This is a genomic window from Lacisediminihabitans sp. H27-G8, from assembly GCF_046156175.1.
In the GTDB taxonomy this organism is placed as follows: Bacteria; Actinomycetota; Actinomycetes; order Actinomycetales; family Microbacteriaceae; genus Lacisediminihabitans.
In genome coordinates, this window is the sequence record NZ_JAYLVL010000002.1 from 801,788 (window position 1) to 910,642 (window position 108,855).

The 108,855-nt window shown below is 66.4% G+C and carries 120 protein-coding genes and 2 tRNA genes (2 of these 122 only partly in view); 74 read left to right on the plus strand and 48 right to left on the minus strand.

Features of this window, described 5'->3' with window-relative positions; genetic code table 11:
* The 6 genes from VLI63_RS08615 to VLI63_RS08640 all read left to right on the plus strand — a co-directional run.
* Nucleotides 1-99 carry the final stretch of a cupin domain-containing protein gene (locus VLI63_RS08615; protein WP_409156444.1) on the plus strand. It extends 276 nt beyond the left edge of the window, so only the last 99 of its 375 coding nucleotides appear in the window; its start codon lies off the left edge, out of view; it ends in the stop codon at nucleotides 97-99.
* The gene (locus VLI63_RS08620) at nucleotides 96-1,022 is read left to right on the plus strand and encodes an alpha/beta fold hydrolase (protein WP_409156445.1); all 927 of its coding nucleotides are present in this window, start codon (nucleotides 96-98) and stop codon (nucleotides 1,020-1,022) included. The genes VLI63_RS08615 and VLI63_RS08620 overlap by 4 nt, the downstream gene beginning before the upstream one ends.
* A gap of 139 nt (nucleotides 1,023-1,161) precedes the next feature.
* Nucleotides 1,162-2,073 carry an SDR family NAD(P)-dependent oxidoreductase gene (locus tag VLI63_RS08625; RefSeq protein WP_409156446.1) on the plus strand — a complete coding sequence of 304 codons (912 nt, stop codon included), beginning with the start codon at nucleotides 1,162-1,164 and terminating at the stop codon, nucleotides 2,071-2,073.
* Nucleotides 2,074-2,115: 42 nt separating this feature from the next.
* Entirely contained in the window at nucleotides 2,116-2,970 is an 855-nt protein-coding gene (locus tag VLI63_RS08630) for an NAD(P)-dependent oxidoreductase (RefSeq protein ID WP_409156447.1), read from the plus strand.
* Nucleotides 2,967-3,797: a sulfite exporter TauE/SafE family protein gene (locus VLI63_RS08635; protein WP_409156448.1), complete on the plus strand. Its 831-nt coding sequence runs from the start codon at nucleotides 2,967-2,969 to the stop codon at nucleotides 3,795-3,797. The genes VLI63_RS08630 and VLI63_RS08635 overlap by 4 nt, the downstream gene beginning before the upstream one ends.
* A gap of 4 nt (nucleotides 3,798-3,801) precedes the next feature.
* A complete protein-coding gene (locus VLI63_RS08640) occupies nucleotides 3,802-4,827 on the plus strand; it encodes a transporter (RefSeq protein WP_409156449.1) in 1,026 nt (341 codons plus the stop codon).
* 889 nt (nucleotides 4,828-5,716) lie between these two features.
* Here VLI63_RS08640 and VLI63_RS08645 read toward each other — a convergent pair.
* The 3 genes from VLI63_RS08645 to VLI63_RS08655 all read right to left on the minus strand — a co-directional run bounded on the left by VLI63_RS08645 (nucleotide 5,717) and on the right by VLI63_RS08655 (nucleotide 7,159).
* A complete protein-coding gene (locus VLI63_RS08645; protein ID WP_409156450.1) occupies nucleotides 5,717-5,920 on the minus strand; it encodes a hypothetical protein in 204 nt (67 codons plus the stop codon).
* A 92-nt stretch (nucleotides 5,921-6,012) separates the two neighbouring features.
* On the minus strand, nucleotides 6,013-6,291 hold the full coding sequence (locus VLI63_RS08650; protein WP_409156451.1) for an NADPH-dependent FMN reductase: 279 nt from the start codon (nucleotides 6,289-6,291) through the stop codon (nucleotides 6,013-6,015).
* A gap of 331 nt (nucleotides 6,292-6,622) precedes the next feature.
* Entirely contained in the window at nucleotides 6,623-7,159 is a 537-nt protein-coding gene (locus tag VLI63_RS08655; protein WP_409156452.1) for a MarR family winged helix-turn-helix transcriptional regulator, read from the minus strand.
* A 194-nt stretch (nucleotides 7,160-7,353) separates the two neighbouring features.
* Between VLI63_RS08655 and VLI63_RS08660 the strand changes: the two genes are divergently transcribed.
* The 3 genes from VLI63_RS08660 to VLI63_RS08670 are packed head-to-tail and all read left to right on the plus strand — an operon-like array spanning nucleotide 7,354 to nucleotide 10,045.
* On the plus strand, nucleotides 7,354-8,124 hold the full coding sequence (locus VLI63_RS08660; protein ID WP_409156453.1) for an electron transfer flavoprotein subunit beta/FixA family protein: 771 nt from the start codon (nucleotides 7,354-7,356) through the stop codon (nucleotides 8,122-8,124).
* A 14-nt stretch (nucleotides 8,125-8,138) separates the two neighbouring features.
* The gene (locus tag VLI63_RS08665; RefSeq protein WP_409156454.1) at nucleotides 8,139-9,113 is read left to right on the plus strand and encodes an electron transfer flavoprotein subunit alpha/FixB family protein; all 975 of its coding nucleotides are present in this window, start codon (nucleotides 8,139-8,141) and stop codon (nucleotides 9,111-9,113) included.
* Nucleotides 9,113-10,045: a cytochrome b/b6 domain-containing protein gene (locus VLI63_RS08670; RefSeq protein ID WP_409156455.1), complete on the plus strand. Its 933-nt coding sequence runs from the start codon at nucleotides 9,113-9,115 to the stop codon at nucleotides 10,043-10,045. Before VLI63_RS08665 ends, VLI63_RS08670 begins: the two co-directional genes overlap by 1 nt.
* A 47-nt stretch (nucleotides 10,046-10,092) precedes the next feature.
* On the opposite strand, the gene VLI63_RS08675 is transcribed toward VLI63_RS08670, so the two are convergent.
* The 3 genes from VLI63_RS08675 to VLI63_RS08685 are packed head-to-tail and all read right to left on the minus strand — an operon-like array spanning nucleotide 10,093 to nucleotide 12,243.
* Nucleotides 10,093-10,980, minus strand: a complete 888-nt coding sequence (locus VLI63_RS08675) for a 1,4-dihydroxy-2-naphthoyl-CoA synthase (RefSeq protein WP_409156456.1) — start codon at nucleotides 10,978-10,980, stop codon at nucleotides 10,093-10,095.
* A gap of 39 nt (nucleotides 10,981-11,019) precedes the next feature.
* Nucleotides 11,020-11,571 (minus strand): GIY-YIG nuclease family protein, encoded by a 552-nt coding sequence (locus VLI63_RS08680; protein ID WP_409156457.1) that lies wholly within the window; start codon nucleotides 11,569-11,571, stop codon nucleotides 11,020-11,022.
* A gap of 39 nt (nucleotides 11,572-11,610) precedes the next feature.
* A complete protein-coding gene (locus VLI63_RS08685; RefSeq protein ID WP_409156458.1) occupies nucleotides 11,611-12,243 on the minus strand; it encodes a hypothetical protein in 633 nt (210 codons plus the stop codon).
* Nucleotides 12,244-12,497: 254 nt separating this feature from the next.
* Between VLI63_RS08685 and VLI63_RS08690 the strand changes: the two genes are divergently transcribed.
* Together VLI63_RS08690 and VLI63_RS08695 are read left to right on the plus strand one after the other, a co-directional pair.
* On the plus strand, nucleotides 12,498-13,229 hold the full coding sequence (locus VLI63_RS08690; protein ID WP_409156459.1) for a hypothetical protein: 732 nt from the start codon (nucleotides 12,498-12,500) through the stop codon (nucleotides 13,227-13,229).
* A gap of 108 nt (nucleotides 13,230-13,337) precedes the next feature.
* Nucleotides 13,338-14,576 (plus strand): LCP family protein, encoded by a 1,239-nt coding sequence (locus VLI63_RS08695; protein WP_409156460.1) that lies wholly within the window; start codon nucleotides 13,338-13,340, stop codon nucleotides 14,574-14,576.
* Nucleotides 14,577-14,580: 4 nt separating this feature from the next.
* Here the strand turns inward: VLI63_RS08695 and VLI63_RS08700 are convergent, their stop codons facing one another.
* The gene (locus VLI63_RS08700; protein WP_409156461.1) at nucleotides 14,581-14,703 is read right to left on the minus strand and encodes a hypothetical protein; all 123 of its coding nucleotides are present in this window, start codon (nucleotides 14,701-14,703) and stop codon (nucleotides 14,581-14,583) included.
* A gap of 180 nt (nucleotides 14,704-14,883) precedes the next feature.
* Between VLI63_RS08700 and VLI63_RS08705 the strand changes: the two genes are divergently transcribed.
* Together VLI63_RS08705 and VLI63_RS08710 are read left to right on the plus strand one after the other, a co-directional pair.
* Nucleotides 14,884-14,972, plus strand: a tRNA-Ser gene (locus VLI63_RS08705).
* 99 nt (nucleotides 14,973-15,071) lie between these two features.
* Nucleotides 15,072-16,322: a chloride channel protein gene (locus tag VLI63_RS08710; RefSeq protein WP_409156462.1), complete on the plus strand. Its 1,251-nt coding sequence runs from the start codon at nucleotides 15,072-15,074 to the stop codon at nucleotides 16,320-16,322.
* A 3-nt stretch (nucleotides 16,323-16,325) separates the two neighbouring features.
* Here VLI63_RS08710 and lgt read toward each other — a convergent pair whose 3' ends face one another.
* The 3 genes from lgt to VLI63_RS08725 form a co-directional block, all read right to left on the minus strand.
* On the minus strand, nucleotides 16,326-17,261 hold the full coding sequence (gene lgt, locus VLI63_RS08715) for a prolipoprotein diacylglyceryl transferase (protein ID WP_409156463.1): 936 nt from the start codon (nucleotides 17,259-17,261) through the stop codon (nucleotides 16,326-16,328).
* Between the two features lie 86 nt (nucleotides 17,262-17,347).
* Nucleotides 17,348-17,647, minus strand: coding sequence for a metal-sensitive transcriptional regulator (locus tag VLI63_RS08720; protein WP_409156464.1), 300 nt, complete (start codon nucleotides 17,645-17,647; stop codon nucleotides 17,348-17,350).
* 22 nt (nucleotides 17,648-17,669) lie between these two features.
* Nucleotides 17,670-19,328: an FAD-dependent oxidoreductase gene (locus VLI63_RS08725; protein WP_409156465.1), complete on the minus strand. Its 1,659-nt coding sequence runs from the start codon at nucleotides 19,326-19,328 to the stop codon at nucleotides 17,670-17,672.
* Between the two features lie 78 nt (nucleotides 19,329-19,406).
* Between VLI63_RS08725 and VLI63_RS08730 the strand changes: the two genes are divergently transcribed.
* Nucleotides 19,407-19,571, plus strand: a complete 165-nt coding sequence (locus VLI63_RS08730) for a hypothetical protein (RefSeq protein WP_409156466.1) — start codon at nucleotides 19,407-19,409, stop codon at nucleotides 19,569-19,571.
* A gap of 34 nt (nucleotides 19,572-19,605) precedes the next feature.
* On the opposite strand, the gene VLI63_RS08735 is transcribed toward VLI63_RS08730, so the two are convergent.
* Nucleotides 19,606-19,980, minus strand: coding sequence for a DUF1622 domain-containing protein (locus VLI63_RS08735; protein ID WP_409156467.1), 375 nt, complete (start codon nucleotides 19,978-19,980; stop codon nucleotides 19,606-19,608).
* A gap of 173 nt (nucleotides 19,981-20,153) precedes the next feature.
* Between VLI63_RS08735 and VLI63_RS08740 the strand changes: the two genes are divergently transcribed.
* The 4 genes from VLI63_RS08740 to VLI63_RS08755 all read left to right on the plus strand — a co-directional run bounded on the left by VLI63_RS08740 (nucleotide 20,154) and on the right by VLI63_RS08755 (nucleotide 25,132).
* Nucleotides 20,154-20,405 (plus strand): hexameric tyrosine-coordinated heme protein, encoded by a 252-nt coding sequence (locus VLI63_RS08740; protein WP_409156468.1) that lies wholly within the window; start codon nucleotides 20,154-20,156, stop codon nucleotides 20,403-20,405.
* Nucleotides 20,406-20,476: 71 nt separating this feature from the next.
* On the plus strand, nucleotides 20,477-23,230 hold the full coding sequence (locus VLI63_RS08745) for an AAA family ATPase (protein ID WP_409156469.1): 2,754 nt from the start codon (nucleotides 20,477-20,479) through the stop codon (nucleotides 23,228-23,230).
* Nucleotides 23,231-23,322: 92 nt separating this feature from the next.
* Complete coding sequence (locus VLI63_RS08750; RefSeq protein WP_409156470.1) at nucleotides 23,323-24,102, plus strand: alpha/beta fold hydrolase; 780 nt, start codon at nucleotides 23,323-23,325, stop codon at nucleotides 24,100-24,102.
* A gap of 37 nt (nucleotides 24,103-24,139) precedes the next feature.
* Nucleotides 24,140-25,132, plus strand: coding sequence for an NADP-dependent oxidoreductase (locus VLI63_RS08755; protein WP_409156471.1), 993 nt, complete (start codon nucleotides 24,140-24,142; stop codon nucleotides 25,130-25,132).
* Between the two features lie 6 nt (nucleotides 25,133-25,138).
* Here the strand turns inward: VLI63_RS08755 and VLI63_RS08760 are convergent, their stop codons facing one another.
* Nucleotides 25,139-25,840 (minus strand): response regulator, encoded by a 702-nt coding sequence (locus VLI63_RS08760; protein WP_409156472.1) that lies wholly within the window; start codon nucleotides 25,838-25,840, stop codon nucleotides 25,139-25,141.
* The gene (locus VLI63_RS08765) at nucleotides 25,837-27,441 is read right to left on the minus strand and encodes an ATP-binding protein (RefSeq protein WP_409156473.1); all 1,605 of its coding nucleotides are present in this window, start codon (nucleotides 27,439-27,441) and stop codon (nucleotides 25,837-25,839) included. Before VLI63_RS08765 ends, VLI63_RS08760 begins: the two co-directional genes overlap by 4 nt.
* Before the next feature lie 214 nt (nucleotides 27,442-27,655).
* On the opposite strand from VLI63_RS08765, the gene VLI63_RS08770 reads away from it, so the two are divergent.
* From VLI63_RS08770 to VLI63_RS08825, 12 genes are all read left to right on the plus strand, one after another.
* The gene (locus VLI63_RS08770; RefSeq protein ID WP_409156474.1) at nucleotides 27,656-28,468 is read left to right on the plus strand and encodes an ABC transporter ATP-binding protein; all 813 of its coding nucleotides are present in this window, start codon (nucleotides 27,656-27,658) and stop codon (nucleotides 28,466-28,468) included.
* Nucleotides 28,465-29,361, plus strand: a complete 897-nt coding sequence (locus VLI63_RS08775; RefSeq protein WP_409156475.1) for an ABC transporter permease — start codon at nucleotides 28,465-28,467, stop codon at nucleotides 29,359-29,361. Before VLI63_RS08770 ends, VLI63_RS08775 begins: the two co-directional genes overlap by 4 nt.
* A gap of 62 nt (nucleotides 29,362-29,423) precedes the next feature.
* Complete coding sequence (locus VLI63_RS08780) at nucleotides 29,424-30,515, plus strand: ABC transporter substrate-binding protein (RefSeq protein WP_409156476.1); 1,092 nt, start codon at nucleotides 29,424-29,426, stop codon at nucleotides 30,513-30,515.
* A gap of 108 nt (nucleotides 30,516-30,623) precedes the next feature.
* Nucleotides 30,624-31,382 (plus strand): IclR family transcriptional regulator, encoded by a 759-nt coding sequence (locus VLI63_RS08785; RefSeq protein WP_409156477.1) that lies wholly within the window; start codon nucleotides 30,624-30,626, stop codon nucleotides 31,380-31,382.
* Nucleotides 31,383-31,467: 85 nt separating this feature from the next.
* Nucleotides 31,468-32,652, plus strand: a complete 1,185-nt coding sequence (locus VLI63_RS08790) for a 4-hydroxybenzoate 3-monooxygenase (RefSeq protein ID WP_409156478.1) — start codon at nucleotides 31,468-31,470, stop codon at nucleotides 32,650-32,652.
* Nucleotides 32,653-32,654: 2 nt separating this feature from the next.
* A complete protein-coding gene (gene pcaH / locus VLI63_RS08795; RefSeq protein WP_409156479.1) occupies nucleotides 32,655-33,407 on the plus strand; it encodes a protocatechuate 3,4-dioxygenase subunit beta in 753 nt (250 codons plus the stop codon).
* Nucleotides 33,404-33,958: a protocatechuate 3,4-dioxygenase subunit alpha gene (gene pcaG / locus VLI63_RS08800; protein ID WP_409156480.1), complete on the plus strand. Its 555-nt coding sequence runs from the start codon at nucleotides 33,404-33,406 to the stop codon at nucleotides 33,956-33,958. Before pcaH ends, pcaG begins: the two co-directional genes overlap by 4 nt.
* Nucleotides 33,945-35,273: a lyase family protein gene (locus VLI63_RS08805; protein WP_409156481.1), complete on the plus strand. Its 1,329-nt coding sequence runs from the start codon at nucleotides 33,945-33,947 to the stop codon at nucleotides 35,271-35,273. Before pcaG ends, VLI63_RS08805 begins: the two co-directional genes overlap by 14 nt.
* Nucleotides 35,270-36,451, plus strand: coding sequence for an alpha/beta fold hydrolase (locus VLI63_RS08810; protein WP_409156482.1), 1,182 nt, complete (start codon nucleotides 35,270-35,272; stop codon nucleotides 36,449-36,451). Before VLI63_RS08805 ends, VLI63_RS08810 begins: the two co-directional genes overlap by 4 nt.
* Nucleotides 36,444-37,223 carry a CoA transferase subunit A gene (locus VLI63_RS08815; protein WP_409156483.1) on the plus strand — a complete coding sequence of 260 codons (780 nt, stop codon included), beginning with the start codon at nucleotides 36,444-36,446 and terminating at the stop codon, nucleotides 37,221-37,223. Before VLI63_RS08810 ends, VLI63_RS08815 begins: the two co-directional genes overlap by 8 nt.
* The gene (locus VLI63_RS08820) at nucleotides 37,223-37,864 is read left to right on the plus strand and encodes a CoA transferase subunit B (protein ID WP_409156484.1); all 642 of its coding nucleotides are present in this window, start codon (nucleotides 37,223-37,225) and stop codon (nucleotides 37,862-37,864) included. Before VLI63_RS08815 ends, VLI63_RS08820 begins: the two co-directional genes overlap by 1 nt.
* Complete coding sequence (locus VLI63_RS08825; RefSeq protein WP_409156485.1) at nucleotides 37,861-39,075, plus strand: acetyl-CoA C-acetyltransferase; 1,215 nt, start codon at nucleotides 37,861-37,863, stop codon at nucleotides 39,073-39,075. Before VLI63_RS08820 ends, VLI63_RS08825 begins: the two co-directional genes overlap by 4 nt.
* A 71-nt stretch (nucleotides 39,076-39,146) precedes the next feature.
* Here VLI63_RS08825 and VLI63_RS08830 read toward each other — a convergent pair whose 3' ends face one another.
* From VLI63_RS08830 to VLI63_RS08865, 8 genes are all read right to left on the minus strand, one after another.
* Entirely contained in the window at nucleotides 39,147-39,455 is a 309-nt protein-coding gene (locus tag VLI63_RS08830) for a hypothetical protein (protein ID WP_409156486.1), read from the minus strand.
* Nucleotides 39,456-39,462: 7 nt separating this feature from the next.
* Nucleotides 39,463-39,840, minus strand: a complete 378-nt coding sequence (locus tag VLI63_RS08835) for an ArsR/SmtB family transcription factor (protein ID WP_409156487.1) — start codon at nucleotides 39,838-39,840, stop codon at nucleotides 39,463-39,465.
* A gap of 62 nt (nucleotides 39,841-39,902) precedes the next feature.
* On the minus strand, nucleotides 39,903-40,319 hold the full coding sequence (locus tag VLI63_RS08840) for a cytochrome c oxidase subunit 4 (RefSeq protein WP_409156488.1): 417 nt from the start codon (nucleotides 40,317-40,319) through the stop codon (nucleotides 39,903-39,905).
* A gap of 304 nt (nucleotides 40,320-40,623) precedes the next feature.
* Nucleotides 40,624-41,448, minus strand: a complete 825-nt coding sequence (locus VLI63_RS08845) for a PaaX family transcriptional regulator C-terminal domain-containing protein (protein ID WP_409156489.1) — start codon at nucleotides 41,446-41,448, stop codon at nucleotides 40,624-40,626.
* A gap of 5 nt (nucleotides 41,449-41,453) precedes the next feature.
* Nucleotides 41,454-42,683, minus strand: coding sequence for a kynureninase (locus VLI63_RS08850; RefSeq protein WP_409156490.1), 1,230 nt, complete (start codon nucleotides 42,681-42,683; stop codon nucleotides 41,454-41,456).
* Entirely contained in the window at nucleotides 42,680-43,618 is a 939-nt protein-coding gene (locus VLI63_RS08855) for a hydrolase (RefSeq protein WP_409156491.1), read from the minus strand. Before VLI63_RS08855 ends, VLI63_RS08850 begins: the two co-directional genes overlap by 4 nt.
* A complete protein-coding gene (locus VLI63_RS08860) occupies nucleotides 43,618-44,493 on the minus strand; it encodes a tryptophan 2,3-dioxygenase (protein ID WP_409156492.1) in 876 nt (291 codons plus the stop codon). Before VLI63_RS08860 ends, VLI63_RS08855 begins: the two co-directional genes overlap by 1 nt.
* A 62-nt stretch (nucleotides 44,494-44,555) precedes the next feature.
* A complete protein-coding gene (locus VLI63_RS08865) occupies nucleotides 44,556-45,722 on the minus strand; it encodes a low temperature requirement protein A (RefSeq protein ID WP_409156493.1) in 1,167 nt (388 codons plus the stop codon).
* Between the two features lie 147 nt (nucleotides 45,723-45,869).
* On the opposite strand from VLI63_RS08865, the gene VLI63_RS08870 reads away from it, so the two are divergent.
* Genes VLI63_RS08870 through VLI63_RS08890 form a run of 5 tightly spaced genes read left to right on the plus strand, consistent with a single transcriptional unit; the run spans nucleotide 45,870 to nucleotide 48,043 of the window.
* Entirely contained in the window at nucleotides 45,870-46,307 is a 438-nt protein-coding gene (locus VLI63_RS08870; RefSeq protein WP_409156494.1) for an Asp23/Gls24 family envelope stress response protein, read from the plus strand.
* A complete protein-coding gene (locus tag VLI63_RS08875) occupies nucleotides 46,304-46,495 on the plus strand; it encodes a DUF2273 domain-containing protein (protein WP_409156495.1) in 192 nt (63 codons plus the stop codon). Before VLI63_RS08870 ends, VLI63_RS08875 begins: the two co-directional genes overlap by 4 nt.
* Nucleotides 46,492-46,863: a hypothetical protein gene (locus tag VLI63_RS08880; protein WP_409156496.1), complete on the plus strand. Its 372-nt coding sequence runs from the start codon at nucleotides 46,492-46,494 to the stop codon at nucleotides 46,861-46,863. Before VLI63_RS08875 ends, VLI63_RS08880 begins: the two co-directional genes overlap by 4 nt.
* Complete coding sequence (locus tag VLI63_RS08885) at nucleotides 46,860-47,441, plus strand: hypothetical protein (protein WP_409156497.1); 582 nt, start codon at nucleotides 46,860-46,862, stop codon at nucleotides 47,439-47,441. The genes VLI63_RS08880 and VLI63_RS08885 overlap by 4 nt, the downstream gene beginning before the upstream one ends.
* On the plus strand, nucleotides 47,438-48,043 hold the full coding sequence (locus VLI63_RS08890; protein ID WP_409156498.1) for a hypothetical protein: 606 nt from the start codon (nucleotides 47,438-47,440) through the stop codon (nucleotides 48,041-48,043). Before VLI63_RS08885 ends, VLI63_RS08890 begins: the two co-directional genes overlap by 4 nt.
* A 24-nt stretch (nucleotides 48,044-48,067) precedes the next feature.
* Here the strand turns inward: VLI63_RS08890 and VLI63_RS08895 are convergent, their stop codons facing one another.
* Entirely contained in the window at nucleotides 48,068-48,562 is a 495-nt protein-coding gene (locus tag VLI63_RS08895) for a hypothetical protein (RefSeq protein ID WP_409156499.1), read from the minus strand.
* 171 nt (nucleotides 48,563-48,733) lie between these two features.
* Between VLI63_RS08895 and VLI63_RS08900 the strand changes: the two genes are divergently transcribed.
* Nucleotides 48,734-48,809, plus strand: a tRNA-Arg gene (locus VLI63_RS08900).
* A 290-nt stretch (nucleotides 48,810-49,099) separates the two neighbouring features.
* Here the strand turns inward: VLI63_RS08900 and VLI63_RS08905 are convergent.
* The 6 genes from VLI63_RS08905 to VLI63_RS08930 all read right to left on the minus strand — a co-directional run bounded on the left by VLI63_RS08905 (nucleotide 49,100) and on the right by VLI63_RS08930 (nucleotide 53,945).
* Entirely contained in the window at nucleotides 49,100-50,368 is a 1,269-nt protein-coding gene (locus VLI63_RS08905; RefSeq protein ID WP_409156500.1) for a serine hydrolase domain-containing protein, read from the minus strand.
* Between the two features lie 38 nt (nucleotides 50,369-50,406).
* Nucleotides 50,407-51,084, minus strand: coding sequence for a DUF4386 domain-containing protein (locus VLI63_RS08910; protein ID WP_409156501.1), 678 nt, complete (start codon nucleotides 51,082-51,084; stop codon nucleotides 50,407-50,409).
* A gap of 53 nt (nucleotides 51,085-51,137) precedes the next feature.
* Nucleotides 51,138-52,412 (minus strand): DJ-1/PfpI family protein, encoded by a 1,275-nt coding sequence (locus tag VLI63_RS08915; protein WP_409156502.1) that lies wholly within the window; start codon nucleotides 52,410-52,412, stop codon nucleotides 51,138-51,140.
* A 79-nt stretch (nucleotides 52,413-52,491) separates the two neighbouring features.
* Entirely contained in the window at nucleotides 52,492-52,728 is a 237-nt protein-coding gene (locus tag VLI63_RS08920; protein WP_409156503.1) for a hypothetical protein, read from the minus strand.
* Nucleotides 52,729-52,755: 27 nt separating this feature from the next.
* Nucleotides 52,756-53,739, minus strand: a complete 984-nt coding sequence (locus VLI63_RS08925) for an alpha/beta fold hydrolase (RefSeq protein WP_409156504.1) — start codon at nucleotides 53,737-53,739, stop codon at nucleotides 52,756-52,758.
* On the minus strand, nucleotides 53,736-53,945 hold the full coding sequence (locus VLI63_RS08930) for a hypothetical protein (RefSeq protein WP_409156505.1): 210 nt from the start codon (nucleotides 53,943-53,945) through the stop codon (nucleotides 53,736-53,738). Before VLI63_RS08930 ends, VLI63_RS08925 begins: the two co-directional genes overlap by 4 nt.
* Nucleotides 53,946-54,070: 125 nt before the next feature.
* On the opposite strand from VLI63_RS08930, the gene VLI63_RS08935 reads away from it, so the two are divergent.
* The 6 genes from VLI63_RS08935 (at nucleotide 54,071) to VLI63_RS08960 (ending at nucleotide 61,703) form a co-directional block, all read left to right on the plus strand.
* The gene (locus VLI63_RS08935) at nucleotides 54,071-55,030 is read left to right on the plus strand and encodes a GlxA family transcriptional regulator (protein WP_409156506.1); all 960 of its coding nucleotides are present in this window, start codon (nucleotides 54,071-54,073) and stop codon (nucleotides 55,028-55,030) included.
* Nucleotides 55,031-55,693: 663 nt separating this feature from the next.
* On the plus strand, nucleotides 55,694-56,320 hold the full coding sequence (locus VLI63_RS08940) for a DUF2461 domain-containing protein (RefSeq protein WP_409156507.1): 627 nt from the start codon (nucleotides 55,694-55,696) through the stop codon (nucleotides 56,318-56,320).
* Nucleotides 56,321-56,455: 135 nt separating this feature from the next.
* A complete protein-coding gene (locus VLI63_RS08945; protein WP_409156508.1) occupies nucleotides 56,456-57,448 on the plus strand; it encodes a carboxypeptidase-like regulatory domain-containing protein in 993 nt (330 codons plus the stop codon).
* Between the two features lie 247 nt (nucleotides 57,449-57,695).
* Entirely contained in the window at nucleotides 57,696-59,144 is a 1,449-nt protein-coding gene (locus VLI63_RS08950) for a purine-cytosine permease family protein (RefSeq protein WP_409156509.1), read from the plus strand.
* Complete coding sequence (locus VLI63_RS08955; RefSeq protein ID WP_409156510.1) at nucleotides 59,141-59,962, plus strand: nitrilase-related carbon-nitrogen hydrolase; 822 nt, start codon at nucleotides 59,141-59,143, stop codon at nucleotides 59,960-59,962. The genes VLI63_RS08950 and VLI63_RS08955 overlap by 4 nt, the downstream gene beginning before the upstream one ends.
* A 226-nt stretch (nucleotides 59,963-60,188) precedes the next feature.
* Nucleotides 60,189-61,703, plus strand: coding sequence for a CoA-acylating methylmalonate-semialdehyde dehydrogenase (locus VLI63_RS08960; RefSeq protein WP_409156511.1), 1,515 nt, complete (start codon nucleotides 60,189-60,191; stop codon nucleotides 61,701-61,703).
* 11 nt (nucleotides 61,704-61,714) lie between these two features.
* Here the strand turns inward: VLI63_RS08960 and VLI63_RS08965 are convergent, their stop codons facing one another.
* On the minus strand, nucleotides 61,715-62,794 hold the full coding sequence (locus VLI63_RS08965) for a DNA glycosylase AlkZ-like family protein (RefSeq protein WP_409156512.1): 1,080 nt from the start codon (nucleotides 62,792-62,794) through the stop codon (nucleotides 61,715-61,717).
* A 185-nt stretch (nucleotides 62,795-62,979) separates the two neighbouring features.
* Here VLI63_RS08965 and VLI63_RS08970 point away from each other — a divergent pair, with 185 nt between their 5' ends.
* Together VLI63_RS08970 and VLI63_RS08975 are read left to right on the plus strand one after the other, a co-directional pair.
* Entirely contained in the window at nucleotides 62,980-63,465 is a 486-nt protein-coding gene (locus VLI63_RS08970) for a hypothetical protein (RefSeq protein WP_409156513.1), read from the plus strand.
* Between the two features lie 119 nt (nucleotides 63,466-63,584).
* The gene (locus VLI63_RS08975; protein WP_409156514.1) at nucleotides 63,585-64,799 is read left to right on the plus strand and encodes a MalY/PatB family protein; all 1,215 of its coding nucleotides are present in this window, start codon (nucleotides 63,585-63,587) and stop codon (nucleotides 64,797-64,799) included.
* On the opposite strand, the gene VLI63_RS08980 is transcribed toward VLI63_RS08975, so the two are convergent.
* Entirely contained in the window at nucleotides 64,783-66,003 is a 1,221-nt protein-coding gene (locus VLI63_RS08980; RefSeq protein ID WP_409156515.1) for a polysaccharide pyruvyl transferase family protein, read from the minus strand. The genes VLI63_RS08975 and VLI63_RS08980 overlap by 17 nt on opposite strands.
* 160 nt (nucleotides 66,004-66,163) lie before the next feature.
* On the opposite strand from VLI63_RS08980, the gene VLI63_RS08985 reads away from it, so the two are divergent.
* A complete protein-coding gene (locus VLI63_RS08985; protein WP_409156516.1) occupies nucleotides 66,164-68,326 on the plus strand; it encodes a glycosyltransferase in 2,163 nt (720 codons plus the stop codon).
* 47 nt (nucleotides 68,327-68,373) lie between these two features.
* The gene (locus VLI63_RS08990) at nucleotides 68,374-69,678 is read left to right on the plus strand and encodes a glycosyltransferase (protein ID WP_409156517.1); all 1,305 of its coding nucleotides are present in this window, start codon (nucleotides 68,374-68,376) and stop codon (nucleotides 69,676-69,678) included.
* On the opposite strand, the gene VLI63_RS08995 is transcribed toward VLI63_RS08990, so the two are convergent.
* Nucleotides 69,621-70,316, minus strand: a complete 696-nt coding sequence (locus tag VLI63_RS08995; RefSeq protein ID WP_409156518.1) for a hypothetical protein — start codon at nucleotides 70,314-70,316, stop codon at nucleotides 69,621-69,623. The genes VLI63_RS08990 and VLI63_RS08995 overlap by 58 nt on opposite strands.
* A gap of 151 nt (nucleotides 70,317-70,467) precedes the next feature.
* On the opposite strand from VLI63_RS08995, the gene VLI63_RS09000 reads away from it, so the two are divergent.
* Nucleotides 70,468-70,941: an SRPBCC family protein gene (locus VLI63_RS09000; protein ID WP_409156519.1), complete on the plus strand. Its 474-nt coding sequence runs from the start codon at nucleotides 70,468-70,470 to the stop codon at nucleotides 70,939-70,941.
* Between the two features lie 112 nt (nucleotides 70,942-71,053).
* Here the strand turns inward: VLI63_RS09000 and VLI63_RS09005 are convergent, their stop codons facing one another.
* Nucleotides 71,054-71,566, minus strand: coding sequence for a hypothetical protein (locus VLI63_RS09005; protein ID WP_409156520.1), 513 nt, complete (start codon nucleotides 71,564-71,566; stop codon nucleotides 71,054-71,056).
* On the opposite strand from VLI63_RS09005, the gene VLI63_RS09010 reads away from it, so the two are divergent.
* Genes VLI63_RS09010 through VLI63_RS09020 form a run of 3 tightly spaced genes read left to right on the plus strand, consistent with a single transcriptional unit; the run spans nucleotide 71,541 to nucleotide 73,647 of the window.
* Nucleotides 71,541-71,819: a hypothetical protein gene (locus VLI63_RS09010; RefSeq protein WP_409156521.1), complete on the plus strand. Its 279-nt coding sequence runs from the start codon at nucleotides 71,541-71,543 to the stop codon at nucleotides 71,817-71,819. The two genes, VLI63_RS09005 and VLI63_RS09010, sit on opposite strands and share 26 nt — an antisense overlap.
* 6 nt (nucleotides 71,820-71,825) lie before the next feature.
* Nucleotides 71,826-72,752: a pseudouridine-5'-phosphate glycosidase gene (locus VLI63_RS09015; protein WP_409156522.1), complete on the plus strand. Its 927-nt coding sequence runs from the start codon at nucleotides 71,826-71,828 to the stop codon at nucleotides 72,750-72,752.
* Nucleotides 72,745-73,647 (plus strand): carbohydrate kinase family protein, encoded by a 903-nt coding sequence (locus tag VLI63_RS09020; RefSeq protein WP_409156523.1) that lies wholly within the window; start codon nucleotides 72,745-72,747, stop codon nucleotides 73,645-73,647. The genes VLI63_RS09015 and VLI63_RS09020 overlap by 8 nt, the downstream gene beginning before the upstream one ends.
* Here the strand turns inward: VLI63_RS09020 and VLI63_RS09025 are convergent.
* Nucleotides 73,644-75,041: a cryptochrome/photolyase family protein gene (locus tag VLI63_RS09025; RefSeq protein WP_409156524.1), complete on the minus strand. Its 1,398-nt coding sequence runs from the start codon at nucleotides 75,039-75,041 to the stop codon at nucleotides 73,644-73,646. The two genes, VLI63_RS09020 and VLI63_RS09025, sit on opposite strands and share 4 nt — an antisense overlap.
* 67 nt (nucleotides 75,042-75,108) lie before the next feature.
* Between VLI63_RS09025 and VLI63_RS09030 the strand changes: the two genes are divergently transcribed.
* The 4 genes from VLI63_RS09030 (at nucleotide 75,109) to VLI63_RS09045 (ending at nucleotide 79,593) form a co-directional block, all read left to right on the plus strand.
* A complete protein-coding gene (locus tag VLI63_RS09030) occupies nucleotides 75,109-76,032 on the plus strand; it encodes a hypothetical protein (protein WP_409156525.1) in 924 nt (307 codons plus the stop codon).
* A gap of 350 nt (nucleotides 76,033-76,382) precedes the next feature.
* Nucleotides 76,383-77,660, plus strand: coding sequence for a four-carbon acid sugar kinase family protein (locus VLI63_RS09035; protein WP_409156526.1), 1,278 nt, complete (start codon nucleotides 76,383-76,385; stop codon nucleotides 77,658-77,660).
* On the plus strand, nucleotides 77,657-78,694 hold the full coding sequence (gene pdxA, locus VLI63_RS09040) for a 4-hydroxythreonine-4-phosphate dehydrogenase PdxA (protein WP_409156527.1): 1,038 nt from the start codon (nucleotides 77,657-77,659) through the stop codon (nucleotides 78,692-78,694). The genes VLI63_RS09035 and pdxA overlap by 4 nt, the downstream gene beginning before the upstream one ends.
* An 11-nt stretch (nucleotides 78,695-78,705) precedes the next feature.
* Nucleotides 78,706-79,593: a GntR family transcriptional regulator gene (locus tag VLI63_RS09045; RefSeq protein ID WP_409156528.1), complete on the plus strand. Its 888-nt coding sequence runs from the start codon at nucleotides 78,706-78,708 to the stop codon at nucleotides 79,591-79,593.
* Here the strand turns inward: VLI63_RS09045 and VLI63_RS09050 are convergent.
* The gene (locus VLI63_RS09050) at nucleotides 79,590-80,027 is read right to left on the minus strand and encodes a MarR family winged helix-turn-helix transcriptional regulator (RefSeq protein WP_409156529.1); all 438 of its coding nucleotides are present in this window, start codon (nucleotides 80,025-80,027) and stop codon (nucleotides 79,590-79,592) included. The genes VLI63_RS09045 and VLI63_RS09050 overlap by 4 nt on opposite strands.
* 387 nt (nucleotides 80,028-80,414) lie before the next feature.
* On the opposite strand from VLI63_RS09050, the gene VLI63_RS09055 reads away from it, so the two are divergent.
* A complete protein-coding gene (locus VLI63_RS09055) occupies nucleotides 80,415-81,509 on the plus strand; it encodes an S-(hydroxymethyl)mycothiol dehydrogenase (protein ID WP_409156530.1) in 1,095 nt (364 codons plus the stop codon).
* A complete protein-coding gene (locus VLI63_RS09060) occupies nucleotides 81,509-82,138 on the plus strand; it encodes an MBL fold metallo-hydrolase (RefSeq protein ID WP_409156531.1) in 630 nt (209 codons plus the stop codon). The genes VLI63_RS09055 and VLI63_RS09060 overlap by 1 nt, the downstream gene beginning before the upstream one ends.
* Before the next feature lie 79 nt (nucleotides 82,139-82,217).
* Here VLI63_RS09060 and VLI63_RS09065 read toward each other — a convergent pair whose 3' ends face one another.
* On the minus strand, nucleotides 82,218-83,090 hold the full coding sequence (locus tag VLI63_RS09065; RefSeq protein ID WP_409156532.1) for an ABC transporter permease: 873 nt from the start codon (nucleotides 83,088-83,090) through the stop codon (nucleotides 82,218-82,220).
* The gene (locus VLI63_RS09070; RefSeq protein WP_409156533.1) at nucleotides 83,090-85,810 is read right to left on the minus strand and encodes an alpha/beta fold hydrolase; all 2,721 of its coding nucleotides are present in this window, start codon (nucleotides 85,808-85,810) and stop codon (nucleotides 83,090-83,092) included. The genes VLI63_RS09065 and VLI63_RS09070 overlap by 1 nt, the downstream gene beginning before the upstream one ends.
* A gap of 105 nt (nucleotides 85,811-85,915) precedes the next feature.
* Between VLI63_RS09070 and VLI63_RS09075 the strand changes: the two genes are divergently transcribed.
* The gene (locus tag VLI63_RS09075; RefSeq protein ID WP_409156534.1) at nucleotides 85,916-86,218 is read left to right on the plus strand and encodes a hypothetical protein; all 303 of its coding nucleotides are present in this window, start codon (nucleotides 85,916-85,918) and stop codon (nucleotides 86,216-86,218) included.
* A 4-nt stretch (nucleotides 86,219-86,222) separates the two neighbouring features.
* On the opposite strand, the gene VLI63_RS09080 is transcribed toward VLI63_RS09075, so the two are convergent.
* Nucleotides 86,223-86,939 carry a winged helix-turn-helix domain-containing protein gene (locus tag VLI63_RS09080; protein WP_409156535.1) on the minus strand — a complete coding sequence of 239 codons (717 nt, stop codon included), beginning with the start codon at nucleotides 86,937-86,939 and terminating at the stop codon, nucleotides 86,223-86,225.
* Between the two features lie 302 nt (nucleotides 86,940-87,241).
* A complete protein-coding gene (gene upp / locus VLI63_RS09085) occupies nucleotides 87,242-87,874 on the minus strand; it encodes a uracil phosphoribosyltransferase (protein ID WP_409156536.1) in 633 nt (210 codons plus the stop codon).
* 64 nt (nucleotides 87,875-87,938) lie between these two features.
* On the opposite strand from upp, the gene VLI63_RS09090 reads away from it, so the two are divergent.
* Nucleotides 87,939-88,370, plus strand: a complete 432-nt coding sequence (locus tag VLI63_RS09090) for a nucleoside deaminase (RefSeq protein ID WP_409156603.1) — start codon at nucleotides 87,939-87,941, stop codon at nucleotides 88,368-88,370.
* A 24-nt stretch (nucleotides 88,371-88,394) separates the two neighbouring features.
* Here the strand turns inward: VLI63_RS09090 and VLI63_RS09095 are convergent, their stop codons facing one another.
* Together VLI63_RS09095 and VLI63_RS09100 are read right to left on the minus strand one after the other, a co-directional pair.
* On the minus strand, nucleotides 88,395-89,081 hold the full coding sequence (locus VLI63_RS09095; protein ID WP_409156537.1) for a glutamine amidotransferase: 687 nt from the start codon (nucleotides 89,079-89,081) through the stop codon (nucleotides 88,395-88,397).
* Nucleotides 89,082-89,083: 2 nt separating this feature from the next.
* A complete protein-coding gene (locus tag VLI63_RS09100; RefSeq protein WP_409156538.1) occupies nucleotides 89,084-90,046 on the minus strand; it encodes a cation diffusion facilitator family transporter in 963 nt (320 codons plus the stop codon).
* 23 nt (nucleotides 90,047-90,069) lie between these two features.
* On the opposite strand from VLI63_RS09100, the gene proC reads away from it, so the two are divergent.
* Nucleotides 90,070-90,903: a pyrroline-5-carboxylate reductase gene (gene proC, locus VLI63_RS09105; RefSeq protein ID WP_409156539.1), complete on the plus strand. Its 834-nt coding sequence runs from the start codon at nucleotides 90,070-90,072 to the stop codon at nucleotides 90,901-90,903.
* Between the two features lie 56 nt (nucleotides 90,904-90,959).
* Here proC and VLI63_RS09110 read toward each other — a convergent pair whose 3' ends face one another.
* Both VLI63_RS09110 and VLI63_RS09115 read right to left on the minus strand, forming a co-directional pair.
* Entirely contained in the window at nucleotides 90,960-91,631 is a 672-nt protein-coding gene (locus VLI63_RS09110) for a potassium channel family protein (RefSeq protein ID WP_409156540.1), read from the minus strand.
* The gene (locus VLI63_RS09115; RefSeq protein ID WP_409156541.1) at nucleotides 91,624-93,048 is read right to left on the minus strand and encodes a TrkH family potassium uptake protein; all 1,425 of its coding nucleotides are present in this window, start codon (nucleotides 93,046-93,048) and stop codon (nucleotides 91,624-91,626) included. Before VLI63_RS09115 ends, VLI63_RS09110 begins: the two co-directional genes overlap by 8 nt.
* Nucleotides 93,049-93,107: 59 nt before the next feature.
* Here VLI63_RS09115 and VLI63_RS09120 point away from each other — a divergent pair, with 59 nt between their 5' ends.
* The 3 genes from VLI63_RS09120 (at nucleotide 93,108) to VLI63_RS09130 (ending at nucleotide 94,371) form a co-directional block, all read left to right on the plus strand.
* Complete coding sequence (locus tag VLI63_RS09120; RefSeq protein WP_409156542.1) at nucleotides 93,108-93,629, plus strand: ArsR/SmtB family transcription factor; 522 nt, start codon at nucleotides 93,108-93,110, stop codon at nucleotides 93,627-93,629.
* 163 nt (nucleotides 93,630-93,792) lie between these two features.
* Nucleotides 93,793-93,987 (plus strand): helix-turn-helix domain-containing protein, encoded by a 195-nt coding sequence (locus VLI63_RS09125; RefSeq protein ID WP_185202256.1) that lies wholly within the window; start codon nucleotides 93,793-93,795, stop codon nucleotides 93,985-93,987.
* A 285-nt stretch (nucleotides 93,988-94,272) separates the two neighbouring features.
* Entirely contained in the window at nucleotides 94,273-94,371 is a 99-nt protein-coding gene (locus VLI63_RS09130) for a 30S ribosomal protein bS22 (RefSeq protein ID WP_003792170.1), read from the plus strand.
* 52 nt (nucleotides 94,372-94,423) lie between these two features.
* On the opposite strand, the gene VLI63_RS09135 is transcribed toward VLI63_RS09130, so the two are convergent.
* A complete protein-coding gene (locus VLI63_RS09135) occupies nucleotides 94,424-95,203 on the minus strand; it encodes an HAD family hydrolase (RefSeq protein WP_409156543.1) in 780 nt (259 codons plus the stop codon).
* 72 nt (nucleotides 95,204-95,275) lie between these two features.
* On the opposite strand from VLI63_RS09135, the gene VLI63_RS09140 reads away from it, so the two are divergent.
* A complete protein-coding gene (locus tag VLI63_RS09140; protein ID WP_409156544.1) occupies nucleotides 95,276-95,542 on the plus strand; it encodes a glutaredoxin family protein in 267 nt (88 codons plus the stop codon).
* Nucleotides 95,543-95,545: 3 nt separating this feature from the next.
* Entirely contained in the window at nucleotides 95,546-95,845 is a 300-nt protein-coding gene (locus tag VLI63_RS09145) for a Dabb family protein (RefSeq protein WP_409156545.1), read from the plus strand.
* A gap of 11 nt (nucleotides 95,846-95,856) precedes the next feature.
* On the opposite strand, the gene VLI63_RS09150 is transcribed toward VLI63_RS09145, so the two are convergent.
* Nucleotides 95,857-96,417, minus strand: coding sequence for a hypothetical protein (locus tag VLI63_RS09150; RefSeq protein WP_409156546.1), 561 nt, complete (start codon nucleotides 96,415-96,417; stop codon nucleotides 95,857-95,859).
* An 87-nt stretch (nucleotides 96,418-96,504) separates the two neighbouring features.
* Entirely contained in the window at nucleotides 96,505-96,729 is a 225-nt protein-coding gene (locus tag VLI63_RS09155; RefSeq protein ID WP_409156547.1) for a YegP family protein, read from the minus strand.
* A 179-nt stretch (nucleotides 96,730-96,908) separates the two neighbouring features.
* Between VLI63_RS09155 and VLI63_RS09160 the strand changes: the two genes are divergently transcribed.
* The 7 genes from VLI63_RS09160 (at nucleotide 96,909) to VLI63_RS09190 (ending at nucleotide 104,274) form a co-directional block, all read left to right on the plus strand.
* Nucleotides 96,909-97,547, plus strand: a complete 639-nt coding sequence (locus tag VLI63_RS09160; RefSeq protein ID WP_409156548.1) for a histidine phosphatase family protein — start codon at nucleotides 96,909-96,911, stop codon at nucleotides 97,545-97,547.
* Nucleotides 97,544-98,134 carry a TlpA disulfide reductase family protein gene (locus VLI63_RS09165; RefSeq protein WP_409156549.1) on the plus strand — a complete coding sequence of 197 codons (591 nt, stop codon included), beginning with the start codon at nucleotides 97,544-97,546 and terminating at the stop codon, nucleotides 98,132-98,134. Before VLI63_RS09160 ends, VLI63_RS09165 begins: the two co-directional genes overlap by 4 nt.
* Nucleotides 98,134-98,889: a cytochrome c biogenesis CcdA family protein gene (locus VLI63_RS09170; RefSeq protein WP_409156550.1), complete on the plus strand. Its 756-nt coding sequence runs from the start codon at nucleotides 98,134-98,136 to the stop codon at nucleotides 98,887-98,889. Before VLI63_RS09165 ends, VLI63_RS09170 begins: the two co-directional genes overlap by 1 nt.
* Nucleotides 98,873-100,558, plus strand: a complete 1,686-nt coding sequence (locus VLI63_RS09175; protein WP_409156551.1) for a cytochrome c biogenesis protein ResB — start codon at nucleotides 98,873-98,875, stop codon at nucleotides 100,556-100,558. The genes VLI63_RS09170 and VLI63_RS09175 overlap by 17 nt, the downstream gene beginning before the upstream one ends.
* The gene (gene ccsB, locus VLI63_RS09180; protein ID WP_409156552.1) at nucleotides 100,555-101,523 is read left to right on the plus strand and encodes a c-type cytochrome biogenesis protein CcsB; all 969 of its coding nucleotides are present in this window, start codon (nucleotides 100,555-100,557) and stop codon (nucleotides 101,521-101,523) included. Before VLI63_RS09175 ends, ccsB begins: the two co-directional genes overlap by 4 nt.
* Before the next feature lie 17 nt (nucleotides 101,524-101,540).
* Nucleotides 101,541-102,278, plus strand: coding sequence for a DUF952 domain-containing protein (locus tag VLI63_RS09185; protein WP_409156553.1), 738 nt, complete (start codon nucleotides 101,541-101,543; stop codon nucleotides 102,276-102,278).
* A 178-nt stretch (nucleotides 102,279-102,456) separates the two neighbouring features.
* The gene (locus VLI63_RS09190; protein ID WP_409156554.1) at nucleotides 102,457-104,274 is read left to right on the plus strand and encodes a DUF2207 domain-containing protein; all 1,818 of its coding nucleotides are present in this window, start codon (nucleotides 102,457-102,459) and stop codon (nucleotides 104,272-104,274) included.
* A 102-nt stretch (nucleotides 104,275-104,376) separates the two neighbouring features.
* Here the strand turns inward: VLI63_RS09190 and VLI63_RS09195 are convergent, their stop codons facing one another.
* From VLI63_RS09195 to VLI63_RS09205, 3 genes are all read right to left on the minus strand, one after another.
* Nucleotides 104,377-104,910 carry a MarR family winged helix-turn-helix transcriptional regulator gene (locus tag VLI63_RS09195; protein WP_409156555.1) on the minus strand — a complete coding sequence of 178 codons (534 nt, stop codon included), beginning with the start codon at nucleotides 104,908-104,910 and terminating at the stop codon, nucleotides 104,377-104,379.
* 54 nt (nucleotides 104,911-104,964) lie between these two features.
* Nucleotides 104,965-106,005 (minus strand): LLM class flavin-dependent oxidoreductase, encoded by a 1,041-nt coding sequence (locus VLI63_RS09200; RefSeq protein ID WP_409156556.1) that lies wholly within the window; start codon nucleotides 106,003-106,005, stop codon nucleotides 104,965-104,967.
* 194 nt (nucleotides 106,006-106,199) lie between these two features.
* Entirely contained in the window at nucleotides 106,200-107,180 is a 981-nt protein-coding gene (locus VLI63_RS09205; RefSeq protein WP_409156557.1) for an o-succinylbenzoate synthase, read from the minus strand.
* A gap of 150 nt (nucleotides 107,181-107,330) precedes the next feature.
* Between VLI63_RS09205 and VLI63_RS09210 the strand changes: the two genes are divergently transcribed.
* The 3 genes in view from VLI63_RS09210 to VLI63_RS09220 are tightly spaced (at most 43 nt apart) and all read left to right on the plus strand, a layout consistent with a single transcriptional unit that may run on beyond the window.
* Nucleotides 107,331-107,615 (plus strand): Fe-S cluster assembly protein HesB, encoded by a 285-nt coding sequence (locus tag VLI63_RS09210; protein ID WP_409156558.1) that lies wholly within the window; start codon nucleotides 107,331-107,333, stop codon nucleotides 107,613-107,615.
* A 43-nt stretch (nucleotides 107,616-107,658) separates the two neighbouring features.
* Entirely contained in the window at nucleotides 107,659-108,021 is a 363-nt protein-coding gene (locus tag VLI63_RS09215; RefSeq protein ID WP_409156559.1) for a hypothetical protein, read from the plus strand.
* Nucleotides 108,018-108,855 carry the 5' portion of an AMP-binding protein gene (locus VLI63_RS09220; RefSeq protein ID WP_409156560.1) on the plus strand. It continues 305 nt past the right edge of the window, so only the first 838 of its 1,143 coding nucleotides appear in the window; its start codon is at nucleotides 108,018-108,020; the stop codon falls past the right edge of the window. The genes VLI63_RS09215 and VLI63_RS09220 overlap by 4 nt, the downstream gene beginning before the upstream one ends.

Here is a 108,855-nt window from a genome sequence, read left to right on the forward strand (position 1 = left end):
CTCGATCTCGGTCCCGAAACCGGGCGAATGCTCTCCTGTTACATCGTGGAAGCGGGCGCGCCCGTCGCCTCCTTCGTCGACGCCCCGACAGCGTCATGACGAGTCTGCTCGACGGACTCCTCCTGCAACATGCGGTGACCGGGCCGCTGGAGGTGTCCTACATGGACACCGGGCCACAGGATGGCGACCCGGTCATCCTCTTGCACGGCTGGCCTTACGACATCCACAGCTACGGTCGAGTCGCATCACTTCTCGCCGACGAGCGCCGGCGCATCATCATCCCCTATCTCCGGGGCCACGGCGGGACCGTGAGTCTCGAAGATGCAGGACGATCCGGGCAACAGGCCGCCATCGGTGCCGATGTCATCGAGCTAATGGACATGCTGGATATCGAACGTGCAGTCTTGGCCGGCTTCGACTGGGGAGGGCGCGCCGCATGCGTCGCGGCTGCGCTCTGGCCAGAGCGATGTTCGGGCCTGGTCTCCGTGACCGGGTACCTGATTCAAAACATCTCCGCATCACGGAGCCCTCTGCCCCCGGCGACCGAAGCTGGGCTCTGGTATTTCTTCTATTTCGCGACCGAACGGGGTCGGGCCGGTCTGGAAGCGAACCGTCGCGAAATCGCCCGCGTTGTCTGGACACGCAATTCGCCCGAGTGGGCCTTCACCGACGACGATCTCAACCTTGCGGCAGCCGCATTCGACAACCCTGCCTACGTGGATGTGGTCATCCACTCCTACCGGCATCGCCTCGGATTGGCGGCGGGGCATCAGCGATACGCCGAGCTCGAGCGGCGACTTGAATCTGCTCCCGCCATCACCGTGCCCACGGTCTCCCTCGATGGAGGTGCCGACGGGAACTTCCCGGCCACGGACGGCCGCGGATATTCCCAACACTTCACCGGCGCACACCGGCACCACGTCATCCAGGGAGCCGGACACAACCTCCCTCAGGAGAAGCCCGAGGCGTTCGCCGATGCGATTCTCGAGGCCGAGCTCCTGGCGAAGCGAGAACGTACGTGACTGAACGCACCCCGACCATGACGACCACGCCGCACGTCCTCCCTACCCCCTTCGGAGTCAGCTTGGGACTGAGCCACCTGTGGTCAGTGGTGACTGCTGCCATGGACGATCTAAATGTGCACGTCACAGGAGAGCCACGATGCCACTAATTACTTCTGATTTCGGATTCACCTCTACCGCCGCCGAGGTCGCCGAGGGCGTGGACCTCACCGGCAAGCGCGCGATCGTTACCGGCGCTGCGTCCGGAATAGGGATCGAAACGGCCAAGACTCTTGCTGCCCTCGGAGCCGAGGTCACGCTGGCAGTGAGGAATTTGGAAGCCGGGGAACGCACTGCCGAGACCATTTCTGCGGATACCGGCAACCAGGCCGTCCGCGCCGCAGTGCTCGACGTAGCCGACCTCGCCACCGTGCGACTTTTCGCATCCTCTTGGACCGGTCCGCTGCACATCCTGATCAACAATGCAGGAATCATGGCCACCCCCGAGACGCGGACGGAGGCGGGAATAGAGCTGCAGTTTGCGACAAACTATCTGGGGCATTTTGCACTCACGATTGGGCTGTACGACGCCTTGGCAGAGGCCGAAAACGCGCGCGTTGTGGCCCTGAGCTCAAGTGGGCATCTGATCTCCCCGGTCGTGTTCGACGACATCAATTTCCGATTCCGTCCTTACGATCCACTGCTCGCGTACGGACAATCGAAAACCGCGTCGGTGCTGTTTGCCGTCGGCGCTGCCGAGCGCTGGTCGGAAGACGGCATCGCAGTCAATGCTGTGATGCCAGGAGCGATCGCCACCGGCCTTCAAAAACACACCGGCGGATTGAAAACACCTCCGGAGCGGCGGAAGACCGTCGAGCAGGGGGCCTCGACCAGCATATTTGCGGCCATCTCCCCGCAACTCGAAGGAGTTAGCGGACGCTATTTCGAAAACAACAATGAGGCAGAAGTGGTGTATGACGGCAACGGATGGAGTTCGGGGGTCGCCTACTATGCACTCGACAACGACAACGCCAATCGCCTGTGGGAATTGGCCTTGACCTACATCGCCTGAGGCGTAGCGAAGACCCAGCAAGAAAGCAGTCAGGAAATCGGCATGGATATTTCTTCCCCCGTTCAATCCGTAGGGTTTATCGGGTTAGGCGATCAGGGTGCACCCATGGCACGCGCTGTTGCCGAATCGCCATTCCATCTGCGCGTGTGGGCTCGCCGCGCAGCGTCACTGGGGGCGCTGCACGGCCGACCGCACACCGCAGAGGCATCAGTCCGCGCTCTCGCAGCGGAAAGCGACATCGTGCTACTTGTACTACGAGACGATTCGGACGTCGAGGACGTACTATTCGACAAGGGACTGCTGGCGTCAATGCAACGTGGATCCATAATCGTGAATCACGGGACTGGTGACCCCGAGACTGCCGTTCGTTTTGCCGAACTCGCGGAGTTGCGCGGCATCAGTGTTCTCGACGCGCCCGTCAGCGGGGGCGGGCCCGGAGCTGAGCTCCGAAAGCTAACGACGATCGTTGGCGGCGACGCTGCTGCGTTCGAGCGGGCGCAGCCGGTGTTCGAAACGTTCTCCGCATCCACCGTCTACATGGGGGGGCCGGGTTCAGGGCAGGTAGCGAAGTTGCTCAACAATGCCCTCACGATGACGAATTTGAAGAACGCGGAAGATGTCCTTGGCATGGCGGATTCGATGGGGGTGAATGTGGCTGCTTTTCGGCATCTCCTTGCCTCCAGCAGCGGCGGCAGCTTCGTAATTCAGGCACTGGGAGACCAGATCACTCCGGAAATCGCCCCCCATTTGCAAGCTTTGATGGTGAGAGACATCGAACATTTCGCTGAAGGAGTCGGTCGCCTCGGAATCGACACATCAGAAGTTCGTGATCGCGGTCGCGCCGGGGCCGAGGGGCTGATTGAGGTAACCGAGCTTGTAGAGCGTCACCTGCGATGACAGCAGCGACATCTGGCGAACCTCGCCGGTGGGCAGTGCTCATCGCAATCGGCATCGTGGGAGGCGTGCTATCCGGAGTTTTTGCGATAGGCGGCGGGATCATCATGGTGCCGCTGTTGACCACGTTTGCGAAGCTGAATCAGCGAGTGGCCGCCGCCACCTCGCTCGCCGCGATTGTTCCAACCGCTATCGTCGGCTCGATCGCCTACCTTGTCGCGGGCGAGATAGATCTTGTCGCTGGCCTGTTCATCTCCATTGGTGCAGTGGTCGGGGCCATCGCCGGCAGCGCTCTGCTCAAGCGGATACCACTGTTTTGGCTGAGATGGATGTTCATAGCTTTCATTCTGTTGGTCGCCGTCAGGCTGATACTGGTGGCACCCGAGCGGGGCAACTCCCTCCAGTTCAGCGCACTGGTGGCGCTCGGATATGTCGGGCTTGGCCTCGGCATGGGTGTGCTGTCGGGGCTTTTCGGCATCGGCGGCGGTATCGTCGCCGTCCCGGCCCTGGTCGGGCTATTTGCCATCAGCGACCTGGTTGCGAAAGGGACATCGCTTGTCGTGATGATCCCCACAAGCGCCATCGGCACTGTCGCCAATTGGCGGGCCAGCACAGTCGATGTGCGAGCCGGCTTGCTTATAGGGGTTGCCGCAACTGCGGCTAGCATTCCGGGTGCCGCGTTATCGCTAGCTCTCCCCGCCAGACTTTCCGGGATCCTCTTCGCGCTCCTGCTCGTCGCGGTTGCTGCGCAACTCACCTATAAGGCGGTCAAGGCGCCCAAGAACGCACGCCAAATCGGTGCGGGAACGAACCTGGCGGGGAAGGAATGAGACTGTGGGTCATCACACCCCGCCTTCACTGCACCGCTCGGGGCAACCCCGGATACCGCTGAACACCCTGGCCATTGGGTTCGGTGCGGCCGGGCTCGCCAGCTTATGGACGACGGTTACATCTGCATTGAGGACGTCGCCCATCCCTTCCGAACTTCTTTGGATTTCCGCATCGATCGTTTGGGCGTGGCTGATCTTCGCCCACCTTTATCGAGGGAGGCACAGTGATGAGACTCTTCGATCACAACTGCGCCACCCCGCCCAGGGACCGATCGCCGCGATAGTGCCCGTGATTGGGATGCTGATCGGAGCGCACCTGCATCAGAGTTGGCCTGTAGGCGGAACGATATTAGTCCTCGCCTCGATCGTGACCGCCGCACTTTTTGCCGGGTGGATCCTGGCGTACTGGCACACCGGACGACTCACCCCGGAGGTAATCCACGGCGGATATTTCCTTCCCACCGTGGCCGCGGCCCTCGTCGGGGCGACAACGTCCTACAAGGTGGGTTTCCCCATGATCGCCTTTGGAGCCTTTGCTGTGGGCATCATTTTTTGGGTTGTTATCCTCACGGTACTGCTGGCGCGGCTTGCCTTCTTCCCGCCGCTACCGGGGCCGTTGACCCCAACGCTGGCGATCATCCTCGCCCCGCCGGCAGTCGCGGGCACGGCCTGGTTCGCTCTTCATGGGGAGAGGGCCGATGGAGTATCGCAAGGCTTGCTCGGGGTCACGGTCCTGATGCTGTTGCTTCAACTGTTCTTGGTGCCCGTCTATCGCAGAGTCCCGTTCAATCTGGGGTTCTGGTCGGTCACATTCCCTGTCGGGGCCGCCGCAACGTACCTGATTCAATGGCTCTCCATGGCATCATTCGCGGGATGGCAGATCGTCGCGTTGACTGTGGCCGGGGTAGCTTCCGCGTTGACTCTGGCCATTGTGATCCGCTCGTTGGTGCTTGTGTCCGCGGCGGGCCGCAGAGGGCGTTTCGCAGAAAACACGTTGCGTCAAGCGGATGACAAGGCCGAAGGCAGCTGAGAGGTGCAAGCCCCTACTAGGCAGCCGAAACGCTCGCGCGAAAAAGCCAGCGGTACATTCCGGACTGCATTCGACCGACCGACCGAACCCTTCGACTCGCGGATGAAGCTGCCCGGAGTCACTTCCGCCCGGCACGGCCCTTCACCAGGACGAGCTCGACCCCCGGCGCCTGGTCGCCAACGATGAGCGAGACAGGGTTACCCATAAACCAGGAAGAGTGACATGACCACACAATGAAAGACCTCATCGCCGCGTGACCCTACCGCGTGTTCGGCGAACGTGACGACGGTAAACGCGCTTTGGCGATTGCCGAAATCTTCACGAAAATATTGCGATCTCCGACCCGGGCGGGGTCTGCGTCGGCCCCAAAGACCAACCACCCGTTGTGACCGGAACGGACATCATCACTGTCGTAGGCGTGCGTACCACGGCGCTCCACACACTGCTTACATCACCGGCGGCGTCGAATGATCGCCCACACTGAGGCTGCCGGCCCGGCCGCACCAGGGGCGCACGAACTTTCAGATCACGAAAATACTTCGCTGACGGCCCAAGAGTCCTCATCCGGATGCATCCTGGCGATCTTGCGGGTGTGAACGAGGAACTGAATGGGCACTGGGATCTCGAAAGACCTTCCGATACCGGCGGACGAGTTGCCGATGGTGGCGAGAACGACAACGATTCCCCATCGATGAGGATGTTGTGTACGGTCGCCGATCCAGGTCCTGCGAATTGCGACCACATGGTGCGGAAGTGTTCCGCTACCCGCGATTTTTCCGTGCGAGGGCCGATCCAGGGGCGCGCGACCGCGAAGTGGTCGGCCACTTCATCGGCGTCTCCCGCCCCGACCTGCTCCAAGAAGCTGATGATTGGAGACCTGGTGTCAGGCTTATCGCGTTCCACGACTTCGTTCACCTTTCAGAGTTATCGCGAGTTCAGCCAGCTCGTCGAGCAGCTTGGCGAGGATCGCGTCTTCTTTGTCGTTCGGGACAAATGCTCCGCTCGCGAACCGAGGGCCGTTCAGGAGTGAAATCTCGACTTCCGCTGCCACCCGAACGATTCCGAGCACAGATAGCACCGGTTCGAGCGCCACGACACCTCGTGTTCCGGCCGAGATGCCTCGATAGCTGACGACCCCTGCCGACTTACGCCACTATTCGGCGGCGAGAAAGTCAAGCGCGTTCTTCAGTGCTGGCGGGTGACTGTAGTTTTTTCCCGCGTCACGAGAATGAACCCATCCGCAGCCGAGACGCGGGCACTCCAGTCACGTGTGTGCTGCTGGGTGTATTGCTGCATCCGCGGATGGTTCGGCTCGTCCATCAGCGGCAATCGGAGTTCACCGAGGTCGACGAAGTCGAGCTCGAACCGGCCGTCGGCCCGCGCGGTTCTCTCGACCCACTTTCCGATGGGAAGGCCCACCCGGCCGGGGCGGACGCTTCCAACGATGAGCATCACGTGTGTCATGAGTCGTGCCTGTCCTAGTGGTTTGTTACGCCGACGGACCTGTACTCCAGACTTGCAACAGCCTCCGTCCTGCGGGTTGCCGGAGAATTGTTCCGGCAAACCCCCCGACTACTTCACGCCGCCTTACATTACGTGGCTCTCGTGTGGAGATAAACGTGCCCACATCGTGCCCACAACTCATCAATATGTGGGCAAATTCAAGCGATCACAAGGCGTTCCGAAGTCTGTATTCACGAGGATATTCGCTGCCATCACGGGCTAAGGGTAGGGTTCGAATCCCTAGCCCTCCGCAGACCCCGAGCAGTCGCGTCTCCGACCTCGACCGAAGCGACTACAGCGGATCCGGCGGAGTCGGCGGATCGATGAAGTCTCCGGCCTGTCGGCGGAAGCGGGCGAGGATCCGCACCAGCTCGGTAAGGTCCTGCTCCGATATCCCCGGCTGTTCGAAGACCGCAGCGTTGAGAGCGGGGGATGCGCCGGAGACGATCTCGCGCCCGGCGGGCGTGATCGTGACGATGGTGGCACGGCCGTCGGTGGGATGAGCGGACCGGGTCACCAGGCCGTCACGCTCGAGCCGGTCCACCGTGTTCGTGACGCTCGTCGGATGCACCTGCAGACGCGCGCCGGCGCTGGCCATCGGTAGTTGGCCGTCCTTGGTGAAACTGAGAAGGGTGAGCATCTCGAATCGGGCGAAGGACAACCCGAAGGGCTTCAGGGTGCTCTCGACCCGGCCGAGCATGAGTTGCTGGGCGCGCATCAGGGAGGTGACGGCGGCCATGCCGTCGGCGGCCTGCGACCACCCGTGGCTGAGCCACTGGCGCTTCGCTTCGGCGATGGGATCGCTGGAGAGTGGGTTCGCAGGTGGCACCGGTCGGATCCTCCCCTCCACTGGATCCACCTCCCGTACCGGCACCGCCGGAGTCGCCGGCAGGCGGTCGGACCAGTGGTCCCAGACAAAGAAATATACTAGGAACTAGTTGTATTTGGTCGGAATCGCAATGAAATCACACGGACGGTATTCGCCCCGTAAGATCGCTTGGTATTCGAGGAATGGGCGTATCAATGAAGATCATCGTGCTGGTGAAGCAGGTGCCCGATACCTGGGGCGAGCGCAGGCTCGACACCTCGACGGGTCAATTGGATCGCTCGGCGAGTGACGCCGTGATCGACGAGATCGACGAGCGAGCGCTCGAAGTCGCCCTCCAGTACAAGGATTCTCACGATGCCGAGGTCATCGCGCTCTCGATGGGCCCCTCGACCGTCACCGAAATCCTTCGCAAGTCCTTGGCGATGGGAGCGGATGCCGCGCTCCACGTGAAGGACGAAGCCCTGTCCGGCTCCGACCTGTCCCGCACGGCCGCGGTGCTCGCCGCCGCCATCACCAAGAGCGGTTTCGACCTCGTGATCGCCGGGAACGAAGCGACGGATGGTCGCGGCGGTGTCATCCCGGCCATGATCGCCGAGCACCTCCGGGTGCCGAGCATGACCTATCTCGATTCGGTGGAATTCGCGGCGGACGGTATCAGCGGAGTGCGGGGCGATGAGCACGGCACCGTGGCCGTGCATGCCTCGCTGCCCGCGGTGATCTCGGTCACCGAGGCATCCGCGGAGGCGCGCTTTCCCAACTTCAAGGGCATCATGAAGGCGAAGAAGAAGCCGCTGGATGTCTGGACTCTCGCCGACCTCGAGCTCGACTCTTCCGGACTCGCGCCGAGCACCGAAGTCACCAGTACGACCGAGCGCCCGGCGCGCACCGCCGGAAAGAAGATCGTCGATGAAGGGAACGCGGGCAACGAGCTCGCAGAGTTCCTCGCCGCCGGACGCCTGATCTGAGCCGGGGAATCACCATGTCACTTGCACTCGCCTTCATCGAGACCTCCGCCACCGGCGAGATCCGAAACACCGCAGCCATGCTGATCGCCGCGGCAGCCAAACTCGGCACGCCCGTCGCGGTGGTCGTGGCAGCTCCCGGCCGGGGGGATTCGCTGTCCTCGCAGCTCGGCGCGTTGGGTGCGGCACAGGTCTACGTTGCGGAGACCGACCAGGTCGGCAGCCTGCTCATCACCCCACACATCGCCGCGCTCGAAGCGGCGGCTGCAGCGCTTCAGCCGTCAGCGATCGTGCTCGCCCACTCGATCGACGGTCGAGAGATCGCCGGACGACTCGCCGTTCGCCTTGCGACGGGCCTGCTGGTGGATGTCGTCGACGTGCGCGCCGACGGCGACGCCGTCATCGCCACCCATTCCGTGTTCGGCGGGGCGTACACCGTCGAGGCCACGGTGCCCGGAGGGGGACCCGCGATCGTCACCGTGCGCCAGGGCGCTATCGATGCCCGTGCCGAAGCCGCATCACCCACTCTCACGACGGAGTCGATCACGGTCGACGCCGCTCCCGCCGCTGTCATCGATGCCGTGCACGCCGCCGTCGTCGCGACGGACCGTCCCGAGCTGAGAGGCGCGACCCGCGTGGTCTCCGGAGGTCGCGGACTCGGTTCGCAGGCCAACTTCGTGCTGGTCGAGCAACTCGCCGATGCGCTCGGCGCCGCGGTCGGCGCATCCCGGGCCGCAGTCGACGCCGGCTACGTGCCGCAGACCAGCCAGGTCGGCCAGACCGGCATCACGGTCTCGCCCCAGCTCTACGTCGCGCTGGGAATCTCGGGGGCGATCCAGCACCGGGCGGGGATGCAGACCGCCAAGACGATCGTGGCCATCAACAAGGATGCCGACGCGCCGATCTTCGACATCGCAGACTTCGGTATCGTCGGCGACGTGTTCACCGTGGTGCCGCAGCTCATCGACGCCCTCGGCAAACGCGCAGAGTGATGGCACTCGCAGAGACGATGTCCGGCTTCCGCGAAAGCCGGTGGTTCAAACTGGTCTGGATCGTGCCAGTGGTGCTGGTCGGACTCTTCCTGCTGGTGCTCGCCGCCCGGGGCATCCGGGCCTCGGATGGTGGCCAGTCGTTCCTCAGGTCGTTCCCGGGAGCCTCGCAACTTCCGACTTTCGCCCCGGTCGGATTCCCGGCCTGGCTGGCCTGGCAGCACGGGCTCAATGCCTTCTTCCTGCTCTTCATCATCCGCAGCGGCTGGCTCGTGCGCACGACCAAACGACCGGATGCCTATTGGACCCGCAACAACTCCGGCCTGATCAAGACCCCGGGACAGCCCGTGCGCATCAGCCTCAACCTGTGGATGCACATCTCGATCGACACGCTGTGGCTGCTCAACGGCGTGTTGTTCTACGTGCTCATCTTCTCCACCGGGCAGTGGACCCGCATCATCCCCACCCGCTGGGATGTCTTCCCCAACGCCATCTCCGCAGGCCTCCAGTACGCCTCCCTCAGCTGGCCGGTCGAGAACGGCTGGGTGAACTACAACGCGCTGCAGGTGCTCAGCTACTTCCTCGTCGTCTTCATCGCCGCGCCGCTCGCGCTGGTGACGGGGATCCGCATGTCACCGGGACTCGCCGTCCGCTTCAAGCCGATCGACCGGATCTTCCCGCTCCCGGTCGCCCGCGCTATCCACTATCCCGTCATGGTGTTTTTCGTGGCCTTCATCGTGGTGCACGTGACCCTCGTGCTCGCCACGGGCGCGATCAACAACCTCAATCACATGTACGCCGTCAACAACGGCTACAGCTGGGCCGGATTCTGGATCTTCGCCGCGTCGATCGTGCTGATGGTCGCCGCGTGGATCGGGGCGAAACCGATCGTGCTGCGCTCGATCGCGGGCAACTTCGGACGCGTGGGTCGCTAGAACCGCCAGCCCGCTAGAACTTCCAGCCCGCTAGAACTTCCAGCCCGCTAGAACTGCCAGGGGTAGGGCGACCAGTCGGGATCGCGTTTCTCCAGGAAGGCGTCCCTGCCCTCCACCGCCTCGTCCGTGCCGTAGGCGAGACGTGTGGCCTCGCCGACGAGCACCTGCTGGCCGGCGAGTCCGTCGTCGACCGCATTGAAGGAGAACTTGAGCATGCGGATGGAGGTGGGCGATTTGCCGAGGATGGTGCGCGCCCACTCCACGGCGGTGGTCTCGAGCTGGGCGTGCGGCACGACGGCGTTGATGGCTCCCATGTCGTAGGCGCGCTGTGCGGAATACTCCTTGCCGAGGAAGAAGATCTCACGGGCGAACTTCTGCCCGACCTGCCGGGCGAGGTAGGCGCTGCCGTAGCCGCCGTCGAACGAGCCGACGTCGGCATCCGTCTGCTTGAAGCGGCCGTGCTCCGCGCTCGCGATCGTGAGGTCGCAGACCACGTGGAGTGAGTGACCGCCGCCGGCAGCCCAGCCCGGCACGACCGCGATCACGACTTTGGGCATGGTGCGGATGAGGCGTTGCACTTCGAGGATGTGGAGGCGACCGGTGGACGCGGTGCCGTCCGCATACTGGTAGCCGTCCCGGCCACGGATGCGCTGGTCGCCGCCGGAACAGAATGCCCAACCGCCGTCCTTATGGCTCGGACCATTGCCGGTGAGGAGAACGACACCGACCCCCGTGTTCTGCCGGGCGTGGTCGAGTGCGCGGTAGAGCTCGTCAACAGTCTGCGGCCGGAACGCGTTGCGTACCTCGGGGCGGTTGAACGCGATGCGCGCGATCTGGCCTTTGGGGTCGAGATGGTAGGTGATGTCGGTGAGTTCGCCGAAGCCGTCGACCTCGCGCCAGACGGTGGGATCGAACAATTCTGAGACGAAAGCCATGTCCCCACAATAACCAGAACCGCTGGGCCGGGGCCCCGGTCAGAGCAGCGCCACCCGGCGACTCACCCAGAGCGCATACTGTGCCCAGGGGTCATCCACCCCGGCGCGCAGCTCGTTGGTGTGCTGCAGCAGCGCGTCATGTTGCTCGAACCATTCGGTGCGGGGGATGCGGTGGCCCGCGAACTGCGCGTGCCTCCGCTGTTCGACCAGACGGTCGCCCCGCTCGAAGGCCAGCAGCTCCTCCCAGGGCAGGCTTGCGAGGCGGCTTCGCGGATTGCCAGAGGTGCCGATCTTGATACGGCCACGAAACAGGATGTAGTAGACGACATCCACACGCAGAGTCGACGCGTCGTGGTCGGGGATGTCGCCGACCTTCCACTCGCAGATGGCGCAGAGCCAGCCCGAGGGGTATCGCACGCCGAGCCGTGATCCGCAGGCGAGGCAGGGTGACGGCAGCCTGTCCGTCATGCCGACGCCCTGCACAACCCAGTCGTGGGCCACGAGCAGGTGCTGACGGCACAGGCCGAGAGGGGCGCCCGGATCCGCCTCGGCGCGGCACGGGCCGCGGTCATCCGCCACGCACTGGGTCATGTCGGAAGGGTAACCGCCGCCGCCGACCTCCTGCCGGGGCTACTTCCAGAGCACGGCCACGAGATCGGAGAGCAGGTTCGGGGAGGCGAAATTGGCTTCTGAAATGGAGAGGTACACATCGTCACGGACGAAACTGGTGTAGCCCTCATCCACCGGGTATTGCTCGTTCGGCTTCACCAGGGTGCAGGATCGGCCGCCCAGCGCGTCGGCGCAGCTGTAGTTCTTAGCGGCCAACTCGGCGAGGTAGCCGAGTGCGAGGCTGTGATCGGCGTGGGCCATGGTCACCTCGAGGTAGGTGATGTCTGCGCCGGGATCGCGCCACACACAGTGCAGCTCGACGGCATTGGCGAGAACGGCGCCGGCCGGAGCACCGGGAGGCGATGGCGTCGGGGTGACGGTATCGGCGTCCGCCGCGTCGATGACCCCGGGATCGTTGAGCGGGGTGTCCCCGAAGGTCGCGGTGTAGGCCGCTTTCGGGACGATCGAGGCGCATTCCCGGGGAAAGCCGACGACCACCCCGGGCGTGGTCGAGGGCGATGGTTTCGCCGGGGGCACTATCGACATCGAGGCCGGGGGCGGGACTGGCGAACCGCCGGTGCAGCCGCTGAGTGCCGCGACGCCGAGCAGGAGCACGGTAAGGGTTGCGGCGGCTCGGGTGGGTGGAACGATCATGGTGCTCCCGGCGGGTAGACGGCGGCAGTTGGGTCGCCCCAGCATAGGGGTGGCGGGTGCGAACTGTCGCGCGGATATCGGACGGACCGGCGCGGGAAATAGCGCCTCCACCATCGAGTAGTTCGCAAATTGAACTAAACTGCGCTGGAGCCGGAGAACGAGTCCGGTACACCGGACGATTCATCGATGAAGCGGAGCGGAGCCATGCGGCGTTTCCCGGCGCACTCTCCGCGGTGGTCGTGCGCGGGGGCGTCATGAACGACCCGGTTTCGCGCCGAGTCCTCCGGGAATCCGTCGCTGTCACCCTCACCAACCTCGTGGCCATGCGCCAAGGAAGTTTCGGCTCGCTCCCCTCGCCCGCGGATTCTCCGAGGATCGTCATCGAGGGCCCGGACCCGGACCGGATCCTGCTCGCGGGATCCGGTGTCGTCACCGGTTACGGCATAGCCAGTCACTCACTCGGGGTCGGCGGGCATCTCGCGCGCTATCTGGGGGCGGCTACTGGGCATGGGGTCGTGCTGGACGTCGTACCGCTCCCCTCCCTCCTGCTCAGATTCGCTCCCGCCCACTTCGGCACCATCGATCTGAGCGGCTACGCGGCGGTCATCCTCGCCGTCGGGGTCAACGACTCCTTCGGATTCACGACCCTGAGTTCCTGGAGACGGAGCCTCACTACGATCCTCGGGCTGCTGAAGGATCGCATGTCGCCCGGCGGTCAGATCTTTCTCGTCGCAATCGCGGATCCGACCTCCTCGCCCCTCTTCCGCGATCGCCCGGCCCGCCGGGCGGGTGCGCGGGCGCACGTCCTCAACCAGGAAACCAGGCGAGTCGTGCGGAATGAACCGAACGTCACCACACTCGAGTTCGAGATCGGGGATGTCTCGCACGAGCCCCGACTGTACGACGCGTCGTCGTACCAGCGCTGGGCACGCCAATTGAGCCCTCCTGTCGTCGAGGGACTTCTGCGCCGGCGATCTCTCAGCTGAACCGCCGACCCAGCCGCGCAAACCCGGCATAAATGGTGCCCATGTAAACTCCTCCAGTCTCGATTCCCCTGCCCCGCGCCCAGCGCGGCCTTGCCGAAAGGATCCGCTATGAGCGACCTACGTCCTCGTTCCCGCTCGATCGACGGCATCGCCCGGCACGGCCAGCTTCGGCGCTCCCGCCCGGCCGCGACGGTGCTCAAGTTCGTGGGAGCGGCGCTCGCGGTGGTCGCTGTGAGCGCGGCATCCGTCGCCGGAATCGCCGTCACCCAGATCACGAACAACATCAAGTCCGTCGCCCTGCCCGGAGAGACGCAGGGTCCGCCGCCAGACCTCGGGTCGTTCGACGGCGGATTCAACATGCTGATCGTCGGAAGCGACACCCGCGCGGGCCAGGGCGCACAGTTCGGCAAGGACGACGGGGTGCTCAACGACGTCACCATGCTGGTGCACGTATCAGAGGACCAGTCCAACGCTGTCGCCGTGAGCATTCCGCGCGACATGGTGGTGCCGATCCCCGCCTGCCCCCGTGAGGACGGCAAGGGCAACTACAACTCGATGACGGCCCAGCCGATCAACAACACCCTCGCTTACGGCGGGCTGGCCTGCACCGTGCTCACCGTCGAGACCCTCACCGGCCTCGACATCCCGTTCGCCGCGCTCATCACGTTCCAGGGTGTCATCCAGATGTCGACAGCGGTGGGTGGTGTGCCCGTATGCATCAACGGTCCACTCACCGACAAGTACAGCGGCATCAGTCTGCCGAAGGCCGGCACCTACACCCTGGCTGGAGCGGACGCCCTCGCCTTCCTGCGCAGTCGCCACGGGGTCGGAGACGGCAGCGACCTCGGCCGCATCAGCTCGCAGCAGGTGTTCCTCTCCTCCCTCGTGCGCACTGTGAAGAGCAACGACACCCTCACCAATTTCACGAAGCTGTATGGCATCGCTACGGCGGCCAGCCAGAACATGACGCTGTCCAACAGCCTGAAGAATGTGAACACGATGGCATCGCTCGCGCTCGTGTTGAAGGGCATCCCGCTCGACCGCATCACGTTCGTGCAGTATCCGAGCACGACCGGCGTCGGCGGGGTCTACTCGGGCAAGGTGGCTCCGCTGAAGGACATCGCGACGGCACTCTTCGCCAAGATCAAAGCCGATGAACCGTTCTCGCTCGACTCCGGCACGGGTCGCGGATCCGTCACAGACCCGAGCGCCGCTCCCGCACCTTCGGCTTCTGCGGCCCCGGCACCATCGGCTTCTGCGAGTGCCTCGACCCCGCCGGTCGATGCGCTGACGGGTGTGCTCGGACAAACCGCTGCCGACTACACCTGCTCCAAGGTGAACAACTAGGGCGTTACCTGTCTTCGCGGCCGAGATAGCGCAGCAGCAGAACGGCGGCGACCAGCAACACGATACCGATCGCGATGATCAGGATGCCGATGGCCGGTCCGGCCTCGGCGAGGGACGGGGAAAACATGATGGTCCCCCTCGTCTGCTCTCGGAGCGCAGTGATGCGGGCTCTGGACCTCACTCTAGGTCTGCGTCGGGTACCGCGGAGCGTGGAACGGCTCCCCAGTCCGGGGGTGGATGCTTCCCCAGTTCAGGGGGTCGAATGGGCCCTCGCTCCCAGTGCCGCTATGATTGCAGTCGACTACATGGAGCTGTCGCATAGTTCGGCCTAGTGCACCACCCTGCTAAGGTGGAGTACCCGTAAGGGTACCGTGGGTTCAAATCCCACCGGCTCCGCACTTCGAAATAGCCCTGAAATCTTCGTGATTTCGGGGCTATTTTTCTGTGGCCGCCCGGTCATCGCTGAGCCGGGATGAGGGTGGCTACGATCAGTAGGTGACCCCTGCGCGCCGTCCTTCCGTCGCCTGGATGTTCCGCCTGATCGTTGTGACGGCGCTGGTCGGCATCGGCGCCGGAGTGAGCGGCCTGCTCGTGAGCCTCGCCCTGCGGGGGATCGAACATCTGGCCTACGGCTATTCGTCCGGCACCTTCCTGGACGGCGTCAGCCAGGCGTCTCCCGGACTGCGGGTCGCAGCGCTCGCGGTCGCCGGACTGATCGGGGGTGTGGGGTGGTGGGCGCTTCGCCGCTGGGGTGCTGCGGTCGTCTCTGTCGAGCAGAGCATCGACGGCAGACGGATGCCAGCGCTCTCAACCCTCGCGAATGCCGGTCTCCAGGTGATCATCGTCGGCCTCGGTGCTTCGATCGGTCGGGAGGTGGCACCGCGAGAACTCGGCGCCGCCATCGCGGGGTGGCTGAGCGAGAGGACGGGAGTCACCTCCCGTGAACGTCGCATCCTGATCGCCTGCGGTGCCGGAGCCGGGCTCGCCGCGGTGTACAGCGTTCCGCTCGGTGGTGCGCTGTTCGCCGTGGAGATACTGCTGGCAGAGATCAGTTTCGCCACCGCCCTGCCTGCCCTGGCGACGGCCGCCATCGCGACCATCGTCGCCCGGATCGCGGTTCCCACCACACCGCTCTACGTGATGCCCCGGTTCGACCTGACCCCGTCGCTGTTCGTCTGGGCGCTGATCGCCGGCCCGCTGCTCGGGTTCGCCGCCGTGGGATTCGTTCGGTTGGTGCGAGTGGCGGAACGGGTGCGGCCGCGATCCTGGTGGATCCTCCTGGTGATGCCGGCCGTGTTCACCATCGTCGGGCTGATCGCCCTGCCCTTCCCCGAAGTGCTGGGCAACGGGCGAGCGCTCGGCCAGACGGCATTCTCTGGCCTGGCGCCATTCGGCATTCTCGGCGTGCTGGCCCTGGTCAAGCTCGTCACCACCACCGCGACCATCGGCAGCGGCGCTGCCGGTGGCACGCTGACCCCGTCGCTCGCCATCGGTGCCAGCCTCGGTGCCGCCCTCGGTGGACTGTGGGAGCTAGTCTGGCCGGGCGGCCCGGTTGCGGCATTCGCGTTCGTCGCAGCGGCGGCCTTTCTCGCCTCCACCATGCGGGCGCCCTTCACCGCGATCGTGCTCGTGATCGAGTTCACGAACCAGGGTCCAGCCCTCCTGGTGCCGACCATGCTGTGTGTGGCCGGCGCCGTCACGGTGAGCTACCTCTTGGCGCGGTGGAGGATCACCGGAGTCGCCTGACCGTCACCGCCGAGAGGTGGGCTCCACGGATTCTTCGGATGTGCTCGGTCCGTGTGCTTCGGCGGGCGGGGCGCCACGCATCGCGCGAGGGATCCACCCGTCGCGGATGACCGAGGGTTCGGGTTCGGGGTGGCGTCGGTTCTGGATGACGAAGAGCGCGATGCCGAGGGCGACCGCGACGAAGGATGCCCAGACATTGGCGGGGATCCCGAGGAATCCGTCGCTCGTCGGGTCGATGCGAATCGCCTCGAGCCAGCTGCGGCCGAGTCCGTACCAGATGAGGTAGACGGCGAAGGCCCGGCCCCAACGCAGGTGCAGCTTGCGCTCGACCAGCAGGATGATCCCGACACCGATGAGGTTCCAGATGATCTCGTACAGGAAGAGCGGGTGGAACAGGGTGCCGGCGGCGAGCCCGGGCGGGAACTTGGCATTGGTCGCTTCGATCTGAAGTCCCCACGGAAGCGTTGTCGGCAGCCCGAAGAGTTCGTGGTTGAAGTAGTTGCCGAAGCGGCCGAGGGACTGGGCGACAAGCATCGCCGGGGCGAGAGCATCGGCGAACGACCAGAAGCGGATGCCGTGGCGCCGGCAGCCGATGTAGGCGCCGAGGGCGCCGCCGAGCAGCGAACCGTAGAGCGCGTTACCGCCGTCCCAGATCGCGAATACGTTCCACAGGTTCGCGCCAGGGAAGAAGTAATCGCCGATGTGGGTGAACACGTGATAGAAACGCGCTCCCACGATGCCGATCGGCACCGCCCAGATGATGATGTCGAGCACGACCCCCGGCTCCGCACCCCGGCTGCTCAGCCGGCGCTGGGTGATGATGACTGCCGCGACGATGCCGGTCAGGATGCAGATCGCGTAGGTGTGAACCGTGAGCGGCCCCAGGTGGAACTGGGACCACGCATAGGGGGGACTGGGGATGCTGGTCAGTACCGTCATCGGGACGCCTTTCGAGAAGTGCTGGGATCAGTCTCCCTCACCCTGCCGGCTCCATCATCTCTCATCGGCTCTTTCCGGCCCGGGACTCAGGCGAGCGTGAGGAAGAGCTTCTCGAGTTCATCGACGGTGAGCGTGTTGTCCGGATCATCCGGGGTGGCGACGCATCGGCGCATCGCGGACGACACGATGGTGAATCCGGCTTTGTCGAGCGCGCTGGATACCGCCGCGAGTTGGGTGACGACCGTCTTGCAGTCACCACCGTTTTCGACGGCAGCGATCACCGCGGTGAGCTGTCCCTGCGCCCTCCGCAATCGATTGAGGATCTTCTTGGTCTCTGCGGCGGACTCCGCCGACCCGGCCTCGGGCAAGGGGGCAGTTGCGTTCATTCGGTATCTCCTAGGGGGGTCTTCACACGAGTGTCGATTCGGGTTGACGATCGAACGTGGACATGCCTGCGACCCAGGTCTTGCAGCCGCCGTCGAGATTTCTGACGTCATGCCCGAGCTGGGTCAGTAGCCGAGTCGCGGTGTGTCCGCGCTGGCCGACCTGGCAGTGCACGACGAGAGGGCGACCCTCCAATTCGACGTGACGCAGCCGAAGCTCGTCCAGCGGGACGTTGACCGCGCCCGGGATCGAGCCCGCGGCGAATTCCGCTGCGGTCCGCACATCCACGAGCACCGTGCCGGTGCCGCGCGCCGCGTCCAGTTCGTGCCACTGCACCGATCTCGTCGTTCCGGTCGCCAGATTGTCCGCCACATAGCCGGCCATGTTCACGGCATCTTTCGCGGAGCCGTACTGCGGTGCGTAGGCGAGTTCGAGGTGGGCGAGGGAGGATGCGGTGAGCCCGCCGGCCATGGCCGTCGCGATCACGTCGATCCGTTTGTCCACCCCCGAACCGCCCACGATCTGCGCTCCGAGGATCGAATCGTCTTCCGGGTCGACGAGGAGCTTGAGGGCCATGGTCTCGGCGCCGGGATAGTAGGTGGCGTGGGATGCGGGATGCGTGTGGATGACCCGGTGTGCACGGCCCGCGGCGGTGAGTCGCTTCTCGCTCCAGCCGACCATGGCGATGGTCAGTTCGAAGACCCCGACGATCGAGGTGCCGAGGGCCGGCCAGGCCGGCTCTGGGTGGCCCGCGATGGCATCGGCAGCCGCCCGCCCATGACGATTCGCCAGCCCGGCCATCGTGACGAGGGTGGGGGAGGCGTCGACGGCGTCGATCTTCTCGACACCGTCGCCCACGGCGAAGATCGCCGGGTCGCTTGTGCGCTGCCGCCGGTCGACGGCGATGCCCCCGGTCGGTCCGATGGTGAGGCCGGCGCTGCGGGCGACGGACACCTCGGGTCGAACACCGCTTGCTTCGATCACGAGGTCTGCCCGCACCCGGGATCCGTCATCCAACAGCACGAAGCCGTCGGAAGCGGACACCACGGTCGTGCCCGTGCGCACGTCGACACCGTGCTGGCGGAGCACCGCGAGAACGGGCGCCGCCATCTCGCGATCGAGGGGCGACAGGACGTGAGCGCCCCGCTGGATGAGAGTGACCCCCACCCCGCGCCCGATCAGGTTCTCGACAGCTTCGAGGCCGATGAACCCGCCGCCGATGACCACGGCCTGAGCCTGCCCGGCGATGGTCGCGAGGGTGGCGGTGATGTGATCGACGTCGTCGACGCTCCGGAGGGTGTAGCTCGGAATAGCTGAGGCCGCATCGACGGCTGAGGCGGTGGCGCCACCGGCGAGCACGACGAAGTCGTAGGCCTGTTCGCGGGACGTGCCGTTGCGTAGGTCCGTGACGTGCACGATCTTGCGGTCGGGGTCGATCGACGTGACCTCGTGTTCCACTCGCACGTCCAGCGCGAAACGCGAAGCGAGCGACTCCGGCGTCTGGAGCAGCAACGAGTCCCGGTCGCCGATCACCCCGCCGACGTAGTACGGCAGCCCGCAATTGGCGAACGAGACGTATCGTCCGCGTTCGAACACCACGATCTCCATGCTCTCGTCGAGCCGACGCAACCGCGTAGCCGCAGACATCCCGCCTGCCACTCCACCGACAATCACTGTTTTCATGTGAGCCTCCGAGGTTCAGCTTATACCCCCGGGGGTATAGTGTGCGCAGCGGGTCATTCGCATCGAAAGGAAAATGAAATGTGCAGAGCTGTCACCTGCCGTGTCTGCGGCAAGACGACTTGGGCGGGCTGTGGCCAGCATGTCGACGAGGTCATGAAGAATGTGCCGAAGAGCCAACAGTGCCAGGGTCACGAGAAGCAGCCGGCGGGCGGGGGCTTCCTGTCGAAGCTGTTCGGGCGGTAGGTCGAGGCTGGCGCGAGCCGCATCGCCTTGCGCATCACGCCACGATCGGTGGCCCTTGGGGCGCAGTGGCCGCTTCGAGTCTTCCCCGCCGCCACGGGAGCTGACCGCTCACTTCGATCTGCAGCGTCATGCTCAGAATTGTGCGCACGAGCACGATGATCGCGAGAACCAGAGCGTCAGTCAGGGATGGGGTCGAGGTGACGGTTCGTACCAGGTCCGCGGCGACCAGCACTTCGAGCCCGAGAAGAATTGCCTTCCCGATCATGTCGCGAAGCCTCCGGTAGGCGAGGCCTGCGCTCCGACTGCGCCTCCACTCTCGACCGGCGAAAATCACCGCAACGACCACGCCGAGAGCCATGGATGATGCTCCGAGATAGTCGAAAACCGTGGCGATGATGGTGAAGATCATGGGGGCCTCCTCCATCGATCTTGACCTTCGGATCCACCCGGTGCATCTGTCGAGCGACCGTATCGCCGGTTCACCAGTAACAGTGGAAACAGTCGGATGACCGATACCGTGCACCGAAGTGCGAGTCCTACGCTCATTCGCATTCAGCCAAACGAAAGTGATGGAGGTTCGTCGTGACTCGTGTTCCCGAAGCGGAATTGGTGGGAGTGCCCGGAGGCACGCTCATTACCGCAACGCCCGAAGAAGGTCGGACGCTGGCCATCGTTATGGCGCGTCACTCCATTCACAACATCCAACCTGAACTGGACGATTTGAAGGCGGGCCGGCCGGTCTACTCCGTCAACCCGGACAGCCTCATCGCCGCGAGCCAGGTCATCGCGATCGAATTCCAGACCATCGCGGCCGCAAACAACTACTGGCGCTGATAGGCGGCTGCGCCGTATCGCTCACGATGTCCCCCCTGTTGGTGGCGGTTCGTCCGTTTCATAATGGACGCATGCTCGAGCGTGCGGAGGTGCCAGCCCAGCAGCTGAGAGGTCGAGAAGCGGAGCTAGGGATAGTCGCCGCTCTCTTCGAGAGTGTCGCGCCGTCCGGGCAGCTCGTTGTTCTCGAGGGAGATCCCGGGATCGGCAAGACGGCATTGTTGAGCGCCGCCGAGCAGTACGCTCAGGCGGAAGGATTCTCCACGAGCCGCGTGGTCGCAATCGAGACCGAAACGGCACTCCCTTTTGCCGGGCTCGAACAGGCGCTTCGGCAGTATCTGATCTGCTTGCCCCAGCTGACGGAGGGGCGTCAGGCTGCGCTCCGCTCCGCTCTCGGTATAGCGGCGGCGGCCACGCCCCAACCATTTCTCGTCGGCCTCGCGGCACTGGATCTGCTCGTGGCAGCGTCAGAGCAGAAGCCCATTGCGCTTTTTCTCGATGATGTGCAGTGGCTCGACCAGCTCTCACACGATGCATTCACCTTCGTGGCACGGCGGGCCAGCGCCGAGCGGATCACCCTGGTCTGCAGCGCACGAACCGGGACCCGGGGCGCCCTGATTGAGAGCATGGAACGCCGGATCGAAGTGCGGCCCGTCGATGAGGCGGCGGCGGCCCTCATCCTGAGTGATCACACGTCAGGGATGAGCGAGCGAGTTATCTCCACCGTTCTGCACCAGGCGGCCGGCAACCCGCTGGCTCTTATCGAGCTCCCGGCCTCTTTTCCCGGCGACAGGCAGAGTGAGCCTGACCGGGAGCACACCCTGCCTCTGACGGGACGGCTGGAACAGTCATTCGCCGGTCGACTCAGCACCCTTCCCCGAGAGTCCCGTGCGGTGGCGATCATCGCGGCAATTCATCAGGGCTCCGGTCTGGATGTCATCCTCACGGCAGCAGCTTCCTATCTCGGGCAACCGGTGACGCGTGGGGCGCTTGATTCTCTGACGTCGCGCGGCCTCGTAAAGGTGCAGTCAGGCGAGCTGTGGTTTCGGCATTCGCTCGCCCGTTCGGCAGTGATTCAGGCCTCTTCGCCCGGGCAACGAGAACGAGCGCATCGGTCGCTAGCCGAGACCTTGCGTGAAGATCCTCTGCACCGTGCCTGGCACCAGGCGAACTCGATCAGCGGTATCGATGACGACATAGCCGACGAGTTGGAATTCGCCGTGGCTTTGTCGGTCTCACGTGGGGCTATCGGGCGGGCAACCTGGTATCTCGAGCGGGCTGCAGACATGACCTCGGATCCTGCGCGTCGGGCGCACCGGCTCCTTCTCGCCTCGCTTCAGGCCTGCGACATGGGTCGTCCGGACATCGTCGAGCGCCTCGTCCAGCGCACGGCGTTCCTGCCTCTCTCCAGCACCGACACTGCTCGGGTCGAGCTGGTCCGTGAGACCTACGCAAGCGATGTTCCCGGGGATGCGACCAGAATCAGGCAGCTCTGCGTGTTGGCCGCAGGTGTGGCATCCGAAGATCTGGACCTGGCGTTGGATCTGCTCTTCAGCGCGGCAACCCGTTGCTGGTGGGGACGTACCGGTCCCACCGAGCGTGGACTGGTGGTGGATTGTGCGCTGGCTCTTCACGCGCGCGCGCGCTCGGATGCACGATTTGTGGGCGCTCTCGCACTTTCCGAGCCGGTGCTCGAGACGACCCGAGTGAACGGCCTCCTCGAACAGTTCGCACCGGCATCCGTGCAGGATGCCGAGCAGCTGAGGGTATTGGGGCTCGCCGCCTTCGCGGTCGGTGATTCTCCGCTGGCGGGCGACTACCTCGATCGGGCCGAAGCGAGACTTCGATCCGAGGGAAGGGTCGGGCTTCTGCTTCAGGTGCTCGGCATCCAAATGGCCGTTCACTATTACACGGGCGAATGGTGGCAATCGACAGCAGCCATGCACGAATCGACCGCCCTCTCGAGTGAGACGGGTCAACCCATCTGGGACACGGCGCTCATGCTGGGTCGCGCCCAACAGGCCGCACTGTGTGGTGAACTCGAGCAGGCGCTGCGACTGGCCAGCGAGGTAGAGATCTCCGCGCAGCGGCGACGGATGAGCAATGTCCTTTCCGGTGTTCAGCTCGCTCGGGGAAGTGCGTGGTGCAACGCGGGAAATTACAGTGAGGCATTCGTCGACCTGCTGCAGCTCTTCGACACGAACAGCTCCAGCCATCACCTCCGCAAGAGCTATACCCCGCTGCTCTTCCTCGCGGATGCCGCGGTACATTGTGCTCGGATCGAGGACGCGCGAAAGATCGTGGCGCAGTACGAGGAGCTAGCCGCCACAACTCCGTCCGCAGACTTGCACGCTCACCTCGCCTACGCCCGTGCAGTGCTCGCCCCGGGAGAAGCAGAACAGCTCTTCCGTGATGCTCTGGGCAGCGGTGTCACCCGCTTTCCGTTCGTGAGGGCGATGACGGAACAGGCATACGGTTCGTGGCTTCGAAGACGACGACGCATCGTCGAATCGAGGCGCTACACGCGCTCAGCGCTCGGTACCTTCGAACTGATCGGCGCCGCCGGGTGGGCGAAGCGAGCGAGGGCCGAACTGGCGGCTTCCGGGGAGGCGCCGACTTCGCGCAGCGATGTCACGGACGCCGATCTACAACTCACCCCTCAGCAAGCGCAGATTGCTCGACTCGCGGCTCAGGGTCTGTCCAATCGAGAAATCGGCGAGCGTCTTTTCCTCTCTCCCCGGACCGTGGGCTCCCATCTCTACCGGATCTACCCGAAGGTGGGGGTCAGTTCGCGAATCCATCTCGCGGGACGCATCGACCCCCACTGACGACGTAATGCAGTCACGCGACGCATGCGTGAACGGCAGACTCGCGGGCACGATGGGGAGCACGCAGTCTCCCTCTCTCGATTGGATGCACAATGGCCCCCACCGGCACTCCCGTTGTCTTCATTCATGGCCTCTGGCTCGGGGCTTCCTCCTGGCAGCCATGGGTGGATCTGTTCACCGCGCGGGGATATTCACCCATGGCGCCGACGTGGCCCGGCGAAAGCGAGTCGATTGAACTTGCACGGTCGCATCCCGAGGATGCCGCAGGGTTCGGCATCGATGAGGTCGCCGGGCATTTCGCGGCGATCATCGAGAAGCTCGATCGACCGCCCATCATCATCGGACATTCTTTTGGGGGGATGATCGCAGAAAAGTTGCTCGGTGAGAACTACGGCATCGCCGCCATCGCCATCGACGCCGCTCAGATTAAGGGGGTGCTGCCTCTTCCGGTATTCAAGAATCCCGCGAATGCCCATCGTGCAGTATCGCTCTCGGCGGACGAATTCCACTACGGGTTCGGCAACGCGGTCAGCCCGGAGGAATCCGAAGCGCTTTGGGAAGCATGGAACATCCCTTCGCCCGGAAAACCATTGTTCGAAGCGGCAGGTGCGAATTTTTCGCACAATTCACCGGCGAAAGTGAATACCGAGAATCAGGCGCGAGGGCCACTCTTGCTGATCATGGGCGGCAAGGACCACACGGTTCCGGAGGCGATTACCAAGGCGACCCTGAAGCAATACAAGGACTCTTCCGCCATCACGGATCTCGTCGAATTCGCCGATCGGGGGCACTCGCTCACCATCGACAGCGGTTGGCGTGAAGTGGCGGAGGAGTGCCTGACTTGGCTCGATTCACAAACACTCACCGCGTAGCCACGAAGGAAGTGTGAGGCCAAGAATGCAGAGAGAAATGGCGGACACGATGATGGCTCTGCGGTCTCACCGCAGAGGGGGACCGGAGACCCTGGTCTACGAATCTGCGCCAGTGCCGGTGGCAGCGCTCGGCGAAGTGCTCATCGAGGTACACGCCGCGGCCATCACCCCGGCGGAGCTCGGGTGGGACGAGACGTGGCGAAGCGAAGACGGAAGCGACAGGACCCCGACGATTCCTTCACATGAGGTTTCTGGCGTCGTGGTCGGTCTGGGCGAGGGAGTGGACAGGTTCTCGATCGGGGACCAGGTCTATGGGCGGATCGGCTTCAACAGGGACGGCGCGGCGGCGGAGTACGCCGCAGTGCCCGTGTCAGACCTTGCCCTCCGCCCGCTGTCGGTGAGTCACGTCGAGAGCGCGACGCTTCCGCTCGCCGCCCTCACGGCGTGGCAAGCGCTCGCCGACCACGCTCGGCTGCAACCCGGCGAACATGTCGTCGTGCTGGGTGGAGCCGGTGGCGTCGGCGCATTCGCAGTGCAATTGGCACGCTATTTCGGCGCAGCGGTCAGCTCCACGGCGCGGGGAGCCGACCTCGACTTCGTACTCGCAATCGGAGCGGATGTCGCGCTGGATTACACCAATGCGAACGACAACAATGTGCTCGACCAGGCGGATGTCGTCATCGATGCCGTCGGTGGCCCGACGAGCGAGCGAGCCGTTCGCCTCGTTCGAGCCGGCGGTCGGCTGGTCACCTTCAGCCAACCCGTGGATGCCGCTCTCACCGGGGACCGCGACCTCCAGACCTTCTTCTTCATCGTGGAAGCGAACGAAGCCGAACTCTCCGCGATCGCATCCCTGGTGGACTCCGGCGCCCTCCGTCCGACCGTCGCCCGGGTCTATGGACTGCCCGAGGGGCGCGCGGCGTATGCCGAAAGTTCGGTGTTGCACGGCCCGGGCAAGACCGTGCTCGCTGTGCGCGACGAACACGGGAATCTGTACGCGGAAGAGCGACTCCCGCAGCCCGCCATCTAGCGACTTCTACCGTTCGGCTCGGCGGCGGATCGAATAGCGGTGCTCAGGACGGCCGGTTCGGCCGTATCGCAACTCGAGCGCGATCGCGCCGCTTTGTTCGAGCTGGGTGAGGGAACGCTGAGCGGTGGCTCGGCTCATCCCCAGATCCTCAGCGACCTCGCTGGCCGACAGCGCTGTCGTGCTGGCATCGAGAGCGTCGTACACGCCCTTGAGAGTCGGGGCGAGTCTGCTGAGCTCCGGCCGCAAGGGTGCTGTGGTGGGCCGCATCAGGTCGAAGATGTGGTTGATGTCACCCTGGGTCGCCTCCTCGGGTAGCTCGTCGATCTGCGTGGACGTGGCGCGAAAGGCACCGAGCCGTTCCGCGAGCTGCGCGAAATTGAACGGTTTGACCAGGTAGTGGGTGACCCCGAGCCTCAGGGCAGAGCGCACATTGCCCACGTCGTTCGCTGCCGAGATCACCATCGCAGCGGGTGGGGACGGCCACTGGAGCATCTCTTGAAGAGTGCTCAGGCCGTCCACATCGGGGAGGTAGATGTCCATGAGCACGAGATCGGGTTTCAGGGCCGACGCGAGCTCGAGCGCCTCAGCCGAGGTGTGAGCCTTGCCCACCACGGTGAATCCCTCGACCCGCTGCACGAATGCTTCGTGAAGGGAGGCGACACGGAAATCATCGTCGACAACGAGGACCGTCACGGGATTGTTCGTCACGAGTGCACCTGCGGCGCGGGGACCGCTGTCAACGGCAGAACGACAGTGAAAGTGGCACCCGGCCCCTCTGACACGGTGATCGACCCGTCGAACCGGCCAACCGTTTTCTCGACCAGAGACAGGCCAAGGCCGATATGCCGAACCACCGAGCCCCGTTTCGTGGTGTACCCGTTGCTGAAGATCTGGGGGATCGCACCGTCGGGCAAGCCCGGCCCGTTGTCGCTCACCGAGATCACCAGCGATTCTGGTGCCTCCACAACGCGCACCCCGACTCGGCGGGGCGGCCGGCTCTCCGCGAGCGCATCGAATGCGTTGTCGATGAGATTGCCGAGAATGGTTGTGAGCGCCTGCACGTGGCCCGGAGCCTCGCTCAGCCGGGTTTCGGGTGAAATGGTGAAGTCGATGCCACGTTCGTGGGCTTCGGCCGCCTTGCCCAACAACAGGCCGACGATCTGGGGTGCCTCGATGTAGCTGCGCAGGTTCTGGTCGAAGTCGGCGGTGCTGCCGCGGATCTCCTCGATGTAGTCGAACGCTTCCTCCGGCCGTCCGAGTTCCAGTAGGCCCGCAATCGCATGCAGGCGATTGGAGAACTCATGTTGCTGCGCACGAATCGACTCGGTGAAACTGCGCTCGCCATCCAACTCGCGGGTGAGCGCCTCCAGGTTCGTTCGATTCTGAAGTGTGACCACGGACCCGTGTGGTCGTCCGGCCAGGATCACGGGCATCCGATTGATGACCAGGCAGTGGTCGTCGGTAATGACGATCGCGTCTGTTACCACGGAGTCGCCTGCGAGAGCTTCCGCGAGCGGCCCAGCACCGAGCACCTCGTCGAGGCGACGGTCGAGGGCATCCGATTGCAGGCCGAGTAGGCGCCGGGCCTCATCATTGATGACGGTGATCCGGCCCGCTGCATCACTGGCGATCACCCCCTCCCGGATGCCGTGGAGAGTCGCCTCGCGCTCCTGGAACAGTCTCGCCACCTCATCGATCTCCAGTCCGAAAGTTCGGCGCTTCAGGAGCGTGGCGAGAGCGAATGATGCCAGCGCGCCGATGATGAGCACGGCGGCGACCCAGACGGCGTAGGAGGGCAGTTGCGCCACGAGTTCGCTTGAGACCGAGCTCTCGCGGATGCCGACTGAGACCTCACCGATCATGGTTCGGGCCTCGGAATACAGGGGCACGCGAGCGCTGGCGTTGATGCCGGTTGCCCCAACATTCACCCCCAGGTGCACCTTTCCGTCGAGCGCGACGATGGGCTCGGATACCGCTTTTCCGATGAGCTCGGGATCAGGGTGGCTGTGTCGCACTCGTTGCATGTCGATGAGCACGACGTACGAGGCGCCGGTGCGGCGAGCTGTTGCTGAGGCGACGTCCTGAAGCATCGGCTGGCAGGCAGGATCCTCGTTCGCCATGCAGTCCTTCACCGAGGGGTTCTCGGCGAACGTCTGCGCGATCGCGGCCGCTCTTGACTGGTATTCATGATCCAGGTTGGCACGAGCAGCATTGGCGAAAAGGGCGAAGCCCACGGCGAGCGAGACGACGAGGATCACCAACTGCGCCAGAAAAATCTGGCTCGAGAGTCGTCGGATCCGTCGTCGCATCACGCTCCATTATCGCCGCGACCGAGGCGCCCCGCGTGTGAGCAGAATGCGTGAAACTCCGGGCAACGCGCAGAACAGGCGATTGGTGCACAAGCGCGACAGGGGGAGACGGAGGGCGGCAGGCTTCCTGACACACGCACCACACAGACAGAGAGGTCTTATGCGCATGGGCACACCGCCATCCCCCGCAACAGCGAGCACCAGTACAGGCGGAATGGATGATGCGGCGCGCATCGATATCGTCGGCCTGACCAAGCGCTACCTGACCCCCAAGGGCGAAACCTTCACTGCCATCGATGACGTGACGTTCGCCGTCGAGCCAGGGCAATTCTGCGCGATCGTCGGCCCGACCGGCTGTGGCAAATCCACCACCCTGGCGCAGGTCTCAGGACTGGAACGCCCGAGCGAGGGTCATGTTCTGGTCGGCGGCCAGCGTGTCGATGGCATCACGAGTGGTGTGAGCTACATGTTCCAAGCGGATTCGCTCTTTCCCTGGAAGACGGTGCTCGGCAACGTGATGATGGGCCCGATCCTGCTGGGCACGTCGAAGGCCGCAGCCACGAAGATAGCGCTGGATTGGGTGCGGCGAGTCGGCCTCTCTGGCTTCGAGGACCGCTACCCCCACCAACTTTCCGGCGGCATGCGCAAGCGAGTCGCAATGGCAGCCGCCCTGATCAACCGGCCCCGCATCCTGCTCATGGACGAGCCTTTCGGAGCACTCGATGTGCAGACGAAGGCAATCATGCAGGGCGAACTCCTGCAGCTCTGGGAGGAGTTGCGCCCCTCTGTGCTCTTCATCACCCATGACCTGGATGAGGCAGTGACGCTGTCGGACCGCGTGGTCATCATGACCAGCAGCCCCGGCACCGTGAAGGATACTTTCGAGATCGATCTGCCCCGCCCCCGCGGCGACGTGCAGACACTGCGCCACGAGCGGCAGTTCCAGGAGATCCAGGGTCAGATCTGGGCCTCGTTGAAAGACGAAGTCTCCCGGGCGTATGAACTGTCGTCGGCGGTGGCAGCATGAGCGTGCTCAGGCAGCAGAACGAGATACAGGCGGAAGCCTCCGCGATCCCGCTGCTCCCATTGCAGTCGACACTGCAGGAGACGGCGCGTCGTGCCCGCGCACGCAGGACGGGGTGGGTGTGGACCGGGCGCGCTCTGGTTATCGTCGTCGTGATCGGCGGATGGCAGTGGTTCACCGCCGTCGGCTGGGTCGACAAATTCTTCTACGGCCGCCCGAGCGACATCTGGAACAGTCTTGTGACCCTGTTCACGGAAGGCACCGCATTCGGCACGATCTGGGCAAATCTGTGGGTGACAGTCCAGGAGGCGCTCTACGGCTTCCTGGTCGGCACGTTTGCGGGCGTCATCATCGGCATCCTGCTCGGATCCAACCGGTACCTGTCCGATGTGCTCAACCCGTACATCAAGATCCTCAACTCGATCCCCCGTATCGTGCTCGGCTCGATCTTCATCGTCGCCTTCGGCCTAGGGATCCTTCCCAAGATCCTGCTGGCGGCTGTCCTGGTCTTTTTCGCGGTCTTCTTCAACGCCTACCAGGGCGTTCGCGAGGTCGACCAGAACCTGGTCGCCAACGTGCGTGTGCTTGGCGCGTCTCCCCTTCAGATTGCCCGGCACGTGACCATCCCCTCGGCGATGACGTGGATCATCGCCAGCCTTCACACCGCATTCGGCTTCGCGATCATCGGCGCGCTGGTTGCCGAGGTCCTCGGAGCCCAGAAGGGAATCGGTCTGCTCATCAGCCAGGCCCAGGGGCATTTCGACCCGAACACGGTGTTCGCCTGCATGGTCATCATCGCGGTCGTCACGCTCGGCGCCGAGTACCTCATCACCCTCCTCGAAAAGGTCGTGCTCAAGTGGCGCCCGCCGTCGCGCTACGAGGCGCAGGCGATCTGAGTTTCCCCGCTCCACACCAGTCCGCCGGAATCCCTCCGGCACCATGAAAGGAATCACTCAACATGAACAAGCGCAGCATCGTCGCTGTCGTCGCAGCCACAGCAGCAGTAGTGTCGCTGGGGCTCGCCGGGTGCAGTGGCAGCCCGTCCACCGCGAGCTCGGCTTCGAGCGCCACTCTCCCAGTCGTAAAAATGATGGTCGGAGGCATCGACAAGCAGATCTACCTCCCGTATCAATTGGCGGAAAGCCTCGGCTACTACAAGAAGTACGGCGTCGATATGCAACTCTCGACCGAGCAGAACGGCGGCGTCGGCGCAGAGGAGGCGATGGTCTCCGGCCAAGTGGATCTCTCTGGAGCGTGGTACATCCACTCGGTCGACTTCCAGGCCAAAGGCAAGAAGGTCATCAACCTGATCCAGCTCTCGGGAGCACCGGGAGAGCGGATCATGTGCACCCCGAAGTCGAACGTGACCTCCGGCGCGGATCTTAAGGGCAAGACCGTCGGGGTGACCGACCTCGGCTCCGGCACCGATGAGCTGACTCAGTTCATCGCCTCGAAGGCTGGAGTCAAGAAGACCGAATACCAGACCATCGCGGTACACGCCGGAGCTACCGCGATCGCGGCAATCCAGCGCGGAAGCGCTGACTGCGTCATGACCACTCAGCCGACCGTCGGCGCCCTCGAATCACAGAAGCTGGCGACATCGGCGATCGATCTCGCGAGCACAAAGGGTGCCCATGCCGCCCTCGGCGGTGCTTGGCCCGCCGCGGGCCTGCTGGCCCAGGAGTCGTGGGTCAACTCGCATAAGGCAGTCGTGCAAAAGGTCGTTACGGCACTCACCGCGACAATGCACTGGATGAGCACCCACACTGCCCAGGATGTCGCGGACAAGCTGCCGAAGTCGTTCGTGCAAAACGCGACGATCTCCAAGGCGGACTATGTCAAGGCGCTCAAGCAGGACTACGGCCAGTTCCTCCCCGACGGCCTCATGCCCGCCGGCGGACCGAAGACCGTCTTCCAAATGGAGAATGCGATCGGCGTCGACACCTCCAGCATCACGTACAGCGACACATTCACCAACAGTTTCGTAGATGTGGCGCTCAAGCAGTTGGGCATCACGCCAGTGACGACCCCCGCGGGAGCCAAGGGCTGATTCATCGTAGAAAGGCGGCCCCTCGACACCACCCGTCCGGGTGGTTCGGGGGGCCCTTGTCGTGGCACATCCTTACGCCATCGGTGAACCGCCAGCTAGATTTGCTCCATGTCCGGCAACCGCTCCGAGGACCACCGCACGGTTGCCGAGAAGGTGTTCGCGATCGCGGATGTGTTCGGGGGCGCGTCGGAGCTGAGCCTCACCGAGATCGCACACCGGGCCAAACTCCCCTTGTCGACCGCGCATCGACTTGTCGCGGAATGGGTGGCCTGGGGCGGCATCGTGCGCGGCGACGACGGCCTCTACCGCGTGGGCATGCGGCTGTGGAAGCTCGGCGTGCGCGCGCCGACCGCGCGCCGACTTCGCACGGTTGCGAGTCCCTTTCTCGAGGACCTCTACGACCTCACCCGGGAGAACGTGCACCTCGCCGTGCGTGACGGTCTCGGGGTGCTCTACCTCGAACGCGTCTCGGGGCGCTCGGCTGTTCCCGTCATTTCTGATGTCGGCACCCGGCTGCCGCTGCACGCCACCGGCGTTGGACTGGTGCTCCTCGCCTGGGCGCCCTCGGAGCTGCTCGACGAGCTGGTGGCATCCGCTCCTCGCAAATATCTGCCTAACACCATGACGACCGCCGCCGAACTGCGACCGCGTCTCGCCGGGATCCGGGCATCCGGCGTCGCCGTCTCGATCAACGAGATGACCGCAGACTCGTTCTCCGCCGCTGCGCCGATCCGCGACCATACCGACGCCGTGATCGCGTCGGTCTCGATCGTGGCGCATGCCGAGCTCAGCGCCGATCCGCAGTTCCCGCTCGCAGTGAGTGTGGCCGCGCGCGGGATATCGCGGGCGCTGGGATGGCGTTCCTGACTTCCGCTGGGCGGAAGTATTTTCCCGAGCCGGTCGGAGACGGACCAGAGTGAGCGTACCGATCCCGACGTTGCGAAAGGCCAGTATGAAGATCCGCACCACCGTAGCCATCGTGGGGGCTGGACCAGCCGGCCTGCTTCTCGGGCACCTGCTCGCCGCCTCAGGAATCGACTTCGTGATCATCGAGGCACGATCTCGCGAGTACATCCTGTCTCGCATCCGCGCGGGGGTGCTGGAGGAGTCATCGGTCGACGTGCTGGCCTCCCTCGGCCTCGACGGCCGTCTTCGCGAGCACGGACTCGTGCACGACGGCATCTACCTGCAGTATGAGGGCGCCCGTCACCACGTCGATTTCTCCGAGCTGATCGGGCGCACGGTCACGGTCTACGGCCAGCAACAGGTGGTCAACGACCTCATGCTCGCCCATGACGAGGCCGGTTCGGCCGTGTACTTCGAGTCGAGCGATGTGCTCCCGCAGGGCATCGAGACCCCCCGCCCCTCGGTGGACTTCGTGCACGGCGGCCGGAGCTACTCCGTCGACGCCGACTTCGTCATCGGGGCGGATGGATTCCACGGGGTCTGCCGCTCGATCATCCCGTCCGGTGCGATCACGAGCTACCAGCGGGAGTACCCATTCGCCTGGCTCGGAATCCTCGCGGATGTCCCGCCCTCGACGGACGAGCTGATCTACGCGCTGCATCCCGAAGGCTTCGCCATGCATTCGATGCGCTCACCCGCCGTCTCGCGCCTCTACCTGCAGGTCGAACCTGATGACGATATCGCCAATTGGAGCGACGAACGCATCTGGGAAGGACTGCACGAACGGCTCGGAGTGGCGGGCTGGACCCTTCGCGAGGGCGAGATCACCGAGAAGTCGATCACGCCCATGCGGAGCTTCGTCGCCTCGACCCTCAATCACGGGGCACTCTTCCTGGTCGGCGACGCCGGCCACATCGTGCCGCCGACGGGCGCGAAGGGGCTCAACGCCGCCATTTCCGACGTGGCGATGCTCGGCGCGGCCCTCAGCTCCTACTACGCGGGGGATGCCGGACCGCTCGCGGGCTACAGCGAACGCGCGCTCTCGCGCCAGTGGAAGACGCAGTATTTCTCCCGCTGGATGACCGAGATGCTGCACACGACGGGCACCGGTGCCGAGGCGCAGAGCCGGTACCGTGGCCAGGTCGGTCAGCTCGACTACGTCACTGGCTCGCGCTTCGCCCTCCAGGCCCTTGCCGAGCAGTACACCGGCCTTCCGATCGAAGGGATCTGATCGTGGAACTCCCCACCCAGTCGCAGATCTCGGCCGAGATCGCGGCGGCCCACGAGGCCGGCGACGCCTCGCGCGGTCATCCGGAACGCGGTTTCACGCCGTATCGGAGCAGCATGCTGAGGCATCCGCTCAATGATCTCGTGCGGGCCGACCCCGAGGAGATCGAACTCGTGTCTCCCGTCTACGGCCACAGTGACGTCACCGCCCAGGAGGCCGACCTCACCATCCAGCACTCCGGTGAACCCCTCGGTGAGCGGATCATCGTCACCGGGCATGTGCTCGACGGCGAGGGCCGTCCCGTGCGCAACCAGCTTGTCGAGGTGTGGCAGGCCAACTCGGGAGGGCGGTATGTGCACAAGCGCGACCAGCATCCGGCTCCGCTCGATCCCAATTTCACGGGTACCGGCCGACTGGTCACCGGTGATGACGGGAGCTACCGTTTCGTCACGATCAAGCCGGGTCCGTACCCGTGGAAGAACCACCGCAACGCCTGGCGGCCGGCGCACATCCACTTCTCGTTGTTCGGCGACCAGTTCGTGCAACGGCTCGTGACGCAGATGTACTTCCCGGGGGATCCGCTCTTCGCGCTCGACCCGATCCTCCAGTCCATCACGCAGCAGTCCGCGCGCGACCGCCTCGTTGCCACCTACGACCACGAGGTGACGCAGCCCGAGTGGGCGACAGGCTACCGTTGGAACATCGCGCTGACCGGATCGAAGGCGACCCGGATGGAGCAGGAGGGAGACGATCGATGACTGACCTGCATCAGACTCCATCGCAGACCGTCGGACCGTTCTTCGGCTACGCGCTCCCGTACGACGGGGGAGACCGACTGCTGCCTCCCCACGCTCCCGGCACGATCCGGCTGCACGGAACCGTCTTCGACGGAGCCGGCGAGGTGGTGCCCGATGCCGTCGTGGAGATCTGGCAGGCGGATGCCGCGGGATCGGTGGTCTCCGAACGCGGCAGTCTTCACCGCGACGGCTACACCTTCACCGGGTTCGGCCGCGCCGCGGTCGACGGGTGGGGCCACTACTCCTTCACCACCGTCAAGCCCGGTCCGATGCGAGCCGGATCATCGCCCTATGTGATGGTCACGATCTTCGCTCGTGGGCTTCTCCACCACCTGTTCACCCGCGCCTATTTCGGAGACGATGCCCCCGATCCCCTACTGCAGGAGCTCGGTGAGCGCGCGGCGACGCTCGTAGCCCAGTCGGACGGCGAAGCGAGCTACCGGTTCGACATCCGCCTCCAGGGGGCTGAGGAGACGGTGTTCTTCGACTACGGAGTGGATGCGGGTGCGTGACTGGGGCCTGCTCGACCCGCTGGCGACACCGGGCGTCGACGACGACGCCGTGCTCGCGGCGCTGGTGGAGGTCGAGCGGGCGCTGATGCTCGCCTGGCACGATATCGGGGGCGCACCCCACTGGGTCGCCGATATTTCATTCGAGGTGTCGCACCTCGACCTCGAGCAGATCTCCCGCGGCAACCGGGACGGGGGGAATCCCGTCATCCCCCTCGTGGCCCAGCTGCGCGCCCAGGCCGAGGCGAGCCACGCCGGCGCCGGGGACTGGGTGCATCGCGGCGCGACGAGCCAGGACATCCTCGACACCGGCCTCATGCTCGTCGCGACGCGGGCCCTCGGGCTCGTCTCCGGTTCGCTCGCCGACGCGGCGGCCCGTCTCGCTGCCCTCGCTGAGACCCATCGGCACAGCCTGATGGTCGGCCGCACCCTCACCCAGCATGCCGCCCCCATTACCTTCGGTGTGAAGGCCGCCTCCTGGCTGGATGGCGTCGAGGCGGCGCGGTCCTCCCTCGACTCACTCGCCCTGCCCGTGCAGCTCGCCGGGGCCGTCGGTACCGGGACCGCGTTCGCCGATCTCGGCGGGTCGGCGGAGAGCGGTCCGCGCCTCCGTGCGGCGCTCGCCGCGAGGCTCGGTCTCGCCGACCCTGAGCGAAGTTGGCAGGCGGAGCGCAGCATCGTCGCCCGCCTTGCGGCCTCCCTCTCTCTCGAGATCGGCGCTCTCGGCCGCGTAGCGACCGATGTGCTCGTGCTCGCTCGCACCGAGATCGGTGAGCTGTCGGAGGGCTCCGGCGGGTCGTCATCGGCCATGCCCCAGAAGCGCAACCCGACAGCGGCGGTGCTCGTGAGGTCGGCAGCCCTTCAGGCGCCCGGTCACCTCTCGACGGTGTTCTCGAGCCTCGCGGCGGAAGACGAGCGGCCCGCCGGCGCCTGGCACGCAGAATGGCTCGCGCTCCGATCGCTGCTGCGACTGGCGGTGCAGAGCAGCGAGACGACGGCGACCTTCCTCTCGGCACTCTCGGTGGACACGGAGCGGATGCGCGCCACCGTCGACTCCGATGGCGGGATCGCCTGGGCCGAACACGCCATCTCCCAGCTCGTCCCTGATCTCGGTCGCGCCGCGGCGGGCACCGTCGTCACCCGCGCGATCGAGCTGAGCACCGCCGACCTGTCGTTCGGGGCCGCTCTCGCGGCAGAACTCGAGGGCAGGGTCGTCGACCTCTCTCCTGGGTCGGTCTACGCCACTGCCGACCTCATAGTCGACGCCGCCCTTTCCCGATATCACGCGTCACCACACCACACGAGGAGCGCCCGATGACTGTTCCCCTCATCCGCTGCACGATCGATCCGGCAGACCCCTCGAGTACCTCGAGCGAGCTGCTCGTGCTCGGCCCGTCGCTCGGCACGACCAGCTCGCTCTGGAGTCCGGCCGTCGCCGCGCTCACCGCGAGCGGTGGACGCCGGGCGACCCGCGTCCTGCGATTCGACCTGCCAGGGCACGGAGCCAGCCCGGCAGCGACGGAGCCGTTCACGATGGCGGAACTCGCCGATTCCGTGCTGAGGCTCGTCGATGAGGCGGGCGGAGGTCGCTTCCACTACGCGGGCGTCTCCCTCGGCGGCGCCATCGGCATCGAGCTGGCCCTCCGCCATCCGGATCGCCTGCTCAGTCTCGGGATCTTCTGTTCGGATGCGAAGATCGGCACCGAGCAGACCTGGATCGATCGCCTCGCCCAGGTGACCAGCCAGGGCACCCCCTCGCTCGTCTCCGGCACGCCGGCACGCTGGTTCGCCGCCGATTTCATCGCACGGCAACCGGCTGTCGCATCCGCGATCCTGAAGGATCTCTCCGAGACCGATGACGCCTCCTATGCGTTCTGCTGCGGAGCGCTCGCCCACTTCGACCGCACCGCCGACGTCGGGACGATCTCGGTGCCGACCATCGCAGTGAGCGGCAGCGAGGATCCGGTCACCACACCGGAGGCGGTCGCGCATCTCGCTGTGGGGATACCGGGGGCGCATTACGTGGAGATCCCGAACGCATCCCACCTCGCCGCCATTGAGAGGCCCGTCGAGGCCGCCGGTATCCTCGCCGACCTGCTCGCCTCCGGCGGTGACCTGCACTCCCGCGGGGTGCGCACCCGGCGCGCTGTGCTCGGTGACGCCCACGTCGACGCCGCGGACGCGAAGATCACCGCCGAGACGGCCGGATTCCAGGAATTCATCACCCGGTACGCCTGGGGAGACGTGTGGAGTCGACCGGAGCTGTCCCGACGGGATCGCAGCATCGCCACCCTGGCCAGCCTCGTGACCGGCAGCCATGAGCACGAGATCGCGATGCATGTTCGGGCAGCGCTCACCAACGGCCTCACCCGCAGCGAGATCGCCGAGGTGATGCTTCACACCGCGCTCTACGCCGGGCTTCCTCCGGCCAACCGCGCGCTGGCGATCGCCCGAGACATCTTTGCCGAAATCGATACGAAGGAGACCCATGGATAAGACCTACGAATCGGCGGCCGCTGCGGTTGCCGACATCCCGAGCGGATCGATGATCGCGGTCGGCGGATTCGGACTCGTCGGCGTCCCGATCGTGCTGATCCGGGCGCTACTCGCGCAGGGAACCGATCATCTCGAGGTCATCTCCAACAACTGCGGCGTGGATGGCTGGGGGCTCGGCGAGATCCTCTCGGCTGGGCGCATCGACCGGGTGATCGCCTCGTACATCGGTGAGAACAAGGAGTTTGCGCGCCAGTACCTCGGGGGCGAGCTCGAGGTGGAGCTGACACCGCAGGGAACCCTCGCCGAGCGGCTGCGGGCCGGCGGCGTCGGCATCCCCGGATTCTTCACCGCGACCGGGGTCGGCACGATGGTCTCCGAGGGCGGACTGCCGTGGAGGTATGCGGCGGATGGCTCGGTAGCGGTGCAGTCCCCGGCGAAGGAGACCCGCGTGCTCGGTGCCCTCGGCGAGCAGCGCGAGTACGTCTTCGAGGAGGCCATCCGAGCGGATTTCGCGTTCGTACGGGCCGCGAAGGGCGACCGTCACGGCAACCTCGTATTCGAGAAATCGGCCCGCAACTTCAATCCTCTCGCCGCGATGTCGGGTCGGATCACCCTGGCAGAGGTCGACGAGATCGTCGAGCCGGGCGAACTCGACCCGGACCAGGTGCATCTGCCCGGTATCTATGTCGACCGCGTCGTGCAGCTCACCCACGAGCAGGCGACCGAGCTGCCGATCGAAAAAACCACAGTCCGGCAGCGAGGAGACAACTGATGGCACTCACCCGCGACGAAATGGCGGCAAGGGCAGCCCTCGAGCTGCACGACGGCAGCTACGTGAACCTCGGGATCGGGCTTCCGACGCTCATCCCGAACTTCATCCCGGAGGGGGTGACCGTTGTGCTGCATTCGGAGAACGGCATCCTCGGGGTCGGGCCGTATCCGTGGGAGGGCGAGGCGGATCCGAAGCTCATCAACGCGGGCAAGGAGACGGTGACCGTGCTCGCCGGCTCGTCCTACTTCGATTCCGCCGCGAGCTTCGGAATGATCCGCGGCGGCCGCATCGCGACGGCCGTACTCGGCGCCATGCAGGTCTCGGTCGCCGGCGACATCGCGAATTGGGCGGTACCGGGCAAGCTCATCAAGGGCATGGGCGGCGCGATGGACCTGGTCAACGGCGCCGACCGCGTGATCGTGCTCATGGAGCATGTGGCAAAAGACGGCTCGGCGAAGATCGTGGAGACGTGCAGCCTCCCGCTCACCGGCGTGCGCTGCGTTGACCGCATCATCACCGAGCTCGCGGTCATCGACGTCACCGCCGACGGGCTCGTGCTCGTCGAGACGTCACCGGGGGTCACCGTCGATGAGGTTGTCGCGGCGACCGGCGCACCCCTCACGATCGCACTAGAGCGATGACCGAACTGCGGGAGGTGGTGATCTGCGAGCCGCTGCGTACCCCGGTCGGGAGGTTCGGAGGCTCCCTGGCATCCGTCTCCGCTCTCTCGCTTGCGACCCGCGTGCTCGAGGAGCTCGTCGCCCGCAGCGGACTCGACGGCGCCCACGTCGACGACGTGATCTTCGGGCAGGGGTATCCCTCCTCAGAGGCCCCTCCCATCGCGCGAGTGGCCGCGCTCGATGCGGGACTCCCGGTGACCGTCGGCGGCTACCAGCTGGATCGGCGCTGCGGCTCTGGCCTGCAGGCCGTGCTGGATGCCGCGATGCAGATCCAGGTCGGCGCGAGCGAACTCGTCATCGCCGGCGGCGTCGAATCGATGAGCAATGCCCCCCTCTACACGGTCGATGCCAGGCGCGGATTCTCCGGGGCTGGCCTCATGCTGCACGACGCGCTCAGTCGCGGACGCGTGACAGCAGGGGGGAAGTACCACCCCACGCCGGGCGGCATGGTCGAGACGGCGGAGAACCTGCGGCGCGACTACGGCATCCCGCGCGAAGAGCAGGATGCCCTCGCGCTGCGGTCCCACCAGCGTGCCGTCGCGGCGCAGCGGGCCGGGCTCTTCGACGACGAGATCGTGCCCGTGACGGTGCCGGGTCGAAAGGGCGATGTGGTGGTGGATGTCGACGAGCATCCCCGCGCCGACTCGACAATCGAAGCGCTCGCCGCTCTGCGACCCGTGATGAAAGGTGATGCGGATGCCACCGTCACCGCGGGCAATTCCAGTGGCCAGAATGACGCTGCGGCAGCCTGCATCGTGACCACGCCACGGCGTGCGGCGGAACTGGGACTCGTGCCGCTCATTCGCCTGGTTTCCTGGGCGAGGGCGGGAGTCGATCCGACCCGAATGGGAATCGGTCCGGTCCCGTCGACCGCGCTCGCGTTGGAGCGGGCCGGGCTGACGCTCGCGGATCTCGACCTCATCGAGCTGAACGAGGCCTTCGCGGCGCAGGTGCTCGCCGTCACGCGCGAGTGGGGATTCGGGGATGCCGACTGGGAGCGCGTCAACGTGAACGGCGGCGGTATCTCGCTCGGGCATCCGATCGGTGCAACGGGGGTGCGCATCCTCGCCGGACTCGCGCGCCAGCTTCAGCGCAGCGGCGGTCGGTATGCGCTCGAGACCATGTGTATCGGCGGCGGACAGGGGCTTGCGGCGGTCTTCGAGCGGGTCTGACGCTCACCGAGCCCAGGTCCCTGGGGTGGCACGAATGACCGTCGACGGAATGCAGCGAACCCCTTCCGAGACTACGGCAGAACCGGGCCGGAGGACGAGAACGGGCGGATCGTGTAGCGCGTGACATCCCCGTTGAGGATACGCCCGTGGAACTCGATCAGGTTGGCGGTGCGGAGGTTGTCGGGTGAGGGCGCGAGCACCACGGTGTAGTTGGGCACGAGTCGCGTCTGCACGACGGGGCACCAGCGGTAGATCTTCTTGCCTCTGGGCCAGTCCAGATCGGTCGCGGGAGAGTTGCCGATCAGGATGCTGTACGAGCCGGCCGGGTCGAGGTCGAGGGCCTGGTCGATCATCCGGTCTATCAGTAGCTGGAGTTGCATGGGGTTCCTATCGTGGCCGATCGTCGTCGGAGAATTGGGCCATGCGCACCGTCGACGCCAGCTGCTGTTGTGTCGTCTGCAGGATCTCGACCAGCAGCGCCCGCGAAATGGAGAGCAGGTCGGCGACCTTCGGATAGGCCAGCCGATAGAAGACCTGGCTGGCACGCCGCTCTGCGACGACCAGATTGTGCCGGCGAAGCACCGACAGGTGCTGGGACAGGTGGGATGCCTCGAGGCCGGTGTCGGCGAGGAGATCCGCCACCGACACGTCGTCGCCCCCGGCGAGGACTTCCAGCACGCGCACTCGCACCGGGTGGGCGAGCCCCTTGAAGAGGTTGGCCTTCACCTCATAGAGCGGGCGATGGGCGTCGGTGTATTCAGACATGCCCTCACGATTCCATGAGTTGACAGCTTCATCAAGCCGCGCGATCGTCCCCTCGTCGACAGTCATCGCGCGAAGTTGCCGCGGTAGTACTCGTAGACCCAACCGATGACACAGACCACGAGCAGCGGCACGGCGATCAGCACGATCCAGGCGCTGATCGCGAGTCCCAGCACGACGAGGGAACTTGCGGCGCCGAGCAGCACGGGCCACCAGCTCCACGGACTGAAGAAGCCGACCTCGGGATCCCCGTCGTCGATCTCGGCATCCTCGCGGTCTTCGGCCCAGACGTTCACCCCGGCGGACTTGACGACCTGGCCGAAGTAGAACGCCAGCAGGAGGCAGAGCGCGCCGGAGAGTCCGATGGTGAGAAGGCCGATGAGTTCGAAGTTCTCCGCCCGCAGGCTCCAGAAGAGGTACACCCCGTCGACGGTGACGAAACTGGCCCCGAGGAGCCACATCAGTCGACTGACTGTGCGCATGAATCATCCCTTGTTTATGGATTAATAAAATGATCATATCGCAAAGCGGACGGGCAGGCATTCGAGAGTGTCCACCCCGTCAGGCCGGCCGGGCAGAACCGGCACGGTGTCAGACCGCCTTCGAGTTGCCTGAAATCGTCGCTATCCCACCGAATTGCAGCGATTTCGGGCAACTCGACGGCAGTGGGCGATGAGGCGGACCGGGGATGAGGCGAGTCGGTGAGGTGGGTCGGTGAGGCGGGCCGGGCATGTGGCGGGTTGCGGGATGAGGCGGCTGCGCAGTCAGCGGGAGGAAACCCGCCGATCAGTTCGGGGCGACGCGCGCCAACACGTGCGCGAGCGCCGGCTCGGCCAACCGCGCGCCGAGTCTGGCGAAGAGTTGCTCGCTATGATCGCCCGCCCAGTGCGCCGGCAGCAGCTCGACGCCGAGTCCGGGGTCGAGATACGGGATCGGGCGCCAGCTGTCGATGCCGCGCACGTAACGGCTGAAGGCATCGGCGCCGTCGGTCGGTGACGTTGACAGCAGGCCGGATGATTCGGCGATGAATCCCTCGTGCAGGGCGGCGATTCGCGGGAGGTCCCACCAGGTCGCCACCGAATCGCGCAAGGATGCCGCCCCGCGGGCATCCGTGGCGATGAAAACGGTGGAGTGCTCTCGCAGCGCGAGCTCGTCGAGGATCTCCTCGACCTCCCCAGCGAGGAATGCGGGGCAGATCCACAGTGCGGGCGAGACGGTCCCGCAGCCGATCCAGCGCAAGCGGCGCCGCAGCTGGTGCCGCAGGGCGCGATCGTGCTCGGGGATCGAGAACGAGAGAAGGCACCACGAGTCGCCGGCCGCCATTCGCCGAGGTGCGAAGATGCGCCGATCCCCGGCCCGCAGCATGGCGGCGGCGTCCTCACCCAGTCGATAGCCCGCAGCGCCGGAATTGCGCTCCGAGACCAGCAGATTCTTCTGCTTGACCCGGGCGATCGCCGTGCGACCGAGAGCCGCGGGCACCCCGAGATCCTCGAGCAGTGCAATCAGGTCGGCCGACGCGATCCACCCGTCGAGGCGCCGCAGATAGAGACCGATGACGGACCGCACAAGCGAGGTCGCGCTGCCCGGTCGCGACTCCGCATCGTCGGGCATCCGGCTCATGGCACCAGGTGCCGCAGGATGTCCCGCACGCTCTCCAGCCCGAGCTCCACCTCGGCAAAGCTCGTGCTGAGCGGCGAAAGCCCGATGCGGAGCCCGGTGGGAAAGCGGAAGTCCGGGATCACATCCCGCTCCCAGAGCAGCCCGGTGACCTTCTGGAATTGCGGATGCAGCAGAGTCACGTGGCTTCCCCTCTCGGAGTCGGCTCGCGGTCCGCCGACGGTCACGCCGAATTCGGCGAGATGCTCTTCTGCCCACCGGATCACGAAGTCGGTGAGGCGAAGGGACTTCGCGCGGATCGCGTCGATCCCGACCTCTTCGATCAGCTCGAGCATGTCGTGCATCGGCACCATGCCGAGCACCGGAGGGGTGCCGCTCAGAAACCGTCGCATGCCCGACGCCGGCGTGAAGCCGTCGGCCATCGCGAATACGTTGTCGGCGCCCATCCATCCCCAGATCGGCTGGCGAAGCGAGTCTTGCAGTGCCGAGGTCACGTAGGCGAAAGCGGGCGCTCCGGGCCCGCCGTTGAGGTACTTGTAGCTGCACCCCACCGCGAGGTCGACGCCCCACTCGTCCAGTTTCACCGGCACGGACCCGGCCGAGTGGCACAGATCCCAGAGAACAAGCGCGCCGGCCGAGTGAATCACCTCGGTGATTGCCGGCACGTCGGCGACGTAACCCGAGCGGTAGGCGATCTGACTCAGGACCACGAGCGCGGTGCGCTCGCTGACGACGGCACGCACGAGCTCTGCCGTCACCCCGCCCTGCGGGTCGGCCTCGATCCAGCGAAGGGTGAGCCCGCGCTCGGCGGCGACTCCTTCGAGGATGTAGCGATCCGTCGGAAAGTTGTCGGTGTCGATGACGATCTCCGTGCGCTCCGGGTGCAGGTCAACCGCCGCCCGGATGAGCTTGTAGAGCAGCACCGTCGTCGAATCGCCGACCAGGGTCTGGCCCGCGGCGGCGCCGAGGGTCACTCTGCCGATGAAGTCTCCGAGGCTGAAGGGGAGCTCCATCCACTGCTCATCCCACGACCGGATGAGTCGCGAGCCCCATGCGCCGGTGATGAATTCCGAGACCCGGTCGACGGTCACCGAGAGGGGGCGCCCGAGAGAGTTGCCGTCGAGGTAGGCCACGACCTCGTCGCTCGGGATGAAGCGACGCGTGAATTCGGCCAGCGGATCCGTCTCGTCGAGTTCACGGCCGGTGGGCAGGGGAGTGTCGATGGTCATGCGGGGGTCTCCTCGAGGTGGGTGATGGGTACGACCGTGCTGGTGCGGAGCCAGTCGATGAGGTCGGCGGATTGGTCGTATGCCGGCCCGGGAATGAAGGATGCGGTGAGGGGCGGTGAGAGCGGCGGAAGGAATCCGGCGAGAGATTCGATCACCGATTCGGCGCTCGGAAGCGCCGCAGCGAGAACCGCGAGCTCGCGGTGGTTCAGTCCGGTCGGCAGGGGGCCGTTGCCGAGATCGGTGCCGTAGTGCACGCGTCCCCCGGCGGCGGCGAACCTCTCGAGGTTGCCCATCGCACGGTCGAAGTCGGTGCCGCGGGAGCCGTAGCCGTGGATGTCGACAGTCGAGATCCACGACATCCGTTCGGCCATGCTGCGCAGCAGCTCGTCGTCGAGCTCCTCGGTCCACGGGGTGTGGGCGAGGGCGTCGACGCCCGCGGTGAGAGCCCGCGCCGCCTGACCGGCGCCCTCCGCGTGAGCGACGACGGGCAGCCCGGATCGGTGTGCGATGGACACGACCGCCTCGAGCAGGTCGTCCCTCCACACGGGGCCGGCCGCGCTGTTGAGGGCGATCTTCGCCACCCGGCCGCCGATGGCACGGACATCGGCGATCGCGGACTCTGCCTCCAGCGCGGTGCTGATCTCCCGTGCTGCCTCGGAAGGAGCCCATCCGGAGGATCCCGGATATCCTCCCCGGGAGGTGAGGATCGCCCCGGCGATATCGACGCCGGGGCCGCCGGACTCTGCCAGCGCGGGCCAGTGGCGCCCGACATCCGGGTCCCAGCCGAGGTCGATCACCCGGGCGATGCCCCGGGGCATCAGCTCTGCGGCATCGACGAGTGCGAGGTGCACATGGCTGTCGCAGAATCCGGGAAGGATCGTCCCGTCGATCCAGCGCTCGTCGATCAGTGCGCGTCCGGCGCGCATCGAGGCCATCACGCGCCGATCTCGTTGCGCACGGCGAAGAGCTCGGGGAAGAACGTGAGGCTGAGGGCGCGCTCGAGAAACTGCACCCCACTCGAGCCGCCCGTGCCGCTCTTGATGCCGATCGTGCGAGACACGGTGCGCAGGTGGCGGAAGCGCCACAGTTGGAAGTTGTCTTCGAGATCGACGAACTCCTCGCACGCCTCGTAGACGCGCCAGTTGTCACTCGAAGACTGGTAGATCGACACGAATAGCGGCACGAGTTCCGGCGTGAAGACATGGGCGAGGGTCACATCGCGCTCCAGCACCGCGAGGGGAACCGGAAAACCGGCGCGGGCCAGAAAGTGCAGGAACTCGTCGTACAGCGTCGGCTCCTCCAACAGTTGACCGAGGATGGCCTGCGCTTCCGGTTCGGCGGCGAAGACGTCGAGCATCTTCGCGTTCTTGTTGCCGAGCAGAAACTCGACGGCGCGGTACTGGTAGGACTGGAATCCGGATGACGTCGCAAGGAAGCGGCGGAACTCGACGTATTCCGAGGGCGTGAGGGTGGCGAGAACGGACCACTGCTCGGTCATCGACACCTGGATGTGCTTGACCCGCGCGATGCGCTTCAGCGCGGTGCCGAGGTCGTCCCGCTGCAGAGCCGCTCGCGCCGACCTCAGCTCATGGATCATGAGCTTCAACCAGAGCTCGCTGGTCTGGTGCTGGATGATGAACAGCATCTCGTCGTGGTGAGCCGGCTTCGATCGCAGGTGCTGGGCGTTCAGCACCTCGTCGAGCGCGAGGTATTCGCCGTAACTCAGCTGCTCCGAGAAGTCGGTGACGATGTTCGTCTCGAGCTCGCGGGTGTTGGCGATGATCTCCGCCGGGTCGCGTTCACTGGTCATCGCGCCACGATAGCAGTCTGCATCTCAATAACTAGACGAACGTCACGAATCTGACATGACCTTCATCGAGCAGCTTTCTCTCTCGCCTCGATCACGCTGTCATGTGCGGCGACCCCGATCATGATCGCGGTGGCGAGGGACGCGGCGAGGAGTGTCGGCAGCCACAGCGACGCCACCCCTCCGGCCGCGAACGCGACGAGGGCAATCGGGCGAGAGGAGACCGCGCGCCCCTTTGTGCGCTTCTGGAAGACGGCCTGGGCCAACACGTAGAGCGCCGGCCCGCCGAACAGCGTGATGCTGGCGGCAAGCGACGGCTCGCCATCCGGATGCGCGATGCTCAGTTCGTCACCGACGGCGGCGAGCACCAGCCCGGCCAGCATGACCGCGATGGCATAGATCGCATTCCGGCCGATCTTCGCTTCGTCATCGGTCTCCTCGAGCACGTCGAGAGCCTCTTCCTCCGAGCGCACGAAATAGCTCCACCAGATCGCTGCAGTTCCGGTTATCGCCACGAGTAGGGCGACCAGTCGGATCGGGGTGAGGGGCTCCTGCGTGAAGACCCCCGCCGACGTCAGAACTGTCTCTCCGAGCGCGATCAGGAAGAAGAGCCGACACCTCTCGAGAAGGTATTCCCCGGCGAACTCGTAGTTGCGGGTTTCCGTGCGGCGGCGGAGTCCGGGATGGGACAACAGGGTCGCGATCACATCCACCATCGCCGCGATCCCCCAGAGGATGAGGCGGGGCTGGCCCTCCACGAGAGCTCCGATGATCCAGAACGGCGCCGTGATCACGGTCCATCCGAGCATCCGGAAGAAATGGTCCTGCATGATCGTGTCGACGCCGGCGAACACGACGAAGATGCTCCGCGACACCTGGCAGGCGAGATAGATGCCGACGAACAGCCCGCCTCGGTCGCCGAAAGCCTCGCCGATAGTGGTGTTCATCAGTAGTCCGAGGAAGAGGGTGCCGATGACGAACGCGCGCACGGGCAGGCGCGACGTGTCCAGCAGGCTGCCCGCCCAACTGGTGAATGCCCAGACCGCGAAGACGCCCACGAGCAGGATTCCGGTCTCTGCGGCGCCCTTCCAATCCAGGTTGGTCAGCAGGTGATGCGAGAGCTGGCCCACGGCGAAGATATAGACGAGGTCGTAGAAGAGCTCGAGGGGCGTCACCGCCTGGGACTGGTCGTCGGTGCGCCCGACTCCCATCGTCGGCAGACGGGAAATCACACTCTGGTCCATCGGCAAACTCCGCTCAAAAAGTTTTGCGATTCGGCGTGACGAATCGGCGTCGACGTACGTCTCCTCTATGAATACAACGAAATGGCCCGAATGCCACCCGTATTCCGGGCTTTCACATCTAGAGGAGACACCCCCATGGCCAACACGACCAGCCCCCAGAACGTCTCGACCCCCTCGGTCACGACCGCAGCCACGAGCACCGGCAAGACCGTCATCAACGACGCCGTCATCGCCAAGGTCGCGGGCATCGCGGCCCGCGATGTCAGCGGAGTCTACGGACTCGGTGGCGGAGCGGCCCGTGCCCTCGGCGCCATCCGCGAGGCCATGAACAACACCGACCTCACCCAGGGTGTCAAGGTCGAGGTCGGCGAGACCCAGGTCGCCGTCGACGTGAGCATCGTCGCCGAGTACCCGGTTCCGCTGCAGACCGTTGCCGCCGGTGTGCGTTCCGCCGTCATCAGCGCGATCGAGACCCTCGTCGGCATGGAGGTCACCGAGGTCAACGTGACCGTCAACGACGTGCACCTGCCTTCGGATGACGCTGACGACCAGGTCGAGGCACGAGTCCTGTGACCTCGACCAAGAGCGGCATCCTGATCGGAGCGGTGCTCGTCCTCACCTGGGCGATCGTCGGCTTCTGGGCGTTCTTCTTCGTCGCCGTCGCCATGGCGATCGGCGCCGTGGTCGGTCGCGTGGTCGACGGAAGGCTCGACCTCAGCAGTCTCGTCGAAGTCTTTCGAGGCAAGCGCTCCTCGTCATGACGACAGTGGAGACCGCTGACCGCGCCCGCGGTCGCACCAGAGTGAGCGCGCGAGCCCTCGGCCGGGTCGCCTCGGCCGTGAGCGCCTCGGCGCTGGGGGTGGATGCCGAGAACGTGGGTGTCGACCTCTCGGACGAGCGCGGCGAGCTGGTGCTGACCGTGCGCAGCGCTATCCGCTCCGTCTCCCTCGATCGGGTGACCGCCGATGCCGAGGTGGTCGCGCGCACCGGAGGAAGCATCCTCGAGCGCGCCTCTCGCGCTCAGGGGCAGATCCGTTCGCGAGTGAATGATCTCACCGGCTATCGCGTCGCCCGCGTGGTTGTTCGGTTGCAGAGTGCCGACATCCGGCAGGAAGACAGGGTTCGATGAGCAACCAGAGCAGTCTCTATCGCCGCATCACCCGGCGCGAGACCCATTCGCCGCGCTCGGCCCTCGCCATCGCGCTTGCCGTGATCGTGATCTTGGCCTGCGTGCTGGTCGGCACCGAGATCGTGCTCGCCCTCGCCTCGCAACCGCCGTTGCTCGCCGACCCGCGGTCCGCGGCGGACTTCCTCGTGGACGTTCCCGGATACCCCGTGGCGACGGTGATCGGAGTGGGAGCGATCGTCGCCCTCATCGGACTCGCGCTCGTGATCTCGGCCCTCGCTCCAGGCCGCACCGCCCGGCACGTGCTCGTGACCGAGCGCAGTGCCGCAATCGTCGACAACGAGGTGATCGCGTCCGCGCTCGCCCGGCACGCCGCCCGCGCCGGCAACGTGGACCCCGACAGCGTGCGCGTGAGCGTCTCGCATCGGGAGGCGGTGGTGCGGTTGACTCCGACCTCCGGACTGCCTGTCGACCGGGCATCCGTCATCGCCGCGGTCGACGAACAGTTGCACGGGTACAGCCTGCGGCGGAGCATCCGCGCCAAGATCATCGTCGCCGAATCCGGAAAGGTCGGAGCATGAACAACACCAATCGCGCACTCAACCGCGTGGTCATCGTGCTTGTGGGCGTGCTGCTCCTCGCCGTCGGCGGCGCGGCCATCGCGGTCGGCAGCATCCCGACCGTGAGCGGCGCCTGGAAGGATCTCGCTCCCGGGGTCCGCGCGAACCTCTCGTCTTTCTTCGCCTCCGCTCCGCTCGCGGGCACGACCATCGACTGGTGGTGGATCGCCGTGCTGGCAGCCCTCGCCGTGATCGTGATCCTGTTGCTGGCCTTCATCTTCCGGCAGGGACACGGTCATACGGGGCGCTTCGTGGACGATGCGCCGACCTCAGAGGGGTCGACGATCGTGGACTCGAAGGTCGCCGAACAGCTCGTGCAGGATGCGCTCGACGGGCATCCGGAGCTCGTCTCCTCGCATGTCTCCACCTACCGGGTGCGTCGCACGCCGGTGCTCAAGGTGTCGGCCACCGCCCGTCGAGGGGTGTCACCGAAAGACATCGTGGACACCGTGGAAACAGCACTGGATTCGCTCGAGACGCTGCTCGGCCATCCCGTGCTCGCATCGGTGCAGGTGAGCGGCGGCTTCCGCGCCCGTATCAGTTCGACCACGCGCCTCCAGTAGCGCGCCGCGCCGTCGGCACTGACCTCATGCCGGCGGTGCTGTGGCTCCGGCGTCGTTGCTCTGCCAGGGTCCCTTGACCAGCAGTGACAGAACGCCGACAAGCGCCACGACCGCGAGGAAGATCGAAGCGAGGTGCACGCGGAGGGGGCTGCCGAGATACATCGTGAGACCGACTGCGACCAGAGCCAGCGTCATCACCGTCAGTGCGATCCAGTGCTGGCGCCGAAGGCCGATGAGTACCAGCACGGCAGGCACGACATAGAGCGCGATGCTGGCGGCACCCATGCCGTTCACCGCGTCGACGAGGGGAAGCGCGAGGGGGATTCCGCCGAAGAGTTGCCGGGAGAACATCGCGGTGCAGTGAAACGTGAGGCCGAGGATGCCCACGCCGAGGAGTGCCACTTCTGCGCCGGTGATTCGCACGCCAGCGCGGTCCAGTGGCAGTTGGGGAAGCGCGAACCGCGCGACCACGACGAGCGCGCAGATCACGGCGAGGCTGATCGAGAATCCGGCGGTCATGGTCGGACAGCCCCCCGCGGACGCGCCTCGACAAACGGTGTCTCGATCTCCATGGCAGAAGTCTCCTGCACCGGACTGGGGGAATGCTTGCGAACGCGAAACCCCGGCCGGGAATCGTGCCGGTCGAATCGGCTGGTATAGTCGTCAGGTTGGGTTTTGCGCCCAGCGCATGCGCCCGTAGCTCAGCGGATAGAGCAATTGACTACGGATCAATAGGTCGGGGGTTCAAATCCCTCCGGGCGCACCACGAAACACGGGTCTGATCGGCAACTCCTTTGGAGTGCGGTCGGGCCCGTTGTGGTTTCTGCGCACGTTCTGCCCACACGTTAAAAACGTTTGAGACCGTTTTCGGGCCGAGAATCGCCCTATCCGGAACAGCTGACCCGAGTGTTTGTCTGGGTTTTCACCCTCAGGGCGAACGTGACCAATTGACCTCTGAAAAAGAGGTCAGACTTCACATCTCGCCAACGGAATCAACTCCGGGAGGCGGACGCCACCCGTGGAACTCTCGGTGCATCGGGTCGACCTCCTGCGGGTTCAGTCCGAGTTGGTCAGGAGCGCGACGCCGAGGGCATCCGTCGCGGGATTGGCGACATCGGAGAGCACGATGGCGGCGGTCCCTGCTGTCCGGTCGAGGCCGAAGTAGGTGGTGTAGCCGCCGGTTTGCCCGCCATGCCAGGTGATGTTTGTGCCCGACTGCAGGGTCGAGGTGTGCCAGAAGGCCCCCACCCGCGTGTCCGCCTGCGTGGTCGGGGTGGTGGGGTCAAGGGCGGAAACGCCGGGTGCTGAGCCGTCGAGGAGAGCAGTGGCGAGTTTCGCGAGATCTCGCGTTGTGGATACTCCGCCGCCACCGGGGGCATACGCGCCAAGGAGCCAGGGCCGGACAGGCAGGCCCGACTTCGACCATCCGCCTGGAACTAGAGCGTGCGCGCCCTGGATGAACGTGTGCGTCATGCCGAGCGGACCAAAGAGACGGGCCTGCATGAGATCGGGGTAGGTCATACCGGCTGCTGCAGCGACAGCTTGCCCGGCGATTGCGGCTCCCAAGGTCGAATAGGAATAGTTCCCGCGTGTCTCGAGCGTTCCCTGTCTGGCGTCCCCGTAGAGCTCACCGAGATCGCCGTCGAGGAAGTTTCGGCCGAACGGCGCGCTCCAGGTTGCCCGCCGCAGCGCGGCCGGCCCAAAGGCGGCATAACCAGCAGTATGGGTAACGAGTTCATGCATCGTCACAGTGCCAGCAGGGGAGCCCGCCATGTGAGGAAGGTAGGTGGAAATCGGCGTGTCCATTCGGATCTCGCCTCGGCCCACCGAATCGGCGATGACCAACCCGGTCATCGCCTTGGTCAGCGATCCGATCTCCATGGGTGAGGTGTCCGATGCGCCGACGCCCGCGAACCTCGCAGTCACGCCGCTATGCAGGGACAACAACACGACCGCGATGTCGCGCTGCCGCGTGAGCAATCCGGACTCTCGCGCCTGATCGATCTTGGCGAGAACGACGGAGTCGCCGGTGGGGGAACCCACTGCGGACGGAGTGACAGCCCAAACCGTAAGGCCAACGACGAGCGCTGCAACGGGCAGCGTCAGCGCCAGCCGCCTGGTCGTGACAAACAGGACGATGAGCACGGCCGCCATGAGCATGCCAGCCCAGCTGTCGTCCGCATAGTGGCCGCTTCGCAGGGATTGAAACAGCATCGCCACCGGGACGAGCACCAGAACGACAGCGGAAGCCACGCGTCGGAACCAGAAGCGGGATCCGCGCGGGCGAGTTGGTCGGATGGTGAAGCGATGATTCACGGTGGACATCTCGATTCCTTTTCCAGTCGCGGCGGGCGAAAGACGTCTCACCGGGTGGAGGAGAGCTGGAGCTTTGGCCGACGAATGGCTGTCCATAGCAGCCAGCCGATGAGTGCGACCTCTCCGATGAAGGTGACGGTCGAGATCGACGGAACATAGTCGGGCTGGAGGATTGTGCCGGCGCCGTCGACGAAGTATCCCGCGCCGGCGATGCCGACCAGGATGCCGAGCCAACGAGGCAGGATGCGAGTCCGGACGGCCACGTACCCCACTAGCACGAGGTGCATCGCGAACAGCATGAGCCCGACGCGCCATATGACGTTGTACGAGTCGATCGCGTCGAGGGCGCGGTCCGGGTTCGGAAGCAAATTCGGGACGCTTGCGAGTTGGCTGAGGGCTACGACGAAAACTGCGGCGTACGCGATGCGGAACCAGGCCGCGGTGAGGGCGACCATCCGGTTCGCTTGCTCAAGAATGCGGAGCAGTGCCGCAGCTACTACTACGTCGAGGATCGCCGCGAGGATCATGCAGAGCACTCCGATGCGGAATTGGAGTCCCGAACCGCTGATGGCGGCTGCGGTCTTTGCTGCGTCGCCCGCGGTGATGAGAGGGGCGAGGGCGCCGAAGTTGCCAGCGGCGGCGAGCACTGCGATGAGGAGAAGGCTGACCCCTCCGACCCAGGCAGCACTGCGGGAAATGGGCGGGATGTGCGTTGCATATGTCATGGCTGTTCTCCGTATTGATGGGGTTGGGTGAGGCATCGTCGGACGGTGCCCGGTCACTTGCGTCGCCGGAGCCGGCGCGCGAGAAGTGGAAGGGTGCCGAGGCCAGCGGCAAGCAGAACGGCGAGCCCGAGAAGGGCCGGCGCGCGCCATTGGTCGGTCGTCTGTGAGGAGGCGCGGGTGACTCGGTCCAGTGGGTACTCGAGCATCTTCCCTACGGACACGACGAGTGCCGGGCTGACGGAGCGACCGAGCTGTTCGAACGCGGCGTCGAGACCGCCGAATCCGCTGCTGCTCTCCAAGTCGCCGGCGACGAGCGTCTGCCCGCCGGCATCGCGTTTCAGTTCCGTGCGCAACATGAGTCCGTGTTTCGTGCGGACCGATCCGGTCGAGGACACGGCACGCGTGAGGGCCGACTGGGAATAGGAGTAGACCTCGAAAAGAGCGGAGGCATCTATCTCGCCCACTCCATCAGTCAGCTCAATGGTGAAGCTCGGACGACCCCACGGGAATGCCGTGTTCAGCAGAACGGCAGCATCCGCAAGGCCGAACGATGCCTTGGGGATTCTCGTAGTGCTACTGAGGGTCCAGCCAGGGTAGGCGATCTCGCCACCCACTCGTTTGGCTTCCGCGCTGCCGACCATGTCGGCCATCACTTTGAGCGCCCCAGAAATGCTGGAGGTGACTCCGCCCGTGGTGGTCACTCGGCCATCCTGCACATAGCGTTGCCCCCGGATCCACGAAACTTCCGGGTTGGATTTCTCGAGTGCGGCGATTCGGGACCAGTGCGAGGTGGCCGTAAGCCCGTTGAGGATCCCCGTTGCGGAGAGTAGGCGTGATCCGGCGCAGATCCCGAGGATGCGCGCACCTGCGCCGTAGCGCTCGACAACGAAATCGCGTGCGGCCTGCTCTTCCGGGCCGTCAGGGAGGTTGACGGCCGGAACGACGATCAAATCCGGTGCTGGAGCGGCTCCGGAAGCGACATCCGCGAACGTGTAGTCGGGATCAACAGCCATGCCGCCGTCCAGGGCAGCAGGCTTGGTAGATGCTGCAATCGTGTAGACGGCGAAGTCGGGCGAGCTCGCGAGCACCTCATAGGGAGCGAGCACGTCAGCCGCGTCTGACCCTGATTGGCCGAGAACCACTGCAACGGTGAAGCGGGCTTTCGCGCTGCGCGGTATGGGTTGATGGGCGCTCGGGGTACCCGCGACTTTCGATGTCGACGATTGGCTGGAGTGCGCGATCCCGGCCGCGGCTGTCGCCGCGAAGGCGACAAGGGCGATGGTGGCTGAGAGGGCGATGGTGCCTAGGCGGCGCAGTACGGACGACATGGTTCTCCTGGATTTGATGCTTCGATCGATCGGACGCCTCACGTTGCGGCGTCGGGGCCTTGCTGACTGTGGTGGTGGGTCAGGGGAGTGCCACCACGAGCGACAACTCCGCCAACGAGGCGCTCGCTGGAACCCTGGCGAATCGCTCGAGCCGGCTAGGGCTCGTGTAGTCGAGGCGGATGCGGTGCTCGCCTCGCCAGGCAAACCGGCCGAGAGGCGCGCCTGCCACCAGGGCGATCTGGAACAGGGGAAGAGGTGCGAGGACGGCGACCAGCGCGCTCGCTGACCCCTGAACAACGCTGCTTGCGATCATCATTTCGTGCCTCCCTGATTCCGAATGCGGTTAGTCGGCGACGTGTGCGGCGACGAAGTTGGAGATGATCCGGGCCAATGCCGCGGACTGCGTCCAGTGGAGGTAGTGGGATCCCTCAACCACCTCGAGCTGATGCGTCGCCACTCCCTTGAGTTCCGCTTCATGGTTGGGGAGCCATTCAGGCATCGTCGTGACGCTCTCGCTCGACAGGATCTCCAGGACGGGGAGGTCGGCGGCGAACGGGCGCGCATTGGCTTTAGTGGAGTTGGCGCCGATTCGGCTCCATTCATCGGAGATCGAGACGTTGCCATAGTTCCAATTCGTCATGGCAGCGGTGCGGCGGCGGTCGTCTGGCGTGTAGGCGGTCCCGGGAGGCTGGATGAGGTCGGGCGCAATCGCCGTGACCAGTCGGAACAGACCGGTTTTGGCCTGGATGCCTTCCACGACCGATGGTGCCCCGACTTTCAGCGACGAGGTCGCGGCCGCCATGGGGTCGATGCCGACGATGGCGGAGACTTCCTTCGGGTATGCGTTCGCGTAGTAGCGGGCATAGATACCCCCGACGGAGTGGCCGACCAGGATCACCGGCTCGTTCACCTGCAGCTTGGCCAGAACCTGGTGGAGTTCACTCGTGATGTTCTCGATGGTGCGATCGGCGACATCCAGATCGCTGTAGCCGTAGCCGAAGCCCTCGACGACGATCACGTTGAACGCGTCGAGCTTGCGGATGAGCGGCGCGAAGTCGATCGCCGGTGCCGGGGTGCCGAAGCCGCTGAGAAGAACCATCGTCGGCCCGGTTCCGCCATTGCGGTACACGTTGATTGCGCCTGCGTCGACCGAAACCCTCTGGCCGTACGGGGTGATGGCCGTTCTTTCCGATGCCGTGATGGAAGCGTTCGCCAAAGCCGAAACTGCGGTGAGGAGGAGAAGGATCACCGAGACGATGCCGAATACTCGCGCGATTCGCGTCAGGCGACGGGGTCGGGACTGCTGGAAGGGTTTTGTCGTGGTCATGTCGGGCTCGATTCGTGGGTGTGTCTGGTGTCAATGGGAAGTGCGGACGCGGTGGGCTCGTCGCGACGGCGGATTACTCCGGCCGCGATTGCTTGTGCGATTCGCTCGTTGCTTGTGAAGCGGCCGAATGCGATCACGACCGCCGTGATGGCGACTGTCGTCGCGAGCCACATCCACGGAATCTGGGCCTTGCGTGCGATACGCATGTGGTCTCGATTCCTGTCTGTGGGTATGCATTCACGGTAGAGTTCGCTCGCCGACCCGCCTAGGACACGATGTTGACGATCTCGGCCACGCGTTCGACTGAAAATGATTTCTGTAACGGAGGGCCGTGCCTGAACCACGCATCGTCATCGTCGGATTCCCTGGCGCACAGATCCTCGATATAGCCGGCCCGCTCGAAGTGTTTTCGACCGCCTCCAGGTTCCTTTCCATACCGCCGTACTCGACGCAGGTGGTGAGCATCGGCGGTGGTCCCGTGCTCTCAACGAGTGGGTTGGAGTACGCAACCACCCCGATCGAGAAGGTCGTCGGAGATGTCGACACGCTCGTTGTGGCTGGCGGGCGCGACTTCGATCAGGCGACCGACGATGCCGAGCTGGTTGGCCACATCCGGCGTGTGGCCGGGAGATCGCGACGCGTGACATCCGTGTGCTCCGGAGCGTTCTTGCTCGCCGCTGCGGGGCTCCTCGATGGCAGACAGGCGACCACCCACTGGGCGGATTGCGCGCAACTCGAACTGGACTATCCCGACGTATCGGTCGACCCCGACGCGATCTATGTTCATGACGGCGACGTGTGGACATCCGCCGGTGTCACCGCCGGTATCGACCTTTCGCTGGCGTTGGTGGCGGATGATTACGGTAGGCAGGCCGCGGCGCTGGTTGCCAAGCAACTGGTCGTCTACCTGCGTCGATCCGGTGGCCAGGGCCAGTTTTCGGCGATGTTGGCGGCCCAGTCGGCCAACGAGGAGCCGATTCGCGACCTTCTCGCCTGGCTGCCCGAGCACTTGGCCGACGATCTGTCGATCCCGGTCATGGCAGCGCGCACCCACCTTTCGGAGCGCCAGTTCAGCCGCCTATTCAAGCTGGAGGTCGGGATCACGCCCGCCGAACATGTCGAAGCGGTGCGGATGGAAGCGGCATGCCGTCTACTCGAGACCACTCTCTTCACCATCGAACAGATCGCTCGCGCGTGTGGCTTCGGGGCCCCCGAGACCATGAACCGAGCATTTCGCCGACGCCTGAACACGACCCCGTCGGATCACCGCCATCATTTTGGGCCGGCATAGGGAGTTCGGTTGAGCGGTCGACCGATGACCTGGAAGATCACACATCACAACCCGACCGCTCGCCGTGCCCGCATTCCCGGCTCCGGATGCACCACGTAAAACGGGTTTGACCGGCACTTCTTGTAGAAGCTCCGCGCGCGCGGAGGGAACTCTGGGCTCGAGGGCGGTGATGCCGTCCGCGAGGGCTGGCTACCTGGGCCCTACGATTCTTCGTCCTGGTGCCGCACGCCCTCGCGGGTGAGCCGGGGCACGCTCTCACCATCTACACCGCCGAGCCGGGCAGCTCATCGGCAGACCGTCTTCGACTGCTCGCCAGCTGGGGAGCGAAGACCGCGGTCAAGAGAGGGCTGTGGCCTGAAGCCGCAGACCGGATGATCTGGACCGCAAGACCGAGGAGAGCGTCCGCTGATCGCGCTCCAGACGATGTCGATCAAGGCTCCTACCTTCGGCTCAGGACTCAGGTTGCTGGTCTCGACCGAAGTGGAGGCCATGAAGCCTCGCCGGGGCGGATTCCCAGCACTTCCGTAGGTCAGGAGGCGCAGCGTTCGACTCCGGGTCAATACGCTGAGAGGCCGGATCGGTGCACGCTGCCACACCCTCGGCCGGCCGCTGCTCGAGACGGCTGGCGTGAGCCGTCCACCTCTAGGAAGGCATGGCTCCCGCATGGAATTCACCGGCTTCACCGCCGCGGCCGGCGATTTCTTCACCGAACTGGCCGCCAACAACAATCGCGAGTTCTTCACCGCGCACCGGGATGTCTACGACCGTGTGGTGAGGCATCCGCTGGACCTGCTGCTGGGTGAAGCGGAAGGCGAATACGGGCCCGGACGGGTGATGCGCCCGAACCGGGATGTGCGATTCAGCGCAGACAAGAGCCCGTACCGGATCGGCGCGAGCATGTGGGCCGGCACGGTCGGCGGCGTCTACCTGAACCTCCAACCCGGAGGCATCGATGCCGGCGGCGGTCTCTACGGCCCGAGCCGGGACCAGCTCGAGCGGGGGCGGCGAGCGATCGATGCCAAGCCGACGGCGGCAGCGGAACTGGCCGGGATCGTCCGGCAACTCGAGACCGACGGATTCGAGCTCGCAGGCCCGTCGCTCACCACCAGCCCCAAGGGATTCGCGCGGGACCATCCGCATATCGCGCTGCTGCGGCTGCGCCACTACGCCGCGGTGACACAGCTCCCGATCGACGCCTCCGCTGACGCCATCTACGACGTCTGGTCACGGGTGAAGCCACTCATCGAGTGGACGGACACGCACGTCGGCGCGGCGACCTCCCGGCCGTAGGCGGCCGCGTCCCGCACTTCAGACGGCGGGCCTTGTCCGAGGGTGTACCGATCTGTACAGTCGGTAATCCGAGACTCACCCGGAGGGTCGACCATTCAGCCTCGGATGTCCGCGGCGCCGACGATACGGGCCCTCATGACACGACGACTCTCCCTGGCTGCACTCACTGTTGCCGTCGCTCTCGTTTTCAGCGGTGCCTCCCTGCCCGCTCACGCGGCGGGACCGGGCACCGGCAGCATCCGCGTCCAACTCGTCGACCTCACCGGGGCGCCCCTGGCCCTCGCGGGAGCGGTGGCGCATGTCTACGTCTCGACAACCGACGGTGGAGGCTTCCGGTACGGCACGACGGATGCGACGGGGCAGGCGGTGCTCCCCGAACTTCCCCCCTCGGCCTATTACGAAGTGAAGGTCGAGACTCCGCAGGCGGGTTTCGCCACCTACGCACCGATCGAGGTCGACAGCGTGAACGTCACGGCCGGCGCCGCCACCCCGATCACGATGACCCTGGCGGTGGGAGCGACAGTCACCGGGCGACTGACGAAACCGGACGGATCTCCGCTCGCGCAGCGGGAGGTATCGCTCGAGGGAATGGGCGAGATGTTCCAGGATGCCTCCGTGACCACCGACGACTCGGGGCGTTACACCTTTGTCGGGCTCAAGACCGCTGTCGTCGAGATCTTCGTCGGGCCGCGCGGGGCCGCGTCGTCGCTCAGCTGGTACACCAGCGTCTTTGCCGAACGTCCCGGTCGACTGCCCAGCCACATCAGTCTCTCCACCCGGCTCGTGCACAGTTCCTACGATCTCCAGATCGGGGTGGGCGTGCCGTCCGACCCCCGGTCGGTTCTCGGCGCGACGGTTCGAGTGACGAACACGACGACCGGCGCAACCTTCGACCAGCGCACCGGCGGAGTGCCGGGCATCGTGCAGCCGACGAAGTTCGTCGTGCCGAGTGGCGACTACAGCATTCGAGTGCTGACGGTCGCAACGCCGGCCACGCCCGCGCAGACCTGGTGGTGGACGGGTCAGACGAGCCCGATGTCGACGAACCCCGCCGTCGCCGCCACCCTGTCCGTGGACTATCTGCACCCGGTCGGAGCCTTCGCTCAGATCCCCCAGGGTAAGCCGTGACGCGGCGAGGCAACCGCATGCTCGCGGACGCCGTGGCACTCTTCGGCGACGCGCCCTGAGACGCCGCGCGCGAAGGCTGCCGCCGCACGCCCAGAAGGCCCGGCATTGACATTGAGCCTCGTGGCGACAATCATTTGTACTGTCAGTTTGTCTATGAGGCATCATTCGTTGCACAGCAGTAATTTCAGATTGCCGCTGACGAGGGCGTCCGAGGCCGACTTCGCCGACAACTCCCGAAAGGACAAAGATGTCTGACCCTGTGGCTGCGCAGACTCGCGACAGCATGATCGAACAGCACTCGATCGACTACATCCCCAACTCCGAACGGCACGGAAAGGTGTGGCACCAGGGACCGTTCTGGTTCACCGGCAACTTCGTGCTGCCCACCCTGGTGACCGGATTCATCGGACCGGCCATGGGCTTGAGCGTCGGCTTCAGTGTGCTCGCGGTGATCCTCGGAGCCTGCTTCGGCACCTTCTTCATGGCCTTCCATGCCAACCAGGGACCACGGATGGGCCTGCCCCAGATGATCCAGTCGCGCGCCCAGTTCGGTAGTCGTGGCGCCATCGTCCCGTTCGCCGCGACGGTGTTCGTCTACGTCGGCTTCCTGGTGTTCGACACCATCCTCGCGACGCAGGGCATCGGACTGGTCGCTCCGGGGGGCAAGTTCCTCTGGTACCCGGTGCTGATCGCGCTCTCGATCGTCATCGCGGTCATCGGTCACGACCTTCTGCACTTCGTGCAGCGGTGGCTCACCTACGTGCTCGTTGCGGTTTTCGCGATCATCACCATCATCGCGGTGGTGCACTTCTCCTCCGTGCCGGTGGTTCCCGAGGCCGCGGTGGCGACATCCGGGTGGAACACCGTCGCGTTCCTCGTGCAGTTGTCGATCGCCGCCGGGTACAACATCAGCTACGCCGTCTACGTATCGGACTACACCCGCTACCTTCCGGCGAATGTCTCGGCGCCGAAGCTGATCACGTCCGTCTACGCGGGGGCAGCCCTCTCCGCGGTGTGGCTCATGTCGCTCGGGGCGATTCTGGCCAGCTACATTCCGAATGCCGATCCGATCCTCGCCCTCAAGCAGGTCGGCGACCTGCTCTTCCCGGGCTTCGGCACGATAACGGTGCTCGTGTCGGTACTCGCCCTGATCTCGATCATGGGAGTCAACGCCTATGGCGCCATGCTCACCGGGTCGAGTGCGGTCGACGGATTCCGGGCGGTACGGCCAACGGTGAAGCTGCGGGTGATCGGCCTGGTCGTTGTCGGAGTGGCCTCACTCATAATCGCGCTCGTCATCCCCGACAACTACGTCGCGAGCTTCAACAGCTTCGTGCTGCTCATGCTGTACTTCCTCGTGCCGTGGACGGCCGTCAACCTCGTCGACTTCTACTTCGTTCGACGCGGAAAATACGCGATCGCCGAGATCCTGAAACCGAACGGACTCTACGGTCGATGGGCCTGGCGCGGCGTGGTCGCCTACCTGGTGGGATTCATCGTCATGATTCCGTTCTTCTCGGTGAGCTTTTTCGTCGGACCCGTCGCACAGCTGCTCGGCGGTGCCGACTTCTCGTTCGCGATCGGGCTCGTCGTCTCCGGCGGTCTCTACCTGCTCTTCTCGCGCAGCCTCGACCACGCGGCTGAGGGGAAGGCGCAGGCAGCAAGCGACCTCGAGCTCGAGGGCGCGTCGCGGTGACGGATGGCGCACCGGTGATCGTCGCCTGCGTGCAGCTGGCGCCGGTGATCGGTGACGCGGCTGAGTCACTGGCCCGCATTCACGCCGGGCTGCAGGAGGCGGCCCGACGGCACGCGAAGATCGTAGTTCTTCCTGAGTTGGCGAACTGCGGATACGTGTTCGCCGACAGGGCTGAGCTGCTGAGGGCGGCCGAGCCCCTCGACGGACCCTTCGTCCGTTCCCTGGTGGAGGCGGCATCCTCCCTCGGGATGGTGATCGCCGGCGGCTTCGCCGAGATCGACGACGGAATCATCTACAACTCGAGTGTGATCGTCGATCGCACCGGCGTCGTGGCGTCGTACCGGAAAGCCCACCTCTGGAACACCGAGAAGACCTGCGGTTTCGTGGCGGGCAGCGGGCATCCGCCGGTCGTCGACACCGATTACGGGCGCCTCGGCCTGGTGGTCTGCTATGACCTGGAGTTTCCCGAATGGGTGCGGATGGCTGCCCTCGACGGTGCAGAGTTGCTCTGCGCCCCGGTCAACTGGCCGCTCTATCCCCGCCCGGCCGGCGAACGACCGGGGGAGATCGTGCGCGTACAGGCGGACGCCGCGGTCAACCGCATGTTCATCGCCGTCGCCGACAGGGTGGGGCTCGAGCGCGGACAGGACTGGATCGGAGGCACGGTCATCGTCGACGCCGACGGGTATCCGCTCACGTCGATCGAGTTGGGGACTCCGCAGGTGGTGACCGCATCCGTCGACCTCGCGCTGGCTCGCGACAAGTCGATCAGTCCCCTCAATGACGTGCACGCCGACCGGCGCCCGGAATTGTACTGAGACTTGGTCCGCCGCCCGATCGGACGCCGAGCAGGGACTCTGCACCCCCGACCGGACCGCCGATCAGCCCGCCAAGCAAGTGGCTAGTGGACGAAGCGGGGCGAGCGTCACAATTGCGCAGGCCGACACGCGGGGGTGGGGTTCTTGCGCTGGCTTGCACCCCGCGCCGGGCCTACATTGAGAGAGCCCCGCGCGCAGAAGACCCCAGAGGAATGAGAACCACAGCATGACGATTGCTGCCCCGACCGAGACCCTCCCCACCGTGCCGCACTGGATCGACGGCGCCGAGTTCCCGTCGAGTTCAGGGCGCACAGCCCCCGTCTTCGATCCCGCTCGCGGCGTCGCGACGAAGAATGTCTCGCTCGCGGACAGCGCCGATATCGAGGCCGCGATCTCCTCGGCCAAGGCCGCATTCCCCGAGTGGCGCGACCTGTCGCTTGCGCGACGCCAGGCGGTGCTCTTTAAGTTCCGGGAACTGCTGGAGGCGAAGAAGGGGGAGCTGGCCGAGATCATCACCTTCGAGCACGGCAAGGTGCTCTCTGACGCGCTCGGTGAGATCAGCCGCGGCCAGGAGGTCGTCGAGTTCGCGACCGGACTCGCGCACCACCTCAAGGGCGAGTATTCGGAGCAGGTGTCGACCGGTATCGACGTGTATTCCACGAAGCAACCGCTCGGCGTGGTCGGCGTCATCTCGCCGTTCAACTTTCCGGCGATGGTGCCCATGTGGTTCTTCCCCATCGCGATCGCGGCGGGCAACGCCGTCATCCTCAAGCCATCGGAGAAAGACCCGAGCGCGGCGATCTGGCTGGCCAAACTCTGGAAGGAGGCCGGACTGCCCGACGGCGTCTTCACCGTGCTGAACGGCGACAAGGAGGCCGTCGACGGACTTCTGCTGAGTCCGGATGTCGCGGCGATCTCCTTCGTCGGATCGACGCCGATCGCGCGCTACGTCTACGAGACCGGCACCGCGAACGGCAAAAGGGTGCAGGCTCTCGGCGGGGCGAAGAATCACATGCTCGTTCTTCCGGATGCCGATCTCGATCTCACTGCCGACGCGGCGATCAACGCGGGATTCGGTTCGGCTGGTGAGCGTTGCATGGCGATCTCGGTCGTCGTCGCCGTGGAGCCGGTCGCCGACGAGCTGATCGAGAAGATCACCCAGCGGATGCACACCCTGGTCACCGGGGATGGGCGTCGCAACTGCGACATGGGTCCCCTGGTCACGGAGGTCCACCGCGACAAGGTGGCCTCGTACATCGAGGTGGCCGAGCAGGACGGCGCGACGATCGTGGTGGATGGTCGCGGCGTGCAGCCCGACGGCGACCCGAACGGATTCTGGCTCGGCCCGACTCTCGTCGACCGCGTGCCCACCACCAGCCGGGTCTACACCGAGGAGATCTTCGGCCCGGTGCTCTCGGTGGTGCGCGTCTCCAGTTACCAGGAGGGTGTGGCGTTGATCAATGCCGGGGCTTTCGGCAACGGCACCGCGATCTTCACCAACGATGGCGGAGCGGCGCGTCGCTTCCAGAACGAGGTGCAGGTGGGAATGATCGGCATCAACGTGCCGATCCCGGTGCCCGCGGCCACCTTCTCGTTCGGCGGCTGGAAAGCCTCCCTGTTCGGTGACACGAAGGCACACGGCGCCGAGGGCGTGCGGTTCTACACGCAGCAGAAGGCGATCACGAGTCGATGGCTCGACCCCTCGCACGGGGGAATCAATTTGGGGTTCCCGCAGAACTGAGCGCGGGCGGGTCAGCCGCGCACGACCCGCAATCGCAGCCACGACGCGAACGACTCGATCTCTGCCTCGACCGCTGAGCGGGTCACCCTGTCGAAGGGTTCGTCCTCGTGCACGCGGTGGACGAGGAACCGCCCGGTGTCACGCTCGGACCGGGCATCCACTTTGCCCACCAACCGGTCGCCGTGCAGGATCGGCAGCGCGAACTGGCCCCAGATGCGGGTCTCTGCCGGCTTGTACATCTCGAGCGCGTAGTCGAATTCGAACAGTCGGACCACCCGCTGCGGATCGGTCATCAGCCGGTCGAATGGCGAGAGCAGCACGGTGCGTCCCTCGAACGGTCGGTCGAGCTGGGCGGGATCGACCCGCCACTTGCCCGGGACCCCGTCGATGGTGGCCGGCTCGCCCACCGGCACGGTGCCGTGAAGTTCGGTCGGCGACACGGCGATGCTGTCCCGCATGATTCCGCAGGCCGTGAGCAGCCGCTCACTGCGGATGCGGCGGGCCTCGAGGGCCGGCACTTCGGGCACCGCCGCGAACACCCGCTCGGCGAGGTCCCAGATGCGTAGCCTGCCGGCCCGGCCCACCACCGCGAGCTCGCCGGCCATGTGCAGGCATTCGAGCATCTGGGTCACGTTGCGGTTGTTGGTCCAGCCGGTCGACGGCCAGGGCGCGACCGCCTCATCCGGGATGTCGCGTGAGGTCTTCGGCCCCTCGTCGGCGATGCGATCGAGGATGCTTCGGGCGAAGGCGGCGTTGTCGTCCATCCAGCCGCGGGTCTTGGTGCGATCGGCCCAGGTGCGCATGCCCGCGAGGTACAGCCCCAGGTCGGACATGGGCCGAAGCATCCATCCGCGCTCGAACAGCGCTCCCTCGCTGAGCGCTCGCTCCGTGTCGACGGGGCGGTAGGACGATCCGAGACGCGACCAGCAACTGTGATCGGCGGCCGGGGCGATCGTGGTGGTGAGCTCGACCCTCAGCATGGCGATGCCCTGCACCAGCTCGAGAAGGTCTTTGGGCACGGTGGCGTCCAGAAGGGCGGCGCGCACGGCGATCCGCCGGGCTTCCGGTCTCGTGAGGGTGATGACTGCCACCGGTCAACGGTAGTCCGAGGCATCCGGATCCGGCCAGCAGTTGCGAGTATCGGGTTGGTCGGCGCAGTTAAGAACCCTCTCATGCAAGCCTCCCCTCCGTCTCATCCGAGGCTCTCAGACTCGACCTGTGGCCGACGAGCCACACAGCCGCACCGCCTGAAGCGGTGATTCTGAGAGGCCAGACAATGTTCACCACCAAGAAGACAGTCACCATCGTGGCGCTCGCCCTCGCCGGCGCCCTGTCGGTCGGCGCGGTCGCGTCGGCGCAGGCCCAGAGCGGCCCGGCGGGTCGTGCCGAGGACCGCACCCCAGCCACCTCCGTGTCTCCCGCCCCGGTCAGCGACGACAACGGCCTTCGCGGCGATGGCACGGCCGACGACTCGGGGATCGCAGCGACACCGGGCACCACCCCGGCACCGGTGCCGTCGTCCGGTTTGCCGACGGATGCCGATCACCCCCAGGGTGACGACAGCATCGGTCGGGTCGACGACGCCGACAGCGACGAGGCCGACAGCGACGAGGTGGCTGAAGACGTCGGCGAGGACAGCCACTCCGGTGCCTCGGATGACGGCGTCGGACACGACATCGGCGACGATCATGGCGATGCCTCGGGTCACGACTCGGGTAACAACTCGGGTCACGACGCGAGCCACAGCGGATCCCGCCACTAACCGCACAATCACCGCCAGCAGCGCCACACAGCAGCGCCACAGCAACGGGCTATCGACTCTCCAGAGCCGGTAGCCCGTTGTGCCGATCCCGGAGACTGTCTCCGCCAGTACTACGTTGCATGACAGCGAAGATCGCGTCGGCCCGCCGAAGGCTGGATGCTGGAGCGATGACACTCGAGGCGGCCTTCTCCCTCGACATCAGCCGCGCCGGAAGATCCTCCGTCAAGTGGACACGGTACGCGCCGGATGTCATCCCCCTCTCGGTCGCGGAGATGGACTTCAGCGTGGCCGCCCCCATCACCGAGGCGATCGTCGAGCGCGTGCGGGCCTCCGACTTCGGCTACATCGATGCACCCGGCCCCCTCGCCGGCACCTTCGCCCGGTTCGCGCGCGAACGGTGGGGCTGGCGGGTGGATCCCGATCGTGTGCGCGTGACCACGGATGTGAGTGCCGCGATCGTCGAGACGTTGCGCTACGGCATCCCTCGCGGTGGTCGGGTCGTGATCAACCCTCCCGTCTACACGGCCTTCTATGACCTCGTGGAGGAGGCCGATGCGGTGCGCGTCGACGTGCCGCTGCTCCAGAGTGGACCGGCATGGACCCTCGACCTCGCCGGCCTCGAGCGTGCCTTCGCCGACGGGGCTGATGCCTTCCTGCTCTGCAACCCGCAGAATCCGCTCGGTCTCGTGTTCGACCGGGAAACGCTCGCCGCGGTCGCGGAGCTTGCCGCCCGGTACGACGTGCTGGTGATCAGCGACGAGGTGCACGCGCCGCTAGCGCATCCCGGGCAGGTGTTCGTGCCGTTCCTGGAGGTGGGCACAGCGTTCGGAGTGCGATGTATCTGCGTCACCTCAGCAAGCAAGGGCTGGAACCTGGCCGGTGCGAAGTGTGCGCTCCTGGTCGCGGGCGATGATCGATCGCTCGCCGTGCTCGACCGTTTTCCCGAAGAGGTGACCTGCCGCACCAGCATCCTCGGCCTCCACGCCAACATCGCCGCCTTCACCTGCACCGACTGGCTCGACGACACCATTCGAATCATCGTCGACAACGACTCTCTTCTGGCCGGGCTGATCGAGCAGCAGTTGCCGGGAGCGGTATACCACCGCCCGAGGGCGAGCTATCTCGGCTGGATCGACCTGCGCGCCTTCCGCCTCGGTGCCGACCCGGCAGCGCTGCTCATCGACAGTGCCCGCGTCGCCCTCAACTCCGGTCACAGCTACGGCGAGGCCTACGACGGCTACGTGCGCATCAACCTGGCCTGCGATCCACAGCTGCTCATCGAGGCGGTGCGCCGTATCGGCGCGACGCTCCGCGACCTCAGGACCCGGGGCTGAGCACCGTCGCCACCCGGTCCCACCAGGCGGCGCTCGCCGCGCGCTGGGTGTCGGCGATGGTGCGGCCGGCCGACGTCATCTCCACCCGATCGGCCCAGACCCGGGCCAGCAGCTCCGGACCGTCCCCGGCGAGCAGTGCCGCGACGGGCAGGATGCCGTGCTGCCCGAAGTTCTCCAGCGCGCCGGTGAGCTTCACCCGGGTGTACTCGTCCACCGTGATGCCGATGGTCGAGACGCCCGCCGGCACGGCGAAGACCGCCGGGTGGTAGCGGCTGGTGACCACGAGCGAGGCCGAGCGGGCGATCCGGGCGGCGCCCGGCGCATCCGGAGGCACGACCGCCAGCACGCGCTGCGAGATCATCTGCGCCATCACCCGCTGGTGAACCACCGAGTCGCCACGTACCCGGGCCTCATCGAGCGAACCGAAGTGGGCGAGGAAGACGATGTCGAGGTCCGTGGTCTCGACGATCTCGTCCAGGAGGTCGGCGATGGCTGCGGTCACGGCGTCGCGATCCGCATCCCCCACATGGTTGGCGAGCGTGACGACGCAGATGGGCAGTGCAGGAAGCGTCTCGTCGAATAGGAAGCTGGCGTCATCCGCGCCGAGTCGCAGCCGGTCGGCGGGCACGTCGAGGCTCTGCGCCACCGCGAGCGAGGCGGACTCCCGCACGCTCACCAGCTGAGCGAGACCGAGCAGGCGTGCAACGAGCGCAGAGTCCTCCTCAGAGAGCTGCGGCCCGAGGGTCTGGCCGCTCACGACGAACGGTTTGCCGAGGGCCTCCGCGATGCCGGCGATCGCCAGGCGTTCGAAGATGTGGGACGGCCAGGTGGAGGCGAGGTTGCCGCCGCCGGTGACCGCGACACCATCGCTGTCCCGGATGGCGTCGATCACGGCGAGCGCGGAGTCGTCGTCGGCGAGCAGGTCGGTCTCGCCCGCGGCGGTGCGCAGCACGCGGTCGAGGCGGTCTTGCTGAGCGGCGCGGCCTCCCGCGGAGGGCGCGAATCCGATGCCGCGGATGGCTTCGATCCCGAACCCGTCAGCGCTGTAGCGCGCGATCGTCTCTGACGGGTTCGCGGAGATGGCCACGAGGGAATCGAGCCCGCGTGCGCGTATCGCGTCGACGAATGCCTCGAACATCGCTTCATCGCCGATGTGGATCATCTCGTCGATCACTCCGACGTCTCCGATTGCTACTACGCGCACCTGTGTCTCCGAATGTCTTGAGGGGCGTCGCACCGCGCGAGCCCTCACCACGCTAGCCGAAACGACGCCGGTTGCCGCACGGTGGCCTCGGCTACCACGCGTCGAATACCCAGCACAAGCCCATCGTTCTATCAGCCGGATCACGCTTATCATCAGGGTTGTGGGCATCCAGACATCTTTAGACGCAGTGCTACGGGCGGACCGGGTCGTCGACTCGATGCGCCTCGCCGACGACCTCGCGTTCGAGGCCAGTCGCGACGGTGGTGCCCGCACGGTTCGAGTGCTCACGTCCGCACTGAACAGCGAGGACCAGCTCGCCGCCATCGCCGCGACCCACGCCCTCGCGCAGATCTTCGACGAGCAGGCGGACATCGCCCTGTCGCGGCTGCTGTCGAGCAGCCGTGGATTCATGCGCGAGCACGCCGCTTGGGCTCTGAGCCTGCGACTTCCGCGCTTCGACACCGTCGGTCGGCTCATCGGACTGGTGTCCGCCGGTGGATTCGGCGGGATGCTCGCCCAGCGCACCCTCGAACAGTGGGGATCCCCGGTCGCGGAGCATGTGGCCATCGGGCTCGAGTCCGCGTTGCTCGGAGTTGAGGAGCCCGGCGCGCGATACCGGCTGGTGGAGACTCTCGGCCTGGTGCGCAAGTCCGTCGCGACCCCGGCACTTCTGCGCATCGCCACCGACATCTTCGAAGAGGAATCGGTGCGCGTCGCGGCGGTCTCCGCCCTCGGCCAGCGAAACGGGGATCGCGAGATCCTCGCGGTGCTCGACGAGCTGGCGCGGTCGGAGGGGTATCTCGCCGATGTCGCGCGCCTCTCCCTCGTCGACCTCTCCGCGGAGTCAGCCCCTGTCGACACCGAACGTCGTGGCCTCACGATCGCCCAGCTCTTCCTGCACGCCGACCTCGACGCCGGTCTGACCCAGGCCGGCAGCGGGGACAACGGCGGCATCGCCACCCTGCTCGTGCGCCTCGGGGATGCCCTGGTCGCCAACGAGGACGAGTCCCCCCGGGTCGAGCGTGTCATCACCCTGTCACGCGGATCGGTCGACGAAGCGCTGAAGAGCGTCGTCGACATGGGTGCCGGTGCGTGGGGTCACGATTACGGACGGGTGCCCCTGCTGAGCGAACCGGTGCAGTCCGCCAGCGCCTGGCCGCTGCGTGTGGCCGCGCGCCGGGGCATCCGGCGCATGTTGCGTGCCGCGGGCGGAGTCGACCTGCTGCATCTGCGGATGGCAGACGTCGGCAGCCTCGCCGCCGCCGATGTCGCCCGCGAGCTCGACATCCCCGTCGTCTTCACTGTCGCGCCCGACCCGCACGCGGTCATCCACTCCCTCGACCTCTCCGGTCGTCTCACCCGGCAGAATTTCGGGGAAGTGGACGAGGTCGAACACTTCTGGTTCCGTACGCACCTGGTGCAGCAGCTCGCCGCGAACGCCGCCCACACCGTGCTGTTTCCGCGTCCCTCGCTCGAGCTCGACATGCGCGAGCTCGTGGGGATCGACATCACGGCGCATCCGGAACGCCACACTATCGTGCCGGAGGGCATCGACCTCGAGGTCGTGGACCGGGCCGTGGTCGAGAGTGCTGGCCATGCGGCCGGCCAGCCCGCGAGCCCTGCCCTTCAGGAGCTGCGCGAGCTGCTCGCCGACCTGCCCGAGCATCGGCGCGACCTCCCGCTTCTCGTCAGTGTCGGTCGCTTCCACCGGGTGAAGGGCATGGCCACGATCGTGGATGCCTGGGCCGACGGTCCGCTCGCCGATCGGGCGAACCTGCTGCTGATCGGCGGAAACCTGGTGGATCCGTCTGCCGACGAACGTGAACAGCTCGAGCTGATGGACGCCATCGTCGCGCCGGAGGACCGGTCGGCCGCGGGACTGGTGCTTTCGGGCCATCGCCGCAACGACACCGTCGCCCGGTGGGTCGCCGCCGCCCGTTTCGGGCTGCCCGGACTCGCCGCCCCGCGGGGGATCTACGTCTGCGGAAGCCTCAAGGAGGAGTTCGGCATCGCGCTCCTCGAGGCGATGGGTTCCGGACTCCTCGTCGTGGCCCCGGACGGCGGCGGCCCGGCCACCTACGTCGAGCGCGGTGTCACCGGCTTTTTGACCCCGACCTGGGATGTCGCGCTGCTTCGCTCGGCGATGGTCGAGGCCCTCGATGCCTCCATCGCCGAAGAGACCGTCGACCGCGCCGCGGCCTCCCGGGACACGGTGGAGCGGAGCTTCACGATCCAGGCGATGGCGCGTGCGCTGTCGAATGTGTACCAGGGAGTGCACGACGAGGAGAGTGAATCGCGGGGCTGGTCGTTCGCGGCACTGTGAACGGGATGACGCTGTGAAGGGAACGACGCTGTGAGGGGAACGACGCTGTGACGCTCCTCATCATCAGTCCCGACTACGCCTCGCACCTTCTTCCCCTCGCCACCCTCGGCACCGCGTGGCGTGATGCCGGCGAGCGGGTGGTGGTGGCCACCGGCCCCGCCACCGCAGACATCGTCGAATCCTTCGGCTTCGAACGCGTGAACCTCCAGCTCGGCAAGGGCTCGAACCCCGGAGTGATCCGGGCCGAACAGCAACCCACCGGGGAGGACGACGCCCTGCGCGGCTTCTTCGACGCGACCCGGCGCGGAATGGTGGAGACACTGGCCTTCCAGGCCGAGGCGCGACTCAGCGATCTCATGTGGGAGCCGGTGCGCGTGGCCCGGGAGGTGCAGGCCGTTGTCGCACAGATCCAGCCCGACGCGATCATCGTTGACCACCTGGCCTTCAGCGCGCGGCTGGCCCTGGTCGCCGCGGGTGTCGCCTATGCGGATGTCGTGCTCGGGCATCCATCCGCCCTTCCCGTCGGCGATGAGGTCTACGGCTTCCCACCGGCCTGGCCCGCGGTGTTCGACCCGACGGCCGAGGAACTGCGGATGCTGCGCGACCTCTGCGACCGGGTGAGCGAGTCCTTCACCGCCGAGTGGAACGCCGCCCTTGCCGAGCTGGCGCCGGATGCGCCACCTTCGGCAAGCGCCTTCGGCGAGCACGGAGAGCTTCTGCTGCTCAACTATCCGGCCGAGCTCTCTCCGCCCGCCCGCACGGCGATCCTTCCGCCACACCGCTTCCTGGGTTCCGCGGTGCGCGAGGAGGCGCGAGATCCCGAGGTCGACGCCTGGCTCGCGGGGAGCGATGAACCCTTCGTCTACGTGAGCTTCGGCAGCTTCCTCTCGGTGCGCGCGGATGTACTCGCCCGCGTGTGCGACGCTCTCCAGCAGGTGGGCGTCCGTGGTGCGATCGCCATCGGGTCCGCCGACCGCTCCGAGTTCGGGAATTTGCCGGCGGAGTGGCTCGTGCGCGAGTTCCTTCCCCAGGTGACCCTGCTCGAACGGGCCGCCGCCGCCGTCACCCATGGCGGCAACAACAGCGTCACCGAGTCGATGACGGCGGGGGTGCCGCTGGTGGTGCTGCCGTTCTCGACCGACCAGTTCGCCGGGGCGGCAGCCCTCGAGGATGCGGGATTCGGCATCGCCCTCGCCCCGAACACCGCGACGGTGGACGAGCTGGCGGCAGCCGTGCGTGACGCACTAGAGCTCCCTGCCCGTGCGGCGCTAGCGTCGCTTTCTGCGGGATTGCGTCAGGAGGCGGGAAGCCGCCGGGCCTTCTCTGCGGTGGCGTCGGTTCCAACGAGCTGACGCATCGCGGCCCGACTGGACCGGGCCTCGCGGTACTGCTCCATGAGGGCGGCGTTCGCGTCGTACTGGTCGCCCTCACGCGCCTGTGCCGCATGGTGAAGCGCGTAGACGACTCCCTCATGGCGGCGAGGCGCCTCGTCGAGAAGGGTCTCGTGCGCCACATACCAGGCCGCATCTTCGAAGCCCCACCCGCGGAATCTCTCGTCCTGGCCGCCGTGGCTCCACCAGCTCTGCGGTGTCGTGATGTAGACCCCGGAGCACGCGCCGTTCACGAGCTCGAATTCACACTGGTCCAGCGGGATGCCCTCGGTGAACTGTGCGGTACCGGCTGTCCCGAGCCAGTGGTAGCGGGTGTAGGGAAGGTGTACGAGGCCGGAGGTGGATGCCGCGGCGATCGCCTCGAGCAGGGGTTCGAGCTGGGGAATCGTATCGGCGTCGTTGATCACGACGACCTCGCCAGCATCCTCGATCGAGTTCATTCCGAGGTTGCGGCACCTCGCCAGATTGAAGATCTCGTCGTCGGAATCGATAGTGCGGATGTCGACGTCACCGAGGTTGCGCACGTACCAGTCCACGACCGCGTCGATGGCCGCAAGCCGCGAGGGCTGGGGACGCCAGGGGATCAGAACAGTGAGCACAATCAAGCATAAGTGTGCCGCGATGCGCGTGTGTACAGTCCGCCCCTTAGTCCCCTGAGGGCTGGCAATCAAGGGTGCTTCGAGAACCCATCCCCACCCTTCTTTTCCCTCATCATGGAACTCATACGCGAATGAGGAGAAGGGGTGCCGGATGTCGGTCAACGTGCGCGAGATGGCTTGCAGCCCAGAGGACGTCTTCGCGGTGCTCGCCGACGGATGGGTGTTCACGACCTGGGTGGTGGGTGCCGCCCGCATGCGGGACGTCGACGAGAACTGGCCCGCCGTCGGTTCTGCCCTCCAGCATTCCTTCGGAGTCTGGCCGGCGCTCATCAATGACGAGACAACGGTGCTGGAATGCGACTCGCCCCGCCACCTGGTGATGCAGCCGAAGGGATGGCCGCTGGGGGAGGCGCGGGTGGTGATCGATGTGAAGCCCCGCGGGCGCGGATGCGTCGTGCGCATCGAGGAGTACGCCGTCGCGGGCCCGGCCTCGTGGGTGCCGCGCCCCCTGCTCGACGTGGCGCTGCATCGGCGGAACGCCGAGACACTGCAGCGTCTGGCTTTCATCGCCGAGGGTAGGTCCGACAACGGGGCCCCGATGGGGGAGAGGGCGAAGGAGCACTGACGCGGCAGCCGTTATCGGCGGCATCGAGGCCCCGCCGGCCGCTTCCGAGCACACGAAAGCCCCCGGCGCCGGAGCGTCGGGGGCTTTCGCGATGCGGGCTGGCGCCTGAGTTCTAGCGGCCCAGGATCGAGCCGAGGTCGACGCTCTGGGTGACCCCATCGATGATTCCGGTGGTGTCGACGAGGTCGCTCAGGGAGTTGCTGGCCGAGGTGCCGTTGCCGCTGCCGTTGGCGACAGGGGTGTCATTGCCGGAGGCAACCGGAGCGGTGACCGGAGCGCTGATCGGAGCGGAGACGGTGTTGCCCGAGGCGACCGGCGCGGCGACATCGTTGCCAGAGGCCACGGCGTTGCCGCTGAGCACATCGCCGACCTGGGGTGCGACGACGACGGGGGACTCGTTCGATACGTTGCCGGCAGTCGCGCCGTTGACGATGTTGTCCAGCGCATCGTTGAGGCTGCTGAGGCTGGTCGCGCTCCAGAGGCTCGTCGTCGAGTTCGACGACTCGGTGGAGGTCGAGTCGTGCGAGGTGCTCGCCATGGCGGGGCCAGCGGCTCCGATGGCGAGAGCCGCAGCGGCAGCGATACCGGCGGTGGCGAACATGGTCTTCTTCGTGAATGCGTTCATGGTGATGAACTCCTCTATCGAATCGGTGGACCGGATATTTCCCGGCCGCAGTGGTGATCCGGCACCACCCCCGAAACGGATTGTCGATGACCTCTCGACACCCGTTTTTAAGGGGCGTCTCGAGTTCTGTCTGGGACTTGCTGGGAGCCCGCTGGCCCATATCGGCGGCGACCACGCCGCCAGAGCGGCGCAAAGCTCCGCAAACGCTGAGAGCGTCGTCGCGTGGCTCGTGATACAGGCGCCGATAGTCTGAAGTCCTATGACAACCGCATCCGCCAGCCCTGCGTTCACCGTCTCCACCGAAGTCGCCGAGGCCCTGGAGAATGGGCGCCCCGTTGTGGCTCTAGAGTCGACGATCATCTCCCACGGGCTTCCCCGTCCGCGTAATCACGAAGCAGCCCAGGAGTTCGAGCAGATCCTGCGGGATGCCGGGGTGACGCCGGCGACCATCGCGGTGCTCGACGGGGTGCCGCAGATCGGGCTGGATGCCGAGGGCGTGCGCCGCATCGCCGAAGAGGATCTCACCAAAGCGAGCGTGCGGGACCTTCCCGTGCTCGCCGCGGCGGGGGCATCCGGGGCGACCACCGTCGCTGCCACCGCGCACCTCGCCGCTCTGGCCGGAGTGCGGGTCTTCGCCACCGGTGGTCTCGGCGGGGTGCACCGCGGAGCCAGCGCCACCTTCGACGAATCGGCCGACCTCTCCACACTCGCCGTCACCCCGGTCACGGTGGTGAGTGCCGGCGTGAAGTCGGTGCTCGACATCGCCGCGACCCTCGAGCGGCTCGAGACCCTCAGCGTGCCGGTGGTGGGCTACCGCACCACCATCTTCCCGAGCTTCTGGCTCACCGAGTCTGCGTACACGATCGACTGGTCGGTCGATTCCGCCGCCCAGGTCGCCGCGATCATGCGCAGCCAGGATGCCCTCGGCCACGGCCAGGGGATCGTGGTCGCCAACCCGATCCCGCGCGAGCAGCAGTGGGATCCCACTGAGCACGACCGGGTGCTGATCGAGGCGCTCGCCGCCGCCGATGAAGCCGGAATGCACGGCAAGGCCGTTACCCCGTTCCTGCTCGGGTACATCGTCAACGCCTCGGAGGGCCGCAGCCTCGAGGTCAACCTCGATCTCGCCCGCAACAACGTGCGATTGGCCGCGCAGATCGCGATCGAATGGTCGGCGCTTGTCTGATCTCCTCGCCAACTCTCGCCGAATCGTCGTTTTCGGCGATGTGGTGGACGACGTGGTGGTGGTGCCGGATGGCGCCATTCGCGACGACACGGACACGCCGGCATCCATCCGCAACCGGGCGGGCGGATCCGCAGCGAACGCGGCAGCGTGGATGGGCTCGCTCGGGGCATCCGTCGACTTCATCGGCCTGGTCGGAGCGGATGATGTCGCGCGGCACAGCGCGCTCCTCGCCGACAGCGGCGTCACCCCGCACCTCTCGGGGCACGACGAGCTGCCGACGGGCGCCATCATCGTGATCGTCGCGGGGGAGCGGCGCACCATGCTCACCGAGAAGGGTGCCAACGCGGAGCTGTCCCCGGACTCCGTGCCCAATCGCTTGCTCGCCGGCGCCGCTGTGCTGCACTTCACCGGCTACAGCGTGTTCTCCCAGTCCGACCAGGCCGCGCTCCGCGGCCTGCTGCAGCGCGCGAGCGCTCTGGGAGTGAGGGTCTCGGTCGACCCGGCCTCCGCGGGGTTCATCACCGACTTCGGGGTGGAACGGTTCCTCGACACCATCGATGGCGCCCACCTGTTCTTCCCCAACCTCGAAGAGGGCAGGGTGCTCACGGGCCTCGACGATCCGATCGAGATCGCCGAGCGGCTCGGCGAGCGCTTCGAGATCGTCGCCCTCACCCTCGACACGGCCGGCGTCGTGGTGGCCGAACGCGGCATGCCGACGACGATGGTCGCTGCCATCCCGGTGACCGTCGTCGATCCGATCGGGGCGGGGGATGCGTTCGCGGCCGGATTCCTCGCGGCCTGGGTGTCCGGAGCCGGGGCGATGGCCGCGGCGGCGGCCGGCGCGCGCGCCGGGGCCATCGCCGTGGCGACGATCGGCGGGCGTCCGAGGAGCTAGCCCGACTCTCCTGCCCGTTTCACCTGCTCGTACGCCGCGAGCGCGAGGTCCCGCGACTTCTTCAGGTCGACGATCGGCTGCGGGTAGTCGTCGGTTCCGAGCTCCGGAAGGTACCGGCGCTGATAGGCCCCGTCGCGATCGAATTTCTCCGCCTGCAACAGGGGATTGAAGATGCGGAAGTAGGGTGCGGCATCCGCCCCCGATCCGGCGACCCATTGCCAGTTGCCCGGATTGCTGGCTTCGTCGGCGTCGACCAGGGTGTCCCAGAACCACTGTTCGCCGATGCGCCAGTCCACGAGCAGGTTCTTGATGAGGAAGGATGCCACGACCATGCGCACCCGGTTGTGCATGTAGCCGGTCTGCCAGAGTTCGCGCATCCCGGCGTCGACGAAGGGGATGCCCGTGCGGCCCTGCTGCCAGGCCTCGAGGTCACGCGGGTCGGGAGCCTGCCACGGGAAGGCGTCGAAGTCGGCACGGAAGTTCTTCTCGTGCAGGTCCGGCGCATGGAAGAGGATGTTCCAGTTGAACTCGCGCCAGCCGATCTCGCTGAGGAATTTGGGTGCGTTGCGACGGGCCGCGGCGTCGAGCTCGCCCCGCTGGGTGCGCTGCCAGACCTGGAACGGACTGATCTCGCCGAACCGCAGGTAGGGCGAGAGGCGGGAGGTCGCCTCGCCCCCCGGGGCATCCCGAGCGGTGTCGTAGTGGGCGAGGTCGTGGGCGGCGAAGCGCTCGAGCTGTGCGAGGGCGCCGCGTTCGCCGGGAGTCCAGGCCTCCCGGATGCCGCCCGCCCAGTCCGGCCGGGTGGGCAGCAGTGCCCAGTCGCCAACGGAATCACTGTCGACGCCTTCCACCCCGTCGAGGGACGTGGGCTCGGGCAACGGCTCTCGCGGAGGAGCGGCGGCGAGGCAGGACTTCCAGAACGGGGTGAACACGCGAAACGGGGTACCTGATCCGGTGGTCACCGTCCACGGTTCGTGCAACAGGTTCGCCTGGAAGCTCTGCACGGTGAGACCGAGATCGCGAAGGCTCGACTTCAGTGCGGCATCTACCTCCCGCTGCGGGCCACCGTAGCGGCGGTTCCAGAAGACCGCTCCCGCAGCGATGTCCGACACCAGACGGGGCAGCTCGACGGCGGCAGCGCCCCGTCGCAGCACGAAGGTCGCTCCGATCTCGCTCACGGAGGCCGCGAGAGCCTCGAGGCTGTGATGCAGCCACCATCGGCTCGCCGAACCGAGGGGACGGATGCCGCGGCTCTGCTCATCCAGCAGGTAGAGCACCACGACCGGCGCCCCCCGCTCGGCCGCTGCCGTGAGGGCGGGATTGTCGGCGACCCGGAGGTCATCGCGCAGCCAGACGATCGTCGGTGAAGTGGCGGGATCTCGCGGCGGTGTCATGCCCTCCACAGTACGAGATACCGGGCCGGCGGCCGGTATTCCACTACGGTGTGCAGGAGGGGGTGTCATGACGACGATGCCGACACCGGGCGAACCCGACGCGTCGACGAGCGCGTCGGATCAGGCGCGCCTCCGCCGAGACAAGGTGCGCGTCGCGGTGCTCGTCTGGCAGCTCTGCGAGCAGCACAGCATCCGGGCCCTCGCCGCCGGCGGCACCATCTTCGCGCAGCTCGGCCTCGTCTCCCCCCGCGTTTCTCCGACCGCGACCGTGATCGTGGAGCCGATTCACCAGCTCCACCTCATCCTCGCTCTCGAGGGGGTCGGCTGGTCACGAAGCTCCCCGGGTTACACCAGGGGCTTTCTTCCTCCGGTCTTCGTGCGACTGGTCCATCCCGCGGTGGTCTGCCCGATAGACGTGTACGACATCTTTCCGGGCTTCTATGTGCCACCGGCGGAGGCATTCGAGCAACTCTGGACGAGAAGAGTCGAGCTTCCCATGGGAGGCATCGGTGTGCCATCACTCGACCGGGTGAGCACGATGCTCGTTGCCGGTCACGACCAGCTCGGCACCCTCGCGCGCGATCGTCGTGCCGTATCGCACATCGACTACTTCGTCTCGATGTTCCGCAACAGCCTCACCCCGGAGGAGCAGGACGAGGTCGTCGCGCTCGTGGACGCGGTGCAGGGCCATGAGCCCCTTCGGCCCTTCCTCACCGCGATCGGCCGGGCGCACAGGGAGATCACCCTTCCCTCCGAGATCTACTGCCAGGTGCGGCTCGTCGTGGACCGGGTGAGCGACCCGATCATCTTCGCGGTCGCCCTGTTCGAGTCTCCGCCCGGCCACCGGGGAGGGCCCTTCTGGAGCATCACGAGACGGCATCCCGCGAGAGTCATCCGGGCGCTGCTCGCGGCTCCGCGGTCGATCGCCATCATCGTCGGGTCGAGGGCTCGACAGCGGCGTCAGCTGGAGGCCCGACCCGCGCACGAATAGGTCTCCACGCTCCGGCGGGACAATCTCCGGCGCAGCTGATGGTTCCGCTCGCGTCACGGCGGAGAGCCGTGAAGAGACTCTCTCCGTGCTTCTTGAAGCCGGGGAGGGGCCGCCGATGACGGGCTCGCTCGACATCTGCCAAGGGGTCCACACTTCCGCCCCAGGTTTGACTCCCCGACTGCCGTCTGTCTAATGTAAGTACATCGTGTACGTATAAATTGCAGGTCAAGACGTGAGGAGATTCGCCATGGCAGCCGAATCGCAGTTCAGGCCGCACCTCCCCCTGGTCGCGGAAACGGATTCTCCTGATGCGTGTGCCTCCCGTCGCGACGCTGCCGCAGAATGAGGCCGTGACCTTGCTTTCTGCCGGAATCGTTGCCGACGACCTCACCGGCGCTGGCGACTCCGCGGTGCAGTTCGCCTCCCTCGGCTGGCAAACGCGGCTCACACTCGGCGAACCAGTTGCGATCACGGCGACACCCGGATCGGTGGTCGCGGTGGTCACGGACTCCCGTGCCATGCGAGCGGATGCGGCGCGAACCTGCACCACGGATGCCGTGATGGCCCTGATCGGTGCGGGCATCGACCGTCTCTTCGTCAAGATCGACTCGACCATGCGCGGCTCGGTCGACAGCCAGGTGCGTGGCGCCCTCGATGCCTGGACACATCGGCATCCAGACTCCGTCGCCGTCGTCTGCCCCGCCTACCCGGGGATGGGGCGAACAGTGGAGGGCGGTCTCCTCCTGGTGGATGGCGCAGGAGTCGAGACGACCTCCGTCGGCCACGACCCGGTGACCCCCGTGGCCACGAGTGCCCTCGCCGACCTTCTCCCCGGCGCGGTAGCCATCCAACTCGCGCAGGGGGGAGCCTCGCAGCTCGCCCTCCTCATCGCTGCCGCCGAAGCGCGCGTGGTCACCGTCGACGCTTCGACCGATGCTGACCTCGCACTGCTCGCCGCGGCCGTCGAGTTGCTGGGAGCACGGGCGGTTCCGGTCGGCTCGGCCGGCCTCGCGACCCAGATGGCGAAGGTCTGGAGAAGAGGGGCGGTGGAGGCAGGCCGCGGGGCGGCGTCAACCTCGCGGGTTTCCGCCGGTCCGGCCGTGGTCGTCATCAGCTCGCTGCACGATGTCTCCCGCGCCCAGCACGCACACTTGCTCGAAACCTCAACCGGCGTGCTCTCCCTCACCCCGGGACTCGAGGAAATACTCAGCCCCGACGGCGACGACGGGATGACGGCGTGGATTCGGGCGAACGTCAAGCACGGATCGTCCGCTGCGGTCGTCGTCATTCTCAGCCCCTCCGCGCAGACGGCCCAGTCAGAACTCGCTCCCGTGCGCATCGCGGCGGCGCTCGCCGCGATCACCGACGCCGTCGTAACCCGCTTCGGCGTTGGATCGCTGGTGCTGATGGGCGGCGAGGGTGCGCGCGCGGTGCTCGACCGTTTCGATGCCGAGTCCCTGGTCGTCTCCCGCTCGATCGGGGAGGGAACCCCCGTCTCCGTCATCGACGGAGGGCGCCTGCACGGCCTCACTGTCGTGACCAAGGCTGGCGGCTTCGGCTCGACATCCGCTCTCACAGATCTTCTTCCCGAACTGCTCAAACAACCCAAGCAAGGAGCATCGTCATGACTATTCCCCGCCTCGCCCTCACTCTCGGTGACGTCGCCGGAATCGGCCCCGAGATCACCGCGAAGACCCTTCTCGGCCACGACGACCTGCGCTCCCGGTGCATCCCCGTCGTGATCGGCGACGAAGCGGCCATGCGTCGAGGCGTCGTCAACGTGGGCGGCGACCCCGAGAAGGTCATCGTCATCCCAGCGGTCTCCGAGGCGCTCAACCTCCCGGGCACGATCGAACTCATCCAGACCGGGCCCTCTCTCGCAGATGTCCCGCTCGGCGAACTCAGCCCGGTCGCCGGTGACGGCTCCTACCGCTTCGTCGTCGAGGCCTGCCGCCTCGCCCGCGAAGGACAGGTCGACGGGATCGTCACAGCGCCCCTCAACAAGGCGGCGATGCACGCCGGCGGGCACAATTGGCCCGGGCACACGGAACTGCTAGCCCACGAGTTCGGCGTGCAGAACTTCTCGCTTGTACTCTCGGCCGGCGAGCTGTACTTCTTCCACCTCACCACTCACGTGTCGATGCGCACCGCAATCGAGAACATCACGGTCGAACGGACTCTCAACGTGCTCGAGCTCGCTGGCGCGTTCGCCAAGTCGATGGGAACCCCGGACGAGCTCATCGGCCTCGCAGGCTTAAACCCACACGCCGGTGAGAATCGGCTTTTCGGTGATGAGGATGCCGACATCCTGGCCCCCGCTGTCGCGACCGCTCGTGAACGCGGACTCAACGTCGTGGGCCCCCTGCCCGGAGACGCGCTGATCCCCGCAGCCGTCCGAGGCAAGTACAAGCTCGTCGTCGTCTGCTACCACGACCAGGGGCACGCGCCATTCAAGGCCGTCTACGGGGATGACGGGGTCAACATCACCGTTGGACTGCCGGTAGTCCGCGTATCGGTCGACCACGGAACAGCATTCGACATCGCGGGCAAGGGAATCGCCCGGGAGGCCAGTCTTGTACTGTCGTTGGAGCGAGCGGCTCAGCTGGCACCCGGGTGGGACCACGTCTGGCGCACCGCGCAGAAGATGGACGTTCCCGCCTAAGGAGTTTGTGCATGTGGCTTGACGAGCTCGCCGATGACGCGGTCGACCCCACTCGGAGAGTACCGCTGCACGCGCAGCTAAGTGCTGTGTTGCGATCTCGGATCACCGACGGATCGCTGCCCGCGGGCTCGATGCTGCCGACCGAGGCTGAGCTCACGGAGAAGTTCGGGATCTCCCGCTCTGTCGTTCGTCAAGCGCTACTCGCCCTCACCGGCGACGGCCTGGTGCTGCGAAGCCGCGGCCGCGGCAGTGTCGTCGCTCCGCCCGGGGAGCACCATCGCCTGGTGCAGCGGATGTCTGGGCTCTCGACGCAACTCGACGAAGTCACCACCGAGGTGCTGTCCCTCGCCCCTGAGCGGGACGCTCTTGCGGAATCCACGCTCGGAGTCCGCGAGGTCGTCGCTCTCCATCGACTACGCTCGGCCGCCGGCTCACCTATCGCCCTCATCCACACCTGGTTGCCCTCTACCCTTGCGCTATCCCCGGAGGAGCTCACCAACGCATCGCTGCACTCACTGCTGCGACGCAAGCACGGCATCTCCATCGTGACGGGCCGACGGCAGGTGCGCGCGGTCGCAGCATCCCCGTCCCAGGCTGAAAGCCTGCGGGTGGCGGTCGGGTCGCCGTTGCTGCTTCTTGAAGGCACCAGCTTCGATGCGGCGGGCCTCCCGGTCGAGATGTTCCGCACCTGGCATCGGGCGGACAGGGTCGTGTTCGACCTCGATGTGGTGAAAGGCGATATCGCGGAGCCTTCGACGATGACCGGCTCTCCTCAGTCCCATCCGGGCATGACGTCGAATCTGGGCGTCGCCGACCGCGCCCGCGCGCTTGCGCTCGACCTCCAGGTTCTCGCCGAGGACCTGGGTTCGCACGCCCCCGGGATGCGCCCCGGCGACTAGTTACCGGAGAGCCTCAGCCGGTCGCACAGCTCGGTGAGCGTCTCGAGCTCGGTCACGGTGAGGCTGCCTCCCACCCGCTCGGCGATGGATTCGATGTGGCTTCGCGCCACCCGCCGGAAGAGTTCGAAACCGGCCGGGGTGAGGGCCACGTTCACCCCGCGCGCGTCGTCCTGGTCGTGGGACTTCGCCAGCAGTCCGCGTGCGGTCAGCCGGTCCACGAGACGGCTCACGCTCGGCTGGGTGAGAAGCAGGTGTCGGTTGAGATCCTTCATGCGCAACTGCTGTCCGGGCTGGCGGGACAGGTTGAACAACACGTCGTACTCGTTGAGCGAGAGTTCCCCGCTGGGGAACTCCGCGTTCAGGTACCGCATCACCGACACCTGGGCGCGGAACAGCGCTTCCCAGGCGGTGACCGCCGTCGTCTTGTCGCTCACGGGCCTCCTCTCAACCCGAGTGCAACTCTACGGAAGGGGAGTGCTCATGACCGGGAGGCGGAGGTGCGAATCGGGCCTTAAACAGGATTGAGGGTCGGTTTCAGAGGCGAGAAACCGACCCTCTCCCTTGCACCAAGAGTGTCCTGCAATCACATTCCGCAGAAGCTGCCACAGCAAACAACTTCTGCTCTTGAACTGTATAACAGCACGGTAACGAAGCGCTAGTTATCGAACCGTTATTTTTCTGGGAGATTGCCAAGTCGCTCCGCTGACTGGCCGCCGTCGAACTGGCCCCGACATCATTCGGCACCCCACGAACTCGAAACCCCCGGCGGGTAGGGTGAAATTGATCGCCGCACCACCCCCAGCCCCCGAAGGAGTCCTCTCGTGCCCACAACAGTGACCGGAGTCATTGCCCGATCCCAGGGTGCGCCCGTCGAACCCGTCAGCATCATCGTCCCGGATCCTGGGCCGGGCGAAGCCGTCGTCGACATCGAGACCTGCGGGGTCTGCCACACCGACTATCACTACCGCGAGGGAGGAATCAGCGATGACTTCCCCTTCCTGCTCGGCCACGAGGCCGCCGGCCGGGTCAGCGCCATCGGTGAGGGTGTCACGAACGTCAAGGTGGGCGATTTCGTCGTGCTCAACTGGCGCGCGGTCTGCGGCGAGTGCCGCGCCTGCGTGCGCGCGGAACCCTGGTATTGCTTCAACACCTTCAACGCGAGCCAGAAGATGACCCTCGAGGATGGCACCGAGCTCAGTCCGGCTCTGGGAATCGGCGCGTTCGCCGAAAAGACACTCGTGCATGCGAAGCAGTGCACGAAGGTCAACCCGGATGCCGATGCCGCCGCGGTCGGTTTGCTCGGCTGCGGCATCATGGCCGGCCTTGGCGCCGCCATGAACACCGGCAATGTCGGACGCGGGGACTCGGTAGCCGTGATCGGCTGCGGCGGTGTCGGCACCGCCGCGATCGTCGGTGCGCAGTTGGCCGGTGCGAGCACCATCATCGCCATCGACCGCGACCCCAAGAAGCTCATCACGGCGCAGAGACTCGGTGCCACCCATGTGATCGACTCGAGCGGTCTCGACGAGCACGGCGTCCTCGCCGCCGTGCAGGCGCTCACCGACACCTTCGGCGCCGATGTCGTGATCGACGCCGTCGGGCGCCCCGAGACGTGGCGCCAGGCGTTCTACGCCCGCGATCTGGCCGGAACCGTCGTGCTCGTCGGCGTGCCCACCCCCGACATGATGCTCGAGATCCCGCTGCTCGACGTGTTCGGTCGCGGTGGCTCGCTCAAGTCCAGCTGGTACGGCGACTGCCTGCCCGAACGTGATTTCCCCATGCTCACCGACCTCTTCCTTCAGGGGCGCCTGCCGCTGGATGAATTCGTGACCGAGCGCATCGGCATCCGGGACATCGAGCGGGCCTTCACCACCATGGCCAGCGGCGATGTGCTGCGCTCCGTGGTGGTGCTGTGATGACCGCTCACATCGAGAACCTGGTCACGAGTGGCACCTTCAGCCTCGATGGGGGCACGTGGGAGGTCGACAACAACGTCTGGATCGTCGGAGACGACACGGAATGCATCGTCATCGACGCCGCTCATGACGCCGACGCGATCCTCGCGGCCGTCGGTCACCGCACACTGAGGGCCATTCTGCTCACCCACGCCCATGACGACCACATCGACGCAGTGGCTGCGCTGCGGTCCGCCACCGGCGCCCCGGTTCTGCTCAACGACGGTGACCGGATGCTCTGGGATGCCGTGTACCCCGACACCGCTCCCAGCGGGGGCCTGGTCGACGGCCAGGTCGTCACGATCGCCGGCGTCGAACTCCGGGTCTTGCAGACCCCGGGGCACTCGCCCGGCGCGGTCTGCTTCTTCGCCCCGCACCTCGGCACCGTCTTCACCGGTGACACCCTCTTCAATGGCGGGCCGGGGGCGACCGGCCGCTCCTACAGCGACTTCGGGACGATCGTCGAGTCGATCACCACGAAGTTGCTCACCCTGCCGGCCGACACGGTTGTGCTCACCGGGCACGGTGAATCGACCACGATCGGCGCGGAGGCCCCCCAGCTCGAGGAGTGGATCGCGCGCGGCCACTGAGCTCGTCGCCGGGCCACCGGACGGAACGCTCCCGCACCTGGTGCAGAACTGGGGGTGCCGCCCGTGAAGCCCCCCGCGCTCAGCTTGAGATGTTCTTGCGCCGGAACCACCAGACCGCGACCGCGGTGAAGATGAGCGCGTAGATGAGCGCGGAGAGCACCGAGTCGACGACCGGTCCGTAGTCGATGCGCGCCGCGAAGAACTCGCGGAAGGCGTCGGTGTTCCAGGTCGGCAGATAGTTGCGCACGATGCCGAGATCAGGGATCCGTTCGAGGATGCTCGACAGGATCGACGTGATCACCACCCCACCCGCCGCCGCGAGCGGCGCCTCCGCCAGCACCGTGAACATCGTGCCGAGCGCGGCAGCCCACGACAGGTGGAGGCAGATGACCGCCACGGCGGCGAGGATTCGCAGAAGCGACTCCCCCATGCCCAGCTGAGGTCCGACCGGAATCTGGATGCCCCCGCTGCCGTAGGAGATCGTGCCGACCAGCAGCGACATCCCGGTGAGGATCAGGATGCCGACCACGAGCACCGTCGATGCCACCAGCACCTTGACGAACAGCAGGCGGGTTCGGCCGACCGGGATGGTCAGGAGGTACTTCAGAGTCGACCGGGATGCCTCGCCCGCGATCATGTCGCCGAACAGCAGCGCCACGACGAGCGTCAGCAGGAAACCCGCGGTGATCACGAGGATGAAGGCCGTGAAGGTCGTGCCACTGGCCTGCGCGAACGCCGCGAGATCCGTCCGCCCGGCCGCAGGCCCGCCCGCCCCGCCGATGAGGAAGGCGAGCCGCACGACGACTGGCAGCACGCCGAAGATGATGAGCACCACCCGTACGCGCCACTGGCTGATCTGCCGGGCGAACTCGACCCGGATCGGCAGCGTGCGTCGCACTGTCACGGCGCTCTCACGAATCGGTCCGGGAGTCCAGGGTGCGGTCGTGGCCATCAGACGATCCCTTCCGAGCCGACCATCGCGAGGAACGTCTCCTCGAGGTGCCGGCCGCGCGTGACGGAGCGGATGCCGACACCGGCAGCGGCGATCGCGGCGACGACAGACTCGGCGCTGTGCTGCGAGGGAAATACGCGGAGGGTCCCCTCGGTGAGGATCGAGGCTTCCACCCCGTCGAGCCCGAGCAGCGCGGTTACGGCGCTGTCGACATCCGTCACCTCGAGGGTGAGCTCGTTGTTGTCGCCCGCCAGCTCGGCGACGGGCCCGGCCGCGATGAGGCGCCCGCGCGCCATCACCACGACGTCGGAGCAGGTCTGTTCGACCTCGCCGAGAAGGTGCGACGACACGATCACCGTGCGGCCGGTCTCCGCGTAGCGACGGAGCACGCCGCGCAGGGCGAAGATCTGGGGCGGGTCGAGTCCGTTGGTCGGCTCGTCGAGGATGAGGAGTTCGGGCATCCCGAGCATCGCCTGCGCGATGGCGAGCCGCTGTTTCATGCCCTGGCTGTAGCCGCCGACGCGACGATTGACCGCGGTGCCGAGGTCCGCGATCGCGAGTGCCTCATCGAGACGAGACTCGGAGCGGGGGCGCCCCGATGCCGCCCAGAACAGCTGGAGATTGCGGCGGCCGGAGAGGTGGGAGAGAAAGCCGGGTCCCTCGATGAAACAGCCGACCCTGGTGAGCACGCGGGAGCCCGGCGACACCCTCTCGCCGAAGATCTCTATCTCGCCGGCATCCGGCCGCAGCAGTCCAGTGACCATGCGAAGAGCGGTCGTCTTGCCCGCACCGTTCGGCCCGAGCAGCCCAAGCACCTGGCCGCGCTCGACGGTGAACGTGAGGTCGTCGACCGCGCGGAATCCGGCGCGATAGTCCTTGGTGAGTCCGCGGATGACGAGCGGCGGCGCGTCATCCGGTCGCACCCCCGCTGGCGCGGGTGCGGGCGCGACCCGATCGCGACGCCGATCGGCGAGAGCCGCGATCACGGCGAGGATCAGCCCCAGCAGCACCACGATCGGGATGCCGATGAGGGCAGCCGCCGACGGAGCTCCACCGCCGACGGCCGGGGCGGTCGCGACGACGGTCGGCAGAGAGAGCGTGCCCTCGGTGTTCACCACAAAGGAGGCGGCGGTGGGGGAGCCCTGGTAGCCCGCATCCGTCGTGCGCAGCGAGAGGGCGATCGTGTCGCCCTTCTCGAACTGCCAGGTCGTCGCGGGAAGGCGCACCTGCACCCGGGTCGCCGAACCGTCCGCCGGGAGGGAAACGCGGATCGGTGCGACCCCTCCGCCGACGGCCACGTCGGAGCCCCCCGACGAGACCCTCAGTTGGGCGAAGAGCAGCACCTCGACCGGGGCGGTGGCGGGCGAGGGAGCGCGGTCCCGGAAGCGGGGCAACCGCACATCCACGGTCACGGTGGGAGAGCCGGCGAGGACGAAGGGCGCGCTGACGGCCCCGGTTGCGAATGTCGCCTGTTGCGCCGGCTGCACCGCCGTGCCGGCGATCCCGCTGCCGATGCCGCCGATGACCGAGTCGACCGAGCCGATGCCGGGGAGCGACGAGATCGTCGCGGGCAGGCCTCCGGGCGGATTGATGACGATGCCGAACCGACCCTTCAGCGGCAGCGTCTTCGTGCCGGTGCCGTCGAGCCCCGGGTAGCGTGCGGCGACGCGGGTCTCGGCGAACCCGCGGGCCGAGGCGGGCACGGTGAACGAGAAGGGCTCCGAACCGGAGCGGGGGGATGACCTGCCCCGCAGGTGGGCAGAGAGCCATCTGTCGACGGCGGCCGTCGTGCCGGCGATCTGCCCCCCGTCGTGCCCTCCCGCGAACCAGGAGACCTGGACCTCTGCCCCCGCCGCTGCGATCTGGCGCGCGTTCGCGTCCGCCTGGTCGAAGCCGAAGAGCGTGTCCTGTCTTCCCTGCAGCAGCAGGGTGGGCGCGGTCATCCCGGAGAGAACCGAGGCGGGGGAGGATGCCTCGAGCAGCGTGCGATCGGCGGCATCGAGCTGCCCGCCACCCACGAGCTTGGTGTACAGAGTGCAGAGCTCGGCGGTGAACCGTCCACAGGCTCCCTCGAAGGGCGATGCGGCGGCACCGAAGAGCTGGGTGGCCCACGCCTGTTTGAACACCCCGGGCGTCGCGCTGTCCGCCTGCGGAACGAGAGCCTGTGCGAGGTCGTTCCAGGTGATGGCCGCGACCACCGTGTCGATGCGGGGATCCGTGGCACCGAGCATGAGGGCGAGCGCGCCTCCGTAAGACGCGCCGACCACACCGACGACCGGATCGCCGTTGCGCTTCTCGACCTGTGGGCGGCTGGCGAGCACGTCGACAAGTCGCTTCGCATCCGAGACCTCGTAGTCGAGGGCGTCGAGCGAGATCCGGCCCCCGGACCGGCCGAATCCCCGGGCGGAGTAGGCCATCACGACATAGCCCTCGCGGCGCAGGCGCTCGGCGTCCTTGGTGAGTGAGCGTTTGGACCCACCGAAACCGTGAGCCAGGAGCACCGCCGGGGCGGGCCGGGATGTCGCGGGCAGGTACAGGTCGACGTCGATGCCGACAGTCGCCGTCGATCCCGGTGCCGACGGCACGGCGACCTTGAAGCTCTCCGACGCACCCTCCGGCTGTGCGGCCGCTGCGACCGGCACGGCCCCACCGATCGAGAGGATGAAAAGCAGCATCGCTCCGATCGCCGTTCGCCACCCGCGGGAGTGGGATCGGCTCATGGATTCGTCCTTCGGACATCGGGTGACGACGAGGAATTGAGCATACGTGATGACGCTAGAAATTGACCTTGCGGTCTGTTTACCTTCATGCGCGACAATGAGGCCATGTCCAAGAAAATCGATGCATCGCTGAAGGACCTGATCAAGGCCTTGCGCAAGCACGCTGAGGCCGTTGGCGGCAGCCGTGTCTCCCTCAAGAAGTCACAGCGGACAGCGGCGAAACTGCAGTCCACCGCCTCGGCCTACGCGGCAGCGGTGTATGCCAAGACGGGGCTGGACAGCCCGTTCAACGACGTCACGAGTCCCGGGCTCGAGAATGTCACGCTCAATTCGCTGCTCGCCGAGCGCGACGCCCTGGCGAGCCACTCGAAGAAGACCGAGCCGGACGCGGCGACTACCGCTCTCTGAACCTCTAGAACAGATCCGGGCTCGGGGTGCTGGTGTGGCGGATGGCCACATCCGCGTGTCGATCGAAACGGTAGCCGACACCGCGCACGGTGCGCACGATGTCTTCGTACGATCCGAGCTTTGAGCGCAGTCGGCGAACGTGGACGTCGATCGTGCGCTCGTTGGGGGCATCATCATCGCCCGCAGACCACAGTGACGAGATGAGTTCGGCGCGATCGATCGTGCGTCCCTCGCGGAGAACGAGGTACTGCAGCAGCTCGAACTCCTTGTAGGTGAGGGCGGCGGTCTCGTCATCCAGAACGACACGCTTGCGGGACAGGTCGACCACGACCCCCCCGCGCGGCTTCTCCTCCTCGGGCTGCTGGCGGTGCTTCGCCAGGGCCGAAGGGTCTTGCAGCGCGAGCCGGACGACCTCGACGTCACGCCCGCCGGCGCCCTGCGGCGCGAGGGCGACCGCGGCATAGGTCTCAGACGTGGGCACCAGTTGCTTGGTGAGGGCACGCAGCGCCTCGACTATCGATCCGAGGTCGGTTCCGGCGGCGGCGGCCTTCAGCTCGTCGACGCCGACGTACAGCACGAAGCCGCGTGCTTCGGTGCCTCCGGGAACGGCGCGGATGTGCGCGGGCGCCTCGGTGGGCGGAGTGCTTTCGGGTGCCGGCTCGACCGGCGCGAGGCGACGGGCGGTGGAGGGGCGGACGCGATCGATGGTTGCTAGAGACATGTGTCGAGAATCCTTGAGAGGGGTGAAGGGCCTCTAATGATGAGGGTGTGATCCTTCGGGATACTTCAGGTGGTGCGATGCGGGATGCCGCTCGTTATGAGGGGCGGACACCCGGGGATTCTCGACTCGTCACGAGCGGAATCCGACTCAGGAGTGGACCGTTAGGCACACATTCGACAACACATGACCACGCTGTGCGTTCCGGATGCCGCGGGGGCGATCGGAGCAGGCGTGGAAACAGTCATGCCACAACTATCTTGCAGCGGCTGGCACAAAGTCAAGCCAGCGCGCAGGATCTGCGCCTAGACCAGCCCGTAGAGGCGATCTCCTGCGTCTCCGAGCCCCGGCACGATGTATCCCACCTCGTTGAGCCTCTCGTCGACGGCGCCGAGCACGATGGTCACCTCGCGGCCTTCCATCGCCGCCTCGACGGCGGCGAGGCCCTCCGGCGCCGCGATGAGGCAGACGGCCGTGACATCCACCGCACCGCGGGCGAGAAGGAAGTCGATGGCCGCGATGAGCGAACCTCCGGTGGCCAGCATCGGGTCGAGCACGAAGCACTGACGGTTGGAGAGATCGTCGGGCAGGCGCTCGGCGTAGGTGGTGGGTTGAAGTGTCTCTTCGTCACGCACCATTCCGAGGAAGCCGACTTCGGCCGTGGGGATGAGTTTGACCATGCCTTCGAGCATGCCGAGTCCGGCGCGGAGGATCGGAACGACGAGGGGACGCGGCTGGCTGATGGCGAGGCCGGTGGCGCTGGCCACGGGCGTCTGCACGGTGACGGGCTCCACTCGCACATTGCGGGTCGCCTCGTAGGCCAGGAGTGTCATGAGCTCTTCCGCCAGGGCACGGAATGTCGGCGACGGCGTGTTCTTGTCCCGCAGCACGGTGAGCTTGTGGGTGATGAGCGGGTGGTCGGCTACGTGGACTCGCATAGGCTCAATCTAGCCGAGAGGAGGGGGCGTGTTGACAGTCGTACCGCCGCTCTACACCCAGCGGATGCTCGAGGCCATCGCGAGCGCAAAGCTGGCCCTGGGGCACGCTGACGTTCCCGTGGCCGCGCTCTTGCTCGATGCATCCGGCGCCGTCATCGGAGCGGGGCGAAACGAGCGCGAGCTTCGCCAAGACCCGACCGCTCACGCCGAGATCCTCGCGCTGCGGGCCGCCGCGGCAGTCACCGGCGACTGGCACCTCACCGACACGACCCTCGTGGTGACCCTCGAGCCCTGCGCGATGTGCGCCGGGGCGATTCTGGCCGCGAGGGTTCCCGTGGTGGTCTTCGGCGCCTGGGACCCCAAGGCCGGTGCGGCCGGTTCGGTCTACGACCTGCTGCGCGACCGGCGGATGCCGCACCGCGTGGAGGTCTACGCGGGTGTCGAAGAGGCGGAGTGCGCCGAGCTGCTGCTCGACTTCTTCGAGAGCAAGCGCTGAGAGCGCCCCGCCACCCAGAGGGCGTTAGAGCGCCCCGAGCCACTCGCTGAACATCGCGACGGACGCGGCCTGCATCGCGGGAGCCTTGGCGAGGGCATCCCGCCGCAGGTCGTCCGCTTCGATCTCGAGGGAGGCGAGTTCGGAGGCGCCGTCCAGGACCCACCGCTCGTGCATGTCGGCGGTGAGCTCCGGGTGGAACTGCACGGCGAGCACGTAATCCCCGAGAGCGAAAGCCTCATTGGTATAGGCGCTCGAGCTCGCCAGCCGCACCGCTCCACTCGGCAACCCGAAGGTATCGCCGTGCCACTGCATCATCGGCACGCCGGACACGTGTTTCAGGGGCGAGTCGAGACCCGCTTCGGTCGGCGTCACCTCGCGAAAACCGATCTCCACGGTCTTGCCCTTGCGCACGGTCTCGCCGAGCGCCTCGGCGATCAGCTGCGCGCCAAGGCAGATGCCGAGGGTGGGGCGTTCCTGAGCGAGGCGTTCGCGCAGGAAGTCGAGCTCATCGATGAGATAGGGATGCGCCTCCTTCTCGTAGGCGCCCATGTCACCACCGAGCACCACGACGAGGTCGGGATCCGGCTGGTCGTGCGGGGATTCCACGGCGACATCCACATAGCGGATCTCGTAGCCGTGATCGCGCAATACCGCCTCGAGATTGCCCAGGTGGGCGATCTCGGCGTGCCGAAGTACCAGGGCGACAGGCATGATCAGTCCGCCGCTCGAATGATGATGGCCTCAGTCGAGGGATTGCCCTCGCCGGGCGCCACGTAGACATCTGGCTCGATGTAGATCACCCGGGCGATGGGAACCTCCGCGCGCACGCGCGCCTCGAGGTTGTTGATCGCGGCGGCGACCTCGGCCAGCTTCATCTTGGTGGGGAACGCGACCTTCGCCGCGACCAGAAGCTCATCCGGTCCGAGATAGAGGGTCTTCATGTGGATGAGGGACTCGACGTCCGAGTCGGCGTTGATCGCATCACGGATCCGCACGGTGTCGTCGGCAGATGCGCCCTCGCCCACCAGCAGGCTCTTGGTCTCGATGCCGAGCACGATGGCCACGAGCACGAGCAGCACCCCGATGAAGATGGTGCCGATGGCATCCCACACCCCGTCACCGGTGATGATCGTCAGCACCACGCCGACGAAAGCGAACAACAGGCCGGTGAGGGCGGCGACATCCTCGAGGAGCACGACCGGCAGTTCCGGTGCCTTGGCGTGGCGGATGAACGCGAACCAGCTGTCCGTACCTCGAATGTGGTTGGACTCCCGCACGGCGGTGCGAAGCGAGAAGCCCTCGAGCACCATGGCGATGAGCAGCACAGCGATGGGGATCCACGCGTTCTCGAGGGGATGCGGATGCTGGATCTTGTTGATTCCCTCGTACAGCGAGAAGACCCCGCCGACGCTGAACAGGATGATCGAGACCACGAAGGCGTAGACGTAGCGCTCCCGTCCGAAGCCGAAGGGATGCTCGGCATCCGCCTCCTTCTTCGCGACGGAGCCACCGCGCAGAAGCAGCAGCTGGTTGCCGGTGTCGGCGAGGGAATGTACGCCCTCGCCGAGCATCGAGCTGGATCCGGAAACCCCCCACGCGATGAACTTGGCCACGGCGATGCCGAGGTTCGCGGACATCGCCGCGATGATCGCGCGTTTGCTGCCTTCGGTGCTCATGCGGTCAATCCTAGGATGAGGTGATGAGCACCCTTCCGACCATCGCCATTCTCGGAGCCGGTTCGATGGGGGGAGCGATCCTCAGCGGACTGCTCGCCCCGTCGATCACCGTCGAGGGCGGCATCCGCGTCACCAATCGCACGGAGGCCAAGGCCGCTGGCCTGCGGTCGGAGGTCGTCACCTCCTACGCCCTCGAAACCGATCCGGCCGCGAATGTGACAGCGGTGACCGGAGCCCGCATCGTGCTCGTCGGGGTCAAACCCGCGATGGTGCCCGACCTGCTTCGCGAGATCGCCCCCGCGCTCGCCGAGGACGCCATCGTCGTGAGCGTGGCTGCGGGAGTGACGACGGCCACCATGGAGGCTCTGGTGTCGCAGGTGGTGCTGCGGGCGATGCCCAACACGCCCGCGCTCGTCGGCAGGGGAGTAACCGGCGTCAGCGCCGGTTCGCGGGCGACGCCGGAGGATGTCGCGCTCGCGCTCACGCTGTTCGACACGGTCGGGCAGGTGCTCGAGATCCCCGAGTCGAAGATCGACGCGCTCAGCACGATCTCGGGATCCGGCCCGGCCTACGTCTTCTACCTGATCGAGCAGCTCACCAAGACTGCCGTGGCGCTCGGATTCACCTGGCAGGAGGCCGCGACGATGGTGAACGGCACCTTCCTCGGCGCGGCGGAGCTCCTCGAGGCCTCCGGCGAGGACCCCTCGGAGCTGCGTCGCCGGGTCACCAGTCCAAAGGGCACGACGGAGCGAGCGATCTGGGAGCTGGAGAAGGCCGACCTGTCGTCGGTGTTCGACCGCGCTACCGCCGCGGCGCTCGCCCGCGCGCACGAGCTAGCGGCCCCGCCGGTCGAGTAGCGCGGTCCGCCGCGCGTATCGAGGGGTCGCCGGCGCTCGCCACTCGACCAGCGCCGCTACTTCTCCAGGTTCGCGAATCTCTCGATGTCCGCGGAGTTGCCGCTCACGATGATCAGGTCCCGGTCGGAGACCACCGTCTCTGCCGTGGCGTGGGTGAATTCCTGGCCGGGCGTCTTCACCCCGACGACGGTGATCCGGAACTTGCGGCGCACCCCCGACTCGGACAGCGGCACGCCGCGAATCGGCTTCGGGGGGTGCATTTTCACCATCACGAAGTCGTCATCGAACTCGATGAAGTCGAGCATCCGTCCGGAGACGAGGTGGGCGGCTCGCTCGCCCGCCTCGAGTTCGGGGAAGATCACGTGATTCGCGCCGATGCGTTCCAGGATTGTGCCGTGGGACTTGCTGATCGCCTTCGCCCAGATCTGGGGCACACCGAGATCCACGAGGTTCGCGGTGATCAGCACGCTGGCTTCGATGGACGACCCCACCGCGACCACCGCGATGGAGAAGTCCTGCGCGCCGATCTGCCGCAGGGCGTCGATGTTGCGGGCATCCGCCTGCACGGCGTGCGTCACGACCTCCGACCAGGTCTGCACGAGCTGCGGATCGGTGTCGATCACGAGCACATCGCGGTCGAGTCGGATCAGCTCACCGGCCGCGGCCGTGCCGAACCGCCCGAGTCCGATCACGAGTACGGCGGCATTGGCCGGAATGGAATCAACCAACGATGGGCCTCTCTTCCGCTCGGTGGAACAGCTGTCGCCGGGTACTCGCCGCCAGGGCGGCGGCGAGTGTCACTGTACCAACGCGTCCGAGGAACATCGTGGTCGCTAGCACGTACTTCGCGGAGTCCGGAAGGTTCTCGGTGAGGCCGGCGGAGAGCCCGCAGGTCGCGAACGCCGAGATCACATCGAAGAGCACGAAGTCGAGCCGTTCGCCGGTGAGCTGGAGAACGACGATCGTCGACACGGCCACCGTGGTCGCCCCCCAGATCACCACGCTGACGGCGATCCGCACGACATCGGTGGGGATGCGGCGCTCGAAGGCCTCGACCTCGCTGTTGCCGCGGGCTTCCGCGACGGCGGCGAGGAACAGCACCGCGAGGGTCGTCACCTTGATGCCGCCTGCGGTGGAGGCCGAGCCTCCGCCGATGAACATGAGCATGTCGGTGACGAGCAGGCTCGATCCGTTGAGCTGGCTGACGTCGATGGTCGCGAAGCCGCCCGAACGGGTCATCACCGACAGGAAGAACGACTGGAGCACCCGCTGGCTTCCGTCGAGGCCGCCGAAGGTGTGCGGATTGGCGAACTCGAGTCCGAAATAGGCGAGGGCGCCGATCACGAGGAGGATTCCGCTCGTGACGAGCGTCAGTTTGGTGTGGAGGGACCAGCGCCGGGGCTTACGAAGGGTGCGGGAGAGCACGTAGATCACCGGAAAGCCGATGCTGCCGAGCAGCACCCCGAGCATGAGCACCCCGAGAAACCAGAGATCGTGGGCATACGGGGCGAGCCCCGTGGTGATGGGCACGAAGCCGGTATTGGTGAAGGCCATCGCCGCGAAGTAGATGGACTGCCAGATCGCGTCGGGAAGGTCGACTCCGCCGAGAAGGATTCGAGGGAGCAGCGCAACGGCGATCACCGCCTCGATGACGAGAGTGCTGATGGCGACTGTGGCGAGCAGGCCGCCGATCTCCCCGAGCCTCACCGCCTGGCCCTCCGCGATCGGGCCGCGCTGGATCCGCAGCGGGTTGCTGTCGCTCGCGACCATCAATTTCGCCCTCAGGCCGAGCTTGCGCGAGATGACGAGCCCGAGGATCGACGCGAGGGTCAGTGCCCCGACCCCGCCGATCTCCACACCGACGAGGATGACGCCATTGCCGAAGGCGCTCCAGTTCGTCGCCATATCCACGGTCGTGAGCCCGGTGACGCAGACCACCGAGACCGCGGTGAAGAGGGCGTCGGCGAAGCTGGTTCCGGATGGCGCGGCCGTCGCGGCCGGCACCGAGAGCAGTGCGGTGAAGACGACGATCAGGGCGATGAACACGCCGACGGCGAACCGGGCCGGTGATGCCGAGGCGAGATCTGTGAACGAATCCCGTGCCCGACCGAGGATCCCGGCGCGCACGAACGGTCTGGTGGCCATCAGTCCCCTCGCGACAGGTTGTCATGGTACCCCCGTGTCGTGCCCGGTAGCCTGTCGGAATGGCTGACATCTTTGACGTGGTTGCCGATGCGACCCGACGCGACCTCCTGCGGGTGCTGCTCGACCGGTACACGGCATCCGACACCGCGCACGGTCGAGCGAGCGCGGGTGAGATCAGCGTCGGTGAGATCGTCGAGAAGCTCGGGCTGAGCCAGCCGACCGTGTCGAAGCATCTGAAGGTGTTGCGGGATCACGACCTGGTGACCGTGCGGGAAGAGGGTCAGCACCGCTATTACAGTCTCGACACGAGCCCGCTTGAAGACCTCGAGGATTGGCTCATCCCCTTTTTGAGTGCGGACTTCGATGGAGGCATCGACGAGGGCTCGACGGTGTTCGCGGCGTGGTCGGGCGTTCAGGTGCCCGAGCCGTTCCGGCGTGCGGCTGAGACGCTGCAGCATCCCACGGATGCGGGCACTGCGATCGGCCGCCGGGCCGCCGAGGCGAGCATCCGGCTGCAGGATGCCCAGCACGATCTGGAGCGCCGGGTGATCGAACCGATCAAGAAGAAGCTCGGTCGCTAGGGCGATCGTTGGTCCGTTCGGCCGCGCAGCGCGTCTCGCCCGAACTGGGCTGTTGCCAGCGAGTCACATTAGCCCCTACAGTTACCGATTAGCACTCCAGTACCACAGGCGATCGAGTGTGTCTGTTCCCAATATCGCTGGAACCTGACAAGGGGCACCCGACATGGCACGCGATCTCTCCGAGGTGCGCTTTCTCACGGTGGCGGAAGTCGCCGACATGATGCGGGTATCGAAGATGACGGTCTACCGTCTCGTTCACGCCGGCGAGTTGCCCGCGATCCGCTTCGGCCGGTCCTTCCGGGTGCCGGAGTCCGCGGTAGTCGCGGCCATCGACACGCCGATCTCCGACGTCGGTTAGCCCGGCCCCTCCCGCCGTCGGCAGGCACGAGGTCGCGCACGTGGTGTCGCCGTCCCGTGGCGGGGGATACGCCGGTTCGCGGCGGTCCCGCTGCGTCCCGGCGGGAGTTACGACTCCCACCGCGAGGTGTTTTCCGCGCCGCGATGCTCGTGCCGGGTACCGGATGCCCCGCCGCGACGCCCCCCGGTTAGCACGTCGACAGCCGGACGGCTAAGATAGCCCGAGGCAATTTTTCCGTGGTTCTGATCGAATCCGGTCGTCTTCCGAACAACAGTTGAGGTCTTTATGGGTTCCGTAATCAAGAAGCGTCGCAAGCGCATGGCGAAGAAGAAGCACCGCAAGCTGCTTCGCAAGACTCGTCACCAGCGTCGCAACAAGAAGTAGCGTCGTGTGAGGGGTCGCGCCCCGTGCGCGGCCCGACTACCGAGCGCCAGGCCTATCCGGCTTGGCGCTTTGTGTTTTCCGTGCGCACGGCACGGCCCTCGCGACGAACCCGTCGCACCGCCGCCCGGATGCTCGCGGGGTCGAGCCGCATGATCGGCCAGTCGTGCGTTCGCGCGTGCGCGGCGAGCGCGGCATCCGGGTTCACTACTATGCGGTTGCCCACCAGCTCGAGCAGGGGGATGTCGTTGCGGGAATCCGAATAGGCCCAGCAGTCCGCGAGATCCGCTCCGAGAGAGGTCGCAAGCTCCTCGGCCGCGATCGCCTTGCGGGCGCCGTGCAGCACGGGACCGTCGAATTCGCCGGTGAGTTTGCCGTCCTGGGCCCGCAGCATCGTTCCGAGGGCGCCGGTGAGGCCGAGCCGACGGGCGATCACCGCAGCGATGTCCACGGGCGCGGCCGTGATCAGCCAGACCTCGTGTCCCTTACGCAGGTGCTCGCGCGCGAGTTCGACCGTCTCCGGCCAGAGCCGCGACTCGATCTCGCGCTCGTACACATCATCGGCGAGCGTGGTGAGTTCGTCGGCGGGAAGCCCCTTCGCGAGTCCCAGGGCACGTTCCTGCGCGCTGGCGAAGTGCTTGACGTTCTCCCCGACCGTCACGAATCGCAGCTGGTGCCATCCGAAACTGAGCAGGTCGCGCACTCCGACATGACCGCGCTTCCAGGCGGCACGGCTCACGTGGTACGCGCTGGCGCCGTGAAGCAGGGTGTTGTCGACGTCGAAGAACGCGACGATCGGGCGCGCGGACGCCGAGTCGGGCTGTGAGGCTGGCATGTCGCACCATGCTACGCGGGAGTTCTGGGCCATTCGCCGCACGGCCCCGCGCAACGCCGATACTGTTGTTTCGTGTCCACGGCAGCCATCACCCTCATCGGCAAGCCGGGGTGTCACATGTGCGACGCCGCCCGCGAGACGATCGGCACCGTCATCGACCAACTGCGGTCTGACGCCTCCGCTCCTGTCATCACCATGGAGGAGTTGTCGATCTTCGATGACGAGGCCCTGCTCGATCGCTATGCGGACGAGATCCCGGTCGTGCTGATCAACGGGCGCGTGCACAACATCTGGCGCGTGGATCCCGAGCGGTTGCGCGCCGCCCTATTGGAGGTCTAGAAGATGCTCAAACACGTCGTGTCCTGGAAGGTCGCGGATGCCGCGAGCCCGGAAGGCCAGCAGAAGATCGCCTCGATCGTCGCGGGCCTCGAATCGCTCGTGGGCGTCGTGCCGTCGATCCGCGCGCTGAGCGCGGGGCCGACGGTGGTGACCGGCCCCAACCACTGGGATCTCGCTCTCATCGTGGACTTCGACGACGAGGTCGGCCTCGAGGCCTACCAGGTGCACCCGGAGCATCAGAAGGTCGGAGCCTTCATCCGCTCCCAGGTCACCGCGCAGGCTTCGGTCGACTTCCTGGTCTGAGAACGCAGGGTCTAGCGGTTCTTGGCGGCGGCTTCCGCTTCGGCGCGAGAGTCGTAGACGGGCTCGTCGAGCACGTACACCAGGTCTTCGTTGGGAGCCACGAGCAGCAGGTCGGTTTCTTCGTCGGCGGCCTGGAAGTCCGCGGACACCAGCAGCTCGTTGTTGAGATGCACCGTGAGGATGCCGCTGCCGGTCTCGAGCGAGGCCACCTCGAGCGCGCTCACCGGTTTGCCGCCGGCCCGTTCGAGCAGCGTGGAGACCGCCGCCCCCACTCCCGTGCCCGCCGCGAGGAACGCCTTCTCGTCGATGACGGTGTAGTCGTAGCGGGTGCGCACGGTGAAGGTGAGCTCCTCCGCTTCTTCGTCCGCTTCTTCGTCCTCATCGTCGTAGAGATCGTCGAGCGCCTCGCCATAGGCACCCACCGCCTCCCACAGCTCGCGGTCGACCTCGACCGCGGCGTCGTCCTGATCCGTGCCGGAGGCAAGGAGGGCGATGTGGGTCTCGAGGATCGTCTGCAGGTCGCGGCCCGCCTCGATGGCGGCCTGGCGGGGGTCGGGGGCGTCGTTGTTCATGCAGGTCACGGTAGCAGGCACGCCCCCGTACAGCACGGATGCCCACGGCCTTAGCCGCGGGCATCCATCATGAATCGGGGGCGGGCGCTACTCGATCTCGACGACCGGGGCGTCTGCCGCGTTCTTCTTGATCGACTCGATGCCGTTCTTCGCGCCAGCCTTGGAGGAGTAGCCCTCCGAGGACAGCGCGATGACCTCACCGTTGCCGGCCTTGAGGCGGAAACGGTATTCGCCGCCCTTGTCGGTGTAGAGCTCGAACTTTCCAGCCATCAGGATGCCTGCTTTCTCGTCGGGACGGGCGACCTTGCCCATGTCAGGACCAACTCTAGGGACGGGGTCGAATTCGGTCCAGAGCCGAATTCTCGGCACAGCGCGACTCGTCGAGCCGACCCGACCGTTGTGAGGCGGTGGACCGGATTGTGGCGGAACGGACGCGCTGTCCGGCATCGTTCACGGGAATCCCGCAGCAGCGCAAAACGTAGACTGGGCGAGTGGCTGCATCCCTGATCCACCTCGTCCGGCACGGAGAGGTCTATAACCCGGAGGGCATCCTTTATGGGCGGCTGCCGGGCTACCACCTTTCGGAGCTCGGGCAGCGGATGGCGACGGCCGCAGCGGGTCAACTCGCCGGTCATCCGATCACGGCGCTGTATGCCAGCCCGTTGCAGCGCGCGCAGGAATCCGCGGCGCCCTGGGGAGTGAGGTTCGGCCTCGACATCGTGACCGATGAGCGACTGATCGAGCCGACCAACCGGTTCGAGGGAAAGAAGTTCGAGTTCGGCCCGGCGGTGCTCACCAAGCCCAGCATGTGGCGATGGGTAATCAACCCCTGGAAGCCGAGCTGGGGTGAGCCCTATGTGAGCGTCATCGATCGGATGATGTCCGCGATCGGCGACGCCTGGGATAGGGCGGACGGCGGCGAGGTCGTGATGGTGAGCCATCAGATGCCCATCGTGATGGTGCAGCGATTCGTCGCCCGAAAGCGACCGTTCCACGACCCGCGCGAACGACGCTGTCATCTGTCGAGCATCACGACCCTGCGCAAAGACGGCGACTCCTTCGTCGAGGTCGGTTATCAGGACCCCGCGGCAGAGCTGTTGGCCGGATCGATCGACACGGGTGCGGTGTGAGAGCGCGCCTCACGGTGGCCGCGGCACTCGTGGTCGGAGCCCTCGCTCTCAGCGGCTGCAGTTCCGACTCGCTCGCCAAGGACTACGGCAACGGCGGCGCCAACTACACGGATGACTCCGGTCTGCCCGTGCAGATCCCTGCCGCCAAACGCACGACACCGATCGACTTCACCGGAACCACCGTCGACGGCAAGACGCTCACCGTCTCCGACGACCGCGCCCCGGTGACCGTCGTCAACTTCTGGTACGCGAACTGCGCGCCCTGTCGAGCAGAGGCGCCCTTCCTGCAGGGGCTCTACGAGAAGTACCAGTCCGACGGGGTCAAGTTCGTCGGCGTCAACATCTTCGACCAGTCACCTGGCGCCCTCTCCTTCGAGAAGACCTACAAGATCACCTATCCCTCGGTGATGGATGTCGACAGCGGCGCCGCGAGGATCGCGTTTGCCGGAGCCGTCGCCCCCACCGCCACCCCCACCACCTTCGTGCTGGATGCCAAGGGCCGCATCGCCGCCCGCATCGTCGGCCAGCTCGAGTCCCAGTCCATCCTGAATACCCTCATTTCCGACACGCTGGCCGAGAGCAAGTAGTGGACATCAGGAATCTGATCCTGGAGGGCAACCTCGGATTGGCGCTGCCCATCGCGCTGCTGGCCGGTCTCGTCGCCTTCGCTTCTCCGTGCGTGCTTCCGCTTCTGCCGGGCTACCTCGCCTACATCGGGGGATTCGCCGGCAGCGCGGAGAAGAACGTACAGGGCGCCCGGCAGCGCGGACGTCTTCTGCTCGGCGTGGCGCTCTTCGTGCTCGGATTCAGCGTCGTGTTCATCACCCTGAACCTGCTTGCGGCTGCCGCCGGCGCTCTGCTGATCCCCTGGCTCGGACTCATCACCCGCATCGCCGGCGTGGTCCTCATCCTGATGGGGCTCGTCTTCGTGGGGCAGTTCACCTTCCTCCAGCGCGAGTTCAAGCCCCGGTGGCGCACCACCACCGGCCTTGCCGGCGCGCCCCTGCTCGGTATCGTCTTCGGCCTCGGCTGGGTGCCGTGCATCGGGCCGACCCTGGCAGCGGTCCTCTCGTTCAGCATGGGCAGCGGCAACGCCTGGCGCGGGGTGCTCCTCGGCGTCGTCTACTGTCTCGGTCTCGGCATCCCCTTCCTGCTCGTGGCACTCGGCCTCAACTGGGTCACCGGCTCGGTGGCCTGGCTCAAGCGCCACATCCGCGTGATCAACATCGTCGGCGGATCGCTGCTCATCCTGATCGGACTGCTCATGGTCTCCGGTCTCTGGCAGCTCATCGTCAACCAGCTGCAGGGGGTGATCGTTGGAAACTATGAGTCGCCCCTCTGATCACATCGATTCCCCCGCACCCGCACCTCGCGACGGCATAACCCAGCCGAAGCTCGGCCCGATCGGGTATGTCCGCTTCTTCTGGCGGCAGCTCACCAGCATGCGCACCGCGCTCTTCCTGCTGTTGCTGCTGGCAATCGCCGCGGTGCCCGGATCCGTCTTCCCCCAGCGCAGCTCCGACCCCAACGGGGTGACGCAGTACTTCACGAACAACCCCTCGGCAGCGCCGGTGCTCGACAAACTGCAGCTCTTCGACGTCTACACCTCGGCGTGGTTCTCGGCGATCTACCTTCTGTTGTTCATCTCGCTGATCGGATGCGTCATCCCGCGCACGATCCACCACGCCAAGGCCCTCGCCTCTCCGCCGCCGAAGACCCCCGCACGACTCGAGCGCCTCGGCGCCTTCAGCGCATTCGAGATCGAACCGGATGCCACCGGCCCCACACTCACGGCGGCCTCCGCCGTCGATTCCGGCCGCGCCGTGCTGCGCAAGGCGGGGTATCGCGTCAAGCTGTTCGACGGTCGCGGACCCGATGGCCCCGAGTTCTCCGCCTCAGCCGAGCGCGGTTACCTGCGGGAGACCGGCAACCTGGTCTTCCACATCTCCCTCATCGGCATCCTCCTCGCCGTGGGAGTCGGCGGCGGTGTCGGCTACACCGGCCAGAAGGTGCTGGTGGTCGGGCAGGCCTTCGCCAACGTGCGCCTCACCTTCGACTCCTTCACCAAGGGGCGCTTCTTCTCGGACAGTGACCTGCAGCCCTACCGGCTGCGCCTCGACAAGTTCGCCGTGAAGTACGAGGAGAAGAACGACAACGCCCTCGGCCAGCCGATCGACTACACCGCGGATGTCACGACCTTCGACTCCACGGGCAAGGCCACGAAGGCCGTGGTCAAGGTGAACGACCCGCTGCGCCTCGGCGGCAACGACATCTACCTGCTGGGCAACGGTTACGCCCCCTGGGTCACCGTGAAGAATCCGGCGGGCAAGGTCGTCTATTCGGAGCCCGTGCCGTTCCTCGCGCAAGACGCCAACCTCACCTCGCTCGGCATCATCAAGGTGCCGGACGGACTCGCCTCGCAGCTCGGCATGCGGGCGTTCTTCTACCCGACGGCCGCCGAGAGCACGGATGGGGTACTGGGCTCGGTCTATCCCGACCTGCGCAACCCCGTGCTCTCCCTCGTCGTCTTCAAGGGCGACCTGGGCATCAACAAGGGCGTTCCCAAGTCGGTGTTCGTGCTCGACACGGACAAGATGACCCCGCTCGCGGGACCGGGAACCGCCGATGGCACCTCGGCTCTTCGGCTGAAGCCGGGGGAGACCGCGCAGATCCCGGGCGGCCTCGGATCCATCACCTTCGAGAACAAGGCGCCCGTCGCAGACAAGGCCGACCTGTCGAAGAGTGTGCAGCGCTTCGTCTCGTTCGACGTGCACCGCGACCCCACCCAGGGCTGGGTGCTGTTCTTCGCCATCTGCGTGCTCGCCGGCCTGCTGACCTCGCTGTTCATCCCGCGTCGTCGCCTCTGGATCAAGGTGATCGAGCTCTCGGGTGGCCGCATGAGGATCGAATACGCCGGCCTTGCGCGCGGTGAGGACCCGACGCTGGAGGCCGCGGTCACAGCCATCGCCCAGCGTCACTCCCAGCAACTCGGGCTTAGGCTGGATCCGTGACCTCTGCTGCCCTCGCGTCGTACTCCCTCACCGCGGTCTACTCCGCAATGGGCGTGTACCTCTTCGCCTTCATCGCCTTCACTCTCGACCTGGCGAAGCGTTCCGCCGAGTCCCCGGTGGCCGTCGTCGCGTCATCGGTGCGCGTGGGCCAGATGTCGCGCGTGGGAGGCACGGCGGTTCTGGATCGCGCCCCGGTCGCGACGGCTCCCGTTCGTCGGTCGAACCGCTTCGAGCGCGCCGCTTTCGCCCTGACCATCCTGGCGTGGGTCCTGCACGTCGTCGGGACCGTGCTGCGCGGTGTGGCCGCCCACCGGGTGCCCTGGGCCAACATGTTCGAGTTCAGCCTCACGGCATCCGCCATCATCGTCGGTGTGTTCATCGCCGTGCAGGCGTGGCAGAACCTGCGCTTCCTCGGGGCGTACATCACCGGCTTCTCCCTCATCGTGCTCGGCTTCGGCACCGTCGGTTTCTACGTGAACGTCGTTCCGCTTCCGCCGGCGCTTCAGTCGTACTGGCTCGTGATCCACGTCTTCGTCGCGACCCTCGGCACCGCGTTCTTCGCCATCGGCGCCGGCCTCTCGCTGGTGCAGCTGATCCAGACCCGGCGCGAGGCGAAGCAGTTCTCCGGTCTCAAGTTCCTCGACACGATGCCGGATGCCGAGAAGCTCGAGACCCTCGCCTACCGCGTGATCGTGGTCGGCTTCGTCTTCTGGACCTTCACCCTCATGGCCGGCGCGATCTGGGCCGAGCACGCCTGGGGACGCTACTGGGGCTGGGACACGAAGGAGGTCTGGACCTTCATCATCTGGACCATCTTCGCCGGCTACATTCACGCCCGGGCGACCCGCGGCTGGCGCGGCTCCCGATCCGCTTACCTCGCGATCGTCGGCTTCGCCGCGGTGATGTTCAACTTCACCATCGTGAACCTGTTCTTCAAGGGCCTGCACGCCTACAGCGGCTTGTAACCACGGGCGGGCCGTCGATGTCACTGCTGCACATCGCGCACGTCGCGGACTGGAGTGCTGCGGCCGTCACAGGAGAGTACCGCGTGTCCACTCGCGGTGCCTTGCTCGAACAGGTCGGCTTCATTCACGCCTCCACCTCAGCGCAGGTCGCCGGGGTGGCGGGCTTCGCCTACCGGGATGATCCGGAGGGGCTCGTCGTGTTGGTGATCGATGAGGAGGCGCTTCGTCAGGCCGACATCCCCGTGCGGTACCAGGACGGCGGGAACGGCACCCTCTTTCCCCACATCTTCGGGGCCCTCAGGTCCGAATTCGTGACAGAGGTGCGCCCGGCGGGCTTCGTCGACGGTGTGTTCCGCTGGCTGCGGGACGGCCGCGCCGAGGGCTTCGAGGGCACGATCGCCGAGACGGATGTCGCGGGCGCCGTCGCCGCGGAACACCGGCTGCTCGACCCGGCGGTGCGTCGCGACCGCGCCGCCGTCGCCAGCCTGCTCTCCCCGGAGTTCACCGAGATCGGACAGTCGGGGCGACTGTGGGGGCGCACGGAGCTCCTCGCCGCGATCGGCGAGTTCGAGTCATCCGCGGGCCTTCTCGTGACCGAGCTCGAGGCGCGTGTTCCTGCACCGGGGCTGGTGCTGCTCAGCTACGTGTCGACCGTCGGCGATTCGCGTGCCCGCCGATCGTCGTTGTGGCGGAACACGGCGGCCCGATGGCGAGTGGAATTCCACCAGGGCACCCCGCTCGGCTCTTCAATCTAGGGGCGCTGCCCGAGCGTGTCGGGCGATTTGTGAGATCTCCGGAGTTGCCTGAGGTCGCCGAAGGTGGACCGCGGCACGGACGTCGTCGCCTGTGCTGGCCCCATCGGCCTGGGAGGCACACCTTGTAGGAGCGCTCAGAGTCGCAGAACAGACGCCGCTCTCGCCTACGCTGAGGCACATGAGGCGCCTTCTTCTCGTGACCGCGGTATCCGCAGCAATCGCGCTCGGGCCGATCGCAGCGGTGAGCCACGGGCCCGCACAGCCCGCACCGGACGGGGCCTCCGTCGGCATCAGTGCGGGAGTCGACGATTTCGCGTTCGACAGTTTCGACGGCGACTACACGCTCGCTCGCGACTCTGCCGGCCGCTCCACCCTGACGACCGTCGAGACGCTGGTCGCCCGGTTTCCGGAGTCCGATCAGAACCACGGGATCCGCCGCGAGCTCATCGACGAATTCGACGGGCATCCCACCGACCTCACGGTGACAGCGGTGACCGATGAGCAGGGCCGAGCACGCGCCTACGAGACCTCCTCGAATGACGGCGTGCTGTCGCTGACCGTGGCGGACCCCGGCTACGTGTATGGGGTGCAGACCTACGTCATCAGCTACACCTCGCACAACGTGACCCGGTATTTCGCGAACACGAAGGCCGACGAGTTCTACTGGGACACCAACGGCACCGGATGGAAGCAGCCCTTCGCGAAGGTCTCGGCCGAGGTTCATCTGCCGGCGGACCTCGAGACCCGGCTCTCGGGGCGAGCGGATGCGGCATCCGGGCTCGAGGGCACGAACGGCCCGGCAACCATGACGAAGACCGAGGACGGCTTCGCGGCATCGGCGACCGACCTCGGGCCGGGGGAGAACCTCAGCTTTGCGATCGGCTTTGACCCCGGCACCTTCATCCCGCGAGACGACTCGTTTCTGTCGGCTCCGTGGCCGAGCCTGTCGCTTCTCGGCACGCTACTCGCACTGATCGTGGCGGCACGGGCTCTGTTCATTCGTCGGAGCCGGCTGAGGGATGCTCCCGGTCGCGGCATCATCGTGCCCGAATACCTGCCGCCGAAGGGCGCGAGCCTGCTCCTGTCTTCGCTGATCACGGCAACAACGGGGAAGTCCACGCCGGCGCAGATTCTCGCGCTCGCCGTGTCGGGCAACCTGCGAATCGTCGAGGTCGAAGCATCCGGGTTCAGCCGTAAACCGGGCTACGAGTTGGAGTTCTCGACGGCAGAGGGGGCGGATGCCGACGCCACGGAATTCCTGCACGCCATCTTCGGGGACACTCTGACCGAGGGCGAGCAGCGCAACCTCAAAAAGAACGACCAGAAGGCGGTCAAGCGGCTCGCGCTCCTGATGAAGCGAGTCACGGCGGATGCCACGACCAACGGATACCGGCGGCGACGGCCCGCCGGCCTCATCGGGCTGCTGGTGCTCGGGTCAGTGCTCGTGTCGAGTGCGGGAATCGCATTCGCCATCGCCTCCCTGGCCTCGGTGCACGGCAACCCGGTCTTATTGGCTGTCTTCGCCGCCGCCTCGGTTGTTGCCTTCGCCACCACCGTCGTACTGGTCTCGCACGTGCCGGTGGAGGCCAAAGGGGCCGAGCTGCGGGAGTATCTTGCGGGGCTGCGGGAGTACATCTCGCTCGCGGAGGCGGACCGTCTCCGTTTTCTCCAGTCGCCGACCGGCGCCGAGCGCACTCCCGTCCGCAGCGACGATCGACGGCAGGTGGTCACGATCAACGAGAGGCTGCTGCCGTACGCGGTGCTCTTCGGGATCGAGAAGGCCTGGGCGGCCGAACTCGGTCGATATTACGAAGAGACGGGCCAGCATCCGTCGTGGTACGTCGGCACGGGCACCTTCAACGCCGCGGCCTTCGCCAGCAGCATCGGTTCGGTGTCTCTGAGCGCGTCGTCTGCCTACAGCAGCACCAGCGGCGGCTCCGGTGGTGGGGCGGTGTCCGGCGGAGGCGGCGGCGGAGGCGGAGGCGGCGGCGTATAGTCGCCGCACGGTCGCCCTGCGTATCCGAGCGTCAAATTGTCCGAGTGTCCGAGTGTCCGAGCGTCAAAGTGTCCGAGCGTCCGAGCGCTCGGGCTCTGCGGCTCAGTCGGCCGGCGTGAGCACCGCGGCGCACGCCGCGAGATCGGCACGGAAACGGGCTCGACGCTTCTCGGGCACGGCGGCGAGCATCTGCTTCTCCACCGATCGAGCGACGGTATTCGCCGCATTGAGGCGTTGGCGGCCCTCTGCGGTGAGGGTCGTGGGCAGTGCCCTGCCCTGCGGCGCGGTGTCGGGCCTGGTGACCAGGCCGCGATCCTGGAGGCCGCGGAGCACGAGGTTCATCGACTGGCGGCTCACGAAGGCGCCCCGGGCGAGGTCGGAGCTCGACATGCCGGGGCTGCGCCCGAGCAACTCGAGGCAGGAGTGCTGCGCCGCCGAGAGGTCGAGGGGGCGCAGCGCCTCGGCCATCGTGCCGCGGAGCGCCGCTGCGGCATGACGAAGCACGTAGGTGAGCGCTTCGTCGAGCACGCCGGTCAGCGCGGCATCCGCCTCGGCCTTCTTGTGCGCGGCCTTCTTGGGCTCGGGGGCTGACTTGCCGGTCGGCTCGGACTTGGACTTCTTGCCGTGTTTCGCCATGTCAGTAGTGTGACACCACGGCCCGCTGACGGCTAGAGGTCGGCGGACTCCCGGTCAGGCCTCTTCGGCGAGGAGCTCGCGCACCCGCGGGGCCACCACGGTGCCGAAGAGCTGGATGCTCGACATCAGCTTCTCGTGGGCCAGGGTGCCGTTGGAGTACTTGAGGTCGAAACGGTCGAGACCGAGCACGCGGGCAGTCGACGCGATCTTCTGCGCGACGGTCTCCGGCGATCCGACGTAGAGCGAGCCGGTATCGGCCTCGTTCTCGAAGGACTCACGACTCATCGGGCCCCAGCCTCGCTCCTTGCCGATGCGGCTCATCATCTCCGAGTGGTGCGGCCAGAGTTCCTCGCGGGCCTGCTCGTCCGTCTCCGCGATGTGCCCGGGCGAATGCACCCCGATCTTCGGTGTCGGCAGTTCGAACTGGGCGAGGGCGCGGTGGAACAGGTCGACATAGGGGGCGAAGCGGGCGGGTTCCCCGCCGATGATCGCGAGCATGAGATTGAAGCCGTAGCGTGCCGTGCGCACGACGGATTCGGGGCTGCCTCCCACGCCGATCCAGGCGGGGAGCAGGCCGTTCTCGACCACGGGATACACGGACTTGTCGACCACCGGAGCGCGGGTCGTTCCGGTCCAATTCACCGGGTTCTGCTGGCGAACGGCCGCGAAGAGCTCGAGCTTCTCCTCGAACAGGCGCTCGTAATCGGCGAGGTCCAGCCCGAACAGCGGAAAGGATTCGGTGAACGAGCCGCGCCCCAGGATGACCTCGGCGCGCCCGTTCGAGATGCCGTCGAGGGTGGCGAAGCGCTGGAAGACCCGGATGGGGTCATCCGATGACAGCACGGTGACAGCGGTGCCGACATGGATGCGTTCGGTCTGGGCCGCGATCGCCGCCAGCACGACCTCTGGCGCGGAGACGGCGAAGTCCTTGCGGTGATGTTCGCCGACGCCGATGTAGTCCAGTCCGACCCGGTCGGCGAGCACACCCTGGGCGACCAGGTTTCGCAACACCTGGGCGTACGGCACCGGCGTGCCATCCGCCTCGTTGGTGACGTCACCGAAGGTGTCGAGTCCCAGTTCCAGTTGCGTTGCCATCAGTGTCTCTTCCCGTCAATGTGTATGCGTGTGCATAGATCGACAACGATGCAAGGGTCGCCGATATTCCGAAGCTGCCCACACTGGCACGATGACAGGGTATTCGCGCAGGGCGGTGCCTGTCGCCCCGGCTCGCGACGACGCCGGCGAGCAGACCCCGTATGGATCCCGATTGTCCGACGGCAGACCGCCCGTCAGGACGGGAGCAGCGCCAGACAGCGTTCCAGTCGGGCGTTCCACCACTCCACCCGGTCCGCCTCCGCCGTGTACCGGTCGAGCAGGTCCGCATCCGGCGTCACCCGGCGAACACTCACCAGCCCCCGCTCGGCGACGAGCGAGTCGGCGGTGATGTCCGAGGCGAGCAGGCTCACGGTCGCAAGCCCGCAGTCGTAGGCGAGTTCGGGAATCGCGGCCGCGAGGTGCGCTCCCATCGAGATGCCGACGGAGGTCTCCAGCGCGCTCGAGACGACGACGGGAAGCCGGGCGGCATCCACGATCCGCAGGGCGGCGCGAATGCCCCCGAGCGGCTGCGCCTTGATGACGAGCAGATCGGCAGCCCCGGCCTTCGCGACCTCCAGCGGATCCTCCGCCTTGCGGACGCTCTCATCGGCGGCGATCGGAAGGCCCATGTACTTAACCCTCTTGCGGATGTCGGCCAGCTCGTCCACGGTCGCACAGGGCTGCTCCACATACTCGAGATCGCTTGGCGCGAGGGCGTGGATGGCGTGCTCCGCCTCATCCACGTTCCAGCCGCCATTGGCATCCAGCCGGATGCGACCCTCCGGCCCGAGGTATTCGCGAACGGCGACGACGCGCGCCACATCGTCGGCGAGCTGCTGCCCGGGTTCTGCGACCTTGACCTTCACCGTTCGGCACCCGGGGAAGCTGTCGAGAATCTCCCGCACGGCGGCCGGCGCAACGGCGGGAAGCGTGGCGTTCACCCGGATCTGGCTGCGGAAGAGCGCGGGTGCCTGCTGCCAGCCGAAATCGATGGCCGCGGCAAGCCATGCGGATGCTTCGTCGTCGCCGTACTCGAGGAAGGGCGAGAACTCTGTCCACCCCGCGGGCCCTTCGAACAGCATCACCTCTCGACAGTCGATGCCGCGGAATCGCTGACGAAGCGGCAGCGTCACGACGCGTGCGGAGGAGAGCATGTCAGGCAGCGATGGCAACATGAGCCCAGTCTGTCGCACTGCGGCTGAATGAGGCGCCTGTGAAGTGCCCGGAGGTGGGAGAACCCTCCGTGTCTGCTGTCGGGGCTTGCGCGGGCTGCCCGACTGCGGAAGCGTAGCCACCTTCCATTCGCCCCATCGAAAGGACCAATCATGCTGACACTCACCGACTCCGCCTCCACCGTCGTGAAGACGATCATCGAACCCACCCCCGATGTCACGGATGCCGCGCTGCGCATCAGCGCCTCAGAGGCCGGTGCCACAGACCTCTCGCTCGCCCTCGCCACACAGGCCGAGCCGAATGACACCGTGATCGTCAGCTCCGGTGCGAAGGTCTTCGTCGAGCAGAACGCCGCGCTCGTGCTCGACGATAAGGTGCTCGACGCCCAGGTCGATGACGAGGGCGGAGTCCGCTTCTCCATCGACGTTCGGAAGTAACACCGGGCGCTCCCGCCCCAGCGGGCTCGATTACCCTGAACTCATGTCTCTCGACCCGGTTCAGGTCTCCGCTTCGGATCGCGCGGAGCCGGGCCCGCTGGCGGTACCGCTGCGGGCCGTGAGCTGGCGCGTCCGTCGGCTGGGCCCGATAGCCCTCGCTCTCGCGGTGCTTGCGGCGGGCCTGGAATGGGTGGCGATCGCCACCGGAAGCGGGGGCGCCTGGGGTGCAGCCACTGTACTCGCCTGGTTCGTCATCGGCCTCTTCGCCCTGGCGCCGGTCCTCGGGATAGTGGCAGTACTCGCCCGGCAGGGCAGGTCTCTCGGGCTCGCAGCGATCATCCTGAGCCTCCTCGCCAATCCGCTCACGCTGGTCGGTATCTTCAGCGTGCTGGGATCGAAAGCATGACCCGGCCACTGCGCGCCACGGCCGCGGACAATCCCGCGGCGGTGTTCGTCGCCCTGCGCGACGCGCTGGCCGGCGGGGCCGCGATCCTGCCGGGGACTCCACGCACCGGGATGCCCGACAGCGTGGACCAGCGGGTGGCGGTCGTCATCGAGACGAGCGGGTCCACCGGCGTGCCGAAGCGTGTCGCGCTCAGTGCCGACGCCCTGCTCGCGGGTGCAGCGGCATCCGAATCGTCCCTCGGCGGTCCCGGCCAGTGGATGCTCGCGCTGCCGACCCACTACATCGCCGGCATCAATGTGCTCGTGCGCTCGCTGGCCAGCGGGTTCGCACCGGTGTATTTCGGCAGTGGGCATTTCGACGCCGCTGAGTTCGCCGCAGCCTCCCGCGCGCTGGACGCGGAGCTGCGCTTCACCTCGCTCGTGCCGGCCCAGCTCGCCCGACTGGTGGATGCGGCGGACGACGACCTCGACCTCCTCTCGACCGTGCGTCGATTCGACCGCATCCTCGTGGGCGGCCAGGCCACGCCTCCCGCCTTGCTCGCGCGGGCCATCGAACTCGGTCTCAACGTCACGAGGACCTACGGTTCGAGCGAGACCTCCGGAGGCTGCATCTACGACGGCATCCCGATCGGCGCGGTCGAGGCGCGCATTGTCGACGGACAGGTCGAGCTCGCCGGCCCCGTGCTGGCCGAAGGCTACCTCGGCGATCCCGCCGCGACGGATGCCGCCTTCGTCAACCGCGCCGGCGAACGCTGGTACCGCACGGGCGACACCGGCGAGATCGTCGACGGAGTACTCCGGGTGACCGGGCGACTCGACAGCGTGATCATCTCCG

Excerpts from the sequence above, each read along its gene's own strand:
- VLI63_RS08695 (WP_409156460.1), top strand. The coding sequence starts at position 13,338 with ATGAGCGACCTACGTCCTCGTTCCCGCTCGATCGACGGCATCGCCCGG.
- VLI63_RS08665 (WP_409156454.1), top strand. The coding sequence starts at position 8,139 with ATGTCACTTGCACTCGCCTTCATCGAGACCTCCGCCACCGGCGAGATC.
- VLI63_RS09080 (WP_409156535.1), bottom strand. The coding sequence starts at position 86,939 with ATGTCTCTAGCAACCATCGATCGCGTCCGCCCCTCCACCGCCCGTCGC.
- VLI63_RS09025 (WP_409156524.1), bottom strand. The coding sequence starts at position 75,041 with ATGACACCGCCGCGAGATCCCGCCACTTCACCGACGATCGTCTGGCTG.
- VLI63_RS08680 (WP_409156457.1), bottom strand. The coding sequence starts at position 11,571 with ATGACCCAGTGCGTGGCGGATGACCGCGGCCCGTGCCGCGCCGAGGCG.
- VLI63_RS09015 (WP_409156522.1), top strand. The coding sequence starts at position 71,826 with ATGACAACCGCATCCGCCAGCCCTGCGTTCACCGTCTCCACCGAAGTC.
- VLI63_RS09205 (WP_409156557.1), bottom strand. The coding sequence starts at position 107,180 with ATGTTGCCATCGCTGCCTGACATGCTCTCCTCCGCACGCGTCGTGACG.
- VLI63_RS08650 (WP_409156451.1), bottom strand. The coding sequence starts at position 6,291 with ATGACACACGTGATGCTCATCGTTGGAAGCGTCCGCCCCGGCCGGGTG.
- VLI63_RS08735 (WP_409156467.1), bottom strand. The coding sequence starts at position 19,980 with ATGATCTTCACCATCATCGCCACGGTTTTCGACTATCTCGGAGCATCA.
- VLI63_RS08745 (WP_409156469.1), top strand. The coding sequence starts at position 20,477 with ATGCTCGAGCGTGCGGAGGTGCCAGCCCAGCAGCTGAGAGGTCGAGAA.
- VLI63_RS08625 (WP_409156446.1), top strand. The coding sequence starts at position 1,162 with ATGCCACTAATTACTTCTGATTTCGGATTCACCTCTACCGCCGCCGAG.
- VLI63_RS08820 (WP_409156484.1), top strand. The coding sequence starts at position 37,223 with ATGGCACTCACCCGCGACGAAATGGCGGCAAGGGCAGCCCTCGAGCTG.
- VLI63_RS08940 (WP_409156507.1), top strand. The coding sequence starts at position 55,694 with ATGGAATTCACCGGCTTCACCGCCGCGGCCGGCGATTTCTTCACCGAA.
- VLI63_RS08720 (WP_409156464.1), bottom strand. The coding sequence starts at position 17,647 with ATGAACGCAACTGCCCCCTTGCCCGAGGCCGGGTCGGCGGAGTCCGCC.
- VLI63_RS08835 (WP_409156487.1), bottom strand. The coding sequence starts at position 39,840 with ATGTCTGAATACACCGACGCCCATCGCCCGCTCTATGAGGTGAAGGCC.
- VLI63_RS08780 (WP_409156476.1), top strand. The coding sequence starts at position 29,424 with ATGAACAAGCGCAGCATCGTCGCTGTCGTCGCAGCCACAGCAGCAGTA.
- VLI63_RS09125 (WP_185202256.1), top strand. The coding sequence starts at position 93,793 with ATGGCACGCGATCTCTCCGAGGTGCGCTTTCTCACGGTGGCGGAAGTC.
- VLI63_RS08685 (WP_409156458.1), bottom strand. The coding sequence starts at position 12,243 with ATGATCGTTCCACCCACCCGAGCCGCCGCAACCCTTACCGTGCTCCTG.
- lgt (WP_409156463.1), bottom strand. The coding sequence starts at position 17,261 with ATGACGGTACTGACCAGCATCCCCAGTCCCCCCTATGCGTGGTCCCAG.
- VLI63_RS09095 (WP_409156537.1), bottom strand. The coding sequence starts at position 89,081 with ATGCCTGTCGCCCTGGTACTTCGGCACGCCGAGATCGCCCACCTGGGC.
- VLI63_RS08850 (WP_409156490.1), bottom strand. The coding sequence starts at position 42,683 with ATGACCATCGACACTCCCCTGCCCACCGGCCGTGAACTCGACGAGACG.
- VLI63_RS08925 (WP_409156504.1), bottom strand. The coding sequence starts at position 53,739 with ATGACCACGACAAAACCCTTCCAGCAGTCCCGACCCCGTCGCCTGACG.
- VLI63_RS09100 (WP_409156538.1), bottom strand. The coding sequence starts at position 90,046 with ATGAGCACCGAAGGCAGCAAACGCGCGATCATCGCGGCGATGTCCGCG.
- VLI63_RS08630 (WP_409156447.1), top strand. The coding sequence starts at position 2,116 with ATGGATATTTCTTCCCCCGTTCAATCCGTAGGGTTTATCGGGTTAGGC.
- VLI63_RS08960 (WP_409156511.1), top strand. The coding sequence starts at position 60,189 with ATGACGATTGCTGCCCCGACCGAGACCCTCCCCACCGTGCCGCACTGG.
- VLI63_RS08635 (WP_409156448.1), top strand. The coding sequence starts at position 2,967 with ATGACAGCAGCGACATCTGGCGAACCTCGCCGGTGGGCAGTGCTCATC.
- VLI63_RS08770 (WP_409156474.1), top strand. The coding sequence starts at position 27,656 with ATGGATGATGCGGCGCGCATCGATATCGTCGGCCTGACCAAGCGCTAC.
- VLI63_RS09045 (WP_409156528.1), top strand. The coding sequence starts at position 78,706 with ATGTGGCTTGACGAGCTCGCCGATGACGCGGTCGACCCCACTCGGAGA.
- VLI63_RS08790 (WP_409156478.1), top strand. The coding sequence starts at position 31,468 with ATGAAGATCCGCACCACCGTAGCCATCGTGGGGGCTGGACCAGCCGGC.
- VLI63_RS09090 (WP_409156603.1), top strand. The coding sequence starts at position 87,939 with ATGCTCGAGGCCATCGCGAGCGCAAAGCTGGCCCTGGGGCACGCTGAC.
- VLI63_RS09060 (WP_409156531.1), top strand. The coding sequence starts at position 81,509 with ATGACCGCTCACATCGAGAACCTGGTCACGAGTGGCACCTTCAGCCTC.
- VLI63_RS08755 (WP_409156471.1), top strand. The coding sequence starts at position 24,140 with ATGGCGGACACGATGATGGCTCTGCGGTCTCACCGCAGAGGGGGACCG.
- VLI63_RS08885 (WP_409156497.1), top strand. The coding sequence starts at position 46,860 with ATGAGCAACCAGAGCAGTCTCTATCGCCGCATCACCCGGCGCGAGACC.
- VLI63_RS08750 (WP_409156470.1), top strand. The coding sequence starts at position 23,323 with ATGGCCCCCACCGGCACTCCCGTTGTCTTCATTCATGGCCTCTGGCTC.
- VLI63_RS08860 (WP_409156492.1), bottom strand. The coding sequence starts at position 44,493 with ATGACCAGTGAACGCGACCCGGCGGAGATCATCGCCAACACCCGCGAG.
- VLI63_RS08945 (WP_409156508.1), top strand. The coding sequence starts at position 56,456 with ATGACACGACGACTCTCCCTGGCTGCACTCACTGTTGCCGTCGCTCTC.
- VLI63_RS08825 (WP_409156485.1), top strand. The coding sequence starts at position 37,861 with ATGACCGAACTGCGGGAGGTGGTGATCTGCGAGCCGCTGCGTACCCCG.
- VLI63_RS08930 (WP_409156505.1), bottom strand. The coding sequence starts at position 53,945 with ATGCGTATCGCACGCAAGGCCCAGATTCCGTGGATGTGGCTCGCGACG.
- VLI63_RS09215 (WP_409156559.1), top strand. The coding sequence starts at position 107,659 with ATGTCTCTCGACCCGGTTCAGGTCTCCGCTTCGGATCGCGCGGAGCCG.
- VLI63_RS08890 (WP_409156498.1), top strand. The coding sequence starts at position 47,438 with ATGAACAACACCAATCGCGCACTCAACCGCGTGGTCATCGTGCTTGTG.
- proC (WP_409156539.1), top strand. The coding sequence starts at position 90,070 with ATGAGCACCCTTCCGACCATCGCCATTCTCGGAGCCGGTTCGATGGGG.
- VLI63_RS08670 (WP_409156455.1), top strand. The coding sequence starts at position 9,113 with ATGGCACTCGCAGAGACGATGTCCGGCTTCCGCGAAAGCCGGTGGTTC.
- VLI63_RS09195 (WP_409156555.1), bottom strand. The coding sequence starts at position 104,910 with ATGGCGAAACACGGCAAGAAGTCCAAGTCCGAGCCGACCGGCAAGTCA.
- VLI63_RS08975 (WP_409156514.1), top strand. The coding sequence starts at position 63,585 with ATGACAGCGAAGATCGCGTCGGCCCGCCGAAGGCTGGATGCTGGAGCG.
- VLI63_RS08675 (WP_409156456.1), bottom strand. The coding sequence starts at position 10,980 with ATGGCTTTCGTCTCAGAATTGTTCGATCCCACCGTCTGGCGCGAGGTC.
- VLI63_RS08855 (WP_409156491.1), bottom strand. The coding sequence starts at position 43,618 with ATGGCCTCGATGCGCGCCGGACGCGCACTGATCGACGAGCGCTGGATC.
- VLI63_RS09010 (WP_409156521.1), top strand. The coding sequence starts at position 71,541 with ATGGTCTTCTTCGTGAATGCGTTCATGGTGATGAACTCCTCTATCGAA.
- VLI63_RS08775 (WP_409156475.1), top strand. The coding sequence starts at position 28,465 with ATGAGCGTGCTCAGGCAGCAGAACGAGATACAGGCGGAAGCCTCCGCG.
- VLI63_RS08870 (WP_409156494.1), top strand. The coding sequence starts at position 45,870 with ATGGCCAACACGACCAGCCCCCAGAACGTCTCGACCCCCTCGGTCACG.
- VLI63_RS09065 (WP_409156532.1), bottom strand. The coding sequence starts at position 83,090 with ATGGCCACGACCGCACCCTGGACTCCCGGACCGATTCGTGAGAGCGCC.
- VLI63_RS08915 (WP_409156502.1), bottom strand. The coding sequence starts at position 52,412 with ATGTCGTCCGTACTGCGCCGCCTAGGCACCATCGCCCTCTCAGCCACC.
- VLI63_RS09070 (WP_409156533.1), bottom strand. The coding sequence starts at position 85,810 with ATGAGCCGATCCCACTCCCGCGGGTGGCGAACGGCGATCGGAGCGATG.
- VLI63_RS08815 (WP_409156483.1), top strand. The coding sequence starts at position 36,444 with ATGGATAAGACCTACGAATCGGCGGCCGCTGCGGTTGCCGACATCCCG.
- VLI63_RS08725 (WP_409156465.1), bottom strand. The coding sequence starts at position 19,328 with ATGAAAACAGTGATTGTCGGTGGAGTGGCAGGCGGGATGTCTGCGGCT.
- VLI63_RS09135 (WP_409156543.1), bottom strand. The coding sequence starts at position 95,203 with ATGCCAGCCTCACAGCCCGACTCGGCGTCCGCGCGCCCGATCGTCGCG.
- VLI63_RS09120 (WP_409156542.1), top strand. The coding sequence starts at position 93,108 with ATGGCTGACATCTTTGACGTGGTTGCCGATGCGACCCGACGCGACCTC.
- VLI63_RS08620 (WP_409156445.1), top strand. The coding sequence starts at position 96 with ATGACGAGTCTGCTCGACGGACTCCTCCTGCAACATGCGGTGACCGGG.
- VLI63_RS08765 (WP_409156473.1), bottom strand. The coding sequence starts at position 27,441 with ATGCGACGACGGATCCGACGACTCTCGAGCCAGATTTTTCTGGCGCAG.
- pdxA (WP_409156527.1), top strand. The coding sequence starts at position 77,657 with ATGACTATTCCCCGCCTCGCCCTCACTCTCGGTGACGTCGCCGGAATC.
- VLI63_RS09075 (WP_409156534.1), top strand. The coding sequence starts at position 85,916 with ATGTCCAAGAAAATCGATGCATCGCTGAAGGACCTGATCAAGGCCTTG.
- VLI63_RS08840 (WP_409156488.1), bottom strand. The coding sequence starts at position 40,319 with ATGCGCACAGTCAGTCGACTGATGTGGCTCCTCGGGGCCAGTTTCGTC.
- VLI63_RS08830 (WP_409156486.1), bottom strand. The coding sequence starts at position 39,455 with ATGCAACTCCAGCTACTGATAGACCGGATGATCGACCAGGCCCTCGAC.
- VLI63_RS08845 (WP_409156489.1), bottom strand. The coding sequence starts at position 41,448 with ATGCCCGACGATGCGGAGTCGCGACCGGGCAGCGCGACCTCGCTTGTG.
- VLI63_RS08690 (WP_409156459.1), top strand. The coding sequence starts at position 12,498 with ATGAACGACCCGGTTTCGCGCCGAGTCCTCCGGGAATCCGTCGCTGTC.
- VLI63_RS09145 (WP_409156545.1), top strand. The coding sequence starts at position 95,546 with ATGCTCAAACACGTCGTGTCCTGGAAGGTCGCGGATGCCGCGAGCCCG.
- VLI63_RS08700 (WP_409156461.1), bottom strand. The coding sequence starts at position 14,703 with ATGTTTTCCCCGTCCCTCGCCGAGGCCGGACCGGCCATCGGCATCCTG.
- VLI63_RS09190 (WP_409156554.1), top strand. The coding sequence starts at position 102,457 with ATGAGGCGCCTTCTTCTCGTGACCGCGGTATCCGCAGCAATCGCGCTC.
- pcaG (WP_409156480.1), top strand. The coding sequence starts at position 33,404 with ATGACTGACCTGCATCAGACTCCATCGCAGACCGTCGGACCGTTCTTC.
- VLI63_RS08810 (WP_409156482.1), top strand. The coding sequence starts at position 35,270 with ATGACTGTTCCCCTCATCCGCTGCACGATCGATCCGGCAGACCCCTCG.
- VLI63_RS09030 (WP_409156525.1), top strand. The coding sequence starts at position 75,109 with ATGACGACGATGCCGACACCGGGCGAACCCGACGCGTCGACGAGCGCG.
- VLI63_RS09175 (WP_409156551.1), top strand. The coding sequence starts at position 98,873 with ATGAGTCGCCCCTCTGATCACATCGATTCCCCCGCACCCGCACCTCGC.
- VLI63_RS08895 (WP_409156499.1), bottom strand. The coding sequence starts at position 48,562 with ATGACCGCCGGATTCTCGATCAGCCTCGCCGTGATCTGCGCGCTCGTC.
- VLI63_RS08730 (WP_409156466.1), top strand. The coding sequence starts at position 19,407 with ATGTGCAGAGCTGTCACCTGCCGTGTCTGCGGCAAGACGACTTGGGCG.
- VLI63_RS08970 (WP_409156513.1), top strand. The coding sequence starts at position 62,980 with ATGTTCACCACCAAGAAGACAGTCACCATCGTGGCGCTCGCCCTCGCC.
- VLI63_RS09005 (WP_409156520.1), bottom strand. The coding sequence starts at position 71,566 with ATGAACGCATTCACGAAGAAGACCATGTTCGCCACCGCCGGTATCGCT.
- VLI63_RS09150 (WP_409156546.1), bottom strand. The coding sequence starts at position 96,417 with ATGAACAACGACGCCCCCGACCCCCGCCAGGCCGCCATCGAGGCGGGC.
- VLI63_RS08805 (WP_409156481.1), top strand. The coding sequence starts at position 33,945 with ATGCGGGTGCGTGACTGGGGCCTGCTCGACCCGCTGGCGACACCGGGC.
- VLI63_RS09185 (WP_409156553.1), top strand. The coding sequence starts at position 101,541 with ATGTCACTGCTGCACATCGCGCACGTCGCGGACTGGAGTGCTGCGGCC.
- VLI63_RS08785 (WP_409156477.1), top strand. The coding sequence starts at position 30,624 with ATGTCCGGCAACCGCTCCGAGGACCACCGCACGGTTGCCGAGAAGGTG.
- VLI63_RS09115 (WP_409156541.1), bottom strand. The coding sequence starts at position 93,048 with ATGGCCACCAGACCGTTCGTGCGCGCCGGGATCCTCGGTCGGGCACGG.
- VLI63_RS08920 (WP_409156503.1), bottom strand. The coding sequence starts at position 52,728 with ATGATGATCGCAAGCAGCGTTGTTCAGGGGTCAGCGAGCGCGCTGGTC.
- VLI63_RS09155 (WP_409156547.1), bottom strand. The coding sequence starts at position 96,729 with ATGGGCAAGGTCGCCCGTCCCGACGAGAAAGCAGGCATCCTGATGGCT.
- VLI63_RS08950 (WP_409156509.1), top strand. The coding sequence starts at position 57,696 with ATGTCTGACCCTGTGGCTGCGCAGACTCGCGACAGCATGATCGAACAG.
- VLI63_RS09130 (WP_003792170.1), top strand. The coding sequence starts at position 94,273 with ATGGGTTCCGTAATCAAGAAGCGTCGCAAGCGCATGGCGAAGAAGAAG.
- VLI63_RS09000 (WP_409156519.1), top strand. The coding sequence starts at position 70,468 with ATGTCGGTCAACGTGCGCGAGATGGCTTGCAGCCCAGAGGACGTCTTC.
- VLI63_RS08905 (WP_409156500.1), bottom strand. The coding sequence starts at position 50,368 with ATGTCCACCGTGAATCATCGCTTCACCATCCGACCAACTCGCCCGCGC.
- VLI63_RS09200 (WP_409156556.1), bottom strand. The coding sequence starts at position 106,005 with ATGGCAACGCAACTGGAACTGGGACTCGACACCTTCGGTGACGTCACC.
- VLI63_RS09210 (WP_409156558.1), top strand. The coding sequence starts at position 107,331 with ATGCTGACACTCACCGACTCCGCCTCCACCGTCGTGAAGACGATCATC.
- upp (WP_409156536.1), bottom strand. The coding sequence starts at position 87,874 with ATGCGAGTCCACGTAGCCGACCACCCGCTCATCACCCACAAGCTCACC.
- VLI63_RS08880 (WP_409156496.1), top strand. The coding sequence starts at position 46,492 with ATGACGACAGTGGAGACCGCTGACCGCGCCCGCGGTCGCACCAGAGTG.
- VLI63_RS08660 (WP_409156453.1), top strand. The coding sequence starts at position 7,354 with ATGAAGATCATCGTGCTGGTGAAGCAGGTGCCCGATACCTGGGGCGAG.
- VLI63_RS08910 (WP_409156501.1), bottom strand. The coding sequence starts at position 51,084 with ATGACATATGCAACGCACATCCCGCCCATTTCCCGCAGTGCTGCCTGG.